At 54.1% G+C, this 115,343-nt stretch carries 106 protein-coding genes (1 of these 106 running past the window's edge); 48 read left to right on the top strand and 58 right to left on the bottom strand.

Annotation, left to right across the window (positions count from 1 at the left end; genetic code table 11):
• Nucleotides 1–85: 85 nt before the first annotated feature.
• Both JUJ53_RS11015 and JUJ53_RS11020 read right to left on the bottom strand, forming a co-directional pair.
• Complete coding sequence (locus JUJ53_RS11015; protein WP_204152064.1) at nt 86–982, bottom strand: hypothetical protein; 897 nt, start codon at nt 980–982, stop codon at nt 86–88.
• Nucleotides 983–1,347: 365 nt separating this feature from the next.
• Nucleotides 1,348–2,457, bottom strand: a complete 1,110-nt coding sequence (locus JUJ53_RS11020; RefSeq protein WP_204152065.1) for an S-(hydroxymethyl)glutathione dehydrogenase/class III alcohol dehydrogenase — start codon at nt 2,455–2,457, stop codon at nt 1,348–1,350.
• A 254-nt stretch (nt 2,458–2,711) separates the two neighbouring features.
• On the opposite strand from JUJ53_RS11020, the gene JUJ53_RS11025 reads away from it, so the two are divergent.
• Together JUJ53_RS11025 and arfB are read left to right on the top strand one after the other, a co-directional pair.
• The gene (locus JUJ53_RS11025) at nt 2,712–3,197 is read left to right on the top strand and encodes a sterol desaturase family protein (protein WP_204152066.1); all 486 of its coding nucleotides are present in this window, start codon (nt 2,712–2,714) and stop codon (nt 3,195–3,197) included.
• 116 nt (nt 3,198–3,313) lie between these two features.
• On the top strand, nt 3,314–3,727 hold the full coding sequence (gene arfB / locus JUJ53_RS11030) for an alternative ribosome rescue aminoacyl-tRNA hydrolase ArfB (RefSeq protein WP_204152067.1): 414 nt from the start codon (nt 3,314–3,316) through the stop codon (nt 3,725–3,727).
• 10 nt (nt 3,728–3,737) lie between these two features.
• Here arfB and JUJ53_RS11035 read toward each other — a convergent pair whose 3' ends face one another.
• From JUJ53_RS11035 to JUJ53_RS11060, 6 genes are all read right to left on the bottom strand, one after another.
• Nucleotides 3,738–4,610 (bottom strand): DUF72 domain-containing protein, encoded by an 873-nt coding sequence (locus JUJ53_RS11035; RefSeq protein ID WP_204152068.1) that lies wholly within the window; start codon nt 4,608–4,610, stop codon nt 3,738–3,740.
• A 9-nt stretch (nt 4,611–4,619) separates the two neighbouring features.
• Nucleotides 4,620–5,882 carry a SufS family cysteine desulfurase gene (locus JUJ53_RS11040; protein WP_204152069.1) on the bottom strand — a complete coding sequence of 421 codons (1,263 nt, stop codon included), beginning with the start codon at nt 5,880–5,882 and terminating at the stop codon, nt 4,620–4,622.
• Nucleotides 5,883–5,903: 21 nt separating this feature from the next.
• Nucleotides 5,904–7,241, bottom strand: coding sequence for a Fe-S cluster assembly protein SufD (sufD, locus tag JUJ53_RS11045; RefSeq protein ID WP_204152070.1), 1,338 nt, complete (start codon nt 7,239–7,241; stop codon nt 5,904–5,906).
• Nucleotides 7,241–8,026, bottom strand: coding sequence for a Fe-S cluster assembly ATPase SufC (sufC, locus tag JUJ53_RS11050; RefSeq protein ID WP_204152071.1), 786 nt, complete (start codon nt 8,024–8,026; stop codon nt 7,241–7,243). The genes sufD and sufC overlap by 1 nt, the downstream gene beginning before the upstream one ends.
• Before the next feature lie 80 nt (nt 8,027–8,106).
• Entirely contained in the window at nt 8,107–9,543 is a 1,437-nt protein-coding gene (sufB, locus tag JUJ53_RS11055; RefSeq protein ID WP_204152072.1) for a Fe-S cluster assembly protein SufB, read from the bottom strand.
• Between the two features lie 91 nt (nt 9,544–9,634).
• Nucleotides 9,635–9,994, bottom strand: a complete 360-nt coding sequence (locus tag JUJ53_RS11060) for a ferredoxin-thioredoxin reductase catalytic domain-containing protein (RefSeq protein WP_204152073.1) — start codon at nt 9,992–9,994, stop codon at nt 9,635–9,637.
• A gap of 209 nt (nt 9,995–10,203) precedes the next feature.
• On the opposite strand from JUJ53_RS11060, the gene sufR reads away from it, so the two are divergent.
• The 3 genes from sufR to JUJ53_RS11075 all read left to right on the top strand — a co-directional run bounded on the left by sufR (nt 10,204) and on the right by JUJ53_RS11075 (nt 11,771).
• On the top strand, nt 10,204–10,917 hold the full coding sequence (sufR, locus tag JUJ53_RS11065; protein WP_343327934.1) for an iron-sulfur cluster biosynthesis transcriptional regulator SufR: 714 nt from the start codon (nt 10,204–10,206) through the stop codon (nt 10,915–10,917).
• Nucleotides 10,918–11,107: 190 nt separating this feature from the next.
• Nucleotides 11,108–11,503, top strand: coding sequence for a hypothetical protein (locus tag JUJ53_RS11070; RefSeq protein ID WP_204152075.1), 396 nt, complete (start codon nt 11,108–11,110; stop codon nt 11,501–11,503).
• A gap of 1 nt (nt 11,504) precedes the next feature.
• Nucleotides 11,505–11,771 carry a DUF6737 family protein gene (locus JUJ53_RS11075; protein ID WP_204152076.1) on the top strand — a complete coding sequence of 89 codons (267 nt, stop codon included), beginning with the start codon at nt 11,505–11,507 and terminating at the stop codon, nt 11,769–11,771.
• On the opposite strand, the gene JUJ53_RS11080 is transcribed toward JUJ53_RS11075, so the two are convergent.
• The 3 genes from JUJ53_RS11080 to rimO form a co-directional block, all read right to left on the bottom strand.
• Complete coding sequence (locus tag JUJ53_RS11080; protein ID WP_343327935.1) at nt 11,768–12,544, bottom strand: 3'-5' exonuclease; 777 nt, start codon at nt 12,542–12,544, stop codon at nt 11,768–11,770. The two genes, JUJ53_RS11075 and JUJ53_RS11080, sit on opposite strands and share 4 nt — an antisense overlap.
• Nucleotides 12,545–12,647: 103 nt before the next feature.
• Nucleotides 12,648–14,084, bottom strand: coding sequence for a DEAD/DEAH box helicase (locus JUJ53_RS11085; RefSeq protein WP_204152077.1), 1,437 nt, complete (start codon nt 14,082–14,084; stop codon nt 12,648–12,650).
• A 21-nt stretch (nt 14,085–14,105) separates the two neighbouring features.
• Nucleotides 14,106–15,464: a 30S ribosomal protein S12 methylthiotransferase RimO gene (gene rimO / locus JUJ53_RS11090; RefSeq protein WP_204152078.1), complete on the bottom strand. Its 1,359-nt coding sequence runs from the start codon at nt 15,462–15,464 to the stop codon at nt 14,106–14,108.
• 782 nt (nt 15,465–16,246) lie between these two features.
• On the opposite strand from rimO, the gene JUJ53_RS11095 reads away from it, so the two are divergent.
• Complete coding sequence (locus JUJ53_RS11095) at nt 16,247–17,110, top strand: photosystem I biogenesis protein BtpA (RefSeq protein WP_204152079.1); 864 nt, start codon at nt 16,247–16,249, stop codon at nt 17,108–17,110.
• 221 nt (nt 17,111–17,331) lie between these two features.
• A complete protein-coding gene (locus JUJ53_RS11100; RefSeq protein WP_204152080.1) occupies nt 17,332–18,255 on the top strand; it encodes a vitamin K epoxide reductase family protein in 924 nt (307 codons plus the stop codon).
• A 206-nt stretch (nt 18,256–18,461) separates the two neighbouring features.
• Here JUJ53_RS11100 and JUJ53_RS11105 read toward each other — a convergent pair whose 3' ends face one another.
• Nucleotides 18,462–19,127 (bottom strand): hypothetical protein, encoded by a 666-nt coding sequence (locus JUJ53_RS11105; RefSeq protein ID WP_204152081.1) that lies wholly within the window; start codon nt 19,125–19,127, stop codon nt 18,462–18,464.
• Nucleotides 19,128–19,251: 124 nt separating this feature from the next.
• Here JUJ53_RS11105 and JUJ53_RS11110 point away from each other — a divergent pair, with 124 nt between their 5' ends.
• Entirely contained in the window at nt 19,252–20,433 is a 1,182-nt protein-coding gene (locus tag JUJ53_RS11110) for a site-specific integrase (RefSeq protein WP_204152082.1), read from the top strand.
• Nucleotides 20,434–20,628: 195 nt separating this feature from the next.
• Here the strand turns inward: JUJ53_RS11110 and ald are convergent, their stop codons facing one another.
• Nucleotides 20,629–21,708, bottom strand: coding sequence for an alanine dehydrogenase (ald, locus tag JUJ53_RS11115; RefSeq protein WP_204152083.1), 1,080 nt, complete (start codon nt 21,706–21,708; stop codon nt 20,629–20,631).
• A 92-nt stretch (nt 21,709–21,800) separates the two neighbouring features.
• Nucleotides 21,801–22,490 carry a diacylglycerol/polyprenol kinase family protein gene (locus tag JUJ53_RS11120; protein ID WP_204152084.1) on the bottom strand — a complete coding sequence of 230 codons (690 nt, stop codon included), beginning with the start codon at nt 22,488–22,490 and terminating at the stop codon, nt 21,801–21,803.
• 250 nt (nt 22,491–22,740) lie between these two features.
• Here JUJ53_RS11120 and psb28 point away from each other — a divergent pair, with 250 nt between their 5' ends.
• Nucleotides 22,741–23,115 carry a photosystem II reaction center protein Psb28 gene (gene psb28, locus JUJ53_RS11125; RefSeq protein ID WP_204152172.1) on the top strand — a complete coding sequence of 125 codons (375 nt, stop codon included), beginning with the start codon at nt 22,741–22,743 and terminating at the stop codon, nt 23,113–23,115.
• Between the two features lie 283 nt (nt 23,116–23,398).
• Complete coding sequence (locus JUJ53_RS11130; protein WP_204152085.1) at nt 23,399–24,322, top strand: TIGR01777 family oxidoreductase; 924 nt, start codon at nt 23,399–23,401, stop codon at nt 24,320–24,322.
• Between the two features lie 248 nt (nt 24,323–24,570).
• On the opposite strand, the gene JUJ53_RS25085 is transcribed toward JUJ53_RS11130, so the two are convergent.
• On the bottom strand, nt 24,571–24,693 hold the full coding sequence (locus JUJ53_RS25085; protein WP_275415757.1) for a hypothetical protein: 123 nt from the start codon (nt 24,691–24,693) through the stop codon (nt 24,571–24,573).
• 77 nt (nt 24,694–24,770) lie between these two features.
• Here JUJ53_RS25085 and JUJ53_RS11135 point away from each other — a divergent pair, with 77 nt between their 5' ends.
• Complete coding sequence (locus JUJ53_RS11135; protein WP_204152086.1) at nt 24,771–25,610, top strand: pentapeptide repeat-containing protein; 840 nt, start codon at nt 24,771–24,773, stop codon at nt 25,608–25,610.
• A gap of 56 nt (nt 25,611–25,666) precedes the next feature.
• Here the strand turns inward: JUJ53_RS11135 and JUJ53_RS11140 are convergent, their stop codons facing one another.
• Nucleotides 25,667–26,611, bottom strand: coding sequence for a DNA methyltransferase (locus tag JUJ53_RS11140; protein WP_343327936.1), 945 nt, complete (start codon nt 26,609–26,611; stop codon nt 25,667–25,669).
• A 129-nt stretch (nt 26,612–26,740) separates the two neighbouring features.
• Between JUJ53_RS11140 and JUJ53_RS11145 the strand changes: the two genes are divergently transcribed.
• Entirely contained in the window at nt 26,741–27,034 is a 294-nt protein-coding gene (locus tag JUJ53_RS11145; RefSeq protein WP_204152088.1) for a DUF4090 family protein, read from the top strand.
• 142 nt (nt 27,035–27,176) lie between these two features.
• Here the strand turns inward: JUJ53_RS11145 and lpxD are convergent, their stop codons facing one another.
• Together lpxD and rlmD are read right to left on the bottom strand one after the other, a co-directional pair.
• On the bottom strand, nt 27,177–28,205 hold the full coding sequence (lpxD, locus tag JUJ53_RS11150; RefSeq protein WP_204152089.1) for a UDP-3-O-(3-hydroxymyristoyl)glucosamine N-acyltransferase: 1,029 nt from the start codon (nt 28,203–28,205) through the stop codon (nt 27,177–27,179).
• 125 nt (nt 28,206–28,330) lie between these two features.
• The gene (rlmD, locus tag JUJ53_RS11155; protein ID WP_204152090.1) at nt 28,331–29,731 is read right to left on the bottom strand and encodes a 23S rRNA (uracil(1939)-C(5))-methyltransferase RlmD; all 1,401 of its coding nucleotides are present in this window, start codon (nt 29,729–29,731) and stop codon (nt 28,331–28,333) included.
• A 119-nt stretch (nt 29,732–29,850) separates the two neighbouring features.
• On the opposite strand from rlmD, the gene JUJ53_RS11160 reads away from it, so the two are divergent.
• Nucleotides 29,851–30,780 (top strand): FTR1 family protein, encoded by a 930-nt coding sequence (locus tag JUJ53_RS11160; protein ID WP_204152091.1) that lies wholly within the window; start codon nt 29,851–29,853, stop codon nt 30,778–30,780.
• Between the two features lie 88 nt (nt 30,781–30,868).
• Here JUJ53_RS11160 and JUJ53_RS11165 read toward each other — a convergent pair whose 3' ends face one another.
• From JUJ53_RS11165 to prfB, 4 genes are all read right to left on the bottom strand, one after another.
• A complete protein-coding gene (locus tag JUJ53_RS11165; protein ID WP_204152092.1) occupies nt 30,869–31,288 on the bottom strand; it encodes a DUF2267 domain-containing protein in 420 nt (139 codons plus the stop codon).
• 272 nt (nt 31,289–31,560) lie between these two features.
• Nucleotides 31,561–32,679: a PD-(D/E)XK nuclease family protein gene (locus JUJ53_RS11170; protein WP_204152093.1), complete on the bottom strand. Its 1,119-nt coding sequence runs from the start codon at nt 32,677–32,679 to the stop codon at nt 31,561–31,563.
• A 215-nt stretch (nt 32,680–32,894) separates the two neighbouring features.
• Nucleotides 32,895–33,371, bottom strand: coding sequence for a DUF3592 domain-containing protein (locus JUJ53_RS11175; protein WP_204152094.1), 477 nt, complete (start codon nt 33,369–33,371; stop codon nt 32,895–32,897).
• Nucleotides 33,372–33,835: 464 nt separating this feature from the next.
• A protein-coding gene (gene prfB / locus JUJ53_RS11180) for a peptide chain release factor 2 (RefSeq protein ID WP_343327937.1) occupies nt 33,836–34,973 on the bottom strand; the annotation gives its coding sequence in 2 pieces (ribosomal slippage) (nt 33,836–34,888 and nt 34,890–34,973; 1,137 coding nt in all).
• 191 nt (nt 34,974–35,164) lie between these two features.
• Here prfB and JUJ53_RS11185 point away from each other — a divergent pair.
• Nucleotides 35,165–35,845 (top strand): ABC transporter ATP-binding protein, encoded by a 681-nt coding sequence (locus JUJ53_RS11185; RefSeq protein ID WP_343327938.1) that lies wholly within the window; start codon nt 35,165–35,167, stop codon nt 35,843–35,845.
• Nucleotides 35,836–36,477 carry an energy-coupling factor transporter transmembrane protein EcfT gene (locus JUJ53_RS11190; protein WP_204152096.1) on the top strand — a complete coding sequence of 214 codons (642 nt, stop codon included), beginning with the start codon at nt 35,836–35,838 and terminating at the stop codon, nt 36,475–36,477. The genes JUJ53_RS11185 and JUJ53_RS11190 overlap by 10 nt, the downstream gene beginning before the upstream one ends.
• A 193-nt stretch (nt 36,478–36,670) precedes the next feature.
• Here JUJ53_RS11190 and JUJ53_RS11195 read toward each other — a convergent pair whose 3' ends face one another.
• From JUJ53_RS11195 to JUJ53_RS11205, 3 genes are all read right to left on the bottom strand, one after another.
• Nucleotides 36,671–36,985, bottom strand: coding sequence for a DUF2499 domain-containing protein (locus tag JUJ53_RS11195; protein WP_204152097.1), 315 nt, complete (start codon nt 36,983–36,985; stop codon nt 36,671–36,673).
• Nucleotides 36,986–37,067: 82 nt separating this feature from the next.
• Complete coding sequence (locus JUJ53_RS11200) at nt 37,068–38,357, bottom strand: LCP family protein (protein ID WP_204152174.1); 1,290 nt, start codon at nt 38,355–38,357, stop codon at nt 37,068–37,070.
• Nucleotides 38,358–38,636: 279 nt separating this feature from the next.
• Complete coding sequence (locus tag JUJ53_RS11205) at nt 38,637–39,011, bottom strand: hypothetical protein (RefSeq protein ID WP_239124981.1); 375 nt, start codon at nt 39,009–39,011, stop codon at nt 38,637–38,639.
• A gap of 185 nt (nt 39,012–39,196) precedes the next feature.
• Between JUJ53_RS11205 and dxr the strand changes: the two genes are divergently transcribed.
• From dxr to JUJ53_RS11220, 3 genes are all read left to right on the top strand, one after another.
• Nucleotides 39,197–40,387: a 1-deoxy-D-xylulose-5-phosphate reductoisomerase gene (dxr, locus tag JUJ53_RS11210; protein WP_204152098.1), complete on the top strand. Its 1,191-nt coding sequence runs from the start codon at nt 39,197–39,199 to the stop codon at nt 40,385–40,387.
• Between the two features lie 167 nt (nt 40,388–40,554).
• A complete protein-coding gene (locus JUJ53_RS11215; RefSeq protein WP_204152099.1) occupies nt 40,555–41,079 on the top strand; it encodes a hypothetical protein in 525 nt (174 codons plus the stop codon).
• Nucleotides 41,076–41,606 (top strand): NUDIX hydrolase, encoded by a 531-nt coding sequence (locus JUJ53_RS11220; protein WP_204152100.1) that lies wholly within the window; start codon nt 41,076–41,078, stop codon nt 41,604–41,606. Before JUJ53_RS11215 ends, JUJ53_RS11220 begins: the two co-directional genes overlap by 4 nt.
• A gap of 52 nt (nt 41,607–41,658) precedes the next feature.
• Here JUJ53_RS11220 and JUJ53_RS11225 read toward each other — a convergent pair whose 3' ends face one another.
• The 4 genes from JUJ53_RS11225 to JUJ53_RS11240 form a co-directional block, all read right to left on the bottom strand.
• A complete protein-coding gene (locus JUJ53_RS11225; RefSeq protein ID WP_204152101.1) occupies nt 41,659–42,027 on the bottom strand; it encodes a cupin domain-containing protein in 369 nt (122 codons plus the stop codon).
• Nucleotides 42,028–42,221: 194 nt separating this feature from the next.
• Nucleotides 42,222–43,037, bottom strand: a complete 816-nt coding sequence (locus tag JUJ53_RS11230) for a WecB/TagA/CpsF family glycosyltransferase (RefSeq protein ID WP_239124982.1) — start codon at nt 43,035–43,037, stop codon at nt 42,222–42,224.
• A 324-nt stretch (nt 43,038–43,361) separates the two neighbouring features.
• Nucleotides 43,362–44,951 carry a sensor domain-containing diguanylate cyclase gene (locus JUJ53_RS11235; RefSeq protein WP_204152102.1) on the bottom strand — a complete coding sequence of 530 codons (1,590 nt, stop codon included), beginning with the start codon at nt 44,949–44,951 and terminating at the stop codon, nt 43,362–43,364.
• 260 nt (nt 44,952–45,211) lie between these two features.
• Nucleotides 45,212–46,495: an MFS transporter gene (locus JUJ53_RS11240; RefSeq protein WP_204152103.1), complete on the bottom strand. Its 1,284-nt coding sequence runs from the start codon at nt 46,493–46,495 to the stop codon at nt 45,212–45,214.
• 155 nt (nt 46,496–46,650) lie between these two features.
• On the opposite strand from JUJ53_RS11240, the gene JUJ53_RS11245 reads away from it, so the two are divergent.
• The 3 genes from JUJ53_RS11245 (at nt 46,651) to JUJ53_RS11255 (ending at nt 50,161) form a co-directional block, all read left to right on the top strand.
• Nucleotides 46,651–47,094 carry a DUF2996 domain-containing protein gene (locus JUJ53_RS11245; protein ID WP_204152104.1) on the top strand — a complete coding sequence of 148 codons (444 nt, stop codon included), beginning with the start codon at nt 46,651–46,653 and terminating at the stop codon, nt 47,092–47,094.
• Between the two features lie 1,198 nt (nt 47,095–48,292).
• Nucleotides 48,293–49,684 (top strand): chromosomal replication initiator protein DnaA, encoded by a 1,392-nt coding sequence (gene dnaA, locus JUJ53_RS11250; RefSeq protein WP_204152105.1) that lies wholly within the window; start codon nt 48,293–48,295, stop codon nt 49,682–49,684.
• A gap of 39 nt (nt 49,685–49,723) precedes the next feature.
• Nucleotides 49,724–50,161 carry a DUF4079 domain-containing protein gene (locus tag JUJ53_RS11255; RefSeq protein WP_204152106.1) on the top strand — a complete coding sequence of 146 codons (438 nt, stop codon included), beginning with the start codon at nt 49,724–49,726 and terminating at the stop codon, nt 50,159–50,161.
• On the opposite strand, the gene JUJ53_RS11260 is transcribed toward JUJ53_RS11255, so the two are convergent.
• Nucleotides 50,158–52,038 (bottom strand): ATP-binding protein, encoded by a 1,881-nt coding sequence (locus JUJ53_RS11260; RefSeq protein WP_204152107.1) that lies wholly within the window; start codon nt 52,036–52,038, stop codon nt 50,158–50,160. The genes JUJ53_RS11255 and JUJ53_RS11260 overlap by 4 nt on opposite strands.
• A 748-nt stretch (nt 52,039–52,786) precedes the next feature.
• Here JUJ53_RS11260 and gmk point away from each other — a divergent pair.
• Nucleotides 52,787–53,362 (top strand): guanylate kinase, encoded by a 576-nt coding sequence (gene gmk, locus JUJ53_RS11265; RefSeq protein WP_204152108.1) that lies wholly within the window; start codon nt 52,787–52,789, stop codon nt 53,360–53,362.
• Nucleotides 53,363–53,460: 98 nt separating this feature from the next.
• Nucleotides 53,461–54,105: a hypothetical protein gene (locus tag JUJ53_RS11270; RefSeq protein WP_204152109.1), complete on the top strand. Its 645-nt coding sequence runs from the start codon at nt 53,461–53,463 to the stop codon at nt 54,103–54,105.
• A gap of 11 nt (nt 54,106–54,116) precedes the next feature.
• Here the strand turns inward: JUJ53_RS11270 and wecB are convergent, their stop codons facing one another.
• From wecB to JUJ53_RS11290, 4 genes are all read right to left on the bottom strand, one after another.
• Nucleotides 54,117–55,241: a UDP-N-acetylglucosamine 2-epimerase (non-hydrolyzing) gene (gene wecB, locus JUJ53_RS11275; RefSeq protein ID WP_204152110.1), complete on the bottom strand. Its 1,125-nt coding sequence runs from the start codon at nt 55,239–55,241 to the stop codon at nt 54,117–54,119.
• A 67-nt stretch (nt 55,242–55,308) separates the two neighbouring features.
• Nucleotides 55,309–55,716, bottom strand: a complete 408-nt coding sequence (locus JUJ53_RS11280; RefSeq protein ID WP_204152111.1) for a hypothetical protein — start codon at nt 55,714–55,716, stop codon at nt 55,309–55,311.
• Nucleotides 55,717–55,816: 100 nt separating this feature from the next.
• Entirely contained in the window at nt 55,817–56,245 is a 429-nt protein-coding gene (locus JUJ53_RS11285) for a tetratricopeptide repeat protein (protein ID WP_204152112.1), read from the bottom strand.
• On the bottom strand, nt 56,232–57,551 hold the full coding sequence (locus JUJ53_RS11290; RefSeq protein ID WP_343327939.1) for an ATP-binding protein: 1,320 nt from the start codon (nt 57,549–57,551) through the stop codon (nt 56,232–56,234). Before JUJ53_RS11290 ends, JUJ53_RS11285 begins: the two co-directional genes overlap by 14 nt.
• Nucleotides 57,552–57,909: 358 nt before the next feature.
• Between JUJ53_RS11290 and JUJ53_RS11295 the strand changes: the two genes are divergently transcribed.
• Nucleotides 57,910–62,088, top strand: coding sequence for a CHAT domain-containing protein (locus tag JUJ53_RS11295; protein WP_204152113.1), 4,179 nt, complete (start codon nt 57,910–57,912; stop codon nt 62,086–62,088).
• Between the two features lie 456 nt (nt 62,089–62,544).
• Nucleotides 62,545–66,234: a CHAT domain-containing protein gene (locus JUJ53_RS11300; protein ID WP_204152114.1), complete on the top strand. Its 3,690-nt coding sequence runs from the start codon at nt 62,545–62,547 to the stop codon at nt 66,232–66,234.
• A 30-nt stretch (nt 66,235–66,264) separates the two neighbouring features.
• Here JUJ53_RS11300 and JUJ53_RS11305 read toward each other — a convergent pair whose 3' ends face one another.
• The 6 genes from JUJ53_RS11305 to JUJ53_RS11330 form a co-directional block, all read right to left on the bottom strand.
• The gene (locus tag JUJ53_RS11305; RefSeq protein ID WP_204152115.1) at nt 66,265–67,656 is read right to left on the bottom strand and encodes a DUF3084 domain-containing protein; all 1,392 of its coding nucleotides are present in this window, start codon (nt 67,654–67,656) and stop codon (nt 66,265–66,267) included.
• A gap of 374 nt (nt 67,657–68,030) precedes the next feature.
• Nucleotides 68,031–69,668 carry a chaperonin GroEL gene (gene groL / locus JUJ53_RS11310; protein WP_204152116.1) on the bottom strand — a complete coding sequence of 546 codons (1,638 nt, stop codon included), beginning with the start codon at nt 69,666–69,668 and terminating at the stop codon, nt 68,031–68,033.
• 138 nt (nt 69,669–69,806) lie between these two features.
• On the bottom strand, nt 69,807–70,118 hold the full coding sequence (gene groES, locus JUJ53_RS11315; protein WP_204152117.1) for a co-chaperone GroES: 312 nt from the start codon (nt 70,116–70,118) through the stop codon (nt 69,807–69,809).
• A gap of 289 nt (nt 70,119–70,407) precedes the next feature.
• A complete protein-coding gene (locus tag JUJ53_RS11320; protein WP_204152118.1) occupies nt 70,408–71,244 on the bottom strand; it encodes a Tab2/Atab2 family RNA-binding protein in 837 nt (278 codons plus the stop codon).
• A gap of 47 nt (nt 71,245–71,291) precedes the next feature.
• Nucleotides 71,292–72,887, bottom strand: coding sequence for an ATP-binding protein (locus JUJ53_RS11325; protein WP_204152119.1), 1,596 nt, complete (start codon nt 72,885–72,887; stop codon nt 71,292–71,294).
• 599 nt (nt 72,888–73,486) lie between these two features.
• The gene (locus tag JUJ53_RS11330; RefSeq protein ID WP_204152120.1) at nt 73,487–74,422 is read right to left on the bottom strand and encodes an NAD-dependent epimerase/dehydratase family protein; all 936 of its coding nucleotides are present in this window, start codon (nt 74,420–74,422) and stop codon (nt 73,487–73,489) included.
• 170 nt (nt 74,423–74,592) lie between these two features.
• Between JUJ53_RS11330 and JUJ53_RS11335 the strand changes: the two genes are divergently transcribed.
• Nucleotides 74,593–75,651, top strand: coding sequence for a class I SAM-dependent methyltransferase (locus tag JUJ53_RS11335; protein WP_204152121.1), 1,059 nt, complete (start codon nt 74,593–74,595; stop codon nt 75,649–75,651).
• A 155-nt stretch (nt 75,652–75,806) separates the two neighbouring features.
• On the opposite strand, the gene JUJ53_RS11340 is transcribed toward JUJ53_RS11335, so the two are convergent.
• Both JUJ53_RS11340 and JUJ53_RS24655 read right to left on the bottom strand, forming a co-directional pair.
• Nucleotides 75,807–77,000 carry a septal ring lytic transglycosylase RlpA family protein gene (locus JUJ53_RS11340; RefSeq protein WP_239124983.1) on the bottom strand — a complete coding sequence of 398 codons (1,194 nt, stop codon included), beginning with the start codon at nt 76,998–77,000 and terminating at the stop codon, nt 75,807–75,809.
• A 153-nt stretch (nt 77,001–77,153) separates the two neighbouring features.
• Nucleotides 77,154–77,507 (bottom strand): hypothetical protein, encoded by a 354-nt coding sequence (locus JUJ53_RS24655; RefSeq protein ID WP_239124997.1) that lies wholly within the window; start codon nt 77,505–77,507, stop codon nt 77,154–77,156.
• Here JUJ53_RS24655 and JUJ53_RS11345 point away from each other — a divergent pair.
• The 10 genes from JUJ53_RS11345 to JUJ53_RS11390 all read left to right on the top strand — a co-directional run bounded on the left by JUJ53_RS11345 (nt 77,407) and on the right by JUJ53_RS11390 (nt 88,614).
• A complete protein-coding gene (locus JUJ53_RS11345) occupies nt 77,407–78,186 on the top strand; it encodes a DUF3598 family protein (RefSeq protein WP_239124993.1) in 780 nt (259 codons plus the stop codon). The genes JUJ53_RS24655 and JUJ53_RS11345 overlap by 101 nt on opposite strands.
• Before the next feature lie 240 nt (nt 78,187–78,426).
• Nucleotides 78,427–78,846 carry a hypothetical protein gene (locus JUJ53_RS11350; RefSeq protein WP_204152123.1) on the top strand — a complete coding sequence of 140 codons (420 nt, stop codon included), beginning with the start codon at nt 78,427–78,429 and terminating at the stop codon, nt 78,844–78,846.
• Nucleotides 78,847–78,981: 135 nt separating this feature from the next.
• Nucleotides 78,982–79,398: an alr0857 family protein gene (locus JUJ53_RS11355; RefSeq protein ID WP_204152124.1), complete on the top strand. Its 417-nt coding sequence runs from the start codon at nt 78,982–78,984 to the stop codon at nt 79,396–79,398.
• A gap of 711 nt (nt 79,399–80,109) precedes the next feature.
• Nucleotides 80,110–80,595: a GNAT family N-acetyltransferase gene (locus JUJ53_RS11360; RefSeq protein WP_204152125.1), complete on the top strand. Its 486-nt coding sequence runs from the start codon at nt 80,110–80,112 to the stop codon at nt 80,593–80,595.
• A 94-nt stretch (nt 80,596–80,689) separates the two neighbouring features.
• Entirely contained in the window at nt 80,690–81,007 is a 318-nt protein-coding gene (locus JUJ53_RS11365; protein ID WP_239124984.1) for a hypothetical protein, read from the top strand.
• Between the two features lie 394 nt (nt 81,008–81,401).
• Nucleotides 81,402–81,815 carry an Npun_F0494 family protein gene (locus tag JUJ53_RS11370; RefSeq protein ID WP_204152127.1) on the top strand — a complete coding sequence of 138 codons (414 nt, stop codon included), beginning with the start codon at nt 81,402–81,404 and terminating at the stop codon, nt 81,813–81,815.
• 22 nt (nt 81,816–81,837) lie between these two features.
• The gene (gene cobQ / locus JUJ53_RS11375; RefSeq protein ID WP_204152128.1) at nt 81,838–83,352 is read left to right on the top strand and encodes a cobyric acid synthase CobQ; all 1,515 of its coding nucleotides are present in this window, start codon (nt 81,838–81,840) and stop codon (nt 83,350–83,352) included.
• Nucleotides 83,353–83,465: 113 nt separating this feature from the next.
• Nucleotides 83,466–84,194 (top strand): aspartate/glutamate racemase family protein, encoded by a 729-nt coding sequence (locus JUJ53_RS11380; RefSeq protein WP_204152129.1) that lies wholly within the window; start codon nt 83,466–83,468, stop codon nt 84,192–84,194.
• 360 nt (nt 84,195–84,554) lie between these two features.
• Nucleotides 84,555–87,224 (top strand): PAS domain-containing hybrid sensor histidine kinase/response regulator, encoded by a 2,670-nt coding sequence (locus JUJ53_RS11385; protein WP_204152130.1) that lies wholly within the window; start codon nt 84,555–84,557, stop codon nt 87,222–87,224.
• On the top strand, nt 87,217–88,614 hold the full coding sequence (locus JUJ53_RS11390) for a diguanylate cyclase (protein ID WP_204152131.1): 1,398 nt from the start codon (nt 87,217–87,219) through the stop codon (nt 88,612–88,614). Before JUJ53_RS11385 ends, JUJ53_RS11390 begins: the two co-directional genes overlap by 8 nt.
• A 50-nt stretch (nt 88,615–88,664) precedes the next feature.
• On the opposite strand, the gene JUJ53_RS11395 is transcribed toward JUJ53_RS11390, so the two are convergent.
• From JUJ53_RS11395 to JUJ53_RS11410, 4 genes are all read right to left on the bottom strand, one after another.
• On the bottom strand, nt 88,665–89,063 hold the full coding sequence (locus tag JUJ53_RS11395) for a RidA family protein (RefSeq protein WP_204152132.1): 399 nt from the start codon (nt 89,061–89,063) through the stop codon (nt 88,665–88,667).
• Nucleotides 89,064–89,442: 379 nt separating this feature from the next.
• Complete coding sequence (locus tag JUJ53_RS11400) at nt 89,443–90,036, bottom strand: cold shock domain-containing protein (protein ID WP_204152133.1); 594 nt, start codon at nt 90,034–90,036, stop codon at nt 89,443–89,445.
• 482 nt (nt 90,037–90,518) lie between these two features.
• Entirely contained in the window at nt 90,519–91,637 is a 1,119-nt protein-coding gene (locus JUJ53_RS11405) for a sensor histidine kinase (protein WP_204152134.1), read from the bottom strand.
• A gap of 753 nt (nt 91,638–92,390) precedes the next feature.
• Nucleotides 92,391–92,984 (bottom strand): ACP phosphodiesterase, encoded by a 594-nt coding sequence (locus tag JUJ53_RS11410; protein WP_204152135.1) that lies wholly within the window; start codon nt 92,982–92,984, stop codon nt 92,391–92,393.
• Nucleotides 92,985–93,452: 468 nt separating this feature from the next.
• On the opposite strand from JUJ53_RS11410, the gene JUJ53_RS11415 reads away from it, so the two are divergent.
• Nucleotides 93,453–94,736, top strand: coding sequence for a hypothetical protein (locus JUJ53_RS11415; protein ID WP_204152136.1), 1,284 nt, complete (start codon nt 93,453–93,455; stop codon nt 94,734–94,736).
• A gap of 201 nt (nt 94,737–94,937) precedes the next feature.
• Nucleotides 94,938–95,297, top strand: a complete 360-nt coding sequence (locus JUJ53_RS11420) for a hypothetical protein (protein ID WP_204152137.1) — start codon at nt 94,938–94,940, stop codon at nt 95,295–95,297.
• Between the two features lie 286 nt (nt 95,298–95,583).
• Here the strand turns inward: JUJ53_RS11420 and JUJ53_RS11425 are convergent, their stop codons facing one another.
• Nucleotides 95,584–96,246, bottom strand: a complete 663-nt coding sequence (locus JUJ53_RS11425) for a cofactor assembly of complex C subunit B (RefSeq protein WP_204152138.1) — start codon at nt 96,244–96,246, stop codon at nt 95,584–95,586.
• Between the two features lie 118 nt (nt 96,247–96,364).
• Between JUJ53_RS11425 and JUJ53_RS11430 the strand changes: the two genes are divergently transcribed.
• Entirely contained in the window at nt 96,365–97,747 is a 1,383-nt protein-coding gene (locus JUJ53_RS11430) for a D-alanyl-D-alanine carboxypeptidase (RefSeq protein WP_204152139.1), read from the top strand.
• Between the two features lie 48 nt (nt 97,748–97,795).
• Here JUJ53_RS11430 and JUJ53_RS11435 read toward each other — a convergent pair whose 3' ends face one another.
• The 8 genes from JUJ53_RS11435 to JUJ53_RS11470 all read right to left on the bottom strand — a co-directional run bounded on the left by JUJ53_RS11435 (nt 97,796) and on the right by JUJ53_RS11470 (nt 104,693).
• On the bottom strand, nt 97,796–98,938 hold the full coding sequence (locus JUJ53_RS11435; RefSeq protein ID WP_204152140.1) for an ABC transporter permease: 1,143 nt from the start codon (nt 98,936–98,938) through the stop codon (nt 97,796–97,798).
• Nucleotides 98,939–99,066: 128 nt separating this feature from the next.
• Nucleotides 99,067–99,432 carry a DUF1823 family protein gene (locus JUJ53_RS11440; RefSeq protein ID WP_204152141.1) on the bottom strand — a complete coding sequence of 122 codons (366 nt, stop codon included), beginning with the start codon at nt 99,430–99,432 and terminating at the stop codon, nt 99,067–99,069.
• Nucleotides 99,433–99,449: 17 nt separating this feature from the next.
• Nucleotides 99,450–99,704, bottom strand: coding sequence for a hypothetical protein (locus tag JUJ53_RS11445; RefSeq protein WP_204152142.1), 255 nt, complete (start codon nt 99,702–99,704; stop codon nt 99,450–99,452).
• Nucleotides 99,705–99,716: 12 nt separating this feature from the next.
• On the bottom strand, nt 99,717–100,028 hold the full coding sequence (locus JUJ53_RS11450; RefSeq protein WP_239124994.1) for a hypothetical protein: 312 nt from the start codon (nt 100,026–100,028) through the stop codon (nt 99,717–99,719).
• 70 nt (nt 100,029–100,098) lie between these two features.
• Complete coding sequence (locus JUJ53_RS11455) at nt 100,099–100,761, bottom strand: glutathione S-transferase family protein (protein ID WP_204152143.1); 663 nt, start codon at nt 100,759–100,761, stop codon at nt 100,099–100,101.
• Nucleotides 100,762–101,071: 310 nt separating this feature from the next.
• Nucleotides 101,072–102,397, bottom strand: a complete 1,326-nt coding sequence (locus tag JUJ53_RS11460; protein ID WP_204152144.1) for a PhoH family protein — start codon at nt 102,395–102,397, stop codon at nt 101,072–101,074.
• A 280-nt stretch (nt 102,398–102,677) separates the two neighbouring features.
• A complete protein-coding gene (locus tag JUJ53_RS11465; RefSeq protein ID WP_343327940.1) occupies nt 102,678–103,373 on the bottom strand; it encodes an LOG family protein in 696 nt (231 codons plus the stop codon).
• A 348-nt stretch (nt 103,374–103,721) separates the two neighbouring features.
• On the bottom strand, nt 103,722–104,693 hold the full coding sequence (locus tag JUJ53_RS11470; protein ID WP_239124985.1) for a zinc ABC transporter substrate-binding protein: 972 nt from the start codon (nt 104,691–104,693) through the stop codon (nt 103,722–103,724).
• Nucleotides 104,694–104,772: 79 nt separating this feature from the next.
• Between JUJ53_RS11470 and JUJ53_RS11475 the strand changes: the two genes are divergently transcribed.
• From JUJ53_RS11475 to JUJ53_RS11500, 6 genes are all read left to right on the top strand, one after another.
• On the top strand, nt 104,773–105,552 hold the full coding sequence (locus JUJ53_RS11475; RefSeq protein ID WP_204152145.1) for a metal ABC transporter ATP-binding protein: 780 nt from the start codon (nt 104,773–104,775) through the stop codon (nt 105,550–105,552).
• A 2-nt stretch (nt 105,553–105,554) separates the two neighbouring features.
• Nucleotides 105,555–106,439 (top strand): metal ABC transporter permease, encoded by an 885-nt coding sequence (locus JUJ53_RS11480; RefSeq protein WP_204152146.1) that lies wholly within the window; start codon nt 105,555–105,557, stop codon nt 106,437–106,439.
• Nucleotides 106,440–106,542: 103 nt separating this feature from the next.
• Nucleotides 106,543–107,040, top strand: a complete 498-nt coding sequence (locus tag JUJ53_RS11485; protein WP_204152147.1) for a hypothetical protein — start codon at nt 106,543–106,545, stop codon at nt 107,038–107,040.
• Nucleotides 107,037–107,291, top strand: coding sequence for a hypothetical protein (locus JUJ53_RS11490; RefSeq protein WP_204152148.1), 255 nt, complete (start codon nt 107,037–107,039; stop codon nt 107,289–107,291). The genes JUJ53_RS11485 and JUJ53_RS11490 overlap by 4 nt, the downstream gene beginning before the upstream one ends.
• Nucleotides 107,288–107,503, top strand: coding sequence for a DUF2283 domain-containing protein (locus tag JUJ53_RS11495; RefSeq protein WP_204152149.1), 216 nt, complete (start codon nt 107,288–107,290; stop codon nt 107,501–107,503). The genes JUJ53_RS11490 and JUJ53_RS11495 overlap by 4 nt, the downstream gene beginning before the upstream one ends.
• A 63-nt stretch (nt 107,504–107,566) precedes the next feature.
• Nucleotides 107,567–109,024, top strand: a complete 1,458-nt coding sequence (locus JUJ53_RS11500; RefSeq protein ID WP_204152150.1) for a GUN4 domain-containing protein — start codon at nt 107,567–107,569, stop codon at nt 109,022–109,024.
• A gap of 123 nt (nt 109,025–109,147) precedes the next feature.
• On the opposite strand, the gene JUJ53_RS11505 is transcribed toward JUJ53_RS11500, so the two are convergent.
• The 3 genes from JUJ53_RS11505 to JUJ53_RS11515 all read right to left on the bottom strand — a co-directional run bounded on the left by JUJ53_RS11505 (nt 109,148) and on the right by JUJ53_RS11515 (nt 112,328).
• Nucleotides 109,148–110,212: an anthranilate phosphoribosyltransferase family protein gene (locus tag JUJ53_RS11505; RefSeq protein WP_204152151.1), complete on the bottom strand. Its 1,065-nt coding sequence runs from the start codon at nt 110,210–110,212 to the stop codon at nt 109,148–109,150.
• A gap of 55 nt (nt 110,213–110,267) precedes the next feature.
• Nucleotides 110,268–111,194: a LysR family transcriptional regulator gene (locus JUJ53_RS11510; protein ID WP_204152152.1), complete on the bottom strand. Its 927-nt coding sequence runs from the start codon at nt 111,192–111,194 to the stop codon at nt 110,268–110,270.
• Nucleotides 111,195–111,542: 348 nt separating this feature from the next.
• Nucleotides 111,543–112,328, bottom strand: coding sequence for a pentapeptide repeat-containing protein (locus JUJ53_RS11515; protein WP_204152153.1), 786 nt, complete (start codon nt 112,326–112,328; stop codon nt 111,543–111,545).
• A 334-nt stretch (nt 112,329–112,662) separates the two neighbouring features.
• Here JUJ53_RS11515 and JUJ53_RS11520 point away from each other — a divergent pair, with 334 nt between their 5' ends.
• From JUJ53_RS11520 to JUJ53_RS11530, 3 genes are all read left to right on the top strand, one after another.
• Nucleotides 112,663–113,121 (top strand): cupin domain-containing protein, encoded by a 459-nt coding sequence (locus JUJ53_RS11520; RefSeq protein WP_204152154.1) that lies wholly within the window; start codon nt 112,663–112,665, stop codon nt 113,119–113,121.
• A gap of 15 nt (nt 113,122–113,136) precedes the next feature.
• On the top strand, nt 113,137–114,801 hold the full coding sequence (locus JUJ53_RS11525) for a CocE/NonD family hydrolase (protein WP_204152155.1): 1,665 nt from the start codon (nt 113,137–113,139) through the stop codon (nt 114,799–114,801).
• Nucleotides 114,802–114,964: 163 nt separating this feature from the next.
• Nucleotides 114,965–115,343: the 5' portion of a rhomboid family intramembrane serine protease gene (locus JUJ53_RS11530; protein WP_204152156.1), read on the top strand. Its footprint extends 332 nt past the window's final position; only the first 379 of its 711 coding nucleotides appear in the window; the start codon lies at nt 114,965–114,967; its stop codon lies off the right edge, out of view.

Raw genomic sequence — 115,343 nt, forward strand, 5'->3', positions numbered from 1 at the left:
TCGCTCTCAGTGATCTCAAGCTTGAATGGACGACTCATTTCTATCCTCCAGGATTGACCCTCCCTCTATTCTATGTCCCTTTAAATTAAATTGGTATGACAACATCACTTACAATTTCATCCCCTAGAGATTGTCCCCACTTCACCAATTTATCTTTCATGATTGGACTTTTTCGTGCTTGGGTCGCTATATCCTCAGCCACTTTTTTTTGAGCAACCTCAATGGCTAACCCCTGCTTTTGTATCTGATCAAGCAAGTCTTGGATTGAAACTGCTGCAAGACTTAGATCCTGGCTTAAATTAATATAGGTGTCTTGACTTTCAGTAAAATCTGGTGCACATTCATTCAGACATTCTCGTCCCCATAGGTCGTCCATGTCAGGAAGGGTCAATGCAACAGGATGGCTTAATATTAGCTTAAGCAACTTAGCCAATTTTGTTGTCACATAAGATGGGACTAATTTATGATCTTTTGTTCCCGAGTAAATAACAAAGCGAATTAAACCATGATAAAACTCAATTGCTGCTTGTTGCGTAGGGTTTATAAATTTGTGATGCTCAAGAATGTCTTCCAGCGCATAGCAGATTGCATGAGATACTAGAAAAGCGTGCTCCTTCTTAGGTTCGTAGAAGCTATAGTTTTCAATCTTAGTCTTAAGAGAGTAGCCAATTTCTCTGGTGATTCCTTCAATTTCTCTTGCAGCCACATATACTTTCTCTTTCCCGTAATCTGTGCTAATTATCGAGCGAATAGAACCATCAAATTCCGGTTTTCTGTAAGAATCTAATTGCCCTAAAATTCTACAATAGAAGCCAATTGCAGAGATGCAGCTAAAAATATTTATATCCCTCAGGAAATCGTTAGGCTTGTAAACCTCAAACATCTCTTGAAGATGATTGAAAAACTTACCTGACTTATTAGCAGGAATTGACTCATAGAAAACAGATGAAAGTGCCCACACCCTGCTATGCCAATCTGCCATTCGTTGTAGAGGCATAACAGAATAAATCTTGGATTCTTCAGAAGACGACATATGTTTGAAAAGGAAACATCTCAAGACAAAACCTGGCGCAGTTCATATTTCACACTCAGCTATACGGTGGAACGGGTAGCTTAAACCGCTTAACCACTACTGAGCCTGATCAGTGACTTAATTTTGCCAATACTTCCAGTCAGGGTGGTTGACCAGATTTTAAGTTGAATATCATGGACTTGGAGGACAGTTATACCCAACATTATATGCATAACTGCCCAAATGGGAGTGCTATGCCGAATGGGATGATGATAACTGCCCTCTAAGGAGTGGTTCGTCAGATTTTGGTCTGTATCAGCAGAAACAGCAGAATGTTAAAACGTCACAACACTACGAATCGACTCCCCGCGATGCATGAGGTCGAAGGCTTCGTTAATCTGTTCCACCGGCAACACATGGGTAATTAGGTCATCAATATTGATCTTGCCATCCATGTACCAGTCCACAATTTTCGGTACATCCGTACGCCCCCTCGCGCCACCAAACGCTGTGCCTTTCCAGACCCGACCGGTCACGAGCTGAAAGGGTCGAGTGCTAATTTCTTCCCCAGCACCCGCCACGCCGATAATCACACTGACGCCCCAACCCTTATGGCAACATTCCAAGGCTTGCCGCATGACCTTGACATTGCCAATGCACTCAAAACTATAGTCTGCGCCACCGTTGGTTAACTCCACCAGATAGGATACTAGGTCGCCCTCGACTTCCTTCGGATTGACAAAGTGAGTCATGCCAAATTTTTCAGCTAGTTCCTTCTTGGATGAATTTAGATCCACGCCGATGATCATATTTGCGCCCACCATGCGGCAGCCTTGAATCACATTTAGGCCAATGCCGCCCAAGCCAAAGATCACCACATTCGCCCCCGGTTCCACCTTGGCCGTGTTGATCACCGCTCCGACCCCCGTTGTCACACCACAGCCGATGTAGCAGACTTTTTCAAACGGAGCATCTTCGCGAATTTTGGCCAGGGAAATTTCAGGCACCACCGTGTAGTTGGCAAAGGTGGAGGTGCCCATGTAGTGATACAACGGCTTGCCTTGGAACGAAAAGCGACTGCTGCCATCGGGCATGACGCCGCGCCCTTGGGTGAGGCGAATCGCTTGGCAAAGGTTGGTCTTGTCGCTCAGGCAGTAGGAACAATTGCGGCATTCTGGCACATAGAGCGGGATCACATGGTCGCCTGGCTTGAGGCTTTTCACCTCTGGCCCCACCTCAACCACCACCCCTGCCCCTTCGTGCCCCAAGATGGACGGGAAAAGTCCCTCGGGGTCTTTGCCGGAGAGGGTATAGGCATCGGTATGGCAAATGCCGGTGGCTTTGATTTCCACCAGCACTTCTCCCGCTTTGGGGCCCTCAAGCTGTACTGTTTCGATGCTGAGGGGTTGACCTGCTTCTAGGGCGATCGCTGCTTTAACGTCCATGTACCAGCTCTCCTGTGAAACTCTCGACTATGGAATCAACCCTACCACGGGCGATCGCGTCCCATGGCTATCTGCTTATGGGATCTTCAGCTTTTTGGCCGATGGGAGACCACGAACAAAATTTGATAAAAGTGTCAGAATAGATAGGCCGATCGACTCAAGCGCTCTTCCTGATCATCTGATGGGCATGGAACGCTTGAGGTGTGAAAGGCGTCTGTAAACCAGCGTTTTGAATCTGTGGGTGAGAAGATAGTATGGTGGCTGGAATTATTTGTTTTTGTGGAGCCTTTGTCCTGGCCAGCTTGATTGAATATTGGATGCATCGCCTAATGCACGTCTCTCAACGGATTGGCGGACGTCACCGCGATCACCATCGCCGCAATGAAGGGCAGGGCGTTGTTTGGGAATTTCGTGACTATCTCTTGGGCAGTGCGATCGCTATTCTGCCGATGTTTTTGGTATCGCGGTCAGCAGGTCTTGGTTGGGCTCTAGGGGCGATCGCCTTTGCGGCCTTTTCGGCCTATGCCCATCAACTTCAGCACGAAAACCCGACCAAGTGTTTTTGGATGACCATGCCGGTTCACTATGTCCACCACAAGTACGGCATGTGGCATCACAATTTTGGCTTAGCCGTAGACTGGTGGGATCGGGTGTTTGGCACCTACAAGCCCATGGAATGGCTCACGGAAGAAGAACTCAGTCGTCCCCAGCGCGGGCTTCTAGAGCTACGCTGGTGGTAGGCTAGTCCTACGTTCCGACCAACATCCTCTGAGATATCACCATTCCTCTCACGCAGGGGAATGGTGATGAGTCGGAACACCCGTGCAGTTCAGCCGAAATCGGTTCATCCTTAACCATGTTGCAGATTACTAACCGCACCGCCATTCCCCTCAGCGAAATTGACCTCAGTGCGGTGCGGTCGCAGGGAGCAGGCGGGCAAAATGTCAACAAGGTTGCCACCGCTATCCATCTACGGTTTGATATCCAGGCATCGTCTCTATCGCCTCTGTATAAAGAACGATTGCTCAATCTAAACGACAAACGAATTACCAAAGATGGCCTGATCATCATCAAAGCTCAGCAGCACCGTACTCAAGAGCAAAATAAGGATGATGCCCTACAGCGGCTCCAAGCGTTGATTAAAAGCGTGACGGTTACACCCAAGAAGCGCAAACCGACCAAACCGTCTCGCAATGCTAAGAAAAAGCGACTAGACAGCAAGACGAAACGCGGTCAGATCAAGGCGCTGCGCAAGAAGGTTGACGAGTAAGATATTCTGATCAAAATAAGCTAAGCTGCTGAGTTTGCTGGACGTGATCCCAGGGTAGGGGCGGCACGGCTACGCCAGACCGTTCCAGGCCATGCTGAATGAGTTTGGCAATCCGGGGCGATCGCGCCTCCAATGGGCAGTGGGCAAAGAAATAGACCTGCTGACCCGCCTGCAGCCAATGGCCGATGTGCTGTACCCATTCTGCTAGGTAGTCCTGATTGCGATCAAGGTCGGGATGGCTAATATAGCGGATGATGACGCGATCGCTGGTGACCACTGGCTGCAGCGGCACCGGCGGTTTTTTCCGTTCGGAATGAACCTGGGGATCATCGTCACCATCATAAATAGCGCGGGTATCCAGCAGCACGCGTCCCACGTGATGCGATCGCAGCAGATCATTGAGCTGCTGGGCATGGGGGTCGCGAAACCAGCCCATGTGCCGCACTTCCAGGCAAAGGGGAACGCGATCGCGGGGCCAACCCTGGAGAAAGTTGGCTAGATCACTGAGGTACTGGGAACCGTAGCTGGGCGGCAGTTGGGCAAAGCAAGGGCCCAGGCGATCGCCGAGGAGCTGCATCCGGTCTAGGAAGGCGATCGCATCTGGTAGTTGAGGTGTGAGCAATCCCCCATGGGTGATGGTGCGCGGCAGTTTCAGGCAAAACTGAAAGCCCGGCGGCGTTTCGTCATGCCAGCGCTGTACCGTGGCAGCGTCGGGGGTGGAATAGAAGGTGGTGTTGCCTTCCACGGCCGTGAGGCGACGACTGTAGAGCGCCAGAAAATCCTGGGTACGGCTACCCAGGGGAAACAGGTCGCCCACCCAGTCACGATAGGCCCACACGGCACAGCCAATGTGGAAGGATGAGGAACTTGCCTGCTTGGTCACAGTACACTCCTAGGCAAAGATCTCGCCGAAGAAGGCGATCGCTTCCTTGAGTGCCGCGACGAAGGCATCAATTTCATCGCGGGTGTTGTAGAAGTACAGGCTAGCCCGTGCCGTAGACTGAGCGCCTACCAGACGATGCAGCGGCTGGGTGCAGTGATGTCCGGCGCGGATGGCAATACCGGCCTGATCCAAAATAGTAGATAGATCGTGGGGATGGACGGCCCCGGTGGTGAAGGCAGCTAGGGCGGCCCGTCCTGCTCCATCGGCCTGGGGTTGAGGGCCATAGATGCGCACGTCGGGCAGGATTGCTAACTGTTGAAACAGGTAAGCTGTCAGCTCTTGCTCGTAGGCATGAATGGCGTCCATGCCGATATTGGTCAGGTAGTCTACCGCGGCTCCCAGGGCGATCGCTTCAGCAATCGCAGGCGTCCCGGCTTCAAACTTATGGGGCACATCAGCATAGGTGGCATGGTCGAGGAAGACATCGGCGATCATTTCCCCACCACCGAGGAATGGCGGCATTTGGCGCAAGAGGTCACGCTTACCGTAGAGGAAGCCAATGCCCGTAGGCGCACACATTTTATGTCCTGACGCCACCAGCCAGTCACAGTCCATGGCCTGCACGTCAATGGCCATGTGGGGCACGCTCTGACAAGCATCGATCAACACCCGCGCACCGTGCTGGTGGGCTATTTGCACAATTTCGTTGACCGGATTGATGCAGCCCAGGGTATTAGACACATGCACCACCGACACCAGCTTGGTCTTATCGGAGATCAGGCTGCGATAGTGGTCAAGGTCAAATTCTTCGGTCTCCGTCAGTTCCACAAACTTCAGCACAGCCCCCGTGCGCTGGGCTACCAGTTGCCAGGGAATTAAATTACTGTGGTGTTCCATCACCGACAGAATAATTTCGTCCCCTGCCGTTAGGGTTGTCATACCCCAGGCATAGGCTACGAGGTTGATCGCTTCCGATGCATTGCGAGTATAGATAATTTCCTCGCGATGAGCAGCATTCACAAACGCTGCCACCTTATCTCGGGCTCCTTCATAGGCATCCGTCGCCCGCGCACTCAGGGTATGCACGCCCCGATGCACATTGGAGTTATCGAACTGGTAGTAGTGCTGCAGGGCCTCCAGTACGGCGATCGGCTTCTGGGAAGTTGCGGCATTATCAAGATACACCAACGGATGACCATGCACCTGCTGGTGCAGAATCGGGAAGTCGGGGCGGAGCTTGGCAGCGAGGGTGCGTTCCTGGGTAAGAGTCATAGGGACATGCGGTGGAAGGACTTAACGAGCGTGGGCGGAAACGAACTGCGATAGACGCTTCTGAACCGATTCAACAGGAATTTTACCGAGAATCTCAAAGGCAAAAGCATAGATCAACAACGATTGGGCACTTTCAGCATCAATGCCTCGACTTTGCAGATAAAATACTTCATCGGCTTCAAGCTGGCTAACCGTGGCTCCGTGGGTGCATTTGACGTTGTCAGCCACGATCTCAAGCTGGGGTTTGGTGTCTACCCGAGCCTTGGGCGATAGCAGCAAACATCGGTTTAGCTGAGCAGCATCGGTTAACTGGGCTGCCTGGGGTACATTCACCCTACCGTTGAAGATGGTGTGGGCTTTGTCGTCCACAATGCATTTATGCAGTTGACGACTGCTGCCGTAGGGCTTGGCATAGTTGATCAAACTATGGGTGTCGGCTACCTGCTTACCTTGGATCATGGTCAGCCCGTTCATGAGGGTTTCCACCTGCTCGCCGCTGTGGAATACATCTAAATTCCGGCGCGACAGGGCGGCTCCGAGGCTGATGTCATGAACTCGATAACGAGCGCTCCGAGCTTGGTTCACCACTGTACGGCTCAGATGAAACGCTGTCTCGCTGTCTTGCTGCAGGCGCACATGGTTGACCCCGGCATTCTCCTCCACCCAGATTTCCGTGACGGAATTGCTGAGGTAGGTTCCTGCATCCAGGCAGGCAAAGGTTTCCACCAGGGTGAGCGCGCTGTTGGGCTCTGCTACTACTAGGCAGCGCGGTTGAGAAAAGCTGGGGCGATCGCCCCTTGAGAGATAGAGAACATGAATCGGTTGAGCGATCGCTTGATTCTTACCTGCCCAAATAATCGCCGCATCCTGCAATCCAGCCGTATTCAAGGTCGCGAAGACATCTTGACCCACCGTTTGCTGGGCTAGATAGGTCGGCAAGCGATCGCCTAAGCGAGGAGCCACCTCTAGCAGCGACCCCACGGTCACAGCCGCAGGTAGTTCGCCCAGGGTGGATAAGGTAGGTGCATAGATACCATCAACAAACACCAGTTGAGCGATCGCTTCCGGTACGTCATACTGCGTGAGCGCTTCAGGGGCGATCGCCTCTAGATTGGGCTGAGCCGCTTCAAAATCTACTGCCAACAGCGAGGATAGATCGGTAAAGCGCCAATCTTCATCCCGCTGAGTGGGTAAGGTTGCCGTTTGCAGTTGGGCAACAGCCTGGTGGCGCAGTTCCTTCAGCCAAGCCAGGGTTGCTCCATCCAGCCGCGTTTCATCCACATCCAGCCGCTGACTCAGCAACTGCACGAGATAGGCATGGCGATCAACACGAGGCGGCGTTAAGGTAGACGTCTGCATTATTGAACCCCCGCTGCTTCTTGTTCCACAACCCAATCATAGCCGCGCTCTTCGAGCTGAAATGCCAGAGACTTATCGCCGGTGGTGATAATGCGGCCGCCTTCCATCACGTGGACATAGTCGGGCACGATGTAGTCTAGCAGGCGCTGATAGTGGGTAATCAACACCGTGGCATTATCTGGACTGGCAAGTTGATTGACGCCACCCGAGACAATTCTCAAGGCGTCGATGTCTAGACCGGAGTCTGTTTCGTCCAGAATGGCTAAGCGAGGTTCCAGAAGCGCCATCTGTAGGATTTCATTGCGCTTCTTTTCACCGCCGGAAAAGCCTTCGTTGACGCTGCGATTGAGAAATTCTGGCTTCATCTTAACGACGTCCAGCTTATCTTGCACCAGTTCGTCAAAGTCAAAGGCATCCAGTTCTTCTAGCCCCTGATGCTTACGGCGAGAGTTGCAGGCTACCCGTAGGAAGTCGATGTTGCTCACACCGGGAATTTCTAGGGGATATTGGAATGCCAGGAAAATTCCGGAGCGCGATCGCTCCTCAGCGGGCAGGTCTAACAAGTTCTGACCCTGGTAGATTACTTCACCGCCAGTCACCGTATAGTCGGGATGACCTGCAATCACCTTGGAGAAAGTGCTTTTCCCCGAACCGTTGGGCCCCATAATGGCGTGGATTTCTCCCGCCCGCACCTCTAGGTTCAGTCCTTTGAGAATTTGGATTCCGTCTACTTCAGCCGTGAGATTACGAACCGACAGAATCACCTCAGCGTTGTCATTGATCATCGATTACTTACCTAACTTCGTCATGCTCATATGTATGGGGAGAAGGCGATCGCGTCTTCGAGGGGCGATCGCCTGCGAACTTAACCTACACTGCCTTCCAGTTTCAGACTCAAGAGGCGATCGGCCTCCACCGCAAATTCCATGGGCAGTTGGTTAAACACATCCTTACAGAAGCCGCTGATCATCATCGAAATGGCGTCTTCCATGGAAATGCCCCGCTGCAGGAAGTAGAACAGTTGGTCTTCGCCAATCTTCGAGGTCGAGGCCTCGTGCTCCACCTTGCTGGTGTTGTTTTGAACCTGAATGTAGGGGAAGGTGTTAGCCTGGGCGCGATCGCCAATCAGCATCGAATCACACTGGGAATAGTTGCGGGCTCCTTCAGCCTTGGGGCCCACTTTCACCAAGCCACGATAGCTATTTTGCGATCGCCCGGCGGAAATTCCCTTGGAGATAATCGTGCTGCGGGTGTTTTTGCCCACATGCACCATCTTGGTGCCGGTATCGGCCTGCTGGCAGTTGTTGGTTAGCGCTACGGAGTAAAACTCACCCACGGAGTTGTCACCCACCAGCACACAACTCGGATATTTCCAGGTGATCGCCGATCCAGTCTCAACTTGAGTCCAAGAGATCTTAGAATTCTTGCCCTGGCAGAGACCGCGCTTGGTGACGAAGTTGTAGATGCCGCCCTTGCCGTTTTCGTCGCCCGCAAACCAGTTTTGCACCGTGGAGTATTTGATGTCGGCGTTGTCGAGCGCCACCAGTTCAACCACTGCCGCGTGGAGCTGGTTGGTGTCAAACATGGGAGCAGTGCAGCCTTCTAGGTAGCTGACCGAGCTGCCCTCTTCCGCCACAATCAAGGTGCGCTCAAACTGTCCCGAATCGCCGTTGTTAATCCGGAAGTAGGTGGATAGCTCCATGGGACAACGGGTGTTTTTGGGAATGTAGACAAACGACCCATCGGAAAAGACCGCTGCGTTGAGCGCGGCAAAGTAGTTGTCCCCAGCCGGCACCACCGTACCCAGATACTTTTGGATCAAATCAGGATGGTGCTGCAGGGCTTCGGAGATGGAGCAGAAAATCACGCCTTCTTCCGCAAGCTTTTCCTTAAACGTAGTGGCCACCGACACGCTGTCGAAAATGGCGTCTACTGCCACATTGGAGAGGCGCTTTTGCTCCGAAAGGGGAATTCCCAGCTTTTCGAAGGTTTCCAGCAGGGTGGGATCGACGTCGTCTAAACTCTGAAGCTTGTCTTTTTTCTTCGGGGCAGAATAGTAGACAATTTTTTGATAGTCAATGGGGGGATAGCTGACGTGGGGCCAGGTGGGTTCCGTCATCTTCAGCCAGTGGCGATAGGCTTTGAGACGAAACTCTAGCATGAACTCCGGCTCATTCTTTTTGGCAGAGATCAGCCGCACAACATCTTCGCTGAGACCCGCAGGAATCGAGTCTGCTTCGATGTCGGTGATGAAGCCATACTTGTAGGGCTGATTAACAAGGGTCTTAACGGATGCAGACATGGGCGGTGTTCTCCGGTGGTCTCCAAAACATGGGTAGAGCAGTGGGGGAGCGGGATACCACAATGGCACCCGACCCCTGCTGAGGTGTCAATTAGTATTGACTGGTGGTTGTGCGAATTTCTTCGAAGGAAATATCTTGGCGATCGCCTGCGAAGTCGTTTTCAGGGGTTAGAAACAACATGCAGTGGCACTCTTTGCGCTCTCGCATGGGCACACAGGGGCAGTTCCAGTAAGCAGCGGCAGCCTCGGCCTCCTTGTCTTCGTAGTGGCGGCAGGGACAAAGGGGCGCACCAAGCTCATCTTTGTGCTTAGCCAACCCTTCAATCACCACGGCAGTCACGCCCGGATCGACACAAAAATAGGTTCCGGTACGCTGGGCATAGGTCTCGGAAAAGTGCCGCATGGCTTCGAGACTTTTATCAGTGGCTTGAGATTGAGTGGATGTAGTCATGGAATCAGCTTCTGTATCGTGATCAAAATTCAAACCGACACGACGGTCGATCGCCCCTATAATTAAAACAACGTACTTGTTGCTTAACATAATTGTAGGCTACTTTAACAACAGTAAGGTTGTCAAAGTCTAATATTGAGATTTTGTGATGATTCTTGATTGGCTCAGCAACCTAATTTGCGTCAGTGAACGACTAGCACTCCCCGACGATGATGGCCACTAAGCAGCACCCCTCCACCAAACAAGACATCCTCTACTACCTCCTGAAGCAAGGGCAAGCCAAGGCTCAGGATCTAGCAGATGCTCTCAATATCAGCCCTCAGGCGATTCGCCGACACCTCAAAGATCTAGAAGATGAAGGTTTGATCCAACATCATCCAGAGCAGACAGGTATGGGGCGTCCGCAACATATTTATGGGCTCAGCCAGGAGGGGCGCGATCGCCTGCCAGCTAAATATGATGACTTTGCCCTATCGTTGCTCGACACCCTCACCGAGACCGTCGGTCGGGAACAAGTGGGAACAATTTTGCGCAAACAATGGGAGCGCAAAGCTCAAGAATACCGCGATCGCGTGGGCAACGGATCGGTGGAGGAGCGGGTAGCCAACTTGGTGAAGCTGCGGCAGGCAGAAGGCTACATGGCGGAGTGGTATTCGGTGGAGCCGGAGGATGAATCGGTGCCAGACGCTGCCCATCAAGATCAGGACGATGCCCCAGCGGAGCAGTATGTGATTACGGAATACAACTGCGCCATTTCCCACATTGCGGAGTCGTTTCCCAGCGTCTGTGGCCATGAACTAGAGATGTTTGAAATTGCCCTAGAGGGCTGCGCCGTGAAGCGCACGCACTGGTTGGTGAATGGTGAGCATCGCTGTGGATACTTGATTCGCTCCACCAGCGATCGCCCCTCCCAACACCATTAAGCGACGTCAACGTCTTCCTAACCGGCTGCTAGACCAAGGATCCCGTAGCCTGACCTCAGGAGCACTCCCAGTTCCTGGCAGCCAGGCGAGAATGGATGTGGGGTGATATCCTGTGTGGTGATAGTCGTAGAGAGGGATCGGGCCCTAGACCCTGAGCATAGACGCAACGATGATCCCCAATGAGGATGCTATGACCGAGTTTCAAACCCCCGAATTTTTGACGCCGGAGGAATGCGCGGCGGTAGACCAGGCGCTGCTGTCATCCCGCGATAAGTTTTCCACCCGAGTGGCCATCTACTCCCTGCGATCGCTGAAGCAGATTGCCCAGGATACCGGCCAGCCCATCGAACAGATTGCCACGGCTGAGGTGGCGGAATGGGTGCGGCAAGATCGTACCAATCAGGCAGACCTGGAGATCGATGCTGGCTTTATTCGGTTTTTCACCCAGCTTGTGCTGTCGTCGCTAAAACCCCTACGGCAGCTCGCAGAACAGGAGCAGGTGGCGATCGCTGAGCTGCAGCCAGAGCAAATCATAGCTTGGTTTGAGCAGGTGGCTAAGCAACGGATTGAGCAGGAGTCTCGGTAGTATGGCGCTTGATCCTACGTCGGATTCCTTCAATCCCTGGCATCTCAAACCTTGGTGGTGTCAGCCTTGGTCAATTGTGCTCACCGGCACGGGGCTGATTGGCGGCAGTTGGCTGCTGTTCCATCGCGTTTGGCTGACGGGCTTGGTCGCCATTCCCCTCGGGGTCTGGATGGGCTTTTTTGTGCTGGTTTGGCCAAGATTGATGCGTCAATACGTAGCAGAATCTGCTGTTCAAGCCGATCTTGGCACGACCCAATCTCCAGATTAGGCTAAACCTGCCACCTGCTCCACATCCCCCCGGCGATACATGCGGGTCTGCGATCGCCCTCGTTGCACTAGACGATGGCTGACCCCAGCCTGGTCGAGACGGCGCTGACCGACTCGGGTAGAACAATTCAGCACGTCGGCCGCTGCCTTGAGGGGAATCCACTGCTGCTGCAATCGCTGGAGAATGGCATCATCGTCGCCCTCTAGGAGGTCGGATAATAACCGCTGGGTCAGCATCCAGCAGGCGAGGGTATCGGCTGCGGCCCGGTGCGATCGCCCTACGTTAAACCCAAAATGGGCTACCAGGTTCGGCAAACTGCGAGAGGGTAGATCGGACAGCAGCAGGCGAGATAGGGCTACGGTGCAAAGTTGTTCTGAAACGGGGCGATCGAAGCTGTAATCCAGTCGCGCATATTCCGCCTGCAGGAAGGCGTAGTCGAAGTTTAAATTATGGGCGGTGAGTACGCCTTGGTTGAGGGCCGGCCAGTAGTGGGGCAAGACGTCTGCCGTAGTTGGGGCAACGTCTACCATGGCTTGGGAAATTCCGGTGAAGGCGACAATATTGGCAGGAATAGGAACGCCAGGGTTCAGCAGGCTGGTGCGTTGATCCACCACGCCATCAGCGAGGGTGGCCTGCAAAACTGACAGTTCGGTGATGCGATCGCGCCAGCCCGCCATCCCGGTTGTTTCTACATCCACCACGGTGAACACTTGGCTACCCAACTGCCGATAAAATTGCAAAAGATCCAGCGATCGCATCATGGTTCTGACCACCACCCACCATAAAAAACACTGGCTGCCATCAACGGACAACCAGTGTCAAAACTATATCAACTTGTGAGTCGAAGGTTTAGCCCCTTCATCCAGGTCTAGACCTCTAGGAACGAGATGGGCTAGAGGGCTCTGAAACTCGGTTGATCTTGGGACGACGAGACTTGGTTTGGGGTGTCCGAGAACCACCGCCCGATGGACGAGACGGCCGCCGATCGTCGTCTGTAGCTTCCGGCTCCACCCGCATCCAAGATGGACGGGTTTGGTCGTAGGCCATTTGCAAGGCTGCCGCTGCAATCATGCGAGGTTCAAACTCTTCACTGAGTTGAGACACAATCGGCAAGAAAGACGCCATGCGTTCGCCTGTTAGGGCTTCTTGCACCCGAGATTTCAGCTTATCAATGTAGCGCGCTTCGATTTCGGCGCGGGTGGGGATCGTTCCCCACTCTAGCTTCTGGCGAATGTGGCGCTCAATGTCTCGCAGCTTGCGCTTGTCGAGGGGATGAACCAGGGAAATGGCGATCCCTTCTTTTCCGGCCCGCCCTGTCCGACCAATCCGGTGAACGTAGCTTTCTAGGCTATCGGGCAAGTCGTAGTTGATCACGTGGGTTAGATCTTCCACGTGCAAACCACGGGCAGCAATATCGGTTGCCACCACCCAGCGCACCTGCCGTTGACGGAAGCGCAGCAATAGCCGTTCCCGTTGAGACTGGCTGAGGTCGCCGTGGTATTCATCAACGCTGTGACCAGCGGCTTGAAGCTGACGGGTTAGTTCTGCGGCAGCCCGACGGGTGCGCACAAAGATCAGCGCTGATTCTGGATCTTCTAGTTCTAAAATCGGCTGTAGAGCCCGGGCCTTCGTCCAGCCTTTAGGGATCAAGTAGGCAACCTGGTTAATCCGGTTGGGAGCAGCCTTGGGTTGATCAATGGTCACGGTCACGGGCGATCGCAGGAATTTTGCTGATAGCTCGCGGATCACCGGATCCATGGTGGCGGAGAAGAAAGCGGTTTGGCGCTCAGCCGGAGCCTGGTTCAAGATGGTTTCTACATCTTTGATGAAGCCCATGTTGAGCATTTCATCGGCTTCATCCAACACTAGCCAGTTGAGCTTGTCCAGCTTGAGGTCGCCCCGACCCAGCAGGTCGAGCACCCGACCTGGCGTACCCACCACCATCTGCACACCCTTGCGCAGACGGCTGACTTGGCGTTCGACCGATTGCCCGCCATACACGGTCAAGATTTGCAGACGGCGATCGGTATTGAAAAGCTGAATCGCTTGGTAGACCTGCAAAGCCAGCTCACGGGTGGGGGTCAACACCAGCGCTTGCAGGGAGCGATCGCCCACGTCGATTTGTTCTAGCATGGGCAGGGCAAAGGCTGCGGTCTTCCCGGTACCGGTTTGCGCCCGTCCTACCACATCTCGTCCAGAGAGGAGGTGGGGAATGGCCTGGGCCTGAATTGGCGTCGGCGTTTTGAAATCAAGATGGTCGAGGTGCGCTACACAGGCTTCAGATAGGCCTAAGCTTTTGAAAGAAAGAGTCATCGAGTCTCCTTATTAATCTGTTTAAACAGAGACACGACTGAGCGCGCCTCTTAACTGCGTCTTGGAATCCGCAATCTGACCATAGAGGTCATAGACATCGGCTGATGTGATTTCAACCGGAACCATTGTCCCTAGGCGAGCCGTGCCCTGAACGTAGACCAGCCCGTCCACATCTGCAGAAAAGCGGGGCGATCGCCCAATTAACTCACCGGTCTCAGGATGTTCTTGCTCAATCAAGACATCCACAACGCGTCCAACTTCAGCCTGGTTGCGCCGGAGCGAAATCGGCTGCTGAAGCTGCATTAAGCGATCGCGCCGAGCATCCATCACCGCTTGGGGCAATGGATTGGGCAGATCGTAGGCTGGAGTTCCTTCTTCGGGGGAAAAGGTAAACACACCCACGTGATCAAACTCATGGCGCTGAACAAATTGGCAGAGGTGCTCAAAATGTTCATCCGTCTCGCCCGGAAAACCCACAATAAAGGTGGTTCTCAGAACGGCCTCGGGGAGAGCGGCTTTAATCCGCTCAATGATGCGATCGTTCACCTGCCCCTGCCATGGACGGTTCATGGCGCGCAGCACCTCGGGGTGGGAGTGCTGCAAGGGCAAATCTAGGTAGGGCAATACATTGGGGGTATTGCGAATGGCTTCGATTACCTTGGGCGTTAAGCCCGTGGGGTAAGCGTAGTGCATGCGAATCCAAGGTACCTCAACCTCTCCCAAGGCCTGCAGCAACTCAGCCAGCTTGGGCTCTCCATAGAGATCCATGCCGTAGTTGGTGGTGATTTGGGAGATGAGAATAATCTCCTGCACCCCTTCCGAGGCAAGCTGGTTGGCTTCTGCCACGATCGACTCAATGGAGCGCGATCGCTGATTGCCCCGTAGATGGGGAATAATACAGAAGGCGCAGCGGTAGTCACACCCTTCGGCCACCCGCAGGTAGGCCATGCTTTCAGTGGTGGTGCGATAGCGAGGAACCGTTTCATCGGCAATGTAGGTCGGCTCTGACGAGACTTCCTGCACGCGCTCCCCGGCTTCTGCCCGGCGCACCACGTCTACAATTTTGTTGTAATCACCGGTTCCCACCACCGCAACGGCCTCGGGAATTTCATCCAGCAACTCTTGCTGAAAATGTTGGGCCATGCAGCCCGTAATCACAATTTTTTTGTTGGCTTCCGCTAGCTCAACGAGGGTGCGCACCGATTCTTCTCGGGCAGCCTGAATGAAACTACATGTGTTGACAATGACGTAATCTGCGAGGCGCTCATCACTATCAACATGGTATCCGGCTTGAACGAGGAGACCCAGCATATGCTCGGTATCAACCCGATTCTTTTCACAGCCTAGATGTGATACAGCGATGGTTGGCGAATTGCCCATAGGGTTCTTCTAAAGTCTGGCTCAAGGAAAATAACACTGATCAGAGACGGGATGATGCGACTCTTGAAAACCACGGCAACCTTGTTGATGAGGACGCATGGCTTTCGATCAGTAGGGTTATCAGGACGACTAGCTTACAGTACATGCCTCGATCGCAAGCTGCTCGTCGTTCCTGCCTAAAGCCTGAACCTCATCGCACGGGTGGATTGTAGGCATTTTATCCTAAAATCTGAAGCCCTTCAGCCGCAATCGATTGTGCTGCACTGGGCAGCGATCGCTATAGTAACGCAAAACAGCACAACATAACTACACAATTTAGCCCAAAGTCCCATAGAAAGGTGAAGAAAGGTTGACCATTTGGATCTAGGAAGCCCACGATAGGTCGGCGCGGGGAAGACCCATTGCTGCTAAAGTTATTTCTAGGAGCGATCGCCTCCTCTACACCCAATCAAGGCTGGTTGTTAGGGCATGATACGGGCTGATAATGCCGTTCCATAAGCTTCTTGGCGGCATGGCGGTTTTGTATCGGTTGACCTTTTATTCAGCCCTAGGGATAGAGCATCGGGGCATTTTCCCGAGGTTACTGTCCTCCTGACCTACCCTAGACAGTCCTATAATTTGTTGGCTATGGGCCTCTGGTTTGGTAGGGTTACTGTCTAGCCCCTCGCCTAGTTCTGACTCAATGCGATCGCACTGAGGTTGGAGACTAGGTGATTCACCGTTCGGCGACCCCATCCCATGCTCATCCCTAGTTTGTTATCGAGTCCGAGTAGTTCAGACCCGTGGACTTAAAAAAAATCTTCAAAACTGCTAACCCGATTATTGGGGTCATTCACCTCTTGCCCTTGCCGACGTCTCCCCGTTGGGGGGGCAACCTCCAGACCGTGATTGACCGAGCCGAACAGGAAGCCGCCGCCCTCTCCTCTGGAGGCGTAGACGGTATCATTGTCGAAAACTTTTTTGACGCGCCGTTTACCAAGGAAGCTGTGGATCCAGCGGTGGTCAGCGCCATGAGTTTGGTGGTGCAACGCCTCAAGCATTTGGTGACCCTACCCATCGGGGTCAATGTGCTGCGCAACGATGCCCAAAGTGCCATGGCGATCGCCACCTGTGTGCGGGCCCAGTTCATCCGGGTGAACGTGCTCACGGGGGTTATGGCCACCGATCAAGGGCTGATTGAAGGACAGGCCCATCAGCTTTTGCGCTACCGCCGAGAGTTGGGCAGTGACGTCAGCATCTTTGCCGATGTGTTGGTGAAACATGCTCGCCCCCTAGGTTCACCGAATTTGACTACCGCCGTGCAGGAAACCATCGAGCGGGGCCTAGCCGATGGTGTTATCCTTTCAGGCTGGGCCACCGGCAGCCCGCCGACCTTAGAAGATCTGGAGCTAGCCAGCGCTGCCGCTGGGGGTACACCCGTGTTTATTGGCAGCGGTGCGACTTGGGACAATATCCCTAAACTCATCCAAGCCGCGGATGGGGTGATTGTCTCCAGCTCTTTGAAACGGCGGGGACGCATCGAGCAACCCATCGATCCAATTCGGGTGAGCCAGTTTGCGGAAGCCATGCATCGTGGCTTGGCAGACAAGTCTAAGTCTGCGAATGCTCCCCTCTCCATGAACTCGTCCGTAGCCGTATCTTCCTAGGGAACTCGTTCTCGTGGCTATGGTTTCGTTACCATCATGGCTGCCTAGCCAAGGTCTGTCACGAAGCTAGTCACTTAAGTTTGGGCTGTCCAAGATTCTGGGCGTGAAGGGTACACTACGAATGGTTGGTCTTGCAGCAGCGATCGCCCTCGCTGACTGCCCAGATCCTGATCTGCGCTCGCAGACTAGTATTGTACAAGTGTTTGTCAAAGGGAGGGTTTATGAGCCGTCGATCTCGAAGAACACCCTGGCTCCATCGTTGGTCGCGGTATATTATCACAGCGATCGCCTGCGTGGGCGCGATCGTGACCGGGTGGTTGACCTATGAAAAATTAACTGGCGGGACAGCGGCCTGTCCTACGGAGGGCTGTACCCAAGTCTTATCCAGCCCCTATGCCGAGGTGTTTGGCATTCCGCTAACGATCTTTGGGCTCTTGGCCTATCTCAGTATGGGAGCTATGGCGATCGCCCCCACCTTGGTGAATCCAGAGACCAATAAAGACCTGCGCATGAAGCTAGAAGGCTGGACATGGCCACTCCTGTTCATGGGAGCGACCGCCATGACCATCTTCAGCGGTTATTTGATGTATGTCTTGGCGTTTGAGCTGCAAACGGTTTGTGTCTACTGCATCAGCTCTGCGACCTTCAGCCTCAGTTTCCTGGTCTTGACCCTCTTGGGACGGGCTTGGGATGACGCGGGCAAGCTGATTTTTATTGGCATTATCGTGGCCATGGTGACCTTGATTGGCACCTTGGGCGTCTATGCCGGTGTGAATGCGCCGGCTGCCGAGAACGACGTTCCGGGAGAAGCCGGCCCACGGGTGACGACCACCTCGGGGGATGCGGAGCTTGCCCTAGCCGCGCACCTCAGCAGCATTGGAGCCAAGATGTATGGGGCCTATTGGTGTCCCCACTGCCATGACCAAAAACAACTGTTTGGTCTGCCAGCCGCCAAGGAATTTCCCTATGTGGAATGTGCGCCGGATGGACAAAATCCGCAGACGGATCTCTGTCAGTCACTATCCGACCAAGTCACAGGGTTCCCCACCTGGGAGATCAATGGACAGTATTATCCAGGGACGCGATCGCTTCAGGAGCTGGCTCAGCTTTCTGGTTACAGCGGCCCTACGGACTTCGCCAATTGATGCCCATGTCCTGATTCAGGTGCTAGACCTGTTTTGATCGCTAGGCTTCGACAGGCTCAGCCCGAACCTATGGGGCATTGCCCACAGCCCAGAGGCGGCTGGAGGTATACGATCCTTGAAACCCCGCTGCCAAGAACGGCGGACTAGCGTTAAACCCAGACTCCCTTGCTGATGCGAGGGAGTTTTTTGTTGGGGTTGCACACCGGCTAGGAGAACTGTGGAGCAGCGATCGCTTCGGGTTGGGCGAAGGAGTCCACGGCTATGTGGGGGGGATCGGTCGCTTGGGGATCTTGGGCGATCGCGCCGCTGCAGCCGGGGGTGGTGGCTAGGCGAGTTTGGGCAGCCCGCCAGTCTTGAAGCTGTTGCCGTAGGGATACCAAATATTCCCGATAGCTGGGAGAAACCCCGGAGGCCATGAGTGGGCCAACGTAGGCTAGGGCCAGATCCCAGTCATTTTGACAAACGGCACCGCGCAGGCTGGCGTAAAGCTGCTGGGTGCGAACATTTTCTGTCGGACGCTCAAAGGTCTGCGCTGATGATGAGGCGCTAAAGGAGGTGGACACGCTGGAGCCACCACAGTTGGGTGTATTCACAAATTGGGCTTGGGTGGCCCGCCAGTTTTCCACCTGATGGCGAAAATAAACCAGTTGCTCTTGATATTGGGTGGGAATGCCCGGCGTAACCATCAGCGGACTGATGGCGGCGAGGGCGCTATCCCAGTCATTGCGGCAGACAGAGGCTTGTAGGTTGCTATGGAGCTGCCGCAATTGCAAATCCTGGGACAGATCCACGGCCTCGGCCTTTTGGGTCAAACCGCCTGCCAAGACGAGCATCGGGGTGAGCGCAGCGACTGAATGACAAGGTTTCAGCATGGCCAGTTCCGAAAAAGGTGCGTTGTATTCTTCTACGACTTGAACCTAAAATCCGGTTGGTCTCGTGAAACCAGCACCGGTCGGAGTCTTGTATCATGGCGGAGTACACCCGATCGCCTGTCCTATGGCTGACCCGGCTTCTATCGACGAACGGTTAGTTATCCTCAATCAACGCCTCAAAGCAGCGCAGCTTGGGGTAAGCATCGAACAACGGGGCCATAAGCTGAGCCTCCGGGGCACCCTGCCGCCCCGCCCCGGCAGCGATCGCCTCCGACCCTATCAACAGCGCCTCAGTCTGAACCTGCCGGCCACGCCTGGCGGACTGAAGCAAGCCGAGCAACAGGCCAAAATTATTGCCGGGCAGTTGCTGCAGCAAACCTTTAGCTGGCAAGCCTACTTACCCATGGGTGGCGGTAAGCGCCTCAGCCAAATGGACTTAGCTGAGAAGATAGACGCCTTTCAACAGGCCTTTTTTGACCAGCAGCGATCGCGCCCCGCCTCAGCCCGCACCACCTGGCAGACCGCCTATGCACCCTACCTGCGTAAGCTGGAAGCGATCGCCCGCACCACGCCATCCCTCAACCTTGCCGAAGCCATCCAAGCCACGATCAAGGCTATTCCCGAGGATAGCCGCGGACGGCAGGTGTGCTGCACTGCCCTGCAAAGCTTTGTGACCTTTCTAGATCTCGATCTACCCTTCGACCTCAAGCAATGGTGGGGCACCTACAACGCCGCCACCCTGCAGCCCCGCCGTCTACCTAGCGATACGGACATCCTCAACGCCTATGCCATGATTCCCAACCCGGCCTGGCGGTTTGTCTTCGGTGTCATGGCCACCTACGGATTGCGCAATCATGAGGTGTTTTACTGCGACTACAGCGCTTTGCAGCAGACCCATGGGGACGCGATCGTCGAAGTGCTAGAGCCGACCAAAACTGGGCACCATGAAGTCTGGCCCTTTTATCCTGAGTGGGTTGATCACTTCTCCCTGCGCCATATTCAGCTTCCCAAGCTGCAAACAGATTTAGACAAAACCACCCTGCAGCGGGTGGGGCAGCGGGTCAGTGCTCAGTTTCGTCGCTATGGCCTACCCTTTTCGCCCTACGACCTGCGCCATGCCTGGGCCGTGCGCACCATTCACTTCGGCTTACCCGATACGGTAGCAGCGCGGATGATGGGGCATTCCGTCGCCATCCACACCCGCACCTACCACCGCTGGATTTCCCGTCGTGACCAACAGCAGGCCGTCGATGCAGCTCGGCAACGGCAGCGATCGCCTGTACTCCAGCCTCTCAACGACGGATAGTGGCCCGTGGGTTGAAGGGAGATGGGCGCAACCAGCCGCAACCAGCTCGAACAGTCCCACTCGCGTATCGCGGTGCTGGCGCAGCCGTAACGCACGGTCTTGTAAGGCATAGATGCGTTACGCTAAGCGCATCCTAGCCATCGCTGGGGTTTTTTATCCATAACGTCATCAACTGCGGTCAAATCCTACAGGCGGCTACAAATCAGGAAACACCTGCTTCACCGCCGGATGGATCAACGCACCTTCTGTGACATTCAGCCCCTTACCCAAATTCCCATCCCGCTCCAGCGCCGCCGTACCATGGTCTGCCAACTGCATCACATAGGGAAAGGTGCTGTTATTCAGCGCTTGGGTCGCCGTCCAGGGCACTGCGCCAGGCATATTGGGCACCCCATAATGCACCACCCCTGCATCTACATAGATGGGGCTGGAATGGGACGTGGGATGCAGGGTCTCAATGCAGCCGCCCTGATCCACCGCTACATCGACAATGACGGAACCGGGTCGCATCTTTTCTACATAGGCGCGGGGTACAAGGGTAGGAGCCTTGCGCCCTGGCACCAGCACCGCCCCAATCAGCAGATCGGCCTCAGGTACGATCGCTTCGATCTGGGCCGCGCTGCTAAACACAAGCTCCACCCGTGACCCGAACAGCTCCTCCAGTTCATTCAACCGCGCTAGGTTAATGTCCACGATCTGCACCTGCGCTCCCAAGCCAATGGCCATCTTGGCGGCTTCGGTGCCCACCACGCCACCTCCGAGGATAACCACCCGTCCTGGCCGCACCCCCGGCACGCCCCCCAGCAAGACGCCGCGGCCGCCCTGCTGCTTTTCCAAGAACCTGGCCCCAAACTGCACCGATAGCCGTCCGGCAATGATGCTCATGGGCGTCAGCAGCGGCAGGGTGTGATTCACTTCCACCGTTTCGTAGGCGATCGCTGTTACCTTGGCGGCCATGAGCTGTTCTGTCAAACCGCGATCGGCAGCTAGGTGTAGGTAGGTGAACAGGAGCTGACCGGCCTGCATCAGGTCATATTCTGCTGGGCGAGGTTCTTTCACCTTCACAACTAGCTGCCGAGACCAGGCCTCTTGCGCCGTAGACACCAGTTTGGCACCGGCTTGTTGGTAATCATCATCCGTGAAGCCCGCCCCATCTCCAGCCTGGGTTTCGACAAAGACCGTATGACCGCGATCGCTCAACCCTCTGACGCTGCTGGGACTGAGCCCCACGCGAAATTCCTGATCTTTAATTTCCTTAGGTACCCCGATCTCCATGCAAATCCTCATGCTAGATGACTATAGATTCCAGATTGCCCGAGACTGGCGCAAGACTGCTGTTGTACGGAACACGGTTCCCTCGGCCGTTCCTAGATTGGCCCCAACTGGTTCAGCCAGAAGGCGATCGCTGCACTGCCCACCGGCACCGTGAGATTGTCAATGCCCAGCTTTGAAAAAGCTTCTAAGGTCGTTGCGCCGAGGGCGATGCCCACCGGCACCAGCCAAGTTTGCCAGACATTACCCTGCACCGCCCACAAAATACCGCTACTCACACCATAGCTAACCATGGCCATGGCGCAGGAGCCTTCCCAGGTTTTTTGCATGCCCCAGAGCTTATACAAATTCCGTCCAAAGCGTTGACCGACCAAGGCTGCCATGCCATCGCCCCAGGTCATAATCAAAATCCCCACAGCAGCATACTGGGGCATCTGCAGGGCCCAAAACCAGGCAATCAGGATGGCAAAACTAATGGCATAGAAGAAGGTGCCTAGGCTTTTGCGCCCCACGGTGTTGATCACCGGCAGAATGGGCAATCGGTAGGACAGGAGAGCGATCGCACTGAACAAGATAGATGCACTCACCCCCAGCCAAGCGGGAATCTCCAACCACCAGGCTAGGAGAATCACGTTGCCGACACCCATGTGAACAACCTTGCGGATAATTTCTGGCCCCGCTGGCGTGCGGCGATGGAGGGTATCGGCGGTCATGCCCACCACTCCCAGCCAGAGGAGAACGATGGTGATTTGAAGCCAGAGAGATGACTGAACCAGTTGCAGCATGAAGCCAGAGAGATGGGGTGAACCAAGGCTAGCTTGTTCTAGCTAGCGCGGAGCAGCACATGTATGGCAAGACCAGTCGAGCTTCGGGCGATCGCTGGCTTGGCAGACATGAACTCTTTTACTGTAGAAGATTTTGGATCAGAGAGCGATCGCCTCTGAATGAATCGGCAATCCTGTCGATAGTCCCGTCGATGGTTCCCATGTGATCCCCAACACTTTTGTATACTGAGACATGAGTTTGGTATTGACGGTGACATCTTCTACACCTTCCATCGAATTTTTTGAGGGGATCTCGGAAGAGCTGAGTGGCGTCAGTCTCCGCCGCGATCGCCAATCGGGGCTGCGCATCGTGGTGCTGCAGTTCACCCGCCTGAAGTCCATTGAGCAATTCAACAGCTACCGCAAGCGTTTTGCTAAGGCGCTGCGGCTAACGGATGGGGAAGGTACTATCCTCATAGAGCCGTCCTCGGTTCAATTTGTATTTGGTGGCCCGGAAGGTGACGATCTTCAGCGGGTGGAATGCAAAATTGAGCTAGATCAAGAGGAACACTGGGAGCGGTTTCAGCGATTTATGGATGCCTACGCGGCAGCCAATGGCATGGAGTATGGTGAACCGCCTACCTAAAGCAGCATCAAGATGTTCCTTCAACCGGCTACACACCCATTCAACATCTGTGCCCACAAGGTTTAAAACCCTTGCCTGGTAGGGTGCCGTTAGGCGAAGCCGTAACGCACCTCTCATGAGGCTTGGATGCGTTACGCTGTCTTCGGAGGCAAGGGGAATGGGTGAGGTGTTGGGCTACGTCACCCGGCTGGTGTCGCCATATTGTGTTGATCCCCCGAATTTTCCCTGAATAGGGGAGACTGAAAGATAGATTTTCCAGTCCATATTGATAAGGAGTAGGTGCATGAAGGTTGCCATCACGGGTGCAACAGGATTTGTGGGAAGTCGTTTGGTGGAACGACTGAGCCAAGCGGGCCATTCTGTCGTGGTATTCACCCGCAACCTAGGTCATGCTAATCGGGTGTTTCCCTCGTCATCCTTTCCCACAGTTACCAACATTGCCTACACACCAACCCAGGCCGGCGAGTGGCAGCAGGCGATCGCTGGTTGTGATGGCGTGGTGAATTTGGCCGGTGAGCCCATTGCAGAAAGCCGCTGGACGCCGGATCGCAAGCGGATGATTGTGGAAAGCCGCCAACTGACAACCCGTTTGCTGGTGGATGCGATCGCCCAGGCGGATCCGAAACCGTCTGTGTTGGTCAGCGGTTCTGCCATCGGCTACTACGGCACCAGTGAAACCGCGAGCTTTGATGAAACCAGCGGCGCGGGGGATGATTTTCTGGCGCAGGTCTGTCAAGCCTGGGAAGCGGAAGCTATGCGCGTCAAAGCAAGCGGCACGCGGTTGGTGATTCTGCGCACGGGTATTGTGCTTGGGCTAGAGGGAGGAGCGATCGCCAAGATGATTACCCCCTTTCGCCTCTTTGCGGGTGGTCCCTTGGGGACTGGTAAGCAGTGGGTGTCTTGGATCCATCGCGATGACCTTGTGGAGCTGATCATCCAATCGCTCAGCCAGCCAGGCTACGAGGGCGTGCTCAATGCCACTGCTCCCAACCCGGTGCGGATGGCGGAATTTTGTCACGTAATGGGCGAGGCGCTCAACCGTCCATCCTGGCTGCCGGTGCCAGAGATTGCCCTAGAAGCTCTTTTGGGCGATGCTGCCAAGATGGTTTTAGAGGGACAGCAGGTGCTCCCTCAACGAACTCAAGCGGCTGGGTTTCACTATCAGTTTGCAGATATCCAATCGGCACTGCGCGACGTTCTCAGCTAGATCGAGGTTGGGGCTGGGAAGCGATCGCCTTGATCCCCCCAGAGCAGTGATATAGGTCACCAGACATCTCCATCGCTGATACAGTCCCTAGACAAGATAGGTGGAACAATAGAATCGATGGTTTGACCATCTAGTTCATATATGAACCATCTGCCTTGCTCATGCCTCAAATCCTCCGGATTCTCAGCCTTAAGGCTGGAAGCGTGAGTAAATCATCTCATCATCTCCACCTATGCCCGATCCCGTCCTTAGGCTTGGGCGATCGCCCTCGATATCATCCATGACACGGATTCCTGAAGGTGCTTGATCGCACGCATGAGGGTCTGGATGGAAGGAGCGATCGTGGGCCGAGCTTGCGCCGTAGCCACCATGGCAGTTAGCGTCAGAAAACGGGCACCCTAAGGATAGTTAAGGCAATAGATATATTCTTTATGAGAGACAGCGGATCATGCAAGTTGATGAACTGCTGAGCCAGTATGCAGCAGGGGAACGAGATTTTCGCGAAATTAGCTTAGTGGGTCAAAACCTGAAGGGGCATGATCTCAGCGGCATTAATCTTCGTCGAGCCAATCTCAGCGGAGCAGACCTGAGTGGTGCTAATCTCAGCATGGCGAACCTCCGGGAAGTGAATCTTTTTGGGGCAAATCTCAATCAAGCCAATTTGATTGAAACGAACCTGATTGGTGCAGACCTCACCCAAGCCAAACTGGTTGAAGCTAATCTCACGGGTGCTGGACTGCGAGGCACACGCCTGATTCAGGTGAATATGAGCCGCAGTATTTTACAAGATGCCAATTTAGGGGAAGCTAGCTTGAACAAGGCGACGTTGCTAGCCGCTAATCTGCGTGATGCTTGCCTCAATCGCACCAAGTTGATTGACACAAACCTCACGGATGCCATTCTGGAATCTGCTAATTTGAGCAACGCTATTTTGACCGGCGCTATTCTCCGAGGTGCCAAGCTGATTGATGCCATCCTGCAAGGAGCCAATCTTGATGAGGCCAATTTAGAAGATTCTGACCTGCGTCGGGCGCGCTTTACGGGCGCGAGCTTGCTGAATACCGTCCTGCGATCGGCTAATATGCGCGGTGTTAACCTCAACTGGACGTCCATGCGCGGGGTAGATTTAACCGGGGCGAATTTGCATCGTGCTTCCCTAAGCTGGGCCAACTTGAGTGAAGCGAACCTCACCGATGCGATTTTGATTAGCGCTAATCTCAACCAGGTGAATCTTCACAATGCGATTCTCACGGGCACGATGATGCCCAATGCGATCGCCCATGAGTAGGCTAACGCTTGCTAACTCCTAGAGGGAAGCTAGGGGGGCGATCGCTCCCGGTTAGCTCAATCCGGTGGCGGTGAGGAATTGCGTTCCCAGAAGACTTGGTGGGTAAAACCTTGAATGGCGGGGTGGTGGTCGGCTAGTTCCAGCCGTCGTTCGGTTAACAGGCAGTAGTCTAGATTGCGATCGATGCCCAGATACTGCCGTCCCAATTTTTTGGCGACCACCGAGGTGGTGCCACTGCCCACAAATGGATCCAAGATGACTTGACCGGGTTGGCTACTCGCTAACACCAGTTTGGCGATCAGCTTTTCGCTTTTTTGGGTGGGATGGTCGGTATTTTCGGGCATCGACCAAAAGGGAATGGTGATATCGCTCCAAAAATTAGAGGGATGGGTATCGCGAAAATTGCCATCGTCGGTTGCCTGCCAGTCTTTGGGTTGGCCATCCGCATGGCGGTAGGGCGCTAGGACTCGCCGCCGGAGCTTGACGGCATCGACGCAGAAGGTGTAGCGATCGCTGACGGTGCAAAACCAAATATCTTCGCTCGCATTTTTCCAATTTTTCTTGGCACCTCGCCCCTTTTCCCGCTCCCAGGTGATGCGATTGCGGACGACAAAATAGTCGGCGGCGACAGCAAAAATTGAGGTTGAGGAACGCCAATCGCCGCAGATATACAGGCTAGCAGTTGGCTTCAGCAGGGGTATGAAGGCCAAAACCACCTGTCGTAGCCAGGCGGTATAGTCTTCAACGCGTTGCTGGGTGAACTGGTAGCCGTGGAAATTTTTGGTGAGGTTATAGGGCGGGTCGAGAATGAGTAGATCGACTGACTGGTGCGGCATCTGGGAGGCGAGCTGGAGGCAATCGCCCCAGAGGGTACCCATGGGCAAGGGGGCTTGAGGCGATAGGGCAGCAGCATCCAGCAGGCGGGGCTGGAGGCGATCGCGATCGCTCTCGGTGAGAACCAGGGTTCGATTCATGGGCCCCCGAGGTTGAGGTTCAGCCATAGGCATATCTCCGCTGCACACCGTGGATCTGAGGGCGATCGCTGGGTTGATCTGTCCCCAATTTCGACTACGCTAAACACTAACGGGCGTCCGACCCATTGTTTATAGACCCTTAACCAGAATTGAACCATGTCTTCCGATCTTCAACAAACGACCGGTGCCGATGCTGTGGATACAGCGATCGCTGCAGGCATTGATTTTGATGGCAGTCCAATCCCCACGGCGAAGCTAGATCTTTACACCACCGTCATGGGCTATGAGTCTAACCGGCAGCGCAGTGGTGTGAGCAATACGATGCGATCGCGGATTGTGCGGATTGGTGCGAAACATCTGCCCCAGGCGGAGTTGAACCAAAAGTTAATCGATGCAGATTTTGCGCCGCTCAAGGATAAGGAAATCGCGTTTTACTACGGCGGTAAATAGAGGGGCAGAGGCCGTTCGAGGCTTTCGCAGGGGAAGTCGGATCGGTACGGCATGGTTGAGATATGCCAGACTGCGCCCGGCTCTCTCCTCATATCCTGATTGGAATTCCTGACCTGATTGGAATTCCTAATTGAGAGCCTGCCTACTTGAGTTGACGGCGAATTTCCCGTAGGGATTGGTACATGTCCGGTAGACGATTGTATACGGCGGAAATTTTGAGCCAGAGACGGTTGGGAATGGCTGGATAGCCGGAGACGATCGCTCCTGGTTCCACATCGCGGTGGACGCCGGTCTGGGCCGTGGCGATCGCGCCATCACCGATGGTCACCTGGTTGGCAATGCCCACCTGTCCTGCCAAAATCACCCGATTGCCCACCTTGACGCCGCCCGCTAGACCCACTTGGGCCGCCATGGCACAAGCTTCGCCAATCTGACAGCCGTGGGCCACATGCACCAAATTATCGAGTTTGGTATGGCGGCGGATGCGGGTTTCGCCAACAGCGGGACGATCGACCGCCGAGTTGCAGCCAATTTCTACCCCATCTTCCAAGACCACCTGCCCCGACTGCTCCATCTTGAACCAGCCCTCGGCCGTGGGGACAAAGCCAAAGCCTTCTGCCCCAATGCAGGCACCGCTATGGATGACGCAGTCGGTTCCTAGGATGGTGCGTTCATGGATGACGCAGTTGGCATGGAGGAGGGAGCGATCGCCAATCTGCACCCCCGGATAGACGACGACGTTGGGATGGATGCACACGCCGTCTCCCAAACGCACGCCAGCCTGAATCACCACATGGGCTCCGATGGACACCCCCTCTCCGAGCTGTACCGATGGATCAATGACGGCGCTGGGATGAATGCCAGGGGCGGGCTTGAAGGGTTGGTAAAAAAGAGCGATCGCCTGGGCAAAGGCAAGACGGGGTTGGGGAACGCTCACCCAAGCCAATTGGCGGGCATCGGCAGCCGCCTGCAAGGCCTCATTCATGGGCAAAATCAAGGCGCTGGCCTGGGTGGTGGCAATCTGAGCGGCGAAGGTTTCGCCTTCGATGTAGCTCAGTTGTCCGGGTTGGGCTTCGTCAATGGCCGCCACACCGCTGATCTCCGGATCCTGGGCAGTAGTGTGCTGGGACTGGAGATGCTGGGCAATTTGGCTCAGGTTGATCGTGGGCATGGCAAAACATCACACTGGTCAACGACATTACTCATCTTCCCCTGATCCAGGGACATTCAGGGGAATTAGCGGGAGAGTGCGCCACAGGTCAGATCGATAGCGTGGCGCGACCTCTCTCCCTGGTTTCAACGCCGTACCAGAAAGGCCGCGCATTCAATATGAGCGGTTTGGGGGAAGAAATCCACGGGCTGCACGCGGGCCAGGCGATAGCCGCTTTCACAAAGCCGCATTAGGTCGCGGGCGAGGGTGGCGGGGTTGCAGCTCACGTAGACAATCCGCTCGGGCATCACCTCCAGTAAGGTTTCGAGCACGAACGGGTCACAGCCGCGTCGGGGCGGATCAAGCAGGATCACGTCTGGGGCCGCGGAGAGCGATCGCACCGTTTCTGCGAGTAACCGCTCTGCCGAGCCAGCGAGGAAAACGGTGTTGGCAATACCGTTGAGGATGGCATTATCCTGGCCCTGCTCTGCGGCCTCCGGCTGTAGCTCAATGCCAATCACGGATTCGGCCTGTTGGGCGATCGACAGGGTTAGGGTACCAATCCCGCAGTAGACATCCACAATGCGCTCTGTGCCAGTTAGGGCCAGTTCCTCCAGGATGACATTCAGCAGCGCCTCGGCTTGCTCGGTATTAACTTGGAAAAAGGTGGTGGACTGGATATGGAAGGTCAGATTGGCAAACTGTTCCGTTAGATAATGCTGCCCGGCTACACAGCGGGTCTCGGGGCCAAAAATGGCATTGGTGCGATCGCCATTCAGGTTCACACAGACGCCCACTAGGTCTGGGTAGCGGTTGAGCCATTGGTGGGCCTGTTCCTCAATGCCAGGAATATCCCAATCGGTGGACACCAGGGTCAGCAACAGTTCCCCCGTGCGTCGCCCAATGCGGAAGCTGACGTGACGCAGAAGGCCACGATGGGGCTTTTCGCGATAGATGGGCCAGCCGCGCCGCTGAATATCTTGCTTGATCTCGGCCAGGAGGGGATTTAAGCGCTCGTCCTGGACGGGACATTGGTTGAGGTTGACCAAGCGATGGCTACCCTTTTGGTAGTAGCCCGCCTGCACCTTCTCGCCAGACATGGCTAGGGGATAGGTGACTTTATTGCGATAGGCCAGGGGGGCAGAGGGTAGGGGTTGATCCACCGGCGGATGTTCTAAGCCGCCAATGCGTTCTAGGGCCTGCACCACCTGTTGATACTTCGACTGAAGCTGCTGTTCATAGCTGACTACCTGCCACTGACAGCCGCCGCATTTATCCGCCACAATGCAGGCTGGCCGCACTCGATGGGGCGATGGGGTGATCACCTTGCGCAGCTTGCCATGGGCATATTGGCGCTTGACCCGCACCAGCCGCACCTCCGCCTGGTCTCCGGGAACGCTGTCGGGCACAAAGACGACCCGACCCTGCCAGCGTCCGACCCCGTCGCCTCCGGAACTGAGGTCGTCAATGTCTAGGGAAATGAGGTCGCCCTGCTGCCAATCGGGCGCGGGGGTTGGGTCTAATTCGGACGGCTGTAGGTCTACCAAAATGCGATCGCTCCTGTGGGACTTGAGCGGTGGACCAATAGACCACCCTCAAACTCGTTACAATATCTTACGGGACTGGGGCCATGCCCCCATGCCATAAAATCTCAGAATTTACTAGTATGACCGATCTGACAGCGGCCTTGCCGACTTTTGTGATTACATTGCGTGAAGGTGTGGAAGCAGCGCTGGTGGTGGGCATTGTCATGGCCTACTTACAAAAGGCCAATCAGTCGCGCCTCCATGGCTGGGTCTATGGCGGCATTGGGGCAGGGGTGGCAGGCAGCCTTGTAATCGGTGCGCTGCTGCTCTCGTTGCTGACCAAGCTATCTCAGGCGGAGCAGGGCTATGGAGCGATCGCTAAACCGGCGTTAGAAGGTGGATTTGAGCTGGCGGCGATCGCCCTTCTGAGCTGGATGTTAATTTGGATGACCCAGCAGGCCAAGTCGATGAAGGCGGATGTGGAAGGAGCCATTTCCAGCGCCGTCGATCGTACAGGGCTAGCCGCTGGATGGAGCGTATTTTCGCTAATTGCCATCGCGGTTCTGCGGGAAGGCTTTGAGACGGTGCTGTTCATTGCGGCCAAGTTTCAGCAGGGCTGGGTGCCGGTGGCGGGAGCGATCGCTGGCCTAGCCGGTGCGGTGGTGATCGGTACCCTGTTGTTTCAACTGGGCATCAAGATTAACCTGCGGCGCTTTTTCCAGGTGATGGGGGTCTTGCTGTTGCTGATTGTGGCCGGTCTCGTCGTTTCGGCTTTACGACATCTAGATGCGGCGCTACAGCTTTTATCTCTCTACGATCCCGCCTGGTCAAATCTCTGTGCCCCCGGTGGTGCCTGTCTTCTAGGGCCACAAGTCTGGGATCTGAGCCAGATTCTTCCCGATCGCCAATTTCCCGGTATCTTACTCAAAGCATTTTTTGGCTATACCCAAACGCTGTATCTGGCCCAAGCGATCGCCTATGTTGGATTTTTATCTACAGTAGGGTTAACCTATCTTCAGGGCGCTATGGGCTGGGGGCGATCGCCTAAGTCAAAACAAGCATCACCATGACCGGACAGCGATCGCTCCCAATCCAGGCATTGTTTCCTCAACGTTAAGCAATGACACAGGGTGAAGCAGCCGTCAGGTAGAGCATATTTTATACTTGCCAGAAATCTATTGCCCCTTCTGGTAATTGAGCAAGTACGTGATCAAAGGCTTTTTCATCCACATGTCGTCTCAGAGCAGCGGCTACATCTTTAATGGCGGTTTCAGTCGAAAAATTATGGTCCTCCCGCAATGATCTGACGTCTCTCATCATCTCTTCACGATCTGCAAAGGACTTTTGCGGTTCTTTCGTATCCCAATCGGTCACAAAAAGTGCCCTCAAGCAAATTGGCAGTACGTTCGCAAATAATATGGCATCTTCAATGGAAAGCCTGCAGCGAAACGTCTGAAAGACGCCTTGTGTCATGGTGTAGGTTACATGGGTACTCCAGAGGCTGGCTGTGTCACGTGCATCTACCAGATAATGATAAAAGTCATCTGAAGCACGCTGGTATTCTGCAGGTACTGGCATACTATCCTCCTTTATATTTGAGAGGCCCTAGGCTAGGTTTTATTCATATGAGTAGCTATATTTTCATGGACTTCCAGATCTTCTGTTAAGTTCCAAGGGTAAATTTTTAGTTTGTTCATCATGCTCTCCTATGCTTCTTGAGCCAAAACCAGGGCTGTTTTGGCGTTGCTGGAGGCGATAGAATTTTCGCTAAGAAACCGTGGGCAAGACGCTCACACTCGCAGTTCATTCACAATCTAAGGTTATGTTCACCTTACTCCCATAACGATTTGTTAGGTATCTGGTAACCCATCATCAGAGTTTTCTCCATTGTCTTGAATTGCTACCCAAGGAAGGCTTGAATACTGATCTTTGATATTTTCTAACTCATCGAGTGCCTGCAGGAAAAATCTTTTGATCGCTACCACATGGTCTTCTTCAGAAAGAAAATCCTGCAAACTTTTTTCTCGAACTATTCCTGCCCAGTCTTTTGAGCTATCTAAGCTATAACCTTTCCAGCCATATTGTTCGCAAATATCTTTCATTGCTTCAATAATTTCTGCTCGACGATGGGAATTAGGATCTACTTCAAGTACGAGACGTACTGTTGGGTAATCAGTTAAATGTGATGTCTTGAGAATAAAACCTAGTCCGCACCACCATCTTCCACTTGGCATCGAGGCAGTCATTAAATACCGCCCATGCCATTGAATCTGGGTAAGTGCGGTAGACTTTTGCTTAATGGCTCCTAAAACTTTCTTAAAGCGTTGACTCACTTCCCCCCACATTGTCTCATCCATCAGTTCTAGTGATTTCGTGAAATTTGCTAGCGTAATCACGTCAATAGAGGAGAACTGGTTGTTATGTGCCATGCGATACTCACTCATAAATATCATAATTTCTTGAACAAGCATTGTATCTGCTTGAGTTTTCAAAAACCGATAGAACTGATGCCATCTCAGTTGCCTGAACTGAACGGTAGGTTGAGCAATAGTCTTGAACACATCTGCTTGAGCTTTCGGATCGAAATCACGAGTGATGTACAAAAGAAATTTGTGCTGGAACCCTGGAATTCCATGCAAAATCTCTGCATACCTTGAAAGCTGCTTGTCGCCTTCCTGAGAGCCAATTTTACTCTCAATAAAGATGATGCTACGACGTTGAGTATCAGCTAGCTCAATTACGATATCAGGGCGGCTACCCAAACGATGGCTATCAAGAGGCTCAAACTTTCTTTGTGTTGAAACATAGGCATCCAAATCAATGCTTGTATCCAATATGTTTAAATGGTTGAGCCAAGCATAGAGAATTTCCTTGTCTGTGCTGAAGAGGTAAGCGACTAACTCAGTGAAGAAATCTTCTAGCGGGATATTACCGGTATTGAGATTCAGGAGCCGACTGAAAAGCGCCACGAGTATTCACCTATGTTTTACTCTCAAAGAGTAAGTTTACTGTACTACTTTGACTAGCACCTCAAACTACCTAATTGTGACGACTTGCCTTAAGGAGGTTGAGTTATGAGCATGGTGCGTTCCCAAAAAACTACCAGTGGTGTGCTAGGAATTACAGTAGGGAACACACCCTACAAGATCAGCGATCGCACTTGTTAGCCTGTGCGGAACGACCATTAACTGTAGAGTGACGCAATGAATGCCCGCGACGGATTCTTAGGATCAACGATCAGAGTGATTTCATCTCCATTTTGAAGCCGAGTTGTTTTGCGATTTTTCCAGATCGCGTTGCCTGATTGATATGTTTGCCCTTTGTGCTGGTACTCGTACTCCACGCGGCCACGATCTTTGAAAAAGGTAATGCTTTGAATATGACCTTTGACCTCCGGGCCGACTCGGATAACTCGCTTAATGTCATCGATACGCTTCGCAGCGAGCCAGCCAAGCAGCAGAGTGACGATAACTGCAACGACGATCAGAATCATCATCATTGTGGAATCAACTTCGACCGTGCCTCCGCCCCGGCGTTTTGGAAGAAAGCCGAAAATGCCTCCGCCGATGGCAGCGACCCATATAACGCCGATGCATATCAGCATCAGTAGCGATGGATAGTCGTTTTTGAGAATGCGACCGGTAGACACTTTACGGAGCATATGACGAATTAACCTTGAAAGGCTAACTATTGTTTATACTGAACACCTTCTCTTTTATCGTTATCAACCCTCACGATTGAGGCAACTAGCTAGATCATCGTTGAATATCGCCTTCACCAAGATGGACTAGGCTGAATATTGTCTGGATAGCTACTCTTTCTGGGGTGTTATGTAGATTTTGATCAGCCTATTATGCCGCTTTTAGGGTTTTCTAACGAGCAGGCTCTTAATAAAAGCCTAATTCATATAGTTATACATAACATGCTCGCAATATTACAGCTGTTGAAGGGTGTTATGCAGATCGTTCAACAAAGCTTTACAGTCAGTGTAAACCTGAGGAGTACAGTAATGTCTGACCCAGAAAACTCCTTAAACAAGTTCACGATGTGATCCGCCTAAATATGATGCCAGCCAAACCAAGTAAACTCAGGTCGGCTGGCATAGAGATTGTACCGATAGATTGACTAGACAGAGCTAGATGCTTCCACCATCTGATTTTCTTGGCGCAGATAGGCTTCGATAAACGGATCTAAGTCACCGTTCATCACATCATCAATGGCAGTCGTTTCCACATTGGTGCGCACATCTTTCACCATTTGGTAGGGATGGAACACATAGTTGCGAATTTGGTTGCCCCAGGCTGCTTCCACCATGTCGCCACGAATATCAGAGATTTCCTTAGCTCGCTGTTCTTGGGCAATTACCAAGAGTCTGGCCGTCAGTAATGCCAGGGCTTTTTCCTTATTCTGGAGCTGCGATCGCTCTTGGGTGCAGCGAACGGCTAAACCACTGGGAATATGGACAATCCGCACTGCCGTTTCTACTTTGTTGACGTTTTGACCGCCCTTACCGCCAGAACGAGTGGTGGTAATTTCTAAATCCTTCTCAGGAATATCGAGGGTCACCGATTCATCCAACATCGGCATCACTTCCACACCCGCAAAGCTGGTTTGGCGTTTATCGTTGGCATTGAACGGCGAAATCCGTACCAGGCGATGGGTGCCTTTCTCCGCCTTCAAGTATCCGTAGGCGTAGCGTCCTTCAACTTCTAGAGTGACCGACTTAATGCCCGCCTCATCCCCTTCAGATAATTCTGCTAACTGCACCTTATAGCCATGCTGCTCTGCCCAGCGGGTGTACATACGCAGCAGCATTTCTGCCCAGTCCTGAGCATCGGTGCCGCCAGCCCCGGCGTTGATACTCAAGACCGCGCCGTTTTGGTCGTATTCTCCAGACAAGAGTTGCTGCAGTTCCCACTGATCGAGCGCTTTTTGCAAGGTCTGGGCGGTGGCGCAGGCTTCTTCTAGCAGGGCATCGTCGGGCTCCACGCTCAACAACTCTAGGACGGCTTGGGCATCCTCTAGCTGCGATCGCCATTGGTCGAGCTGATCGAGATGGGATTTACAGTCGTTTAATTCTTGCAGCGTGCGCTGGGCACGGGTTTGATCATCCCAGAAGTCTGGCTGGGAGGCAATCTGCTCTAGATCGTGGATTTTGGCCGTCAGAGCAGGGACGTCAAAGATAGTCCTGGGTTTTACCCAGGCGTAGCGACAAGGTGTCAAGATCTCGCTTGAGGTCTTGGGTATTGAGCAGAGAAATCATAGCGGCGTTTTGTCGAAGTCGAATGTCATCAAGTATTTTATTGTAAAGCATGGATGCGATCGCCGTCTGCTGGAAACCATCTCAGGCGACCTCCATCGATCACCTTAAGCTAGGAGCGATCGCTCTGGGCCCATTGCCCGATAGCATAGAGTAGTTGAGGCATGGGTTAGGGTCTGGGATGGGAGGGTTGGGTGATTGAGCTATGCGGGGTGAGCCATGCATTTGGCGATCGCCGAGTGTTGCACGACATTACCGTCACGCTGACGGAACCGCGCATTGGGGTGATTGGCAGCAATGGTTCTGGCAAGAGCACCTTTGCCCGCTTGCTGAATGGGTTGATTGTGCCAGATGCGGGCTGGGTGCGGGTGGATGGTCTGGATACGCGCCACCAGGCTAAGGCGGTGCGGCGGCAGGTGGGGTTTGTATTCCAAAATCCCGATCATCAAATTATTTTACCGACCGTGGCGGAAGACCTAGCCTTTGGGTTGACGAATCTGAAAATGAAGCGCGCCGAGATTCAGCAGCGAGTGGATGCCATGCTGATTCAGTATGGATTGAAGGACTGGCGCGACCATCCGGCCCATTTGCTGAGCGGCGGACAAAAGCAACTGTTGGCGATCGCTGCTGTTTTAATTATGCAGCCTAGGTATTTGATTTTCGATGAACCCACGACCCTACTCGATCTACGCAACCGCAATCATATCCGTCGTATTTTATGGAATCTATCCCAACCGATCGTCGTGGTTTCCCATGACCTCGATCTACTCCAGGATTTCGATCGCATCCTGCTGTTTGATAACGGGCAAATTGTGATGGACGCACCGCCGGCGATCGCCCTCCCGGCCTACGTGGAGCAGATGACATGGCTCTAGGTCTCTACGTGCCCAGGCGATCGCCCATCCATGCCTTACCCGCAGGAGTGAAGGTTTTGGGTCTAGCGATTGCTGGTATGGGCCTGTTTTTTGTGCAGGATTGGCTTATCTTACTCGGAGTTGTGGGGCTGGTGATCACCCTGATGGCGATCGCTCACCTGCCAGGACGAAGCATCTGGCAACAACTGCGGCCGCTGGTTGTCATTGTCTTAGCGATTGTGGTGCTGCATGGAGTGCTGACGAGCTGGCAGATAGGACTGGCGATCGCTCTCCGGCTTTTGGCGTTGGTGGGTTTGGCGATTGTGGTGAGCAGCACAACTAAGGTTTCAGATATGCTAGCGCTGCTAGAACGCTGGCTGTCACCGTTGCGCCATATCGGCATCAATCCAGCCCAAGTCAGCTTAGTGATCGCCATCGCGATTCGGTTTATCCCTGTTCTACTGGAACAACTCCAGGCTATCCAAGAAGCCCAGCAAGCCCGAGGATGCGATCGCCACCCCGTTCGTCTCCTCGTGCCTTTGCTTATCCGAATGCTGTATCTAGCTCGCGATCTGACGGATGCCTTGGAGGCTAGGGGCTATGATCCTCAGGATTCCGCAGAATCATCCTCGATTGAGAAAGGCGATCGCTAAACACTTGTCCAACATGTAAACAAATATCCCTATTAAAAGGTAAGATGAGTTAATATCAGTAGAATGCGTTAGGCGAAGCCGTAACGCATGAAAAGCTCACAAGACAGTAGTTGCAGCCATATCTAACAACACCCTGCAACAAGATTGAGTCCACCTGCTGGGAGATGTCTCAAGCAGACTGGCCACAGCGATCTTACGAACTAGGCGGCGTGGTCAACTTTGCCGATCGCCAGATCCACCAAGCCGCAGCGCAGACCGTTGAATTACCCACCACCGTCATGGCCGCCTGTAGCGTCACCAGCCATTCGAGATTCAGCGGGTTATCAAAAAAGTGCCAGGTACAGGCACACATCGCGCTCACTAACAGAGGCAACATGGCGATCGCCAGATAGCGCCATGCTGGATTTTGGCTAACGCCGCTGTAGACCCAAATGAGCCAAATGGCGACGATCCACTCAATCACACTAGAAACATGAATAATCCAGGTGGGAATTGAAAGCGCGTGCATGGCAGACCAACGTAATACATCTGTCGTCTATTGTGCCAGGTTTTGCAGCAGGCTGGCTTTCGATCCCCCTGGGGTCGTCTAACTAGGGGCGATCGCTTTCCAACCAATCCTCGCCCACCCGAATCGTAATGTCCGAATCCAGCACGCCGGTGCTTTCCACTCGCACATCGCCAAAGCCCAGCACCCGCTGCAGCTCTTCAGCACTTTGGGTATCGCCCTGCTGAACGATAATCCGGGTGGTTGCAAGGGGTTCTGTAGAATTGGCTTCCAGATAAGCATTGTCATAGCCAGCATCGTAGAGCTTATCAAGCAGGCGGCTGACGCTGCGCGGTCGCCCCATTGTGTCTTGGATGGCAATGCGTAGACGACGTGGTTCTACCAGATCCTGTGATTGCCCTCGCACAAAATATTGATCCACCATGGCATCAATGGCGTTGTAGTTGGGCAGCCAATAGCTCAGCTCATACTCACCGGATAGACTAAAATCACCGGGCAGCATCAGCATTTGCACATCCGATCGCTGGGTTGTGCTTGCAAAACCCACCAGCGCCACTGTCTCTTCCACCGTGAGATTGGTATCAATATTGTCTTGAATGACCGACAAAATTCTCGGCATCCGCGCTAGGGTCACCGGACTGAGGGTTTGCTCGATCAAGGCACCCATAAAGGCTTGCTGCCGCTGCACGCGACCAATATCGCCATACTGGTCATAGCGGAATCTAAGGAACTGCATGGCCTGCTCACCATCTAAATGCTGCTCCCCTTCTTCTAGGTTGATATAAAGGTGCTGGCTATCGTCTTGATAGCGCATATCTTGCGGCACATAGACCGTCACACCGCCGAGGGCATCAATCAGCTTTTCCACACCCTGAACGTTGATGCGCACGTAGCGATCGATGCTGATATCGCCCAGCAGGTAGCTGACGGAGCGAGCCGCTAGGGCTGGGCCACCATAGGCGTTGGCGTCGTTGAGCTTGGTCACTCCCACACCGTCCACAAAGGTGCGGGTATCGCGGGGTAGGGAAAGTACCGTGACGGTGTTATCTCTAGGGTCAAATCGCACCAGCATCATGGTGTCTGAGAGACCATCAAAGGAGTTGACCAAGGCGTGATAGCCCAAGTCGCGCACTTCCGGCGGTGGATTCTCGACGTCGGAACTCAGAACTTTTACACCTAGGACAAGAATGTTGACCGGGCGGGTGAGCTTGGGCAATTGAAAGGTTTCGCCGCTGGAAATACCGTCTTGGTCAAAGGCATCAGCATCTTCCGGGCTGAGTTGGCTTTGTAGCAAAGGTGTACTGGCTAGGGTTGCCGCCAAGAAGGCTCCGGCTGTCGCTGAAACGATCGCGACACCGACGAGACCCGACGCCATCCATAGCCATCGCCACCGACGAGACTTGGGCGATCGCGTTGAAAATCGTTTAGACCCCTGAGATGAATGAGAGTGTTTCTGTGGAGACACGATGTCCTCGATCGAGAATCTAATGCTACAGCTTACGTAAGTTTATTGAAAATATCCATAAGTTGGATCCAGGACATCGAATGCATTCAGAACCTACCATCTTTCAGCAACCCATTCCGCTCAACTTGCCGGGCGGGGGCTAACTGCGGTGGATGAGACTGCCATCGCTATTGAATCCTGTTCAGCCCATTAAGGCAAGCGATCGCCAATATCACTGACGCCGGGCAACCATAATGGTTTACGTTGCCACACCCGCAGCATCAGCCAAAAACTGGTGAGAAAGTAGCCGGAGGTGACCACGCTATTGGCTAGCAGCAGCGAGAAGGAGAGGTTGGCAGAACTCTGGGCCCCAGCTCCCAGCAAGGCGTAACTGAGCACCCAGCCTAGGGCTAGCACCACGGAAAGGCGACTGGCAATCTGCTGGCGGCGATCGCCCTGTTGTCGGTAGAGCGCCCAGAGGGCTGGAAAGAAGCCCATGACGGGAATGAAGTAGATGAAAAGCTGTAGTCGTTGCAGGTCGCGCTCGTTAAACGGGTCAGCATTGCGGGTCATACCAGGAGTCATCCGTGAGAAACGCCTATATCTCTATGGTAGAAGCGACGGGCGGATCTTTGGGAGATTGGATCGAACTGGGGATCAAGCTAGGGGATCGAGGTCGATCGTTGCCAATCCTTAAAAAATTCCTTGCACTCAAGGTATCCGCGACATTTTATAGTGGAGAGGCCGCTCACCCATAAGATTAAGATATTGTGAAAGCTATTACCCTGCTTGGATCCACCGGGTCAATTGGGACGCAAACCCTGGATATTGTGCATCAGTATCCAGAGCAATTTCGGATTGTGGGGCTTGCTGCCCGGCGCAATGTGGAGATGCTGGCCGCCCAAGTGCGCCAATTTAAGCCCGAAATTGTGGCCATCTGTGCCGCTGACAAATTGCCCGAACTCCAAGCAGCGATCGCTGACCTCGATCCCCAGCCGATTATTTTGGCGGGCGAGGAAGGCGTGGTGGAAGTAGCTCGCTACGGCGATGCGGAGGCGGTGGTCACGGGTATCGTCGGCTGTGCTGGCCTGCTGCCCACCTTAGCGGCCATTGAAGCGGGCAAAGACATTGCCTTGGCTAATAAGGAAACCTTGATTGCGGGTGGCCCTGTGGTGTTGCCCTTGGTGAAGAAGCATGGCGTCAAGCTGCTGCCTGCGGATTCGGAGCATTCTGCCATCTTCCAATGTTTGCAGGGCGTTCCTGTCGGTGGACTACGGCGCATTGTTTTAACGGCATCCGGCGGTGCTTTCCGCGATTGGCCCGTAGATCGACTGCCCACGGTGAAGGTTGCCGATGCGCTTAAGCACCCCAACTGGTCTATGGGGCCCAAAATCACCATCGACTCCGCTACCTTGATGAACAAGGGGTTAGAGGTGATTGAAGCCCACTACCTATTCGGGCTCGACTATGATCATATCGATATCGTCATTCATCCCCAAAGCATTATTCACTCCCTGATTGAAGTGCAGGATACCTCCATGCTGGCCCAGCTCGGTTGGCCCGACATGCGTCTGCCCTTGCTCTATGCCCTCTCCTGGCCCGAGCGCCTGTATACCGATTGGAAACCGCTGGATTTGGTGAAAGCTGGCGACCTGACGTTCCGAGAGCCGGATCATCAGAAATATCCCTGTATGCAGCTAGCCTACGCCGCTGGTCGCGCCGGTGGTTCCATGCCCGCCGTACTCAATGCTGCCAATGAGCAGGCCGTGGCGCTGTTTATCGATGAGCAGATCCAGTTCCTCGACATTCCCAGGGTGATTGAGGCGGTGTGCGATCGCCACCAAGCCCACAACTTGGCCACGCCCACGTTGGATGACATTCTGGAAGCCGACCGATGGGCCCGCCAAGAAGCGATCGCCGTCTGTGGAGCGATCGCCTCCCAATCCGTCGTCCTCACCTAGCGATCGCCGTCTGTGGGTGGGGATCGCTAGCCATCCCTCCCCACAACTTCTAGCGGAAATCTTAAAAATCTAGCACCTTGCCTCCAGACCAGCCTATTCTGAATCCAGAGACATTATGGATGTCTCGTGTTCACCGTAGGTTGAGAGTTCATCATAGGTTCAGAGCGATGCAGGCAAAAACTATTTGGCAACTGGGCAGCAGCAATCCCGACAATGCCAACCATTTTGCAGAAATTAGCGATTGGTGGGCCGATTTGCACGATCAAGATATTTCTTGGAAACAACGGCTGATCCAGCCCACCCACGACCTTCATAACCTCAACTGGGAGCCCCAGCGGTTTGATGAAACCTTTCGGGTGACGCATCCCCAGGTACGAGGTATTACGCTGTATTGGCAAAAATCCAAGGTGGAAGGGGAGCGCAACATCACGCCCCAGCGCTTGGAGTTAGATAATTTACGGCAAGAACTCTATATCTATCCCAAAACCCAAAATGAAGTGGTGATCCAGGTGGCGCTTCCTGAGGTTGTTTACCAGGTGATTGAGCTTAAGTTTCCCCAAACCGGTGTCACCCACGATTTAGATAAGACTGTCCTAACCCTCAAGGATGAGTCCCAGCGGGTGGTGGTGAAGGCCATTCTTAGTCCCAATACCATCAGCCAACTGAAACAACACCTGAATGAGCCGAAATGACCGATCCCGAGTGGCAGGTGGGCGATCGCTTTGTCGATCTATCAACGTCTTGGTTTCACTTAATTGGCGAACATATCCAGGCGGGCGATCGCCTCCTCGACTACTGGCGTATCGAAAAAGCCGACTCGCTGATTGTGTTACCTATCCAGGGCGATCGTATCTTACTGCCGCCGCCGATGTATCGTCCTGGTCTGGGCGCTGAAACCTGGGACTTTCCCGGTGGCCGCTGTCCTCAGGGTAGCGATCGCCCAACCGTAGCGGCTGAGGTTCTGAGGCGAGAATTAGGGATAGCTCCAGAAGCGATCGCCCGGCTTCAGTCTCTGAATTCTAAGGGCTGGGCCGTGAATAGCTCCTTTTCCAATCAAGTTCTCTACAGTTTTGTCGCTCACCTCCAAGAAGGAACAGCCCCTCAAATCGGTAAAAGCTACGAGATAAGTCGCGCTGGGATTTCTGTTTTGCTGGCTGATCTGACCTGCCTACAGTGCCGTGCCGTGTTATTGGATTGGTGGTGCAGCCAAGCTGTTTGAGTCTAGAGCGATGCCTGCTCAAGGCCGATATCCTGTGATATCTGCACTTATCTTATTTTTGGGCTTGATGAGGAAAGGACATTTCAAGAACGACACATCCAATATCGGTTTTGAAGGGCCCATGCACTTCTCCAGGCGGTCTGCTGGCATAATGACCACGTTCCAACCACATATCAAAGGCTTGGTCATAGAGACGACCGCTGACGATAAAGATCTCTTCAGGATAGTTATGGGATTTGCTGCCAGCCTTCGCTGTATCAGCGCCAGGATGAAACCTCGTTAACCGGGTATAGTTACCGGTTTCTTGATCAATGCTGAGGGTGAGTTCTTCAACGAGGTTGTCTAATCCTTGGATCGGCTGCCATTGCCCTTGGTTTTCTAGAAGGAGTGGATTCCAGTAGGTGCTCGTAGATTTCGGCATAGTTCTTGATGAACAGCGACACCACTATCATCCAACGTTTATCGTCTCATTTAGCAACGCCGCGCATGTTTGATTGGAGCGATCGCCTCCTATCTCCTATCCTTCGAACCGATCAGGGCTCAGTGGGATAGTTTAGGACTCCTCTGCAACGATCCAATCATCATCGATGGAGAAGAGTCCTTTGCTTAGAAGTCCTACAGTTTGATGGTGTGTGGCGCTTTATAGAGATGGAGTTTTTGCTGGAGAATCAGCCAGCCAAACGGCACCAAGTCATCCACAAGATAGCGTTTCCAGAGACGCTGGGGCTCAGAAAGCAGGCGATAGATCCACTCAATCCCCAAGTTGCTAATCCAAGCTGGGGCGCGGGAGGTTTTGCCAGCTTCAAAATCAATCGTGGCCCCGATCGCCAAAAATAGCTTGACGTTGGGCATTTGGTCTTTGTATTTGTGGATCCACTTTTCCTGCTTGGGTGCGCCCACGCCCACGGCTAGAACCGTTGCGCCAGACTCATTCACGAGTTGAATAATCTGCTGGCACTCATCTTCTCGTTTCTCAAACCCAAAGCTGGGCGAATGGGCAGCCACCACGAGTTCACGTCCGGCTTTGGCGTTGATGTTTTTCTGCGCCGTAGCCGCAACGCCCTCGGCAGCTCCTAGGAGAAAGATGGTCACCTCGTCGTCGTCTTTGTAATGGTTATAAAAGGCTGGGAAAAGGTCGGAGCCAGAAATACGTTCTTTGATGGGCGTACCTAGGAAACGAGACACGTAGAACAAGGTCTGGCTATCGCAAGTGCGGTAGTTAGCTGCGCTATAGACGTCGCAAAAATCTTGATCGCGCTGCAGCTTGACGACGTGGTCTACATTGGGGGTTACCACGACTCCCCCCTGCTTTAGCTTCGGCAGCAGTTCCTCCATCGAGAGGTTGTCGATGGGGACATTGAGGAGCATGACCCGCTCCATCACGTTAGAGGGGGAGTAGTCGGCGGAGCGATCGTCCTTGCTGATAACCATAGGGATGTGATTAGAAACGTCTATATGCGAAAGATGGAGCTATTGCTATGGGGAGATCTGATGTAAGGTCTCCACTACAATGATTGATAGAGCAAGGTTTGAGATGGAATGGCAGTCTTGTAGGGGATACCCAATCCTTGACTGGGTGTGACAGATTATTGATCTAGATTGAGCACGCTGAGATGCTTTGGGGACAAGCCTTGGGGCCATCCTACAGACCGCCCACACCCTAGTATTAGGGACTCGGTATCTATCCAAAGACTGTTTCGCATAGGGTACCCACCTAGGCTAATAAAATGCACAGCTTGCTGCCTCAAATCATGATCATCGGTCGGGTGTTGGTGGATGATTGGCGGGATGGAGTTGATGGCCAATGACACAGTTGCGTCCTTGATATTTAGCTTCGGCGATCGCTCGGGTGGCTCGCTCTAAAACGTCCATGGCATGGCGATCGCGGGCAGGCTGCTGCTGGGCAACCCCAAAACTGGCTGTAACTGTCAAGGCACCCACGGAGGTTTTAATCGGCGTGGCGCTAATGGCCCAGCGCAGGCGTTCGGCAACGCCAATGGCCGCAGAAAGCGGGGCTTCGGGCAACAAAACAGCAAACTCTTCACCGCCGTAGCGATAGGCTGGGGTGCCTTGGCGAAGCTGTCTGCGCAGGCGTTCTGCCACTTGGCATAGTACCTCATCACCAATGGCGTAGCCGTGGACATCGTTGACGAGCTTGAAATAGTCTAGGTCACACAGAATCAGGCTAAAGGGGGGGCGCACAAACCACATGGCGCGGTTGCTGAAATGGGTCAACTCTTGCTCTAGGCAGGGGCGGGTCATCAAATGGGTGAGGGAATCTTGACGATCGCTGAGGGGTTGCACCTCGATGGGCATGGGTGGGCTAGGGGGTTCGTGGCAGAGTCCTAGGTAGTTTTGGGTATGCACGAGGGCGATCGCTACCTGGTTTGCCACTTGGCGCAGGGCCTGCAGTTGGTCTACGGAGTAGGTTTGATGGGGAGAATCGGCCAGGAGGGCGATCGCCCCAAAGAGGTCTTCTTGTACGGAGACAGGAATGATCAGCAGGGAACCGGCACCGGCTTTACTCATCCAGTCAGACAGGTCTTCTAGGTCTAGGCTCGGCTCCGTGAAGTGTAGGTAGGATGCACCGCCTTGCTCTAGGGCATCCAGGGCCAAGTCCCAGTCTTCTCGGCACAGGGACGGTAGGTCGCAGGATTGGTGGGGTGCCGTCCATACCGATAGCAGATCGGCGGAAGCCTGGCGGAAATCAATCAGCAGGGCGCGATTGCTGCCCATGACTACCCCCAATTCTGCCATTACTCGATCCACCACCTGGTCGGGATCAAGACTAGAGTTGAGCAGTTGATTAATGCCGCTGACGAGGGCAATGTAGCGATGGGCCTGATCGGCTTGATGGCGATGGAGCAGGGCCAGGTAGGCTAGATAGGTTTGTCGTGCCAAACAGGTGAAGGCGGCCAGGGTCTGCGGTGACTCATCAGCCCAGGCAGTTGGCGGATCGGAGTCTGGCGCTGGGCGATGGAGCCGGAGGATGAACTGGGGTAGGGTCGCTGCCCCAGCAGGGGCAGCTGGAATTGCGATAGGAATCATGCCATCTCCTGTGATCGGATCCAGGGAAGGATTTACCTGGGGTGACAACCACTGGGGCCAGTCGGCATGGCGGCCTTGATAAAGCGCAGGTTGGTGAGGTTCTGAAGATGTATCTGTCGTTTGCTGGTGAGCCCAAACATGGACACCTGTCGATCCATCAGCGGCGGCGATTCCAATGGATGCATGAAGGCCGTAGTCCTCTGCCAGGGTCTGGATGAGGGTGGAAATTAATGCTGTCGGCGCGATCGCTTCATGAACGGCCTGCACAAGCCAGGCCTCAAGGGGAGTCGTGTTCATAGCCTTCTCTCTCAGACAACAGAGCTTAGGGGTAGCCCATCTGCATAGGTTTAGGATGCCCTGCAAGTCCTATGACGATGGCATGTCGGAATGGTTGATGATGGAGATGGGACATACACGCGCGGCGGACATCTCCTGATGTCTTGTTTGTGGCAATCCAGAGGCTTGCGCGCCGTACTAGCCAAGGGGCAGCGATCGCCGATAATCCTAGCCTAGATCAGAATCGCTAGACTGGGCAGACTAGATCCACTCTAGGCAAGCTAGGTTTTCTGAGCTTGAGACAGCAGGCGATCCAGCCAGAGCAGAATGGCGATCGCTCCCAAAACGCTCAAGGCGGAGCCCAGCCAAAATCCATCAATCACCCAGCGGTCTTGGTCGAGCACCCATCCTCCTAGGGTTGGGCCAATGAAATAGCCCACCGCCCAGCAGAGGGAGTTGATCGATAGGTAGACCCCCCGCAAGGCTTCAGGGGCGATCGCGACGACGAGGGCAGAGGCGGCTGGGGTGTAAGCATCGGTGGCGATCGCCATCACGGCCAATCCAGCCAGAGCCCATCCCAGCGCCAAGGTTGTGGTGACGCCGGTGAACCAAATCAACAGAAATCCTAGTCCCCAAAATAGAGCCGATCCAATCAACGCCCAGACGAGACCAAATCGCTTTAGACCACGGGCTATAGGCAGTTGGCAGAGGGCAGCGAGGACAATGTGCCAGGTGAACAGCAGGCTGATCATGGCTTCGGATAATCCCAGCACGCCATCAAAGGACACAAAGCGGCTGAAGTAGACCGGCAGCGTGCTCTGGACTTGCGCGAGATAGGTGGTAAACAGGATGTTGACGCCGGCATAGACTAACAGGGGGCGATCGCGCAGGGCAATGGCCCAGCCAGCAAAGAAGGAACGGCCCCGATCGGTATTACTTAACGTTTCAGCGATCGCCACATAGATCAAGACAAAAAAGATGGCATAGGACAGACCATCGATGACAAAGAGCAAGCGGTAGAGACCCGTTAGGGCAATCAATGCGCCGCCAAAAACCACGCCCAAGCTCAGACCCAAACTATCGGCCAGGCGCACAATGGCAAAGGCTTCATTGCGCTGCTCTGGGGTGACAATATCCGCCACCACGGCCTCTGTCGCTGGCCAATAGAGACCAATGCCGACTCCCATGAGTAAATTGCCGACGAGGAAGACCGGAAAATCATCGGCGATCGCCAAGGCCACATCAGCTAAGGCCGACACCGCCGCCGACCACAGCAGAGTAGAGCGCCGCCCCCAGCGGGGAGAGTCGGCCATCGATCCACCGACAATTCGCCCAACGATGCCCGCAATGGAGCCGCTGCCAATGCCGATCCCCACCATGGTGGCGGAGAGACCCACTTGGTTGACGAAGAAAATGGGGGCGTAGAACAGGGTGAAACCATTGCCCACTTGGGAGAGCAGGCGTCCTGCCGACAAGAGCCAAATCCGACGATCCAGCAGCGGTAAGCGAATGAGATGGGTCAAGGCATGAATCCATGCTTTTAAGATGGAAAAGAGACGTGGCATACGACGTAGTGCTGAACGGATTTGAAGTTGTTGACAGGGGCGATCGCCCTTAGGCAAGCATCGAGTCTTGAGGATACCCTGTAATGGTGAGGCACAATCTTGAATCAAACAGGATTAAGCCGTAAGCTAATGTTGAACTGCATGGGACCGACGCTATGTCAGACGATACTAAAACCACCCCAGCCAAGTCAGACGGTGCTAAGGCCAAGAAGGAGAAGCCACCTAAGCTAGAAGACAAACCCTTCGAGGAATTTATCACGCAACACTTCATGCCTAACCTCAAGGAAACGCTAGGTAATCAAGGCATTCAAGACATCGAACTATCGTTCGTTCAGGCACAGCTGCCGGTGAACGGGCTCAGCGATAGTCCAGACTGTTGGCAAGTGCTGGGCAACTGGGACAAGGGTCAGCGGCAATTTTCCATTGGCTTTTCCAAGCCTGATATTACCGCAGCCAAGTTTTTCTGCGCCGCCGATTCCAAGTCTCAGCCCAGCACCCTAGAGTCGTTCATGATTGATGAACGGCGGGTGACGCTTGATCTCATGGTGTTCTATACGGTGCAGCGCCTGAATGGACAAAAATGGCTAGCGCGTAATTAGACCAAGCTAGCCGGATCAGCCAGCCAAGAAAACCCCGTTACGACCGGGGTTTTCTTGACGTGGAAAGGTCGTAACGAGGCGGGCCGCAGTGGAGTGTAATCATGCTGCAACCTTCAGCGTGATCGTGCTGATCTCAGGGCAGGGCATTACAGCACGTCGGCAAGCGTGGCGCGCTCCTACGGGGCATACTCGATGTAGGGGCAAGTCAGCGATCGCCGATTTAGATCCGCAAGAGTGATCCGGACGGCTGTGTAGAGGACATGCAAAGGGCACTAGGTCATCAATACAGGGGTAGTGTCATGCCAGGCATCCGGGCAGCGGGAGAGACCTAGGGGTAGATTCCGCCGCCGTGATGAGGGATCGGTGCCGGGAAGGCAGGGGTAGGAATGACGGCAAGAATCCGCCAAGTGATCATTCCAAATTAGGGGTGCGGCTTGTTAAACTACTCATAACAGAACCGAGGATCATGCTCGGTTGATGCCTTGGCGGAGCATCTTTGAACTACTTAAACCTCCCAGCTTGTCAAGCGTTTAGGCGTATCGATTCATGAATGCGATCGCTTAAGAATTGATAAGAAAACGTTAACCCTTAATTTTCAATAAACCGATATTGCATCGTGCCTCAAGGCTTGTTTTGAGCCATTTCGCCCCTGTCAAGACCCGCTAAAATCACGACATATATATTTCGTATAACACTGGTATCCCATATCTAGTAGTCTAGTTAAGCCGCAGAGAGAGGGAATCCGGGTCTGGGCCACGATTGTGAGCCTGTTTTCGTCGTCCCACTCTTTGCTCCATGCGTATCATGATCGTCTCAGGCATGATCTTGATCGCCTCCAATACCTTGATGTGACGGGGAATGGGAGAGCGATCGCGTCAGTGCAACCTCAAGGGATCATCGTCTCACTCCCTCACCTCCCGACGGATGATCACGCGTCCTCAGTCCTTTAGCGTTTAGCAACCCCCATGAGTACGGCATCCACGCAAGTTAGAGACGTCTTAACCTCTCCTCACCCCGAACCATCCCCTAGGGGGTGGCGTGGCGATCGCCGAGTCAATCGCTTGGATCGGTTCTTTTTACGCCTTTAGACGCAACGGCGTCTCCCCTCATCGCCCCATCGTCTAGAGTCACCATCATCAAAAATGACAACCTCTTGGGTGCGGTTGCTCGTTTATCAGTCAACAGTAGAGGTTACACAGTGGAAATTGTGCTGGAACAATTCTGGAATCAGGTCTTAGAGCGGCTGCAGTTGCAGCTCAGTCGCCCTACCTTTGAGACCTGGATTAAAACGGCTACTGTTGAGACGCTGAGCGATGATTGCTTGGTGATCTGCACCCCGAATCCATTTGCGCGTAATTGGATTCAAAAGTACTACATCAAAACCATTGCTGATGTGGTTCACGATATTCTTGGGCACAGCATTGAGATCCATGTCACGGTGCAGCAGACGGGCGAGGTCATGAACAGCGAATCCCAGGGGGCTGCCATGTGGCCCAGCGCCACCGATACATCACCGCCCACGGAAGAACTGACCCTGAGCAGCCATCGGCTCAAGCAAACGGATCTGAATCCTAAGTACATCTTTTCGCGCTTCGTGGTCGGCTCCACGAACCGGATGGCCCATGCGGCATCCTTAGCGGTCGCCGAGTCTCCAGGGCGCGAATTTAACCCGCTGTTCCTCTGTGGCGGTGTTGGGCTGGGCAAGACGCACCTGATGCAGGCGATCGGGCATTACCGGCTTGAGAACCATCCCGATTCCAAGGTGTTCTATGTCTCCACTGAGCAGTTCACCAATGATCTCATTGCCGCGATTCGTAAGGACAGTATGCAAACCTTCCGGGAGCATTACCGGGCGGTAGATGTGCTATTGGTAGACGATATTCAGTTCATCGAGGGCAAGGAATATACTCAAGAGGAGTTTTTCCATACCTTCAATACCCTCCATGAAGCTGGCAAGCAGGTGGTGCTAGCCTCCGATCGCCCCCCTAATCACATTCCTCGCCTGCAGGAGCGGCTTTGTTCTCGCTTTTCCATGGGGCTGATTGCTGATATTCAACCGCCGGATCTAGAAACGCGGATGGCGATTCTGCAAAAGAAGGCAGAGTATGAAAATATGCGCCTGCCCCGAGAAGTGATTGAATATATTGCGTCTAACTACAAGTCCAACATTCGAGAACTGGAGGGGGCGCTGATTCGGGCGGTGGCCTATATTTCCATCTCGGGGCTGCCAATGACGGTGGAAAATATTGCGCCGGTACTCAGTCCACCTACGGAGAAGGTGGAAGCGACACCCGAATCGGTGATTGCAGCAGTGGCGGAAGCGTTTAATGTGTCCATTGATGACTTGAAGGGCAGCTCTCGCCGCCGAGAAATTAGCGTGGCGCGGCAGATCGCCATGTATTTGATGCGCCATCATACGGATCTAAGCCTGCCTAAGATTGGGGACGTGTTTGGCGGCAAAGACCATACAACGGTGATGTATAGCTGTGATAAAATCACCCAACTGCGACAAACGGATCCTGATATGGCGCGGAACCTGAGGGAATTGGGCGATCGCATTAATCTCAACAGTAATCGGTCACGGCTGTAGGCGATCGCTGCTGGGGCATAAGGAGGTACGACGACGACGATGGATCTACCTTCGTTTTTGTGGCTGTGGCGGATTGCGGCCTGGTCGATGGGGCTATCGGTGACGGCCTATGGAATCTTGGCACTCTCCGGGGGCTGGCTGCTGCTGGCGCGGCGGCAAAAGCGATCGCGTCCGGCTTGGCTGCGCCCCCTGCACTACACCATCGGCGGCATCTTGGTGACCCTAGTGCTGCTGCTGCTTTCGGTGGGCTTGCTGGGCACCGTGGGCTATTACGGTAATCTAGGTCATTCGGTGCATTTACCCGCCGGATTGACCGTAGTGGGGATCACCCTGCTGTCGGCTTGGAGCGCGACTCGCATCAGCCCTAAACGACCCTGGGCGCGATCGCTGCATGTGGGTTCGAATATTGCTTTACTAATCGGATTTTTGGCCGTTTCCTTAACAGGCTGGGACGTAGTGCAGAAATATTTACCCTAGTTCTCTCCGCTGCACGACGAGGCCGAATGACCGTGATCGGGTAACTCTAGGGGTAAGCTGACAATAAAGCGCACCCATGGTTCTCGACATTCTAGACAAACCTTACCGCCCAGATAGGCCGTTAACCGTTGGACGAGGGATAGCCCTAGCCCGGTACCCCCGTGGTTCCAGTGATCAGCATTAGGGATGCGATAGAACTTTTCAAAGACGCGATCGCGCTCATGGGGCAGAATCATCGATCCTGAGTTGCTGACGATAATGCAGACGCCGGTGCCTTGGCGCTGGGCGCTTAGCCGAATTTGCTCATGGGCACGGGTGTATTTGCAAGCATTGCGCAAGAGTTCCATGATGATGCGCTCTAGACCAGAAAGATCGGTGATCAAACTCGGCAAGTTAGCATCGACGTCTAGGGAAAAACGAATCTGTTGTCGTTGAATTTGTGGCTGGAGGGGTTCGATCAAGTGCGGCAACCAATGCTGGAGATGGACGACGGTTTTGATGATCATCATGGATTCTGCCTCCAATCGGGAGAGATCCAGCAGATCGTTAATCAGCCCAATTTCGCGATCAGATTCTGACTGAAGAATGGAAATATAGCGATGGATGCGAGGGCTGTGATGGCCTAAATCCATCGGTGATAGACTCAGCTCTAGCATTTCTGAGGCCATCTTGATGCTGGCGATGGGTGTGCGCAGTTCGTGGGAAACGGTGTTGAGAAAATCATCTTTGAGAGAACTCAATCGCTCCAGTTCCTTCACCTGCTGCTGGGCAGCTTGGTACAGTCGAGCCTGGCGGATGGCGATCGCACATTGATTGGTTACCTGCTGCACTAGGCGAATCTCGGAGGGGCTGAAGGGTAGACCAGGCTCCCGAATCAGCCAGATGTCGCCAATAGTGCCTTGGTCATCATAAATGGGCGCGACTAAAATGGTGGCCCAGCCGAGTAGGGTATGGCAGTCACAAAACTGAACGTATTGATGGGCCAGCAGTTGATGGTAGATGTGGGGAAACTCATCCATCTTCCAAATGGTGCCCAGTACGGAGTGGGAGCGATCGTGGGTGCAGTCATGCACCACGGTGGAAATCTGCTGTTCAGAATCGTAGCGACCGGTATTGCAACTGATCAAACCCAGACCTGCTGTCATGGATTCCACCACCACCTGGAGGATGTGCTGTTCATCCAAGCTGTCCCGCACGCGATCGGTAATCCGCTTCAGGAGGGCTTCAAACGCTAAGGCTTCCGTCAGTTCGCGGGTGCGCTGGTTCACCTGTTGTTCGAGAGAACTAATGAGCTGGCGATAGCGTTCTTCCGACGCCTGCAACTGCTGCTCCATGTGCTTGCGGGTGGTGATGTCTCGCTGGATGAGCACACAGCCTGTGAAGTGATCATCGGTGTTATACAGTCCCGTGCAGTTCACTTCAAAGAAGATGGGAGCACCGGTATCGAAGCGACGTTCTTCGGTTTCTTGGCACAACTGTCGCTGATTTAAAGAATGCCGCAGTAGAGTCTTGCCTTGCTCTGGATCATGGGCAAAGAAGTCACTCTGAGCCATACCCAGCATTTGACTTGTCGTCGCGCCATACTGCCGGAGTACGGCATCGTTGACCTCCACAACCTTGAGGTGGTGGTAAATTTCATCCAAGGTGCGATCGCAGGTTTGTTCTACATCCCAGGCCATGGGGCGATCGAGCTGCATCACCAAAATGCCATCGAGAGACTGGGCAAAAATTTGCCGGTAGTGGCATTGCTGACAGGTCGAGAGAGAGGACGCACAAGAGGAACAACCACCCTGGAGGAGTGCTGGCTGCTGCCCCTCAATCCTTGTGCTGGAAGGCTGGGAACAGGAATGGGGCAAGTTTGAGGGCGGGATGGACATAAACTCAGGGCTGAACAGCCGGCCAACTCATGGGGTTTAAGAAGATGATGTTGAAAGGCAACGCTTATGTCCTGGGTTAGGCAAACGAGGGGCTAGGGACATAGCATCAGGCTGGGATGATGATCAAATCGTGGTGGTAGATGTTGGCTGCTTGATTGATGACAACGGGCGATTGTTGACTCTATCTGGATCCTAGAAATCCTAGAGATATCGTCCTACAGTGGACGTCCGGGATCGTCCATCCTTATGGGTTGATTGATAAAGACTCGACAACAGATTAAGGGACTATGCTACGAGTCTATCTAGTATTGTGCAAAATTTCAGGACACATCTTAATCCCTAGGACTACGGAGGTTTTTCGACATTTTCTGTCATAATCTGTTACAGTTTGTGATTTTCTCGATTTTTTTCCGCGATCGCACAGAGATGGAGCGCAATAGGTAAGAATAGTAAAACTTTAGGCAACCAAGGACGGGGTAGTCTCCCGGTGGAAAACCCTGGTTCATCATCGTCTTGCAGGAAACCATCTTGCAGGAGTGGTTTGACGCTACCCGTTTGTCTTCCATTCTCCTCTGTTTAGGGGCTGTGGTTACTGCTGCCCGAGACTGCTGTCCGAGCCTGCGGCGAGCGTCAAAGATGACTAGGATGGTTTGCTTGCATTCGACCCATGCTGGGAGGATGGACGTGATGCCTAATGGTTAAGTATTGTGTTATGCACTGTTAAGTTGTGGATTGAGTAATGAAACCCATGGGTATTGGTAGATTGGTGGTGTTGACAGGGCCCAGTGGTGTGGGCAAGGGGACGTTGCTGCAATTATTGCTGAAACGCCACCCAGAACTGCGTCTTTCGATTTCCATGACGACGCGATCGCCCCGTCCGGGAGAGGTCAATGGTCAACACTACCTGTTCACCCAGCGGGACAACTTTCAAACCCTGATCGATCAAGGTCAGTTTTTAGAATGGGCAGAATTTGCCGGCAACTGGTATGGGACACCGCGTCAGCCAGTGGATGAGTGGATTCAGCAGGGGGAGTGGGTGATTTTGGAAATCGAGCTGCATGGGGCGCGGCAAATTCGAGAATCTTACGCGGATGCTTTTCACATCTTCTTGCTGCCGCCGTCGTTGGCCGAACTGGAGCGGCGGGTGCGCAGTCGAGGCCATGATTCCGAGGAAGCGATCGCTCGTCGTCTGAAGCGGGCAGAGGCAGAAATTGCGGCGGCGGATGAGTTTGATATGCAGGTGGTGAATGACGATTTAGATCAGGCCCTAGCCGCCATTGAAGCGAGTTTGTTTGCCCGATCGCCGGCCCATGCTCACGACTAACGCTACAGCTCACACCACAAGCATCGCAGTACAGAGAGCGATCGGGTCGCCTGTGGGCATCTCCTATCGACGTGTGAACCTATGCCAGAGGGGGCTCCTTGGCCAGTGACATCATTATCGTAGCGGTGTATCTTCTGATCATTGCCTACGTTATATATCAGGCAATTAACTCCTTGGAAGATCGCACGACGGTGCTATTAGATCAAGCGGGGTTGACGGCGGAATTGGAGCGCACGGGCTTATCCGATGTGCTCAAAATTGACTTTGGCTTTAAAAGCAGCGATCGCTTCACCTACGATAAGCAAATCAACAGCCTGACGATCACCGTGACCAATGGGGCCGATACCTCCATGCAAGTTGACTGGGAGGAAAGCACCCTGATCGATGTTGGGGGGCAGTCTCATCGGGTGGTGCGGGTGACGCCCGATCGCCGCATGTCGCTCTGGGTCTACCAAGCCCCCAGCACCATTGGCCCGGGGGCAGCGATGAAAACCCAGGTTACCAGTGAAGATAGCGTGACCTTAAGTGGCGATGGAGCCATTGCGGACATCAAGCCCTTGATAGACGCTAAAACCCTATCAAAAAGCAAAACGGACATTCTCACCATGGCACTTTGGCTGCGGGTGCGGGTGCTCAGCAGTAGTGAAATTGCTGGCAGCGATCGCCCCTATTTGCTGTGCTGCAAAATTCAGGTGATTAAGCTGCCTTGGACGGACTATCTGCCGATTAGTTTGGGTAGTTGATTGGGGTTGATTTAAGGCGCAGGCGATCGCTCTTGGCAGTAGGCTTCAACGATAGACAGGATGCGCTCTGAGGCATGGCCGTCTCCAAAGGGATTCACGGCGGTGGCCATGGCTTGGTAGGCATTGTCATCGGTGAGCAGATGGGTGGCGGCGGCCACGATCGCCTGGGTATCTGTGCCGATCAGCTTGGCCGTCCCGGCCGCGATCGCCTCCGGCCGTTCCGTCGTATCCCGCAGCACCAACACCGGCTTGCCTAGGCTAGGCGCTTCTTCCTGGAGTCCGCCCGAGTCGGTGAGCAGCAGGTGACAGCGCTGGATGGCTCCCACCAGTTGGGCATAGTCTAACGGCTCTGTCAAAAAGGCTCGGGGATGATCGCCTAGGGCGGACGTCAAAGGCTCTCGCACGGTGGGATTTCGGTGCAGCGGCAGGAGCAGAGCCGTATCGGGAAATTTTTCTAGCAGGGTCAAAAAGCCTTGGGCGATCGCCGCTAAGGGTTCGCCCCAGTTTTCCCGGCGATGGACGGTGGCCAGCAGGGTGCGATACTTGCCCCACTCTAGCCCCGGAATTGGACAGGCGGGCTGCCGCTCTGCCACTGAAAGTAGGGCATCAATCACCGTGTTGCCGGTGTGGTGGATGGTGCCCACCACGCTGGATTGCTTCAGATGCTCCACTGCCGTGGTGGTCGGTGCAAAGTGCAGTTGGGCGATTTGGGAAATCAGCCGCCGGTTGGCCTCCTCCGGAAAGGGATTGAACAAATCATCGGTGCGCAGACCCGCTTCCACATGCCCCACCGGAATTTGATGATAGAAGGCCGCCAGACCAGCGGCAAAGGCGGTGGTAGTGTCGCCTTGCACCAGCACAATCTCAGGCTTTAGGTCTTTGAACAGCGATTCCAGTCCCTGCAAGGTGCGGCAGGTGATATCAGTGAGAGTTTGCCCATGCTGCATGATGGCCAGATCGCGATCGGCGGTCAGGTCAAACAAGTCCATCACCTGGGCAACCATTTCCCGGTGCTGGCCCGTGAGGATCACCTGGGTATCCATAGCATCGCTGCGACGGAACTGTTGGATCACCGGGGCAAGTTTAATGGCTTCGGGGCGGGTGCCCAGAATGATACAGGCGCGGATGGGAGGCATGGGCAACTTAACGTAGGTCGGCTTGGGTAAACTGTAGTCCTAGGTAGATCCTAGATGGGAGATTCCCCTAGGCATCTGGCTTCGAGGGTAGGGGGCGATCGCTGTAGTCGATGTCAATGGCAGCGGAGCCACCGATGGCCATCAGCCGCAGCATCGAGCCCATTTGCAACCATAGCAACCCACAGGTGGGAATCACCACGATCGCGCCCAGGGCAAAGCCAAACCACAGGGGCAGGCCAAACACACAGAGGCTGGATCCCATAAAAATGGTGGTGAACAGGGTCAGCCCTAGGTAGGTGATGATAATCTTGGGCGTTTTGTACTGAACATCAAACTCAACGCTGCGATCGGCGTCCCAAATGGCTACCTGATACTCCAGCATATCTTTGAAGATGATGCCAAAAATGATCGCCAAAAAGTTGGATATCATGATCAGCGTGAACAGGGGTGGATTTACAAATGGCTCTGGGTTCATAGAAAATTACGTGATGTTAACATTTGTAACAATAGTATAGTCAACAATCGTCCCTCCCAACGGCCTTTGCTACCGGTCTTATGGCATGGGTGCTGGCGGACTAGGCATCGGAACCCTTGAGGCGTCCTAAGTCCTGCTTAACCTGAGCAAGTCCATCGGGATTGTCGTTCAGGGCATAGGCATCACAGGCCTGGAGGAGCGATCGCACCGCCTGGGGCTGCTGGTTGAGATTAGCCAAGGCCCGGCCTCGATTGTGAAACGCTTCAGCAAAATCGGGACTGTGCTGCAGGGCTTGGGTGAATGCATCCACGGCTTGGCTGTAGCGCTGGGCTTGGAATGCCGCGTAGCCTTTTTGGAAGCAAGCGATCGCTTCCGGTGGTTCGGTTCGCTCAGGTTCCACCAGAGCGATCGCTGCGGCAAAGGGCGGCGCTTGGCGGCCGGGCCCGTAGGCGCGCACCATCACGATTCCAGCAAAGAGGGCGATACCGCCGATGGTAATCAGCCAGGCGAGAAAATTAATGCGTTCCATCAAGATGCACTCCGGGATTGAGGGTTTCGGCGCGTAGGGCATCCACACATTGGCGGGCAGTGCGCCCCGATCGCCCATTGTGACGAGTGGCCCATTGTAGGGCCCGCTGCTGGAGCATGTCATCAGGCAGATTCAACCCCGCCTGCTCTGCCAAATGTCGGACGATCGCGAGGTAGGTGGTTTGATCCGCTGGCTCAAAGGTGAGGGTGAGGCCAAAGCGATCGCTAAAGGAAAGTTTTTCCTGCACCGTATCCCAGGCATGGATTTCATCGGCATCGCTAGGACGGGGGCGATCGCCAAAAAATTCGCGGATTAAATGGCGGCGATTCGACGTAGCATAGACCACTACATTTTGGGGACGGGCGGTGAGGTTGCCTTCCAGAACAACTTTCAGGGCTTTGTAGGCATCTTCCTCTTCTTCGAAGGACAGATCATCTACAAAAATGATGAACGATTGGGGCAGATCCCGCAGGTGATCCACAATGGTGACTAGGTTGGCCAAATCGGACTTGGTGACCTCAATCAGCCGTAGCCCTTGGTCAGCGTAGCGATGCAGCAACGCCTTCACCAAGGATGATTTACCAGAACCCCGACTGCCGTAGAGCAACACAGGCAGGGCCGGTAGTCCGGCCAACAGGGCTTCGGTATTGCGCAACAGAATTTGTTTTTGGTCGTCATAGCCCACGAGGGAGTCTAGATGCACCGGATCGGGGTAGGCAATGCCGAGGAACTGGCCGCTCTGCCAGCGCAGGGCGTGATAGTCGGCAAACAGGCCTACGCCGTGGTGGCGATAGTAGGCGGCGAGATCCGGCAGGGCGTCACCCCAGTCCTCCAATGTTGTCAGCGTTGTCCAGATGGCGGGCGGACTATCAGCATCGGTGGCGCAGATTGTCCAGGCGGGCGGGGTGAGGGGGGCGATCGCTCCCACCCAGGCGGCCACCTGCTCTCCAGTGCAGCGGTAGAGGTGCTGCAGTTGCCGTAGGTCGTGGCGGGCTGCGTCGAGGATGGCGGGGGGAAGGGTGTCCCAGGTCTGGCGCTGGGCCAGCAGACTGAAGGGATTGGGCGATCGCACTATCTGAGTGAGGATGTAATCGGGCCAACTCTGGCCGCGTTGGGCAAGGGTTGAGAACCATTGGCCGTAGGCTTGGAGCACGGGAATGGGGTTGGGTGGCTCTTGGCTCAGGGTCTGCAGCAGGTGGAGAAATGCTTGGCCAGCCTCGTCTTGCAAGACGGATTGGTAGAGCAATAGCGCTGCAGCCTGGTGCTGAAGAGTGGGGATAGTCGGGTAGGACAACGAATCAGTCACAACTAGGGCAGAAAAAACGGCAGTAGATGGCTCAAGGTGCCTCAAAAGCTTAGCCCATTTGCTTCGCTTCAGTTCAACAGGTCTGCCGATAGAAGGCTGTTGCAGATGATGACGATGACCGGAGGACTTGCTCGCCCAGGCTAAAGATTTACATGGATGCCGCTGACGTTCAGGCTTGTGGCTGTAAAGATAGAAAAAGATCAGTATCCTTACGATTCTCTAGCGGGATATCACGAGCGGTGGGATAACTCTTGAGATCTCCCATGCTAGGGTTACCCCCAGACAGGGTTCACAGGATTGGGGTGCATGACCTTCGCTAAGATTACTCATCCGTTCCAACGTCACAAGGTGGTTTATCATGGCTCAAAAGCTGGGACAGGAGCGATCGCTCTCCCAAGTAGGTGTGATCACGGTTATGGGATTGCTGTGGGTGTCGCTGCCCGTGCAGGCCCAAGTTACACCGGGGCAGGATGAACTGGGAACGGAGGTGCAACAACGGGGCGATCGCTTCCTCATCCAAGGCGGCACCTTGTCTGGAAATGGTGAAAACCTGTTCCATAGCTTTGAAGACTTTGGGCTATCGCCAGGGCAGTTAGCCAACTTTCGCACCGATGCTGAGGTACAGACCATCCTGGGTCGGGTCGTAGGCGGTAATCCTTCGCTGATCGACGGTTTGATTCGGGTGACGGGCAGTAATGCTGACCTAGTGTTGATGAACCCGGCGGGCATCTTGTTTGGCCCCAATGCTCGGCTAGACGTTCCAGCATCCTTCACCGCCACCAGTGCCGATCGCATTACCTTCGGCGATCGCTTCTTCAGCAGCACCGAGAGCAGTGACTATCGCGCTTTGCTAGGACAACCCGATGGCTTCACCTTCCGATTGAGTGAACCGGGAGCGATCGTTAATGCGGGACGGCTGCAGGTGGATCCAGGTGCATCGATTACCCTCCTGGGCGGCACCGTAGTGAATACCGGCACGCTGATCGCCCCTGGCGGCACCATCACCCTAGCGGCGGTGGAGGGGGAGCAGTACGTACGTCTTCAATCCGAGGGCATGCTCCTCAGCCTTGACTTGGAAGCAGCTCCGACGACAGGTACACTACCGCTGAGCGCCCCCTCTCTGCCGGAACTGCTGACCCTCCCCGGTTTGCGCCATGCCACCGGCGTGCAGGTGAATCCAGACGGTACGGTGGTGCTCACCGGCTCTCAGATCGCCATTCCTACCGAGGCAGGGACAGCGATCGCTTCGGGACGCTTAACAACCGCGAGTGCTGAGTCTCAGGGATCTCAGATTAATATCCTGGGCGATCGCATTGGCGTTCTGGACGCTACCCTCAATGCTTCAGGGCCCACGGCGGGGCAGGTGCGTATCGGCGGTGGTTACCAGGGCAATGATCCGATTCCCAATGCCCAAACGACGGTGGTCAATGACGGTACCAGTATTCGTGCGAATGCCCTAACGCCCCAAGCCGAAGGAGGCGAGGTGGTGATCTGGTCAGACGGTACCACCAGCTTTGCCGGACAAGTTCTCTCGCGAGGAGGAAACGGTGGGCAAGGTGGCTCGGTGGAAATCTCCGGACGGGAGAATCTGCAGTTTCGTGGACAGGTGGATACCCGCACTCCCAACGGCACACCTGGCACCCTGCTGCTGGATCCAGAAAACATCCTGATCGTAGCCGGAGATGGCCCAGCTCCTGATGACAATCAACTGGCTGATCAACAAATCCTGGCGGGCGATGCGCCCGGCAGCACGTTTACCATTTCCCAAGCGGCGCTAGAAAATGCGCTGCAAAATGCCGATACGATTCTGGAAGCGACGAATGATATTCGCATCGAGCCCCTCAACGGCGGTGAGTTGTTCGGTACGTCCCTGGGTTACTCCCTCACCTTCATCGCTGATTCAGACAACAGCGGCGCGGGCACCTTTCGCATGAGCCGTAGCGATACTATTTCCACCATCGGCGGCGATATCAATATTTCTGCAGCACGCATTATTGCAGGAAATCTCAACACCAACAATGACTTTGGGGTGGGTGGAACGGTTAATTTAATGGCCGGAGACTCCATTCTGGCTGGCAACATCTCAACCTCAGGCGAGTTTGCCGATTCTGGGGATGTGCGCATGATGGCTGGCGGCGATATCCAGGCTGGTGGAATCGACACCTTCCCCATCAGTGAGGGCGGCAATGTTGCTGGTGATGTCACCATCCTCAGCGTCAATGACCCTGACAATCCCACTGTGGATATTCGCGCCCTGCCCAATCTAAACAGGGCGACCAATCCCGCTGGGGATGTCACGGTTGAATACATCGATGCATCGAGCTTTTTTGGACAAGGGGGCGATGTCACCCTCACAGGCGATCGCGTTTTGATTACAGGACGGACGTTTAATGAAGGGGGTGCGCCTAGTATTGATACCAGGGGCGATACTATTTTTGCCCCGACTGAACCCACTGAACCTGGCCCCATTGAACCTGGCCCCATTGGCCCCGTCCTTCCCATGCCCATTGGCGATAGTAGTGGTCAGGTACGCATTACCCATGCGGGTGGCCCCGACAATGTGCCCTTTACCGTGGGGGATGTGTCTAACCTCAACGGTACGGCGTTTGATATTGTGACCGGCATGGTGACACTCACGGAGGGGACGGCCAATAGCGTATTTCCTGTGCCTGAGACCGGGGAGAATGTACGTACGTTTAATAACATCAGTGGTGATGAACGCATCCGTATTACTGGGGTGAATGCAGCGCCTACGCTAACGGCGATCGCCACTCCGATTGAGACCGATATCGACCAGCCCATTCGCCTAACCTATGAGGATTTGCAATTGCTGGTGGGCGATCGCAACAATGACAATACGGTGGTGCGGTTGGTGGCAGTGATTGGGGAACTACGGCGCAATGGCGTCCTTCTCGTCCCCGGTGATATTATTTCTCCCGGTGATGAACTGGACTACCGTCCACCAGCAGGTGAAACGGGTCTGATTGCCGATGCTATTACCTTGAGTGCTGGAGATTTCAATCAGGGCGTTCCCATTTTGGCGGAATCTGACCCCGTGGCGATCGCGGTTAATATCCAGGTCGAGGAACCGCCTGAACCACCGGAGCCACCGGAGCCACCTGAACCACCCGAACCGCCGGAGCCACCGGAACCGCCGGAGCCGCCTGAACCACCCGAGCCGCCGGAGATCACGCTGCCACCAGGGGCCATTTGTCCACCGTTCTGTGGGGCCGAACCACCCGAACAGGCCCAGCCGCCCTTACCCAGCGAAAGTCCGATTCCCATCGCCACTATTGATGAAGGGCAAATTGTCCTGCAAACCATTGAGGAAGAAACCGGGGTCAAGCCTGCCATTCTCTATGTAGACTTTGTGCCCCAAACGCTAACGCTGCCCCATGACTTTAATGCGCTCGAAACAAGTACCACTGGCGATATTGCCGATCATTTAGATCGCTTTATTGACCCAACGTTGCGAGTGATTCCAGAACCCAGTCCTGACGATATCTTAGAACTGCTGCTGGTGACCTCGTCTGGCAGTCCTATCCGAGTGACGGTGCCTGGCGTGACCCGCCAACAGGTGCAAGATATGGCCGACTCAATGCGCCAGCAGATTACTAATCGTCTGAGTCGTCCTGAGCAATATCTGCCGCCCTCTCAACAGCTTTACACCTGGCTGATTACGCCCATCTTGGCGGATCTGCAGGAGCAGGAGGTGGAAAATCTTGTCTTTATTATGACCGCGGGATTGCGATCGCTCCCCGTGGCGGCGCTCCATGATGGCAATCAGTTTCTGGTGGAGCAGTACAGCCTGGGTCTAATGCCCAGTCTCAGCCTCACGGATACCCGCTATGTGGACATTCGCGACACGTCGGTGTTGGCCATGGGAGCCTCGGAGTTTACCGATCAACTGCCTCTTCCAGGGGTGCCCTTAGAAGTGCAGGGGATCACCGAGGATCTGTGGCGAGGACAAACCTTCTTGAATGAGGCGTTCACGTCAGATAATCTACGCTTCCAGCGATCGCAAACCCCCTATGGCATCGTCCATCTGGCCACCCACGGTGAGTTTAAGCCGGGCAATCTCGCTAATTCCTACATTCAACTGTGGGATCAGCAGCTTAGCCTAAGCGATATTCGTCAACTGGGGCTCGACAGTCCGGCCGCGGAACTTTTGGTGCTCAGCGCTTGCCGCACGGCCTTGGGAGATGAAACGGCGGAACTGGGCTTTGCGGGCTCGGCGGTGCAGGCTGGGGTGAAGTCGGTGTTGGCTAGCCTTTGGTATGTGAGCGATCGCGCCACTCTGGTCTTTATGCGAGAGTTCTATACCCAACTGCGCACGGCTCCGGTTAAAACCCATGCCCTGCAGGCTGCCCAACAGGCCATGCTCCAGGGTGATTGGCAGGTGGAACGAGGGCAGTTGGTCGACCGAGAGGGCGATCGCCTGATTTTGCCACCTTCCCTAGTTTTCGATGGTAGTGGCGATGATCTGTCCCATCCTTTCTACTGGGCAGCCTTCACCATGGTGGGAAATCCTTGGTAGGGACGAGAGCATAGTCCTGGCTGCACGAGTGCGACCCAGTCTCCGATATCGGGCTATGGAATCGGGCTATGGAATCATGTGCAAACCCCTTGTCGTCTGGGCAAGGGGTTTTGCATAGGACAAGGCTCTCTGACTAGGTAATTTCCCACAGCAAACAACCGTACAATGTAGTCATCCATTTAGTCATCTCTATCTTGAGTTGCTTGCTGAAGGTGAGGTGAGGGCGATCGCTCAGATGATGGGATGCAAGAATCAGGATCACAGCCGATGGGAGCAGGAAGCTTTCAGCTTATGTCCTAGTCAGAGTCCTGGGTTTGTTCAACCTGCGCCACCGTCCTTGAACTCACCTGCCAATTTGCTTTAAGACCATCAGGCAACAGGGCCCGGTTCGTAGCCTAGTTCGCATCATGTCGCTCATCGTCACATATCCGGTCTACTATCACAAGGTGGTTCATCATGGCTCAAAAGCTGGGACAGGGGCGATCGCTCTCCCACGTCGGTGTCATCACGGTTATGGGGTTACTCGGGGTCGTTTTGCCGGTGCAGGCTCAAGTGACACCGGGGCAGGATGAACTGGGGACGGAGGTGCGCCGCCAGGGCGATCGCTTCCTGATCCAGGGCGGTACGTTGTCTGAGAATGGTGCAAACCTATTTCATAGCTTTGAAGACTTTGGGCTCTTGCCAGGGCAACTGGCCAACTTTCGCACCGATGCCGAGGTACAGACCATTCTGGGTCGGGTCGTAGGCGGTAATCCTTCGCTGATCGACGGTTTGATTCGGGTAACGGGCAGTAATGCCGACCTACTGTTGATGAATCCAGCGGGCATCGTGTTGGGGGCCAATGCTCGGCTAGATGTCCCAGCATCCTTCACTGCTACCAGTGCCGATCGCATCACCTTCGGCGATCGCTTCTTCAGCAGCACTGAGAGCAGTGAGTATCAAACCTTGCTAGGACAACCCGATGGCTTTACCTTCCGATTGAGTGAACCGGGAGCGATCGTCAATGCGGGACGGCTACGGGTGGATCCAGGCGCATCAATCACCCTCCTGGGCGGCACCGTGGTGAATACGGGCACGCTGATCGCCCCTGGCGGCACCATCACCCTGGCGGCGGTGGAGGGTGAACAGTATGTACGCCTTCAATCCGAGGACAGGCTCCTTAGCTTTGAGCTGGCTGCCATACCCTCCGCCGGTGGCATTCTGCCGTTGACCGCCCCCTCCCTGCCAGAACTGTTGACTCGCCCCGGTTTGCGCCATGCCACCGGCGTCCAGGTGAACCCAGACGGCACCGTGGTGCTCACCGGCTCCCAGATCTCCATTCCTACAGATCCAGGAACAGCGATCGCCTCGGGACGGTTGGCAACGGCAAGCGTCGAGTCTCAAAGGTCTCAGATTAATATCCTAGGCGATCGCATTGGTGTCCTAGACGCTACCCTCAACGTTTCAGGGGCCACGGCGGGCCAGGTGCGCATCGGCGGCGGCAACCAGGGGGAGGATCCCATACCCAATTCCCAAACGACGGTGGTCAATGACGGGACGCTGATTCATGCCAATGCTCTCACGCCCCAAGCTGAGGGGGGCGAGGTGGTGATCTGGTCTGATGGTGCGACCAGTGTTTCTGGGCAGATTGGAGCCCGAGGGGGCGAGGGGGGCCGGGGTGGCTCAGTGGAAATCTCAGGAGGGGAGTCTCTGCGATTCCATGGCCGGGTGACGACCCGCACCCTCAACGGCACCCCCGGCACCCTGCTGCTGGATCCAGAAAATATCGTGATTGTGGCCGGAGCAGACTCGGCTCCTGATGACGATCAACTAGCCGATCAACAAATCCTGGCGGGTGATGCGCCGGGCAGCACCTTTACCATTTCCCAAGCGGCCCTAGAAAATGCTCTGCAGAGTACCAATACAATTTTGGAAGCGACGAACAATATTCGTATCGAGCCCTTAAGTGGTGGTAGACTCAGCGGCAGTTCTCTAGGCACCTCCCTGACGTTCATTGCTGATTCTGACAACAGCGGCGGGGGCACCTTCCGCATGAACCGCAATGACGCGATCGCTACCTTGGGCGGTGATATCACGATTTCTGCAGCGAGCATCATCGCAGGCAATTTTGATACCACCAGTGACTTCGGGGGCAGCGGAACGGTCGAATTAAGGGCCGAGAACTCCATTCAAACCAGCGACATTGAGACAGGCAGTATCTTCAGCAACGCTGGGGATGTGCGCATCATTGCTGGGGGAGACATTCGAACTGGCGGCATCGATACGTCGTTCAGATCTAGCGGGAGTGGTGATGCGGCTGGGTCGGTGACGATTCTCAGCATCAATGATCCCAGCGTCGATACTCGCACGTTATCTAGCTCCGATAGTGCGACTCCCGCTGGCAATGTCACGGTTGAATATATTGATGCATCCAGCTTTTTTGGCCGAGGGGGGGATGTGATCCTCACGGGCGATCGCGTCTTGATTACGGGGACGGTGAGTGAAGAGGGTGCGCCTAGTATCGATACAAGCGGTGCCATCTCTGAGACCAGCCGCACCAGGCGGGTTGTGGACGAAAGTGGTCAGATCCAAATTACCCATTCGGGCGGCCCTAACAATGTGCCCTTTACGGTGGGAAATGTGTCTGCCTTCAACGGCACGGCGTCTGATATTGTGGCCGGCCCGGTGACCCTCACCGGGGGGAGGGTCAATAGCGTATTTCCTGTGCCTGTGATTGGGGAAACGATCCGCACGTTTGATAACGCCAATGGCGATGAACGCATTCGCATTACTGGAGTGAACGAAGCGCCGATCCTGAGAAGGGATGCTAGATCGTTTGAGCGCGATCAGCCGGCCCGACGTATCCCTGGTGAAGTGGGGGATGTGCGGGTGCTGCCCGATAACAGTAACGTGGTCGCTACGTTGAATGAGGGGCAGATTGCCTTGCAGAGCATTGAGGAAGAGGCTGGTGTCAAGCCTGCTGTTCTTTATGTAGACTTCGTGCCCCAAACGTCAACGCTCCCCCATGACTTTAACTCGTTGGAAACAGCCGTGAGTGGGGATGTTGCCGATCATCTGGATCGCTTCATCGATGCGCCGCTACGGGTGACCTCGGAATCTAGTCCTGACGATATCTTAGAACTGCTGCTGGTGACCTCATCCGGGAATCCCATCCGGGTAGCGGTGCCTGGCGTCACGCGTAAACAGGTGCAAGATGCGGCCGACTCGATGCGCTTGGAGATCACCAATCCCCGCAGTCGTCCTCAGGACTACCTGCCGCCCTCTCAACAGCTTTACACCTGGTTGATTACGCCCATCTTGGCGGATCTGCAGGAGCAGGAGGTGGAAAATCTTGTCTTTGTCATGACCGCGGGATTGCGATCGCTCCCGGTGGCGGCGCTCCATGATGGCAATCAGTTTCTAGTGGAGACCTATAGTCTTGGCCTCATGCCCAGTCTCAGCCTCACGGATACCCGCTATGTGGATATTCGCAACATGTCGGTGCTGGCTATGGGAGCCTCGGAGTTCACCAATCAAGTGCCTTTGCCGGCCGTTCCGTTTGAAGTGCAGGGGATCACCGCAGAACTGTGGCGAGGACAGACCTTTTTGAATGAGGCGTTTACGTTAGACAACCTGCGCTTTCAGCGATCGCAAACCCCCTACGGCATCGTCCACCTAGCGACCCACGGCGAGTTTAAGCCGGGCAATCTCGCTAATTCCTATATTCAACTGTGGGATCGGCAGCTTAGCCTGAGCGATATTCGTCAACTGGGTCTCGACAGTCCGGCTACAGAACTCTTGGTGCTCAGCGCTTGCCGTACTGCCTTGGGAGATGAAACGGCGGAACTGGGCTTTGCTGGTTCGGCGGTGCAGGCTGGGGTGAAGTCGGTGTTGGCTAGCCTTTGGTATGTGAGCGATCGCGCCACCCTGGCCTTTATGCGGGAGTTTTACACCCAGCTACGCACGGCTCCGGTTAAATCCCATGCCTTGCAGGCTGCCCAACAGGCCATGCTCCGAGGCGATTGGCAGGTGGAACAAGGGCAGTTGGTTGATCGGAATGGCGATCGCCTGATCCTACCGCCTTCCTTGGTGTTTGACGGCAGTGGCAATGATCTGTCCCATCCTTTCTACTGGGCAGCCTTCACCATGGTGGGGAATCCTTGGTAGCCCCAGCGCTGAGGGATGATCGCCCCACCGCTATGGCGTGTTCTCAATAGTAGCGGTGCTAAACAGCACTTGACCATTGCGGACAGCAACCAGGTCAATTTCTAGGGGCCCAGGGGTGGAGATGGTGCTGGCAGCCACGGCGCGAATTTCAATGGGAACGCTGTATTGCCGGAGCTGCTGGAAGAAAGCGATCGCTGCCTCCGATCGCCCTCCGGCAATCGTGATCGTTTCAGCCAAAATCCCAGCCTGGCGGCCTTGAAAGCGGCTGGCGGAAATGAGCAATTCGTACTGTTCAACCAACTCGACGTTGCTTAGCTCCGATGGATTCACGGAAACCGTTGCGATCACGTCTCCTTGCTGAAAAATAACCCGGTTAAAGGCTGCAACCGCATAGACCTGAACACAGGCTTCTCCAGCCAAGACGCAGGGTTCACCCACCACATAGTTGCCAGCCGAAAAGATTCGGACAATATATTCGCGGCCGTCCTGAATTTGCTCCTTGATTTGCTCAACCTGCGCTACCGTGATCTGAATCACCTGCTCTTGCTCAGCGGCAAGAATATCTGGCAGAATGGCGCGGGTTGCCACGCGATTGGCTTCATTCAGCAAACGGTTGACCGCTTCACTGGCTAGGTCAGGGTTTTGCAAACGCACCCCGCTAGAAGCCAGGGGCTCGTTGCGCAAAAGAGCCACATTACCTTGGCGCAACCCCAGAAATTCTCGTTCTAGAGCGGCAATGTCGAGCTGAAGCTCGGCCTGTTCTTCTTCTAGGGCCGACAGACGGGTTTCTCGTTCGGCGATCGCTGCATCTCGCTGAGCGATCGCCGCATCCCGTTCTGCCAGCTCTAGCTCTCGATTGGCCAAAAGCTGGGCCCGTTCTTGCTGAATAATCTGAATTTCTGACTGCAGTTGCTCCGCCTGCTGGGAGGCCGTTGCCAACTGATCTTGGGCTTGGCGGAAATTAGTTTCTAGCTGATCTAGATTATTGCGAGTGCGCTCTAACTGCTGTTGGGTAAGCCGTTGGCGGGCGATCGCATCCCCCAGGGATTGGTTGATGTCTTGCAGCCGGGTTTCTGCCTGCCGCTGCTCATTCACCGATCGCTCTAACTCATCTTGAATCCGAGATTTTTCTGCCTGGGTTTCGTCTAATTCCTCTCCCGCCATGGCTAGATCGTCTTGAATTTTCTGGAGTTCAAACACCCCAGTCCGCAGCTGATCGCTGATTAAAAATAAGATGGCTAGGGTCGAGGCCGAGATTACACCACCGGTCAAAATAGTAATGACAGTGGCTGTCTGGCGGGGACGAAGGTTGAATAAACTCAGACGCGCTTTGCCCACGCGCATTCCAATGCGATCGCCCAATGTAGCAATGACACCGCCGAGTATCAAGATAGCCGTGATTAGAATCAGCCCGGTTGTCATTCCTGGTTCTAGCGCTCCTCATTCCGATGACCTGGGAACCCTAGAGAATCTGGTAGATGAGATGCGATCGCACTCCTCATGGGTTAACTGTGCTTATTGTAGTAACTTGTGCTGGTGAATCCAACGCTTGAGTTTAGCAAACTCCCCTCTCTTTACACAAACAAATGCGCTACCCGTTGTCGAGTAGCGCATTGGATCAACCTAGGTTGAAGGGGCGATCGCTGGTTGTGATCGCTGGTTGTGATCAGTGATGGTGATCCGCGATGGTGATCGCTGATAGTGATCAGTGACTGTGGCCAGCGATGGTGATCTGCGATCGCCCCATGGGTCGTCCCCTAGGAACCAGCCTAGGGGAAAGACCTGAGACCGTAGTCTTAGTAGTCGAAGTCGCCGCCCATGCCAGCGCCAGCGCCAGCGCCAGCCGCTTCTTTCGATTCGGGCTTGTCAACCACGATGCATTCGGTGGTCAGCACCATGCCAGCGATCGACGCGGCGTTTTGCAGAGCGGAACGGGTCACCTTGGCAGGATCCACGATTCCAGCTTCAAACATGTCAACGAATTCGTTGGATGCGGCGTTGTAGCCGATGTTGAAGTCTTTTTCCTTGACGCGCTCGGCAATCACAGCACCGTTTTGACCGGCGTTTTCAGCAATGCGCTTCAGGGGAGCGGTGAGCGCCCGAGCCACAATGCCTGCGCCGATTAGTTCTTCACCGCTGAGGGTGGTGCTAGCCCAGCTTTCTAGGTCAGGAACCAAGTGGGCCAGGGTGGTGCCGCCGCCGGGGACGATACCTTCTTCAACGGCTGCTTTGGTCGCGTTGATGGCATCTTCTAGACGCAGCTTCCGATCCTTCATTTCGGTTTCGGTGGCAGCACCGACCTTGATCACGGCCACACCGCCGGAGAGCTTAGCCAAGCGCTCTTGCAGTTTTTCGCGATCGTAGGAGGAATCGGTTTCGTCGATTTGACGACGGATTTGTTCACAGCGACCCTTCACAGCCACTTCGTTGCCTTCTGCAACAATGGTGGTGGTGTCTTTGGTGATGGTGATGCGGCGAGCTTTGCCGAGCATTTCCAGCTTGGCGTTGTCGAGCTTCAGACCAGCATCTTCGGTGATCAGTTGACCGCCGGTGAGCACGGCGATGTCTTCCAGCATGGCCTTACGGCGATCGCCGAAGCCAGGAGCCTTGACAGCAGCCACGTTCAGCACACCGCGTAGACGGTTGACCACCAGGGTTGCTAGGGCTTCTTTCTCGATGTCTTCTGCAATGATCAGCAGGGGACGACCGGAGCGAGCCACTTGCTCTAGCACGGGCACAAGGTCTTGCACCAAGGCAATTTTCTTGTCGGTGATCAAGATCATGGGCTCGTCCAGCACCGCTTCCATGCGCTCGGTGTCGGTGGCGAAGTAGGGAGAGATGTAGCCTTTTTCAAAGCGCATCCCTTCGGTGACTTCTAGCTCGGTGGTCATGGATTTCCCTTCTTCCAAGGAAATCACGCCTTCCTTACCAACGGTGTCCATGGCGCTGGCAATCATGCGACCCACTTCTTCATCGTTACCAGCAGAGATGGTACCGACTTGAGCGATCGCGTTGGAGTCTTCCACGGGGCGGGCTTGGTCAGCAATTTTTTCAACCAAGAATGCCGTAGCCCGATCGATACCGCGCTTCAGGGAAATAGCGTTGGTGCCGGCGGCTACGTTACGCAGACCTTCCTTAACCATGGCGTGGGCCAAGACGGTGGCGGTGGTGGTGCCGTCGCCAGCCGCATCATTGGTTTTGGACGCCGCTTGACGAATCAAGGACACACCGGTGTTTTCGATGTGGTCTTCTAGTTCGATTTCCTTGGCAATGGTGACACCATCGTTCACGATTTGAGGTGCGCCAAACTTCTTCTCTAGCACCACGTTGCGGCCCTTGGGCCCTAGGGTGACTGCCACTGCTTCGGCTAGAATGTCAATTCCGCGTTCGAGAGCACGACGAGCATTTTCGTTGTAAATGATGCGCTTAGCCATAGTGTTCGATGTCCTAGAAAGTTCTCAGTTTCAAGTGTTGAGTGATGTGTTGAAATGCAGGGATTGAGTGAGGTGCTAATTTGACCATGCGATCGCTTCGGAACCCAGGGATCGTCTAGCCCTCAAATCTCATGGCGTCTATACAACGACGGCCAAAATATCTTTTTCGGACAGGAGAACATACTCTTCGCCGCTGAGCTTGATGTCAGTGCCTGCGTACTTGGAGTAGAGGACTTTATCGCCGACTTTCACTTCGACTTCTTGGCGGGAGCCGTCATCATTGCGCCGACCGGGGCCAACGGCGGCAATTTCGCCCACCTGAGGCTTTTCTTTAGCGGTGTCTGGTAGCAAAATGCCACCAGCGGTCTTTTCTTCAGATGCGTTCACTTTTACAAAAACGCGATCGCCTAGGGGCTTAACGGTTGAAACGCTAAGGGATACTGCTGCCATAGGAATACTCTCCAACTTCGTCGGTGTAATAGAAAAAACTTAGAATTGCACGGTGTGCAAGGCATATAAGTTTTAACGGATGCTACGGCTCTCTCAGATCAACCTGGTTGATTGAGCAGTCGTAGCCACTGCGATCGCAACTCGTAGTGAAGCGAGGGCAGTGAGGAATGAGGGATTAGCACTCTCACCTCCTGAGTGCTAATTTAACGGACTGAGGTAGGCCTCCGCAACTTACTGATCAGTACGGTTTCCCGAACTGAAGCGGTCTTGAAGTTACCCATGGCTACGGTTAGGTTGCCGTTTGCAGCAGCCATAGGCCGGTGTAGGTGACCCCAGAGTCATCGGGCTGTACTAGGAGGAAATGTAGACCCTGGCTGGTTTGTAGGCGTTGTTGATAGGTCTGTCCGGCGGCGATCGCTTCGGGATCATCAAAGGTGGTGAGAATCCAGCGATCCACCAAACCAGCTTCGAGAATCAGTCCATCGGGAGCACCGGGTATGTAGTGGAGCGATACTGGATCGGCCTGCTCCAGCCAGCGGGCCAGGGCCATAGACTGCCGCCCCCCGTAAATCACGACACCGGGCACCATGGTGGTGGAGGCAAGTTTTAGGCTTTGGGGGGTTAAGGCTTCGGGCCAAACGCGAATGGGAATGGGGCGATCGCCAAACACTAGGTCGAGGTCACTGGCAGCGATCGCCGCAAAGCGCCAGCTTTCTCCCCAGAGGTTATCGGCCAGGGGCAGCGGCGGCGGGCGGTCGAGGGCGACGGGGTCGTAGGCTTCCCCGGTGTAGTTGGGCAGGTGGGGATAGTCTAGGGCCCGCTGTTCCAAAAGGGCGTGGAGCTGGGGGGTATGGCGGGTGGCTTCCACCGATAGGCCCAGACTCTGGCAAGCGGTTTCCAGCAGGCTAAGGGATTGGGGACGAAACACCTGGAGGCGATCGGGCTGGCCATGGAGATTGATGGCGGTGGTGATCTGCGCCGTCAGCCATGCGCTGCTGAGGGAAGGTTGGGGGCAAGCGGCGATCAGTAGAGCGCGATCGCCCTCACAGACCACAACTTCCCATAAAGGATTGCCCGCCTCATCCCGTAGGGGGCGACGATAAATGTCCGCTTGCCAAATTCTCACCGTCCTATGCCTCGCTATGCTGATTGCTGGGTTGACGGCCTCAGCCCTCAGGTATTGTAAATCGGTAGGAGGACATGGAAGATCGATCCTTCCCCGGGTCGGCTACGCACGGATACCGAACCGCCACAGTTGAGGGCCAGTTGCTGCACCATGGACAATCCTAGGCCGGGCCCAGACGACTGATCTTCTTGATGGCCCCGTAGGCGATAGAACGGCCGGAAAACTCGCGATAGCTCTGCCGGTGCAATTCCCACGCCGGTATCTTTAAATTCAAGCTGGATGTAGTCACCCTGCTGCTTGGCAGACACCCAGACCTCGCCGCCGGGGGGGGTAAATTTAATCGCATTATCCAGCAGGTTGATGACAATCTGGCTGAGCCATTTGTGCAAACAAGACACGGCGGGTAGATCGCTGGAAATGGTGTAGGCCAGCATCATGCCGCGTTCGCGGGCGAGGGGCTGATAGGTGCTGACGACGCCGGGCACCACGTCCGATAGACGAATCGGCTGCATCAGGGCATGGTCGGCATGGTCTTCTAGCTGCATCAGGTCTAAAACGCTGGTGATCAACGCACTCTGGCGATCGCATTCCTTGGTGAGCAGCTCCATGTAGCGCTGGCGCTGGGGCGGCCGTAGGTTGGGCGATTCCAGCAGGGTCAGGGCTGTCTTCATGGTGGTGAGGGGGGTGCGCATCTCCTGCCCCACGTTTTTGAGGAATTCATCTTTGATCCGCAGACGATTGGTTAAGCCTTCGCATTCGAGCTGGAGGGTGGCGACTTGCTCCGATAGTTTGCGATCGGCGGCGCTACGATGCCACAGCTCTTCCTGGTAAAACATCTGTCGACTGTAGAATTGTCCGAGCAGGGCTGGGCTGGGGGCGATCGCCTCCCCTTGGGTGAGGTTATCCCACTGCTCCAACAGCGCCTGACCCTCGGGGCTGGGTTCGCTGAGCTGTCCTGCCTGAATCGCCTGATGCACGCCGGAGAAGACCTGCTGAATCGTTTGGGGAATAAAGGAGCAAATGCAGAGGAGGGGGTGTTTCCGCCGACTGGGGTTACCCTCATCACTCAAAATTGCCGTGGTTTGGGGACGAATACTGGGAGGTGCCGGGTCAGGACTGGTGCTGGGACGGACGCTGCGCGGACGATGGGCCAGCAGCAGGACGGAAAATCGAGGCGATCGCACCATCAAAAAATATTCCCGTCGCAGTTGGCTATGGGCCGCTAGGGGGAGGGAGGTCGCCGAACAGATTGTAAACGGCGAGGGCAGGGGCTCGATAAAATGAATGTCTGAATCCGCGTCGGAGTCCCAGTCGAAGATGTTGGAGTCGCCGCTTACGGGGCGAGAGGGGGGGCGATCGCTCTCCTCAGGGGTATGGTAGGCAGATTGGGGATTTTTAAGAATATAGATAGCGCTGTCGGGATGGGCCGACCGTTGGTAGCGCTCGACTTCACTCGACCATGCATAGCCCCGAGGCAGCTTCATCCACAGCGTTGCGGGTTCTTGCGCCTCACTGAGCACATCCATGATCGCCGACAGCATCGACTTGAACGTGGTGGGACTGACCTGCAGGGGTTGGGAAACCTGCTCGATGCTGGCTGCTAGCTCATACAGAGACGAGTCTTGAAAACTGGATGCGTTCATAGATTCCAGTGAATGAATCAATTGGGCATGGCTACTCGGACGGATGCATGAACAAGGTCACAGTTCCTGGGGCCGCAAGGCAGAAGAACGAGGACAGAAAAACGAAAAGGAAGTCTAGGACACACCAGGTTTCCCGCCTCAGCACATAGGCGGGTTACTGATGCCTCAGAGTACTAGCCATCCGCCCTGTCAGTGATGTCACCAGTTCTGCCATGGAGTTACCTGTCGGCACGTTGATGAACTTTGTGGGCCATACACGCTCTGATCCAGTGCGATCGCTGACTTGTATACGTGACCTGAATCTGTGACCTGAATCTGTGAACCGTATGCGTAACCTATATGCGTGACCTATATCCGCATCGCCACGGTAACATTCCCATGGCTAAACGAACTCCGTAGGCTAGCTGTTGCATCTAGCGAGAGGATCACAACCATGATCCGTCCCGCCCGTGGGCCAAACTGACGATGCAGCGCCAAGCTACTTGAGGGCGATCGCTATCCTAGCGTTAGGATAGCGCTATCCTACTGAGTTACAAAGGACACATTCAGGGTATCCGATCCAGTGCTGGTGGTAAAGGTAGCCTGCCCCCCTGGAAATACTATGCGCTTTTTAGAATTTCATCATCTAGGCTGAAATCGACGGGGCTGCGATCGCCCCCATTCGCCAGGTAGTCGGTTTGGAAGGAATCTTTCAAGCCAGCGATTAGGTCATACTTCGGATGCCAGCCTAGGTCAGCTTGGGCGTGATGAATATCCGTAAAGAAATGCTGCACGCGCATGGGAAAGGCTTTCTTTTTGCCAAAGTCAAAGTCTTTGGGATTGTAATGGACGATCTGGAGCTGTTCGGGATCTTTGCCCGCCGCGATCGCACAGGCGCGGGCTAAGCCATCAAAGGTGACGTAGCGATCGCCGGAGATGTTGTAAATTTTACCAACGGCCTGCTGATTGCCCAAAACCTGGGTCATGGCCATAGCTAGATCGTACACGTGACCCAACTGGGTGAGATGCTGCCCATTGCCGGGGATAGGAACGGGGCGATCTCGCACAATGCGATCAAAAAACCAGGCTTCAAGGGGATTGTAGTTTTGGGGGCCGTAGATATAAACCGGACGCACTGAAGTAAACGGTACGGCTTGGGCAAATAAGGAGGCCTCGGTTTCAAACTTACCCTTGTGGCGACTGTTGGGATCAACCGTATCTCCCTCCAGATGGGGCATTTGATCGGATTTTTGGTAGACCCCTGCGGAACTCACGTAGACGAAATGCTGCACCTTGCCATTGAAAAGGTCAATCAACGGCTGGGTGTCGCGCTGCTCGCGGCCATTGTTGTCAAAAATGGCATCAAAGCGTTCATCACCAAGCTTTTGCTTTAGGTCATCCGCATCTTGGCGATCGCCATGGATCTGGGCTACGCCCTCAACCGGAGCGGGCCGATTGCCTCGGTTAAACAGCACCACCTCATGCCCCTGCTCAACCAAAAGCTGTGTGAGGTACACACCAATGAAGCGGGTGCCACCCATGACTAAAATTCGCATATACCTATCCCTTGGATCTCTCAACTGATTGATCTATCGCCCTAATTGTACCGAAAAGGGGATCTGCCATTTCTGAGGAGTTTTCCATCCTCGGCTGAACTGACCCTCATTTCTTCGTTACACTTATTTACAGTAAACCGTGAATCGATGAATTTCTGCTAAGCAATCCCATGACAGATACCCTGACTAAGCTGGCTTATCAAACGTTTCAGCAAGGCAAGAGCGCATTTGGTTTAGCCCATAAGACCCTGAGCAGTCAAATGCTCAGCTTTTTTTCTCCTCTCGAAGACCGCCAAACCGATTCCTTGCCCGCAGATATTCTGGCTCTGCTTCATCAGCGACTCAACGTTTTACTGGAGACGGATTGGCATGATGCAGAGCAGGGTGTGTATCCGGTCGAGCTGCTGTTTGATAATCCCTGGGATGATTTTTTCCGGTTCTATCCCCTGTTAGTGATGGATATGCCCATCATCTGGGAGCGGGCTAAGCAAAAACGTCATCAAGACTTTGACACGACGATCAATACCGAGGCCTATCCCAGCTACTATTTGCAGAATTTTCACCATCAAACCAATGGCTATCTCAGCGATCTTTCTGCTAACCTCTATGACCTGCAGGTAGAAATTCTCTTCAATGGCTCCGCCGATGCCATGCGGCGGCGAGTCCTGGCACCGTTGAAACAGGGGCTGGCGGCGTTTAGCACCGTGCTGCCCAGCCAACTGCGAGTTCTGGATGTGGCTTGCGGAACCGGGAGAACGCTGCGGTTTGTGCGCGGCACTTTCCCCCAAGCTTCACTCTATGGAACAGATTTGTCGCCTGCCTATCTCCGCAAGGCTAATCAACATCTATCTCAACTGCCGGGCGAGCTGCCCCAATTGGCCCAGGCAAATGCAGAAGCACTGCCCTACCAAGATGGCTATTTTCATGGAATAACCTGTGTCTTTTTGTTTCATGAACTGCCGCCGGCAGCCCGCCAAGCTGTGATCGATCAATGTTTTCGGGTGCTGAAGCCGGGGGGAACGCTGGTCATTTGTGACTCGATTCAGGAAAGTGATTCTCCTGAATTTGCGGTGAACATGCGCAACTTCCCGAAAATGTTCCATGAACCTTACTACCGCCACTATGTGACCGATGACTTGGTGAAACGTTTAGAAACGTCCGGATTCACGGTGGAACCGACCGTAACCCATTTCATGAGCAAGTATTGGGTGGCTCACAAACCTGTCTAGAACTGTAAGGGATGAAGGGCGATCGCTCCTGAATGCCTCCTCTAGCTAGGTTTAGACCAAGCTGTTCTTGCGATCGCACCTACCGATCTCAACCAGATCTCAACCAGGGGGTGTTTCTCCCGTAGCTCTAAGGTCAAACCATGGCACCAGCACCCCTAAGACGGATTATCCTGCCGTCGCTCTTGAGCCTGGGCAATCAGGTGATCATTCACGAGGGCGGCAGACGACGTGGGAGGGGTTTGGGGAAGGGCTGCCAGCACATGGGCTTCGTAGTTAACCACTCCGCTTCCCTCGCTGTTGATGCACTGGGCTGCTTGGTGAGACAGATCGAGCGATCGCTCTCCTACGTAGGGGCCGCGATCGTTAATGCGCACGATCACAGATTGGTCGTTGTCTAGGTTGATCACCTCCAAGTACGTGCCAAAGGGCAGAGAGGGATGGGCTGCGGTCAGCTCGGTTTGGTCAAAGGTTTCCCCTGTCGCCGTGATGCGACCGTGGAAATAGGGGCCATACCAAGATGCCAGACCATCCATGACTTCCCCGGTGTAGGCAAGACCATAAAGCTGGGTTTGGGCTTCGACGAGGGACATGGGGGATTGCCCTAGGGCAATCAGTAAATTGTTGGCCCAAGCGATCGCCAGAAGATCGGCGCTGCGATCATAGGCTGTCGCTAGGTCATCATGCACCATTACCAGCAATTGATCGTTGAGATACAGCGTCGGGACGCCATCGCGCTGCACGAGCCGCACATTCATGGGCTCCAAGGAAAATTCTTCCAACTGGTAGCGTAGTCGCTGCGCCACCCAATCGGCTCGAATTTCCGTGGGCAGTTCGAACACTGGATATTTACCCACCCAAACCTGATAGCTGGCTTGGTGCTTGTCGTTGGCTAATACCGGTCTGGTGAGCAGGCCCACCTCCTCGCCTGGGAAGGGCATGCATTGATGATCGGAGGCTATGGGCTGAAAGGCCGATGGCATCTCTACTCCCTCAGGCAGGGGCAGGTGGAAGCGCGGGACGTAGGTGACGTCTACCGACAAAGGCGTAGACAACTCGGGCATGACGGCCATGGAGTTGAACGCATCTCCTAGCCACAAGGGTGCCTCAGATGGCGGGCGATCGCCTTGGGGATCATCGGAATTGAAAGCCATTTGCCACGTTGGCTTTTTAAAATCTGGGTTGAGGTCACTGATGAGCTGCTCGCCTAGCTGGGGCGATACCTGGGAAACTCCAGCTTCCGCCATGAGCAGTGCATCCGATAAACCCATCTCTAAGCTAGATGCAGCCTGCCCTGTCAGTGTCGCCGCTACGGTATACGACGCAACCCAGATTGATTGAGAAATGACCATATTAATCACTCTCTAATACTTTACATTTTGTTAAAAGACTGAGCCTGTCATTATACAAGCTTGTGTGAATTTTGATAATTTCGGCACAGATTTTTCAGTAATTCTCATGATGAGATTTTCTGTTCTCGCAGATTGGGGTAAGGGGCATGAACCTTAAGCCCCATTGGAGGGGCGCGGAGTCTCATCGTTGGTAGAGCCATGATAGACAACTATTGGCCAGGCGATGTCCTTTAAAAAGGCTACAAAAAGGCTGCAAACGAATCGAAAATCCTGCATCTTATAGATGTGGTCACCGATAGAGCGATCGCTTATCGCCGTGACATCGCTATCATCAACATTTATGCGCAGGTCGATGACGGAATTACCTTCCCTCTCCCAATGGGAACGCCTTTTGAAAAATTCAGGTATGTGGGCCGGCTCGTTCACGCGTCTTGGAACCAGTGGACAGGTCGAATCAGACACGCCGACGCTGGTTTCCTTGGTGCCCACGACGGATCGATCAACCATGCAGCAAACGGTGCAGCGTTTTCCCAGCAATGGCGCTGCTGAATCTGCTCAAACCTTTGAGTACAGCTCCTTAAGTCGGAGTGTCCTGTTTTTTGAAAACGGAGCCTTTTCCCAAGGATCGATGCAGTACGGCCCCTTCTCGCAGTTTGGGGCTGAATTTGGGTTTATTGAGGGCGATCGCCGCCTACGTTTGGTGCCGCTTTTTAACACCGAGAGCCATCTGGACAGCATCACTCTGATTCGCGAACAGCGGCAGGGCAGCCAAGCGGCAGAGCGCCCACCCCTGACGGTGGATCAACTCGTCGGTCTATGGCGCGGGGAAGCGATTACCCTCTATGCCGATCTGCGATCGCCCACCACCTGTCGCACGACGCTCACGATTCAACGCGAGGGCGATCGCCTCGTCCAATCTTTACTATGGAGCGATCGCTACATTACCTCTGAAGCCAGCATTGATGGCGCGACGCTCACCTTCAAGCAAGGAGCCTATGCAATCCAACTGCTGATGCTGCCTGATGGAGCGTCTTGCAACACACCTTTGACGATTCCCAACCGGCGCTCTTTCTTCTTGGAAGCAGGTTGGCTGGTGCGCCCTGATCTCCGCCAGCGGCTGATTCGCAGCTATGACGATCGGGGCACCTGGTTAAGCCTCACCCTGGTGACAGAATGGAAAACCTAAGGACATCCTCAAGATCGTGAAAAAAGCTGGACATTCTAGATGCTACAAGTGTAGTATTTGGATACTTGAGTTGTATTGGGATTAATGGCATCTGCTTTCCAGTTTCCAGGTCAGGTCTGGCTGTGATTCCCGACTGGTTTCACCGTTGCCCCTCCTGGGCGTCAAGCCATTGATCTATCTTGCTTAGACCTGTATTGTTCAAAATTTTTCTATCTTCACCGTTCAACCCTGGCTAGTTCCATGTTTAGACCCCTTGCCCTACAGCCACTTCTACAGCACCTCAACGGCGTATCCGTTGAGCGATCGCTGGCTGCAAGCAGCACCGACCATCGGTGCCGGGCTACCCATGGGCATGGCACGCATTCCAGCCTTGGGGTATGTCATCTCCTGGGGCATGGGCTGATCGCATGGGCTCTAGGGCTTGGCATCCAGGCGACAGGTGAACCTGTAGGGGCTGCGTTGACCGCTGGGCTGCGATCGCTCGTATCCAGCCTGTTGGATGATACCGGCCGATTGGTATCCCTGCTCCATCGTGAAACCAACAACCTAGATGTAAGTGCCGATGTCCTAGGGATTGATCACCCTATTTTCGTCTATCCAATCCAAGTCATCCATCAGAGCGGTAGGTATCGACCTCAGGTCATACCCAGTGTCACCTAAACCTAGCCTTGGGCTAGATCTTGACCCCGCTTCTGAGTTACCAGGAGCGGGGTTTTTGTTGGTCTCTAGGCTCCGCGATCGCATCGTTATATTCATCATTTTTCTCATCCAGATGGTTTAACCCAGAGGTGATCCATGCTCAAACTCACCTACTCCGATATGGGGTTGTATCTCGAACGGGTCGCCGAGCCCCTAGAGGTGCTGCTCGCTCGTCGAGCTTTGCTAGCGCTACGTACGGGGCACAGCATGCACATTCACAGCAGTCGCGCCTCCCTGTTGTTTTCCACTCAAGCGATTCAACGAACCGATCTAGAACAGGCCATTCAAGCTGAATGGACGAATCCATGCCGCCATTTTTCGCAGGATTCAGTCATTACCCTAGAGGCTGTTGACGAACACTGGATTGAAGTCAGCCTCCCTGGGGTATGGATTGCCAGCGATCGCCATACCCACGACGGCATTGTCATGACCTGTCTGGGCGATCGCTTAGAGGCACTGTTCATGCAGCTTTGGCGGATGCAAAATTCTGTGTCCTTCTGCTCGGAATCGTGAGGTGATGCCATGATCGTCTACCGCTGCCCTGGCTTTGATAACGGTTGCCGCTCTCCTTAAAGACAAGCGATCGGCAACGTTGCCATCCCGTCGTCTTGGCAGACAACCCAGCTCCCGATTCACTCCAAAACCTGGCACAACCTAACCGTAATTTACAGATCTAGGTGTGTATGTCCGTGGTAAGGGGTGCCAACATTATCAGCGTTACGTGATTGCTATCCAACCATTCTTCATCTAACCTTTACGCCACTCATCATTCGACTCACTCCATCCACTTACCCCTAGCGGAACGGGAGGCTACCATGAGACCGAATTATCCCCCTAATTGGTTATTTAGCGCTGCTATCCAGGTTGGCAAGTATACGCTCTTGTTTGTCTTTGGTGGCACTCTCTTCTCATTGGTTTCTATCACCCTGGGCGTTCTGCCTGTGGCAGAGATCTTTATATTTCTGATTGCTCTATTCCTATGGCGGATCGTCTTGATTGTCCTATGTTTGTTAGCTGCGGGCGTTCTTGTTGAATCGTTTAGATAGGACAACTCCTAGAGCCAGGGGCGATCGCTTTGACTAACATGGGGCGATCGCTCGGGGCAGTCTGGGACTAGACGCATCCCCGCCCACTTGCACGATTTCTAGAATTCACTGGTCAAGGTTGCCCTTTTTGGGGCAATATGGCCAGAATATGCACAATTACTGTACGAGCTAATCTGCAATGAGCAAAACGGCGATTGATGTGACCTATCGCTTGGCAACACTGGCAGACCTTGAACTTGCCCTGAACCTGATGCAGGAGTTCTATGCAATCGAGCGAATTCAGTTTCAAGAATCATGGACTCGTCCTGTCTTGACGGAATTTTTGCAAAACGAGACCTATGGCCAGTTTTGGCTAGTGGAAGCCCATCAAGCGATCGCTGGTTATGGAATCATTACCTTTGGCTATAGCCTGGAGCTGGGCGGGCGAGATGCCTTGCTCGATGAGCTCTACCTAAGACCAGCGTTTCAAGGGCAGGGGCTTGGGTCGCAGATGCTGGACTTGATGGAGACCACCTGCCGCCGTCAGGGCATCAAAGTTCTTAGTCTTGTGGTCGATCACCATAATCCCAAGGCGCGATCGCTCTATGAACGGTCTGGCTTCCGTCAACCCACCCGCGACATTTTACACAAGTGGCTCGAACCCCAGCCATCCATGCCGAGTTGAGCACCCGATGTTAGAATCATGTGCCCAACCCTCTGCGATCGCCGCCCATAGATGAGCGATCGCCCCCATGTATGAACTAAGCAGTAGAGATATGATGCTAGACATTAACCCCAGACAAAATCGGCTCTACATTCGACTTCAAGAGGCATTTCGCCAAGGCCATGAAGTTCGAGTGCGGCTGCCCCATGGCGACTTTATGGGGGTGCCCATTTATCTCGATGCAGACTTTGTGGAGCTGCTCGATCTGTATATTCCTACACCGGATGAGGGAGACGATTGCTGTGAGCGAACCGTTTGGTTGATTAAGCTGTCGGAAATTATCACCATTTCCCTTTCCACGGAATATTGGTCGAAGGATCGGCTAGAACAATTGCTCAGTCAAGAAAATGAACCGTCGGAATCTCGGGAGTGATGTCTGGGGCTATGCCAAGGTACTCACGGCATTCTTCTAGTCTTCTTCTAGTCATTGAGTAGTGGGGCACTAGGGTTTCCTGGGCTCATTGTTTCCCTGTGCGAACGAGTTCTCAGAGCCGACGAGTTCCCTGAGCGAACGATTTCCCTGTGCGAAGTCGTTGGCGTAGCTGCCCCAGAGGGGCTAGGGAACGATGGTTTTTTGGCTTTCTTCCTTCGGGAGACGTTCCCAGGGGCTACGCTGGCTGAGCGAAGCCTCTGGGAGCGAGGGGGCTGCGACGTCCAGCGTCCATGTCAGCTAAGTTGGGCATTTGTCGGGGGCCGGCATAGAATGTAGAAGATTCAGGCAAGGCTGCCTCTTTCGGTGATTATCCCCTAGGGCCTTTAGCAGATCTATGACCTCGGTAAAGTCAAACCCGATTTTCGCTCGCTATCCACGCCGCACGATCCTTCGAGCTGAGCGAGCAGTGCGCTGTTCGCCCTTTTCCCCGGCTTTATTTGTCATTATGAGTCGGGAGGGGGTTGCCCTAGGGGCGATCGCTGGAGAATCGGGCCGCAAGCTGGGCTATACTCGTCGTCCTGTGGCGGAATTGGTCGCAGAGTCAGAACTTCTGTGGCTGATCCAGGTGGGGATGCTGCGTCGGGAAGTGGATGGACAAGGCTTAACCGATAGTTTTCGGTTGACCCCCCTAGGTCGGTTGCTGCTGGATCAGTGGCATTCAGCCAAAACGATGCCACCGCCATCTTGGCTGGATCGCATCCTCAATACCCTAAGTCGATGGATACGCTGGTCAGAATGGCTACAGTAATGCACCAGTGGGAGGCACTGACATGAAGGCAATTATGCTGTTGGGAACGCTTTCCCGATCGGGAAAATCGCTGCTGGTGACGGCCTTGTCCCGAATTTTGGTTCGCCAAGGCTGGCGAGTTGGCCCCTTTAAGGCCCAAACCTGTGGGGTGAGCACGTACTTTACATCGAGCGGTGGCGAAATTGGCTATGCGCAGGCGGTGCAGGCCTGGGCAGCCCAAACCCTGCCACGGGTGGATATGAATCCCATCGTCCTCAAGCTTCAAGATGCAGCGATCGCCCGCGTGGTGTTTGCTGGCAAAACGGCAATTGGTGAAATTAATCTATCGGACTATTATCCGCAGCACCATGAAGCAGCATGGCGGGTAATTCAAGACGCCTTGCATCGACTCAAAGATGAGTTTGATGTGCTGGTCTGCGAAGGAGAGGGGACACCGTCAGAGCTGCCGATTAAACCCTACGATGTTTCTAATTTTCGGGTAGCTCAGTCCCTTGATGCAGCAGTTTTTTTGGTGGTTGACCTAGAGCGAGATGGAGCGTTTGCGCAAGTTTTAGGAACCCTGGAAACTCTGGAACCTGACGAGCGATCGCGGGTAGCGGGACTCATCCTCAACAAGGTTCACGGATCGCGATCGCTGCTGCAATCCACCATTCAAACCCTGGTAGAGCGCACAGGCATTCCGGTGGTGGGTACGATTCCCTACCTCGACCAAAACTTTCCTGCCATTGAATCTCTTTCCTTAATTGATCATCGTACCCACGATAGCGGTCGCGAAGTCAATATCTCGATTATCAAGCTACCGCGAATTTCTAACCTGACGGACTTTGATCCCCTGCGATCGGAGTCCAGCGTTTCTCTGCGCTACGTAGGTTTGAAGGAAACCCTGGGCTATCCTGATGCGGTGATTATCCCCGGCTCCAAATCTACCATCGCTGATTTGCTAACCCTGCAGCGCACTGGCATGGCTGAACAATTGCAAAACTATGCAGCGGCGGGTGGCACTGTCTTGGGGATTTGTGGTGGCTTTCAAATGATGGGTAAGCTATTGGCAGATCCGGAGGGCATTGAAGGTCAGGAAGGACGCTTTAAGGGACTAGAACTTATTCCCTTGAAAACAGTGATTACTTCCCAAAAAACAGCGAGGCAGCGATCGGTGACCTCTAACTATCCCCAGGCAGGATTGCCGGTGGTGGGCTATGAGTTCTGCCAAGGACGTAGTCACACTTTGGATAAAGATGTTAATGAAACCGGTGAGTCACCTTTTACCGCCTTATTTGACGATCGCAATCTAGGCGTCGTAGACAACGCTCAGCTTCTCTGGGGCACGCATCTCCATGGCTTATTCGATAATGGCCCATGGCGACGCACCTGGCTGAACCGTCTGCGCCAACAGCGCGGGCTGTCCTCCTTACCTACAGGCATCTCCAACTACCGCGAACAGCGGGAAATGTTGCTGGATGCGATCGCTGATGTGGGAGAAGCCTATCTAGACCTAGGAGCTATTCTCGCTTCCTTGGGTGATGCCAGTCCAGTTTGATCTGCCCCCGTTATCCTGAAAACAGGCTGGATAAAATGTCTAGAGTTGATCTGGATCGCTCTAGTTATTTTAACGCCAGCAACTTACTTCAATTTTTACACTAAGGGCTGTCTATGCGGATTAAGGTCATTAATGGCAATACGTTTGAGTTGATGACGCAGGAGATTGATCGCATTGCTCAACAGGTGCGATCGCCCCATGTTGAAATCGTCACCACCCAGCCGCGATCGGGGCCTCAGTCTGTTGAAAGCTACTATGATGAATATTTAGCTATTCCTGGCATTCTAGAAGAAATTATCTTATCAGGTGATGATTTCGATGCTTTTATTCTGGCCTGCTGGGGTGATCCGGGCATAGAAGCAGCGCGGGAACTCACCCGTTGTCCGGTGATTGGCGTGGCGGAAGCCAGTATGTATGTGGCCAATATGCTGGCGGCCCGTTGGGGCGTGGTCACCACCCAGCATCGCACTCTGGATATGATTGAAAAAACGATTCACAAAGCTGGCTTTAGCCATCGCTGCGTCTCTATTCGCACCACGGGCATTCCGGTAACCCAAACGGAGACCGATCGCCCCGCCACGGTGGATGCCCTGGAGCGAGAGATCCGGGATGCCATGGCCAGCGATCGCCTCGAAGCTGTCTGTCTCGGCTGTGCTGGCATGGCGGGGCTAGATCATGAACTGGAAGCCCGGCTGGGCATTCCGGTGATTGATGCTGTCGCAGCGGCGGTGAAACTAGCGGAGGCGGTGGTGGGGCTGAAGAAATATACCAGTAAAGCCCTCACCTACCAGCCGCCCGACCCCAAGCCCATCCTGGGTTATCCCGATCATATGCAGCCCTAGGCAGCCCGTCTTGACCATATGCTGATCCCGAATCTGGGCTAAGATTCTGTCATCGTCCCCGTGCTAACCCCTAGGCGATCGGGTATAGCCCACTTTTGTAGCCCTCACCCTAAATCCCTCTCCCAGAGCGGGAGAGGGACTTTGAATCCAGTCCCCCTTCGCCCTTTTTGGGGAGAAGGGGTTAGGGGATGAGGTCATCGTCCCTGTGCTAACCCCTCAGCGATCGCTGTCTTCTCTACCGTGACGCTTTCTACGACCTATCCCCGTACGAGCATGGCCCATCTCACCGTTTTATGCATTAGTTCCCAGAGTAGTCTTGCTGTCCTACTTGAGCAGGAACTATCAAGCATCTGTAAGATCTTGGATGCTGAACTTCTGAACCATGCCAGCCTGGACGTGCGCACGTTTGACCATTGGCAGGCAGCCCTGGATGTTGTACAAACTTGCCAAGCGGCGGAGCAGGCTATCCCGATCGCCCTCATGGACTGCGTTGAGCCAGACTGGGGCGATCGCTTCTGGGAGGTGCTGCAGAGCCAGTCTCCGCAAACCGTGGGCATTAGCCTGGTGGAACCCTGCGATTCAGCAGATGCTCTTTTTCAGCGATCGCCCAGCCATCGTCTGCTGCTGAAACCCTTACACCGTCCTAGCCTGCGCCTTGTCCTACACCAAGCCCTGCGGCAGTATGTGCTGGAAATCCAGCAACAGCAGCACCATGCGCAGCTAGCCCAGATCAACCAACAGATTGTTCAGCAAATTGAACAGCGCACCCAGGCTCTGGCCGAGCAAACCCACAACCATGCCCAAATTTTGCATGAGCAGGCCCAGCTTGAAGAAACCCTGCGGCAGTCGGAGGCTAAGTTCTCCATTGCTTTTCGCGCCAGTCCCGTCATTTTGTCGATTACTGACCTCAGCGATCGCCGCTACATTGAAGTCAACAATCGTTTCTTGGAAACCTTTGGCTATGAGCGGGATGAAGTTGTCGGACGCACTACGCTGGAGTTTAATAACTGGAATAACCTAGACTCCCGCGAGCAATTTCGCCAACTGCTGCAAGAACAGGGGGTGGTGCGGGGGCAGGAGCATGAGTTTGTCACCAAGTCGGGGCAAATTATTACCGGCATCGTCTCCGCCGATATTATTCCAGTCAACGGTAATCCCTGCATTTTGTCGGTGATTGAAGATATTACGCAGCGCAAGAAAATTGAGCAGGCGCTGAAGCAGGCGGAGCTGAACTATCGCAGCATTTTTGAAAACGCCGTTGACGGTATTTTCCAAACGACGACCGATGGGCGATATTTAGCAGCCAATTTAGCCTTGGTGCAGCTCTACGGCTATGCCACCACGGAGGAATTTCTAGAGTCGCAGTTCAATGCTTCGGATTTGTATAGTCATCCCAATCGACGGGCGGAGTTTCTGGCCATTCTCCACCAAGAGGATCTGATCGCCAATTTTGAGTCTGAAATCCGTCGCCGCGATGGTAGCCATGTGTGGATTTCGGAAACGGCAAGAGTGGTGCGGGATGCCAACGGAGACATTCTCTATTACGAAGGGCTGGTGCGGGATATCAGCGATCGCAAGCGGGCTGAACTAGCGCTGCAGGCCGCGAAGGAGTCGGCAGATGCGGCCAACAAGGCCAAGAGTGAGTTTTTGGCCAATATGAGCCATGAGCTACGGACGCCTCTCAATGCCGTGATTGGCTTCACTCAAATTATGCTGCGGGACAGCAGTATTTCTAATGAGCATCGAGAAAATCTGGAAATCATTCATCGGGCCGGTGAACATCTCCTAGATTTGATCAATGATGTGTTGGAAATGTCCAAAATTGAGGCAGGCAAGACGGTGCTGTCCTCCGATAATGTTGACCTCTACGGGTTATTAGAAGCGCTGCACACCATGATGCAACTGCGGGCAGAGGGGAAAGGGTTGGATCTCAACGTGGCGATCGCCCCGGATGTGCCACGCTATGTCAACACCGACCAGCGCAAGCTCCGCCAAGTGTTGCTCAACCTGCTGAGTAATGCCATTAAATTTACCGAAGCAGGCTGTGTGACCCTGCGCGCCTGGGTGCCATCGAAGCCCAAGCTCACCTCACCGCCAACCCCTTGGATGATTCAGTTTGAGGTGATCGATACGGGGGTAGGCATTGCCGACCATGAACTCGATTTCTTGTTTGAAGCCTTTGCCCAAACCGAAAGTGGGAGGCTGTCTAACCAGGGGACAGGTTTAGGTTTGCCCATTAGCCGAAAATTTATTCAGCTCATGGGCGGGGAAATCACGGTTCGCAGCATCCCCCAACAAGGATCCCAGTTTCAGTTTTATATTCAAGCTATGCCCGTGAGCGCAACCGATGTGCAGCCCCAGATCTCCGATCGCCGGGTCATTGGCCTCGTACCGGGTTTGCCCCAATACCGCATTTTGGTGGTGGATGATAAGTGGGAAAATCGTCAACTGCTGATGAAGCTACTCACCCCCATTGGCCTGCTGGTGCGGGAGGCAGAGCATGGCCAGACAGCGATCGCCATCTGGGAAGAATGGGATCCCCATCTCATTTGGATGGATATGCGGATGCCGGTGATGGATGGCTATGAGGCCACCAAGCAAATTCGCGCATCCCTTAAAGGACAGGCGACGGTGATTCTGGCCTTGACGGCCAGCGCCCTAGAAGAGGAAAAACTTGTGGTACTATCCGCAGGTTGCAACGACTTTGTCCGTAAGCCGTTTCGAGAAGCTGATTTATTTAGCAAAATGGCAGACTACCTGGGTCTGCGCTACGTTTACGAAGAGCAGGCGATCGCCCCCCCAGCAACCCTGGATCCCCTCGATCTCACCCCTGAAGACCTATCGGTGATGCCCCCCACCTGGGTTCAGGAGCTATACACCGCCGCCCGCAGCGGTGATGATGAATACCTGCATGGTCTCATTCAGGACATTCCATCCTGCCATGCCTCCCTGATTAACGGACTGACTGATCTGACCAACAATTTCCACTTCGATCACATTACTCAATTGGCCAGCTTGCAGCATGACTAGCGCTCCTCACTCCTCCGCCAAGGCTGACATCCTTGTGGTAGACGACCAACCGGATAACATTCGTCTCCTGTCAACCTTGCTCATTGAACAGGGTTACAAAGTTCGCAAGGCAACCAACGGCGAGATGGCTCTCAATGCCATTGATATTCGCCTGCCAGACTTGATCTTGCTCGACATTAACATGCCCAGCCTAAATGGGTATGAGGTTTGCAGGTCGCTCAAAGCCAATCCTAAAACCAGTCACATTCCCGTGATTTTCCTTAGCGCCCTCGATGACAGCCTCGATAAGGTGCGTGCGTTCCAGGTGGGGGGATCGGACTATGTCAGCAAGCCATTCCAGGTGGAAGAGGTGCTGGCCCGGTTGGAAAACCATCTCACCATTCAGCGGCAGCGGCAGCAGCTCTGTGAACAGAATACTCGCCTGCAGCAGGAAATTGAAACGCGGCAGCAGACGGAGGAAATTCTTTATCAATCTCGGGCGCTGCTGGCGAGTGTGTTAAACAGTTCCCTAGACGGGGTTGGCGCGGCCCAGTCGGTGCGCGATCGCTTGGGAGAAATTGCCGATTTTCGTTGCTTGGTGGTCAACCCCGTTGCGGCACGGCTGGTGGGACAACGGCGCGAAGATCTCACCGGCAAATTACTGCTGCGATCGCTGTTGGATAAGGTCGATAGTGCATTATTCCCGTCCTTGGCCAACGTGGTCGAAACCGGACAGGTGCTAGAGCGCGAACTCTACCATGTCTACGAAGGCATTGAAACCTGGTTCCAACTGGTGTCTGTCAAACTAGGGGATGGCTTTGCGGTTACCTTTCGAGACATCACCCGCCAAAAGCAATCGGAAATGGAATTGCAGATGGCGAATCTAGAGCTACAGCGCTTAGCGAATCTGGATGGTCTCACCCAGTTGGCCAACCGCCGTCGATTTGATGCTTACCTCGATCAAGAATGGCGACGGCTGCGACGGGAACAACTGCCGCTGTCGTTGATTGTCTGCGATGTGGACTACTTCAAATCCTACAACGATCGCTATGGACACCAAGCAGGCGATGATTGCCTGAAGCGGATCGCCCAAGCCTTAACCGCGACGATTCGCCGACCGGCAGATCTAGTCGCCCGCTACGGAGGTGAAGAGTTGGCGATTATTCTTCCCAATACCAGTGAAGTGGGTGCCATCCATGTGGCCCAGCAAGTGTCAGCAGCGATCGCCCAGTTGCAAATTCCCCATGCCGATTCCAGCGTCAGTGCCCACGTAACTGCCAGTATGGGCATTGCTAGCTTCATTCCCTCCGAGGAGCGATCGCCCCATAGTCTTTTTGCGGCGGCGGATCAGGCCCTCTATGCAGCGAAACAACAGGGACGCGATCGCTACTGTCTAGCGTCTCAAACCTAGGGCGATCGCCCATCCCAAGGCCCATTCCAGAGCGATCGCTTACCTGTCTATCATGAGTCAAGCGATCGCTCTTTGATAGCGACTCCCATGACCTTCACTCGACCACCAAAAGGAAGCGCTGCTGCCTGATAGATTGTCCTAGCGGGTCGTCGATCTTCTGGAAATAGATCAGCGTATAGCTTATTGACTTCCGCTACGTCATTGAGGTCAATAAAGGCAATATCAATAAAGGTGAGATCGTCTACGGAGAAGTCTGCAGCTCGAAGGGCGGCGAAAAGGTTACTAAAAGCCCGCTCGGCTTCATCGCGGACGGTACCTGGAATATAGTCACCAGACTCGTTAATGGAAAGTTGACCACTGAGATAACAGATATTATCTACAACGACGGCATGGCTAATAGGCGAAGACCATTGGGGTAAACCGTCACCATGCATCACAAATTTGCGCATTGCTCTTTTGCTAAAAAAAGTGCTGTGTAGAGACCTATCATACAGCATCAACTCTCTTTCTTTGATTGCATTGGTTTGATACGCCGTTGCTGTCTAACGGTTGAAATGATGTGAGGCGAACCCCTACCGAGCGCGCCAGAATTTAATGGGTAAGCTAACAAACAACGTCGCTATTTAATTATTGTGCCTATGGAGTAACCTAGGAATTACATCTGTTGCGATCATTGCAACCATTAAGTAGCCGAGTAGCCAACGCATCTTGCAGATAAGCGATCGCCCTGGGTAGTACAGCAACTCAGTGGAGTGAAGGTAAGTTAAAGGTCACTTCACCATGGGTGGCTTTTAATTATCTTTTGAACCGAATGATTGGGTTGCAACGCTATCTTGGTGCTCTCTGCCAACCTGCTGCAACCGCTTCTGATTCTGAGCAGAACCACCTTTCTCCCTTGCTAGGATCAATGATTGTTCCGCTGTAATCTCTCATGCCTGGAACATGATAAAGCCTAGCCCCCGTGGAAATTGAAATATTACCTTTGACAACACAGTCTGGTTTTACAATTGATGCAATTGGTGTGGGTGAGCGGCTAGGACTGCTCTGTATCTGAAGCAGAACAATGCCGGCCATAATGACAAGGACAAAGAGACCAAGGATAGTTTCGATCAATCCACCTTTCCTTCTTCTCCGCTTGCTTGGCGCACTTCTCTGCTTGTTTGGCGCAGGTTTTACGTTTTGTAATGTTGAAGATTGGGAAACAACGCCTTGAATTGCAGCACCAGAAGCACGAGTTTTTCCATCCGATTGAGTGACTAACTCATAGAAAATGGTGTCTCCAACTTTTGGGCGACGACCCGTTGTTCTTATGGCACTGATATGGAGAAAAACCTCTTCTCCGCTTTCGCTGGGCTTGATAAATCCAAACCCTCTATCATCGTTCCACTTTACTAATTGCCCCTTATTCAAACCAGGCTTCATGAAAAACTTTACCCTCAAATCGCCTGAGCATCTCAGCCAGAAAAACTTGCTCCATGTATGCCTGGAAATCTAATGGACAGTTGTCATGCACCGTCCCAACCAAAAGCTAAGCAGCTCAACTGTTGTTTATGCTGAATGTATCCTCTCAGGTCATCATAACATCCCTCATCAGGTCAAATAGCTAGACCATAGTTGAATGCTCTTCAACTGATGCGGGCTAGGCTGAAAATTATCCGTATAGCAGTATTCTTTAGGCTGTTATGCAGATGCTGTTCTGTCCTATGGATGATGTCATAGCTACACCCCTCCCAGGAAAATTGGTTGCTCCTTTATCCATGGAATCATATTGCTGGAGTTGGTTAATACGCATTGGTTTCTTAGGAGGATGCGTGATGCTGCGCTAGAGCATTCTACGAGATGGGCGATCGCCCTTGAAATACCGACTATTATGCTGAAGTTCTTTGCCTAACCGGGCGTTGCCGCTACCTTTGTCGTCCGGGGAGCGTAAACCGGAATATTGAGCCGACACCGAGTTCGCTCTCTAAGGTCACGACCCCGTCGTGCGCTTCGACAAACGTTTTAACGATGGCGAGACCCAGCCCAAAACCTCCTTTCTTATCGGGATCTGTTTCGTGTTTCTCGAACACGGTCTGGCAGCGCTCCGGCGAGATCCCGCCCCCATTGTCTTGAACGAAACACTCAACATCACCTGCCACACCTATCTCACGCGCACCGATGATGACTTCCCCGTGCGGCGTATAGGCGATCGCGTTGGAGATCAGGTTTTGGAAAATCCGTCTCACCAGGCTGGCATCAGCGTAGGCGACAAAATCCTCGGGTACGGTATTGGTCAGGCGAGTGGTGCTTGTCCCGTCAACGGGGTAGAGGTCATGGATGAGGACTTCGACCAAGGGCCACAGATCAAAGTTCCGGCGCGCCAACTTAACGCCGACCTCGGGTACCAAATTGGTGTTCTCCTTGATGACCTTACTGATTAACTCTTCTAGGTGGTGAACATTCCGGTTGAGAATCTTGATCATCTGTGTAGCTTGTGGCGCTTCGGTACAATCCCGAGCAAGGAGCTTTTCGAGAACCCGCGCGGAAAGCGCAATGGCATTCAGGGGCGTGCGCAGGTCATGGGCTACGAACGATAAATACTGCTCTCGCTGCCGTTGCACCTCGACTGCCTTATGGGTAGCAAATGACTGCACAGCCGACCCGATCGCTCCATCGAGGACGCGGTTGAGAACATGGAACGGCCTTCCCTGTATGCTCAAACCATTCCGATCGGCTAGGTCGTGGATACAGCCGCGCAGGATGTTGTATTCGGCAACCACCTCCTCAATATCGAAGGCGTCTTTGGCCCGCTGCAAGCCGTGGGTGGATGGACTGTCGCCGACAAGGGCTTGGGCGATCGTCTCGCTTGACCCGACTCGGAGGGCGGTTGCAAGTTCTGTCAGCAGATGGGGCATGTGATCGTTGAGGTTCGGCACGTCGAGATCCCGCGCTGCTGGGAGTGTCCGGACTTGGGCCCGCCACTCAGCAAGCAAGGCGTCGCGCTTGTGATCGATAAGCTGTGCAAGTTCGCCGATGATGTTCATAGCCATGAACCCTCCGCTGACGCGATTAGTTGAGACTGCCTCTTCCGCTTAACTGCTCGTTGTACTGAATATATAGCGGTCATCCATTCAGTTGAGACGGCAAATCCCCGCGCTCTGGCAGCTATACAGACCAAACCCGCCTACACGGGGGCGTTGCTGAATCGACCATTTGCTGATTTGCGCTAAGAAACCGTGAGCGAAACGCTCACACTACCTTGATGGTGAATGAGTGGGAGCATCTTGCTACCATGCCAATTTCATCGCCTCATTCAGCAACGCCTACATGGGTTCAAAACACCCTAATCTTTGGATGCCCTAGCCCATCTGACTCCTGCTAAATCTTTCCTAAGCATCATAACACCCCTTATAAGAGCAAATAACTAGACTTTAGTTGAAGATGCTGCTGCTGAGGCGGGCTAGGCTGAAAATCGTCTGTATAGCCACTCTGATTGGGATGGTACGCAGATTTGGATCAGCCTAGTACCGAAAAATAGAAGAACGAAGACAGAAGAACGAAGACAGAAGAACGAAAAGGAAGTTCAGGACACATAAGGGTTTCTGCTTTAGCAACTAGGTGGATCACGTCCGTCTCAGCGTATTAGCCATCTATGCAGGGTGGTATGACAACTAGACTCTTGATAAAACCTCACCTAGGGCAATGATAGATATCAACGTCACCAGATTGCATATCTTCTAGGGTGTCCTGCAGATAAGTTTAGACAATCATTATGATAAGGAGCGATCGCTCTCTGGTCACAAATCCCTTTGTAGCTCTTTTGCGTAGTGCATCAACCTTGGGAAAAAGTCTAGGAAATCCTGTTCTAAATCATCATAATGCTGCATCACCTCTTGCCCTGCGGTTGCCAAGCAGGTTGGACGCTTAAACCGGCGGGCTACTCGTGCAAAGGTACGATCGACCCCAGCCATGGTACGGCAGTCGCCCAGCCAGTTTTGCTGAATCATGGTCGGCAATGCCCGCTGCAACGATTCTGGGAGGCGATCGCGATCGCGCCACAGGAGCTGATAGATGTCGTCAATAAATTGATCAAGGCTGTTGGCATAGAAGTGATGCCAGTTGCGCGTTAAAAAATGGTCGTAACTGATATCAATAATGATGCCGGCTAGCCGACGGTAGGGTGGCTGAAGGCGCTGACGGCTGCGACAGTGGACGGGATGGCGATCGGTGAATTGGTCGATATCGCGATGGGTTTGAATGCCTTGGAGGATGACAGGGCTGTAGCGATCGCTATGGTTCGCAAGGCAGCCTTTAACAAAATCACCGAGGAGGTTGCCCAGGCGTGCCTCATCGGAAGGGTTGGCCAGTCGCAGGTGGGCTAGGTGGTTCATGGTTCTAGGGTAGCCTGTGCAGCAAATCATAGCCTCAAGGTGAGCTAGGCCACACTATTTCTTGGCCAGCTCTTCTAAAATCCAGGGATGGGTTTTGAGGTTTTGCATAAGAGCACATGCGGTTCTGCTGAACACCTAACCCATGGCCAGGCTCTAAGCAAGCTGTTTCGCTAAAATCGAAGATAGGACGTCTTAACCTAGAAACGTCTAGGACTGGTTGACTGAGAAAATTTGTGAGCCAGATTTCCGAAAGCCCGCACCTCAGCTCTTGAGACAGGACACCGGAAGGGTAGATCGGCTCCCCTCGCCCTTGGGGCAAGGACTTGGAGGTGAGGGTTACCAGCTTTTGTCAGTCCACCAGCTTCCAGGATGGCGATCGCTTCACTATCCCGTGATCTCCTCTCCACGCAGGCTCATGCTGGCTCTGGGCATGAGGAGAACGATTTGTTCGCCGCGCAGGATCAGCGTATGCAATATATTGACATCAACATGACCCCGTTAGCTCGGTTGGAACGTCATTCCTTGAGGAGTAGAGCGTTGCTCCCGGCCAATGGCGTTGTCCTTCCCCCAGGTTTTGAGCGATCGCCGACGGTGGCAGCCCTAGGGAGCGATCGCCCTTCGCGGGTGGGTCTATTGCGGCGAGGTCGAGCCTTGGCGCTACCGATGCCCCATAACTGGTTAGCATCCCAGCCCCTGAGTTCTAGGTCTCGGCGGAGACAAGCTTCTCCCCAAGCGATCGCCACAGAGCTCAAGCCCCAGGGAACGATGCCCCAATATGCCCATTCCTCCGTGGTCACCCATCCGGTGCAAATTTATCCGGTGCAGTCGCACCATGCCCAGATAGCGGCTTGCTTGGTCGAGCACCATTGGCCGTTAGAAGCTGGGCCCGTGTTAGGTCTGGCCTTTGATGAACCGGCCTATGGAGAAGATGGCATGGTGTGGGGCGGCGAATTTTTCCGAGCAGACTACCATCAGGTGCAGCGGTTGGCTACGCTGAAGCCGGTTCCCCTGCTGGGTAATGAGCGGGCGATCGCCGAACCTTGGCGGAATACCTACGCCCACCTCATTTCTGCGTTTGACTGGGATGATGTCAATGCTGTCTATGGTCAGCTTGAGCTGATTCAGTTTCTCCATGCACAGCCACGGATCTTGCTGAACCAATTGATGATTACTGGAGCCCAAGCGCCGAAAACCTCCTCCGTGAGTCGCTGGTTTGATGCCGTGGCGGCGGCTATCGGCCTGCATCGTGAGGCAGCAGACTATGGTGGTCAGGGGGGGGACGCTCTAGAGCAATGTATTCAACCTACGGACTGGATCCGTGCGGAGCGATCGCCCTATCCCTTCTCGGTGGATAAGATGCGTTTACGCACAGGACAGCGGCTTCCCTATTTAGATCCCCGTTCTATGTGGCATGCTTTGCTGGAAGATCTGAGCCAAGGAGAATCCATGGGGTTGATGGCAGCCCGCTTTCAGGTGGGTCTAGGACATGCGATCGCGGACTTAGCGATGGAGTTAGCCCAAGCACAAGGGCTGACCCATGTTGCCCTCGTGGGGTCGATGGTGCATTATCCACGCCTCACCCAGTTGATCACCCAGCGTTTGATCGATAGCGGCTATCCCGTCTTGGCGGCTCCACGCCGATCTCCGGAAGCCCAAGTGCTGCTAGGACAGCTTGCCGTTGGTGCAGCCCGCACCCTGAATGTTGCATCAGCAGAGACCTTGATCGCCCAAGAATCGGTGATTTGTTCCTGATGTGGCGGATTCGGATGGAAAAGACCGCTATCGTTTTGTTGCAGGTTACGTCTGAATCATGGATCCCTTGTCAGGATGTTAAAGGGGTATTGATCGGCCCTTGCCCTAGGGCAGACCCATACGATATCTCTTTGAGCTAGACCGTCCCTTAGCTTTTCTGACGCGATCGCGCTCAATGCAAACGTTACGGAGTTTTTTGCTATGAATCCCCCCCTACTGCATCCCGATGACTCCTCGCCTCAGGATCCTTCATCTCTAGACCAACTCCTGCATCGGCAACTGCGTCAGTCTGTGTCTCGCTATTTCTATGAATCCTGTGATGGAGTGATGCAGGCGCTCTTGCTAAGCTGCCAGTGGCAAATTACCACCACCGTCGATGCGCTGACTCTTGTCATCCACTGTCCTAACCCTGCTACCCATCACCGGGTATTGAACTACTTGCCGTCCCTGGCCCGCTATCTAGCCCGCTTTGGCAACACAGCCCGCATCCACATCGGCTCAGCAGATAGCGATGCTCCTGCTTTAGATATTCAAGTCGATGATTACTCGTTGACGGAGTGAGCTGGTTGACATGATCTGGTGCTGGTGAGGTCTAGATGGGTGAACTCAACTCCATGAACCTGAGTTTGATGATGTTATGAAAGAACTCTATGGATGGATAGGATGGCGTATGGCCTGCGGTATGGCTCCGCTCAACGCATCCAAGCCTCATGAAACGGTGCGCTACAGCAACGAATTCACGTTCGATGAAGCTAAGGTGCCGGGTTTCAACGTTGCTCAGCCCTCGTCTCATCAGGATTTGAGCAGTTCGGCGTCGCTCCATTCGCCCATCGTTAAGTCGTCCCACTTATCCCTGTTGACCACAACTAACCCTGTCTTGCAGCGTTAGGGCAAGTTTGTCGGACAAACCCGAGACCCAGGCTTCATCCTGAGCGGTGTAGCTACGGGGAACATTGGCTCCGAGGATGATCACACCGCGATCGCCTAGGGGTTGGCAGATCACCCCTTGGGTATTGTCAGGCAAGTAGTTGAATTCAACCCGTCCAGGATAAAGATCCAGCTTCACCAAATACACTGGCTTCTGAGTGGTCATCACTCGTTGCACAATGGTTCCCGGCGTTACCTGGGGAACCGTTCCCAAAATACCCCGTCGCAGGATCGTGTGGCCGTCGTAGTAAACTACCAGCGATCGCGTCACGGTGTTGGTGAGCAGCAGATGGGATGCCCAGGCCAGCTCGGTTTTGATGTCGTCTGGCAAGGTGGGATCCAGCTCAAATCCTTCCTCTCCCACCAGCTCGACCGCATCGGGCGATCGCGGCTGCACGCGTTGCCACAAGAGGCCTGTTAAGATCAACACCGCACAGGCAATCACGCCCAGCACATCTGCCCTGGCCTGAGATTCTGTTAACACCGGAGTGACTAAGCGATTCACCATCAGCAGCGTGCCAGCCAAGCCACCCACCCAAATGGGTAGACGACGCAATACTAAGGTTTGATCCGGCTTCGTCATAATAATTGAAGAATGAGGTGGAAACTTTTTGGGGTAGGGTCACGGTTTCACCGCCCATTCCCATGACAAGTCCCCTACCATCATAATCGAAGTGGCAGGCTGACCAGCTTTCCCACTCTTGCTCTATCGCATTGATGACACGCGGATTATGCACCACGCCCAATTGGCTTTAGTCGGTTTTTTGTTTGCTTGGATGGGAGGGGGAGAGGTGCAAGTCCTGCGCCCCTCAAACCTATCCAGTTGGATTGAGGAGATGACCTGGATTCAGCCGTTTAAGCCTATTGTCCTCAGCCCGACGCCCGAAACCGATGCGATCGCTCAACGCTATCTGGCAGCCCTTGATGATTTAGGCTTTGCCAGCGAAGAGCAAGGCATCTGGCTGCAGGTGGGGGATGATGTGGTGCTGGATCATGAAGGGACAACTCCCCTGTCGGCTGCGTCTCTGACCAAAATTGCCACGACCCTTGTGGCCCTGGACGAATGGGGCCCAGATCATCGGTTTGCCACGGTTCTGGCTACCACGGGGCCAGTTGAAAATGGTGTCCTCCAAGGCAATTTGATCATCCAGGGGGACGGCGATCCCTTTTTCGTGTGGGAGGAGGCGATCGTTTTGGGTAATGCCCTGAATCAAGCAGGCATCACCCAGGTGGCCGGGGATGTGGTGGTGGTGGGCAATTTTGTCATGAACTACGAAACGGATCCTTTGGTGGCGGGGGAGCTGTTTGTGCAGGCCTTGAACTCTCAGGACTGGGATGGTGAGGTGGCGGATCAATATGCGCGGTTACCTGAAAATACGCCCAAACCCACGGTGGCGATCGCTGGCTCGGTGACGGCAGCCTGGCAGATGCCCACGCGGGCCGTACCGATTTTGCAGCGCGACTCCCTGCCCCTGTCGCAAATCCTTAAGGCCATGAACATCTACAGCAACAACACCATGTCGGAGGTGATGGCGGAGGCGCTGGGCGGTGCAGATGTGGTGGCGGAACGGGCGGCGGCGATCGCTGGCGTGCCGGGGGAAGAAATTCAGCTGATCAATGGATCGGGTCTAGGGGAAGAAAACCGGGTCTCGCCAAGGGCGTCGGTGGCGATGCTGATCGCCATTCAGCGGGATATGCAGGAGACTCAACTGACGGTCTCTGATCTCTTTCCCGTGGCGGGGCGTGATGAAGGCACCCTGCTCTCCCGCGATCTTCCCACCCTGGCCGCTGTGAAAACCGGTACCCTCAACCAAGTGAGCGCCCTAGCTGGAGCCTTTCCCACCCAGCGCGGCGTGGTGTGGTTTGCCTTGATTAATCGCGGCTGGGATCTCGATAGCTTTCGCCAGCAGCAGGATGTGTTGCTACAGCAGGTGTTGGCAGAGTGGGATCCAGTGGCGATCGCTCCCCGTGAGCTACGCCCCGACAATACGGAAAACCCTGAGGATTTACTGGGAGCCCCAGAACGGACAAGGCAACTGACGGAAACGGCTCAGACGGCTGATAGCAATACTCTAGATTTCTGACCAAAACACGTTGAAAATTCCCGCGCCTTTGGGCTACGGAGCGTTACATTAGCGGCGCTGGAGGCTGCGAGGATCGAGGGCATCCCGCAGCCCATCGCCCAGCAGGTTGAACGACAGCACCGTCAGCACAATCAGCACCGCAGGCGACCAAACCAGCCAAGGCTGCAGCACCAGCACCGATGCATTGGTGGCTAGGGAGAGCATATTGCCCCAGGAAGGATCGGGCTGTTGAATACCCAGGCCAATGAGGCTGAGCACCGCCTCGGCAATGATGAAGCTGGGAATGGACAGCGTGGCGGCAATGATCACGTAGGTTGCGGTCTGGGGCAAGACGTGGCGGACGATGATGTATAGCGGTTTGGCTCCCATGGCCTGGGCCGCCTGCACAAATTCTCGTTCCTTAATGGACAAGACCTGTCCACGAATCACCCGCGCCAGACCTGACCAACTGACGAAGGAGGTAATCAAAATAATCAGCATGAAACGCTGGGAACTGCTGAGCCCCACCGGCAGCACCGCCGCCAGGGCCACCAAGAGGTAAATGGTGGGAATGGTCATCAACACCTCCACTAGACGCATGAGGGTCGCATCGACCATGCCGCCAAAATAGCCGGAAATGCCGCCGACCAGCATCCCCAGCGGGAAGGAAATGGCAATCCCAATTAGGCCAATACTGAGGCTAATACGGCCGCCGTGGATGAGCCGACTTAACTGATCCCGAGCTTGTTCATCGGTGCCTAGGAGGTTCAGCCGTCCTTCGCCCACGGTGCCAAAGAGATGGCGATCGCCCGGAATGCCTGGAAACAGGGTCACTTCTTCAAAGATGCGATCGCCCCCAGAACCTAGATTGACCGGCAGGGGCAAGGTGACTCTTAGAAATTGATAGGCATCACCGCGTACAAACAAACGGATCGGCGACGGTTGGCTATCGTCGGCAATTAGTTCCCGTTTGCCAGTTTCTAGGCTTACGGGCCCTTGGGTGGTGGGATAAACATGGGGGCCAATAAACTGCCCGGATGCATTCCGCCAGTAGATTTGGGTGGGCGGCAGCAGCGATCCATCCAGCTGAGACTCGTAGGGATCGTAGGGCGCTACAAATTCTGCCAATCCTACGGTTAGGTAGAACAGGATCAAGACCGTTGCACCGAAGCGAGCCAGGTTATTCTTCGAGAGTTTTTGCCACCAGTTCATACGTCAGCCCGAATCATCGTTGCCTATGATTTTAGTGCGTTTTTGAGATGGTGGTGGATCGCAGGCGTGAATGTTGGGGATAGTGCCAGGGTATTGCTCACCCTACAACTCCAGCTACTGATCACGTCTCACGTCAGTCCATGGTCAGCGGCATAGCTCAGCAGCCAGTTCACCATGGTAGCTCGACGGGTTTTGCGGGGGATGAGTTCATTGATGGAATAGCCCTGGAAGCCGAGGTGCTCTTTCAACAGTTGCTTATGTGGCTTGGGAATGGAGCGGGTGAGCTGCACGGTGGCAGGACGGCTTTCGATGAAGGCGGGGGGGGTGGGGTAGCGTTCTTGCCAGTCGGGCGACACTTGGCTGAGATCCCAGCCATCCTCGGTCTGCCGATAGCCGAGGTAGTGCCAGACTAAGCGATGGACGGTGTCGTCATCGAGGTCGTCGTTGAGAATGGCCCAGAAGGTCTCGGTGGTTAAGGGAGGCAGGTTATCCATGGGCGATCGCGTTCTAGCTACAGATATTGAGTGTAGACCGTGATCACGATGATTTCGGCCGATCGCTCCACAAAAATGGGCTTGATTTGCTTGGTGCTATAGAGTTTGCCGTTCCATTCTTGCTGAAAGGGCACGCTGTATTGGCACTGAAATTGATTGACGCCAAGGGATTTCCAAGCACTGTTGCGGATTGCTTCCTGCACTTCATCAATCGAAAATCCACGCCTGAGCGTGTAACCATGGGCGTGCTTAGAAAGGCGAATGGGCTTCATTCGGTACCGGCACTATTGGAGTAAAAAGGGAAACACACTGCGGATGGCGCGCCGCAGATGGAGGAGATAGATGGTGTATTCTACTTCGGGGGATAGGCGCGGGCGAATGTCTGGCCCCTCTTGCAGTTCGGCAATTAGTTCTTCATACTCTGCCACGGTCAACGGTTCGCCATCTAAGGGCGATCGCGCGTCGGTAATAATTTCCGTTTGCAGAATTTCCTCAGGCATGTCCTCCGGGGGCGGCAAGGCTACTCCTGGCAGCCATCCACCTCCGATCAAAACCGTTGTTAGCAATCCAATCCCAAGCGATCGCCCAGCGTTCATGGTCAATTTTCTCTCTCATGCCACGATCATTCCCTACCTTAACCCGTTTGTCGCCAACTCGTACTAAGCGTCACGTTAATCCTGGCGGCAGGGGTTCTTGGCATTGGTGATGGATCTCGGTGATCCGGTCAAATAGCCAGCCGTGGGCTTGGCGATAGGTGGGAATCAAGGCTAGGGGGCTGAGGAGGGCGGCGGCGGCAATATCGGCAGCAGTGAGGCGATCGCCCACGAGGAAAGGAGTCTGCCAGCGGTGGTGCAGGATCTCCAGCCCTGTATCTAACCGCAGGCGGGCCTGGGCTACTTTGGCGGGAGTCATGCCATATTGCGATCGCACGATGCGGATCACGGCTTGGCTCATCCAGGAGGGATCGATGGCCTTGCCTTCTCCGGCGCGATAGTCGTAGTACACAAAGCGGGTGGCGGTGCCGATGCTTTCGTCGAGCCAGTCTTCCAGGAGCCAAATGTCGGCGGCTTGGGTGGGATCTTCTAGGGATAGGCTAGGGGCGGGCTGATGCTGGTCTAGAAAGTGCAGGATTTGGGTGGAATCACCAAGGGCGATCGCTCCCTCGGAGGGAATTAGGGTAGGTACGGTAGTCAGCCCCGTGAGCGGTTTCAGCCGCAGGGCGTGAATGCCGGGGGTGAGATTTTCTACGCGGTAGTCGATCTGTTTATAACCTAGGGCCAGCCGGGCTTTGCGGCAATAGTGGGAGGTGCTAAACTGAAGCAGCAGCATGGGGGGCTCGGTGAAGGGGCAGTAACGAGGACACGACGACGTGATGGGGAGGAACCTCTGTGGATGGGTAGGATGAGCGGCACCATAACGCATCAATGTTCTGCAAGTATCAGTAGGATGCGTAAGCGATCGCGTCATGCATCCAAGCTTCATGAAACGGTGCGTTACGGCTGCGCCTAACAGCACACTACCATGGGGGCACTAGCTCGGATCTCCCCACACCAATGCTTTACGAGACGGTGCGTTACGGCTGCGCCTAACAGCACACTACCGTAGATGGATGTTTGCTGAGCGATCGCAGGGCTTTATCCTAAAGCAAAATCGAGGCTTCTTCGGCTAGCTTCGATCGCTCGCCTTTATACAGGGTAATGTGGCCGGCTAGGGGATTATTTTTGAACCGTTCTACCACATAGGTTAGACCGTTACTCGCCGCGTCTACGTAGGGATTGTCGATCTGGTCAATGTCGCCGGTGAGCACAATTTTGGTGCCCTCACCTGCCCGCGTCAGGATGGTTTTCACTTCGTGGGGCGTGAGGTTCTGGGCTTCGTCGATGATGAAGTATTGCTGGGGGATGCTGCGTCCGCGAATGTAGGCTAGGGCTTCAATTTGCAAGAGGCCGCGATCGCTGAGTTCTTCATAGCCATGCCGCCAATGGCCGGGTTTATCCACGGAGCTGGGGTTGCCAAAAATCAGGTCAAAATTATCGTAGAGGGGACGCATCCAAGGGGTGAGTTTTTCGTTGACATCGCCCGGTAGATAGCCCAAGTCTTTACCCATGGGGACGATGGGGCGGGAAATCAAGAGGCGGCTGTAGAGGCGTTCATCGGCCACTTTATGTAGACCGGCAGCGATCGCCAAGAGGGTTTTGCCGGTGCCAGCTTTGCCCACTAGGGTCACCAAGGGAACCGAATCTCGCAGCAGTAGCTCGAAGGCAAACTTTTGTTCGCGGTTGCGGGCCTGGATGCGCGAAATGCCCGTGTAGGGAAATTTGGGCAGGGGAGTAATCTGACCGGTCAACCCATCGACGAGACCCAGGGCCGTGTGGGAGGGATTGGTTTCATCGACTAAGGTAATGGCTTGGTTGGGCAATAGCTTGGCATCAAGGGCGATCGCTCCTTCGCGATAGAGTTGGTCGATCACCTCAGCAGACACCATCACATCCACCATGCCGGTGTAGAGATCGTCAACGTCTACCTTATCGGTTTCGTAGTCTTCCGATCGCAGATCTAGGGCATCGGCCTTAATGCGTAGATTGGTATCTTTACTCACCAGAATGACGGGGCAATCACATTGGCGCTTAAGTTCTAGGGCCACGGCTAAGATGGCATTATCCGCCTGATCGCCTTCCAACTCGGGCGGTAGGGCCTCCAAGGTTTCTCGATGGCATAGGGCCACACGCAAATGGCCGCCATTCTCTAGGGGAATGCCGTCCGTTAAATGGCCTTGCTGGCGCAGGGCGTCGAGGTTACGAGACACTTGGCGGGCATTGCGCCCGGTCATTTCTGGCTGTTTCTTGAAGCGATCCAGCTCTTCAATGATGGTGATCGGTAAGACCACGTCATTATCCTCAAACCTCAGCATCGCACTTGGATCATGGAGCAATACATTGGTGTCGAGAACAAAGACTTTTTTCATTGAGGACATTCCATAAAGATGCAGTGGGCGATCGCACAGAGACAGAAAACCGGGATGTCTAGAGATCTCTCTTAGACGGCTGCCATAGCAAAAATCCAGAGCCAGAGCAGCACCGCGATGACTAGACTAACCAACAATCCCATGAAATGGGGACGATTCGGGAGTGAACTAGGACGCATCGTGCTTCCTCCCTTAGTGCTATACCTTAATTATTGAATAAAGCTTAGAGCCACGGGGGATTCGGCAACGAACTGTCACATCTTGGCTACCTGAGCGTTAGCTAGTCACAGCGTTGCTGGGCCTGCTCTTGCCATTGCTGGTGGGACTGTTTTAAAAGAGCGATCGCTTCATCGAAACTATCGACACAGTGGGGGATTTGCAGATCGGTGGGGGCAATAAACGGCGTGGTGCCCTGCACCATATGCTTGTCCACCCAGCGGATTAAATCTGTCCACATCTCGCCGATAAAGATCAGCGGCGTACCGTCTAGCTTGTCCACCTGCAGCAGTTGCCAAATCATCAGAGCTTCCAGGGTGGTGCCAATGCCGCCGGGTACCACCACAAAGGCATCGGAAATCAGCGCAAAATGATGCAGGCGCGAGAAAAAGGTTTGATGGTTATACACATGTTCGACAAAGGGATTGGTGGATTGTTCAAAGGACAGATCAACCCGAATCCCGATCGATTGGGTGAGGTTATCGGGATCTGCCAACACACTGCCCTCATTGGCTGCCTGCATCAACCCTGGCCCGCCGCCGGTGACAATATCACAGCCCCAGCGGGTGAGCTCCCCTGCCAAATATTGAACGCCTTGATAGATCGGATCGTGGGACGCCATGCGGGCTGAACCAAAGATGGCCACCCGGTAGCGATCGCGCTTGTGTGGACGGATGCGCGTTAGGTTGTTCACTACCTGCCACAGACTCATGACCGCCTCGTCTACGATTTCGAGAGCTGCATCATCGGCACACTTCACCCCATCTACGGAGGGAGAGATGAGGTGAGGACGACAGCTAGGATCAGAGTTGGGAGGATAGTTCACGCCAAATTGTGTCAAACACTACGTTTCTATCCTACGTTCTGGGCGCTGGCTTCGGGAGAATTGCCCCCAGATCAGGATCTGTGGGAGTCAGTTGGTGAAAATCGTGGGTTGTGCGGCCGCATGGACAAACGATAAAAACCGTTTGATAGATACCGTTCCGGTGATAGATACCGTTCAGGCTGAGCTTGTCGAAGCCCATAGGCTCCAGCAGCCATAGATACTTGATCACCGATTTAATTAACCAGCTTCAAACGGCTTCAAACAAGCAGGGGCGATCGCTCCCTAGGGTGAAAAGGGCGTGAACTGTCCCCCTAGATTCACCACGATCGCTTCGGTATTGGCCTCGATCATGGTGATATAGGTGTCGCCACGGCTGCCCTGTGCGCCGAGGGAGTCGGAATAGAGTTCTTGGTCGGCTAAGGGCACGCCGGCCTCTTGGGCAACGGTGGTAATCAGTTGGGGATTGAGGGTGGTTTCGGCAAAGATAGCCGGGACATTGAGGGTACGAATGGTGTCTACGAGGCGCTGCACGGTTTGGGCGCTGGGCTGTTCTTCGGTGCTAATGCCGATCAGGGTGCCGGGTACCTCCAGCCCATAGGCGCGGGCGTAGTACTGAAAGGCATCATGGGTGGTGACCAGTTGCCGTTGATGGGCGGGAATGGTGGCCACCTGCTCGGTCACCCAGGCATCCAGCGATCGTAGTTGGGTGATGTAATCCGTGGCATTTTGCTGAATGCGATCGCGTTCTTCGGGCAGCAGGGCGATCAGCTGATCGCGCATTGTTTCCACCATGGTCACCGCATGGCTGACATCGCCCCACACATGGGGATCGGGTACACGTTGACCCTCCTGCTCCATATCCAAGGGCGACACCGATTCCGCTACCGGCACCACGGTGGCATCAATCCCCGTCGCTTCGATGATGCGAATCAGCCCTGGCTCCAGGTCATAGCCGTTGTAGAAAATCAGATCCGCCGACTCGATGGCCACCGTATCTGCCGGTACCGGTTCATAAATATGAGGATCGACTCCCGGATCCATCAACGGCACCAGCTCAATGGCGTCACCGCCCAGCTCCTGCGTCCAGTGAGCAATCACGGTGGTGGTAGTGACGACCCTAGGGCGATCGCTCTCTCCTTCTCCCACCGGCGCTGAGCCACAGCCCGCAAGTAACGAGCCAATCAGGGCGATCGCTCCCCATGTCGCCCTGGCTCCCTGAGTTGTTACTCTCCCCATGTCGTTATGTTTTTTCATATTGCTTTCATTTTTTCACGATACAATGTTTTCATAATCGTTTCATATTTGATTTGTCAAGCTTAGATGGAGTTCGTCCATGGTTCAGCCCAACTCATCCCCATCCGTTGCCCTAAGGGCCCATGCTCAGAGTATTGAGGTGCAGCATCTGAGCGTGATGTATCAAGATGTGCAGGCCTTGCGCAACCTAACGGTGACGATTGCGGCGGGGCAACTGGTGGGCATTTTTGGCCCCAATGGTGCGGGCAAAAGTACGCTGGTGAAGGCCATGCTAGGGCTGATTCCCGCAGCCACCGGCACTGTTACCTATGGCGATCGCCCCCTAACTGAGCAACGGCAGCGCGTCGCCTATGTGCCCCAGCGATCGCAGATTGACTGGACATTCCCCGCCACGGTGTGGGATGTGGTGATGATGGGACGGGTACGCAAAACCGGATTTCTGCGGCCTTTTTCTGGAGTGAGCCGTCGCCTGGCGGCCAATGCACTGGAACGGGTTGGCATGGCAGAGTATGGCGATCGCCGCATTGGTGATTTGTCTGGCGGGCAGCAGCAGCGGGTGTTCTTAGCTCGTTCCTTAGCTCAGGATGCAGATATTTTTTGCTTTGATGAACCGTTTGTAGGTGTGGATCAAACCACGGAGCAGATCTTATTCAGCATTTTCCGAGAACTCGCCAGCCAAGGTAAGACCGTGATGGTTGTCAACCACGATCTCGGGGAATCGATTACCCACTTCGATCATCTGATTTTACTGAATCGGGAACTGATTGCGGCGGGCGATCGCCGCTCGGTCTTGCAGCCTCAGCATATGACCCGTGCCTACGGCGGCCACGTGCGCTTTTTTGAATCCCAGGCTGCCTAGTGATGCTGGAGTTGCTTTGGGAACCGTTGCAGTATGGCTTCATGCAGCGATCGCTAGTTGTGGCGGTGTTGGTCGGCATTATCTGTGCAGTGGTGGGTAGTTATCTCATGGTGCGGCGGCTGGCCATGCTGGGTGATGCCATTAGCCATTCTTTGCTGCCAGGGTTGGCGATCGCCTTCGCCCTAGGTATGAATCTGTATATTGGTGCATTCATCGCCGGTGTCCTGAGCACCGTGATCATTGCCTGGATTCAGACGCGATCGCCCATCAAGGAAGATGCGGCTATGGGGATTGTCCTCTCGTCCTTTTTTGCCCTGGGTATCACCCTGATTACCGTCATCCAGCGAGATAACAAAATTGATCTAAATCATTTCCTGTTTGGCAATATTCTCGGCGTTAGTTCTGGAGAAGTGCGGGACACGGCTATTATTGCTGTTGTGGTTCTCGTGACGGTTGTTTTACTTTACAAAGAATTATTATTTTACAGCTTCGATCCTCTAGGGGCCCAAGCCGCTGGCTTACCTGTCAATCTCCTCAACTTCGGGCAGATGATCCTGATTGCCCTAACCGTAGTTGCCAGTATGAAATCTGTAGGGGTGGTGCTGGTATTGGCGATGCTAATTACACCGGGGGCGATCGCTTATCTCTTAGTCCCGCGCTTGCATCAAGTCATGCTGCTCGGTGCTTTGTTGGGGATGGTGGCGAGTGTGGCAGGCCTATATCTTAGCTATTACTACAATATTCCCTCTGGGCCAGCGATCGTGCTGGTGATTTCTGGGTTATTTTTCCTGACGCTGCTGTTCAGCCCTCGCTATGGCGTCCTGAAGCGATCGCTCTCGATGCCGTTACCCCTATGGCGGGATCTGCAAGCATGGCTACGGCGTTAGGGATATGATCTGAAACCTATACCTGTAGCGGCAATGGGGACAACCGAAGTTGCCCCGTTCGATCGCTTTATAATTGAGTGATGTCCTGCCTTGGTTCACTCATATGCCTAAAATCGATCCTGCTGTCCTCAAACAGGTGACCGTTAGCCTGCCCTTTGGCATTGGTTCTGCCTCCTGGGAAGCTGATCCTACGGAGCGCCATGCCGCATGGGAACTTTACATTGAGCTAGTAACGCGGGTTGCTGTTCAGTCTATGGATTCAGATCTTGGCACGCTCCGGGAGGCGATGAACTCGCTCTATAGCTTGTTTGGTTCTACCCGCGACATTTTGCGCAAGGCAGGGCCTAAGGTGGGGGCTTCTCGCGATTCGGTGGGCGGAATCGCGATCGCTGTCCTCAATAATGGTCTGCGGCCCTTTTTGTCCAAGTGGCATCCGCTATTGCAAGACTGGGAAGTGAAGCGAGCGGAGGGTATCAGTGTACAGGTGCATGAGAAAGCGTGGGACATGGAGTCAACGCTACGGGGTGACCTAGAAAAGCTTCGGGGTAATTTGGAGCAGTATGCCCATGCATTAGCCAATATTGCTGGGGTGCAGGATTGAAGACAACGGCTTATTTTGAACAAAAGCTCCTCGACCGGCCAGAAATCCGGCGAGAATGGTGTCAACAAGTCTTGGAAAACACGCTCAAGACCCAGGTTCAAAGCAATGGTCGCATTAGTCATTGGGCTGTGATTCCAGACTATGGCGATCGCGTCCTGAGAGTGATTACCCTAGAGGATGGAGAAACCATTCATAATGCCTACTTTGACCGAAATTTTCGCTCTCGACTTCAACAAGGCTTAGAACCATGAAAATTCAGTATTTTCCCGATACAGATACGCTTTCCATTCGCTTGAATAACAATCCCAGCACAGAATCCACTGAAATTGCGCCAGATGTGGTCGTTGACTTTGATGCTGAAGGAGCAGTTGTAGGTCTAGATATCGATCTGGCTTCTTCAAAAGTAGATCTCAAACACCTAGATTTACAAGGATTACTGAGGCCAGAGTTGTTATCACGTTAGAGCCATAAGACCAATGACCACCCTGAGCACTAGACCTAAAGACAAGATTAAGGTGATATGGGGATGAGCTTTATTTTTATTAGCTATAGTCGTGAAGATGTCGCCTACATTAAAAGGCTAGTACAGGCTCTTCAACAATATGAACTGCCCGTATGGCTCGATGAGCATACTGATGATGGCACAATATGGACGCATGTACTTCAGGAAAAAGTTGAAGCCTGTCAGGCATTTCTGGTGGTAATGACACCTCGCTCTTATGCGTCTAGCTGGGTGCAGTCCGAGGTAACTTATGCTTTAGAGTTGAAAAAGCGAATCTTCCCGTTGTTGCTAGAAGGTAACCGCTGGCTAAGTGTTTCGGCTTTACAGACCGTGGATGTGACTAATGGAGAACTGCCGCCAGATAAGTTTTTTGATGGGCTATGCAAGCTTGTGCCACCCATGTCCTCAGGTTCTCTAACTCTGTCTAACGATGATGACCTTAGCAGTGAAAGAGGTATTGACTATACCCGTCTACGCGATTTGCTTAAATCAGGTAACTGGAAAACCGCTGACATGGAAACGTATAAATTGATGATTCAGGCAGTTGGCAAAGGGACAAACGAGTGGTTTTCCGAAAAGGATTGTGATAGCTTTCCCTGTACTGACCTACTAACTATAGATAAATTATGGACAAAATATAGCAAAGGGCGATTTGGCCTTAGTGTGCAGCAGCAAATCTATGCTAGCTGTCGTGCGAAGCTTGATGAAAAATGTACAGATAATGAAGTTTGGAGTGAGTTTTGTAAGCAAGTTGGCTGGAGAGTAGATGGGCATTGGATCACATCAAGTGATGTTGTATATGATATGTCTGCTCTTCCAGGCCACCTTCCTGGAGGAAATCCAGGAAGCAGAGTATGGGTTGATGGTTTTGCTCTAGGAATTTGGTGTCATCCAAGACTCCTACATCGCATTGAGGCTTGTAATTTACCCTCAGAGAAAGGACTAGACTATTCTCGCCTGCGCAGTTTTCTCCAAGCATGTAATTGGCAAGCTGCAAACCAGGAAACCTCTGAATTAATGCTTCTGGCTGTTGGTAAGAAGCTAGGTGACGTTTTCACGCCAGAAGAACTATTGAGTTTTCCGTTTACTGATCTACAGACTATTGATAGTTTATGGGAACAGTATAGTCAAGGAAAATTCGGCTTTAGTGTCCAAAAACAGCTTTATGTTAGTTGTGGAGCAAAGCTCAGCGCGGAGTATCCAGGTGGTCAAGTTTTCTCTAATTTTGGAAAAATAGTAGGTTGGAGGGTGGATAACACATGGATAGACTATGATCAAGTAGATTTTACAGGCACCGCTCCTCGCGGACATTTGCCAATGCCTCCTAGCACACTTATGAGTAAAATTGATAATGTTGTAGAAGTTGGTGACTGGTTTGGTTTCCCTTACCTTGCTTATAGGTTAGAATTTGGACGTAGCCCTGTTCACCGCGAAATTAAGTTTTTCTCGATTGATGATGGATCTTATAAGAGACACAAGTAAATCTGGGATATGAATCATTAAGCCTATGACTGATTTACCATACGTTAATATAACGAATTCCAACCAAAGTCGAAACTCCGACTGATTTGATACTCATCATGCAGACATATTCAAAATGAATATTTAAATTGGTGCTTGGGTCATATCTTGAACGTGAGTTGTCAATCGCGTCAGGGTATCCGCCACAGTTCCTTCGCTCAACAATGTTGTTGCCAGATCCAGACCTGCGCTCAAATCGCTACAGGCTCCCGCCTGCCATAGATAAAATCCGCCATTCCACACCACCGATCGCATCATCTCACTGGGTTCTCCTGCCAAAACACGTTGGTAGCTGGCGATCAGGTCGCTGAAGGGCGGAAGGGGAACGTCGGTGCCGTCTAGGCCATAGTCGCGGGGGTGGAGCAGCAGGCGTTCGATGGGTTCTTCTGCACTGTGATGGACGCCAACAATGCCCGTGCGATCGCGGGGGAGATCGCAGCTTCCTTCCAGCCCCTTGACGGTCAAAAATCGTGGGGTGCCTCGCAGGGCAAAGGTCTGTTGGGCCATGCCTTCGGTGGGGGGATGAACATAGCCGACGGCAATCTGGGCGGAGCCGGCGTAGGGTGCCCAGAACAGTTCGGCGGTGGCGAAGGGGGGGCGTTTACCAATTTGGTCGCGGTAGGGGACGATCTGCTGGGCCAGGGGGAAATGGTTGGGTAGATAGACGAAGCCGATGCCGATGGTTTCTAGGCTTTGCTGGCTTTGCTCTAGACTCAGGCGTTGCCAATCGACGCCTAGCCCTTGCCATAGTTCGACCAGGGGAACGCCGTACTTGGTGGGCATGCGATCGCCCCCATGCATGACCACAGGACAATCGGCTGCGGCCAAAATCAATGCCGTTAGGGGACTGATGGGAGCGGTGCGCGATCGCCCGTCGTAGGGATTGCTGAGAATCGTCACGGGGCGATCGCTGTTGATCGGCTGCAGTTTTGGGCCAAGGTCATCATAGGCATCCAGGATGCCGGCTAGCTCGTCCCCGTTGGGGCGCTTGATGCGATGGGCGATCATGAATGCGCCGATTTGGGCAGGGGTGGCCTCCTGCTGCAAGATCATCCGTGTAGCAGCGGCCGACTCTGCCCGAGTCAGGTCTTTGTGGGTATGGGTTCCACTTCCCACCTTTTGCAATAGTTCCCGAAAGACATGGCTCATAGTAGGGGCCTCGGTAGCATAGACAGCAGGTGGCTGAGGGCCAAGATTTAGCAGTTTAGCGGATTTTGAGGAGCGATTGTATGCCAAGTTGGCTGCCTAGGAGTTGATGGGCTAGGTCGCGGAAGTGGGCGATCGGGGGAATCTGGAGGCGATCGCTGGTGGTCACGAGCACCACCTCTCGATGCAAGGTGGGTGTATCGGTGTCGCGAATAGCAAGGGTTTCATCCTGATGAACATCAGCTAAAGCGGAGGCGGGCAGCAGCGCCACCAGTTCGCCCTGACGGACGATGCCACGAAAAGCATCGAGGGTATTCAGCTCCATGGCGACTTTGAGGGTCATATCCTGGCGCTGAAACTGTTCTTGCACCAAGCGCTGCATCCCATAGCCATCTTTAAAGACCACATGGGGAAACTGGGCGAGGTCGGCCCAGGGTACCTGTTGGTAGCGGGTGAGGGGATGCTGGGCCGACATCAGAACGCATACGGGTTCGGTGTAGAGCAAATCCACGACCAGCTCGGCGCTGCTGGTGAGGAAGCGGTTATTCATCACGATCGCTAGATCTACTAAGCCGTCTTTAAGAACCTTCAGGGCGCGATCGCTGCCCAGGGAGGTGACCCGCAACTGCACGCCAGGATAGTCGCGGCAAAAGGTTTGCAGCACCGGCGGTAGGTAGCGGGCGCAGACGGAATGGATGGCGGCAATGCATAGCTCTGGCTGTTTGCCCTGCAAAAGTTCGCCAATATCCTCGACTGCTGTTTGCCATTCTCGGCAAATGCGCTGGGCCCGGGGTAAGAAGCGTTCGCCAATGGTGGTCAAGGTGGCGGTGTTGCCGCGATGGAAGAGGGGTGCGCCCAGTTCAGCTTCTAAGCTCTGAATCTGGCGGCTGACCGTAGACTGAGTGATATTGCAGCGCCGTGCCGCTTGTTGAAAGCTAGCCGTATCTGCGACCGCCAAAAACGCCTGCAATTGCTCCAACCGCATACTAGTCCGTGAGATCTGCTCTTAGAGGCTGACCATACCCAATTTTGACGGTTCAATTCGGTACCGTTTGATACCGCTGGCGATCGCAATCATGGGGTTTGCCCATCTTGGATCAAATGTTGGATCGCGTCCCTAGCGTTGGCGGTGAATGGGGAACCTGTGGATCGGCCCATGGATGGGCAAGCAGGCTGGTATGACTCGTTGGGTTCGAACGATCGCCCAGAACTTGCCGTCTTGTTGCCGTGACTCACAGTCAAGAATGCACCATCAAGGAAGCGATCGCTGACCGGTCACACCTTAGCCCACCCTTGGCCTAGATGATCTGTAGACAAGGTGAGTTATCTTGTTCTAGCGAAGTAAGAATCTTAGAACCATAGTGGACAACGAGCTAACGAAGTTCAGGAAGTTTGGCTGTCCTGCATCATATTCTCGCTCGGATGCTTGCTCATACAGTGCCACCATCGTACTCAGTTGGAGGGCTGATTCTTGCCCCGCTACGTTATTCTCCGCCACATACATCTGTTCAGCCGTGGCTGCATCTGTCAGGGCTCCTTCCATATCTGCAAGACGATAGCGGGAGATGCCCCGTGCCAAGATGGCATTGGTATAGTCCGGATCCATGGCTAAGACGCGGTTATAGTAGTCAATGGATCCGCTATAGTTACCTCGCTGAGTTTCAGTGAGTCCCCAACTGTAGAGCATGTCGGCGGTGATGACACTTTCAGGTAAGTTAACTGCGCCGACCAAGAAGGCGTTGGTGAGAATAGCGCCGGTCATGTTGGAGTTAGTAAAATAGGCTTCTCGCAGATCGGCTCCCGTAAGATCTGCACCGCGTAGATCGGTATCCGTGAGATCCGCATAGCTCAACACCGCGCCCCGGAGATTTGCCCCTTGTAAATTTGCTCCCCGCAAATTGGCTCGGTTGAGGTTAGCGTCTCGCAGATCGGCTCCAGATAGGTCAACCCCGCTCAGATTGCTATTCACAAGTCCAGCATTGAAGAGGTCACATCCCGAACATTCGCGGGTGTTCATCAACTGCTGTAGATGTACAAGATCCTCGGCACGGGCTGGCGTACTCAGACCAACGACCGTGGCCGCAACAGTGAGGGGAATCAGCAAAGAGTGACGGTTCATGGGTGCGATCGCTCCTGGGTAACGCGGTGTGTGAGACTGTGCCCCTTGAGTGTACTCAAAGAAGCTGGTATTGGGCCAAGACGCTAGAACTCCTGCCTAGGTGCCATAACATGTTGTAACAACCTCAGAAAGCATCGTCAATGCGAGCTGGATTGGGTGGGGGCAGCGGTTGTGACGCTAGCTACAGACAGTGCGCTGATCTTCAGCCCAGGATGACAAACGGAAACATTTCAGTGGAAATGAGTCAAGACCGGTTTGAGCCGTGCAAACTGGAAGTACCTCGGCTGATTGATCCCCGTTTGTTCCGCCTAAGCTATAGGAGACCGCATTGGCTATGGATGACACTACACGCTGCATGATTCCTGTTGTAAAGTCCCCCCGTGACTTACAGGTCTTTCAAATTAGTCCTGAAGACCGCAACCGCTTGGCCATTGTCTTCGATCCTGAAACAGCTAACACCTCGCTCACCTACTGTGTAGAAATTTTTGAAGAGGGTGGCCGCACGCCGGCCCATCGCCACTGCATGGCCATTGAGATGTTTTTTATTCTCAAAGGGACTGGTCGAGCGGTTTGTGACGGCAAGACCATGATCCTCAAGCCTGGCGATAGCATTCTGGTACCCGCTGACGGCATCCATGCTCTGGAAAATGCTGGGCCAGGTCGCCTTTATGCCCTATGCATCATGGTTCCCAATGAGGATTTTGTGGAGCTGATTCGCAATGGCATTCCTGCAGAGTTGGATGAAGAGGATTTACGAGTCTTGAACCGTACCGATATGCTAGTAGCCTGTTAAGGAATCAACAAGCACATGTGGCCGGTTCAACCGAAACAAACCCTGTCGATGCACACCCGCGACGGGGTGCGTCTGGATGCGGATGTCTACTATCCTGCTCTGGAGGGTGACTATCCCGTTTTACTAATGCGGCAGCCCTATGGACGGGCGATCGCTTCCACGGTGGTCTACGCTCATCCAGCTTGGTACGCCGCCCATGGCTACATTGTGGTCATCCAAGATGTGCGGGGGCGAGGCAGTTCGGAGGGAGAGTTTCGTCTCTTTGCCCAGGAAATCGACGATGGGTTCGATACGGTTGCCTGGGCTGCGAGCTTACCCGGCAGTACAGGACAGGTGGGCATGTATGGCTTTTCCTATCAAGGCATGACCCAGCTCTATGCGGCCATGGCTCAACCGCCAGCCTTGGTTACCCTCTGCCCCAGTATGATTGGCTATGATCTTTACGCCGACTGGGCCTATGAGGGCGGTGCTTTTTGCCTTCAGGGTAATCTGGGTTGGGCGATCCAACTGGCGGCAGAAACAGCGCGGCGAACTGGACAGGCAGAGGCCTATCGATCGCTCTATCAAGCTGGCCACGCGCTGCCCTTGACCGATCCGGTGAACGGGCAGTCGGATCTCTTGCGCCAATGGGGCCCCGACTCCCACTACCACGATTGGCTGCACCATGGGACGCCGGATGACTATTGGCGATCGCTGTCTCCCCAGGGCTTTCCCAGCGTGATGGACTTGCCCATGCTGCATATTGGCGGCTGGCATGATAGCTATTTGCGGGGCAGCCTGCGGTTCTACCATCTGATGGCGGCGGGTAGTATTCACACTCAGCATCTCTGGGTGGGCCCCTGGGGTCATTTGCCCTGGGGACAGCAGGTTGGATCGGTGAACTACGGCCCTGAGGCTGCTAGCCCTATTGACCGGGTGCAGCTTCGCTGGTTTGACCAATTTCTCAAGGGAGAATCTACTGGTTTACTAGATGAGCCACCGGTGCAGTGGTTTGAAATGGGCAGCAATCAATGGCGATCGCTTTCCCAGGTTCCTAGCACGGCCGTTCCCTATACCTTAGTCAGCCATGGTCTAGCCACGATTGATCCTCAGGATGGGCAGCTTGTGCAGGGTATGGTGGTTCAGGATGCCGTGGGTGAAACTGCGACCCCAGACCAGCTCGTTCATGATCCATGGCGGCCAGTGCCGACGGTGGGCGGCCACGCGGCGTTTCCGGCTGGGTCGGGCGATCGCACGGCCGTGGACTGCCGCACGGATGTGGCCACCTACACCACTGCGCCGCTCTCCCATGACCTCCATCTGGCTGGAGCCCTGCGGGCTGTGATCTATTGCACCGCCGATGCTCCCAGCTTTGACCTCTGCGCCGTGGTGTCCCAGGTTGATGCCGCTGGACGGGTGATGTCTATGAGCCAAGGCTATCAGCGCACGGACGATATCCCGCCGGGGCAGCGCCATGCTGTTGAGGTGACGCTCCAGCCCACCTGCATCTGCATCCCCGCTGGTCATGCCCTACGGCTCAGCCTCAGTGCGGCCTGCTTTCCAGCCTATGCGGTTAACCCTGGCACGGGCGATCGCCCCCACGATGCCCAACTCATGCAGGCTCAGATCATCACCCTAGCCATCCACAGCGCCGCCACCCACGTCTCCCAACTGTGGCTGCCTGTGGTCGCATCGCCCTAGGAAACTCCCTAGGTCAGCGATCGTCAATGCCCAAGGTTCAGCCCAAAGAGTTATGGATAGGCGCTCCAAGATTTGGGAGAATCCAAGAAGCGATCGCCCCCATGAACCATTCAATGACAGGCTGGGGGTAGTCCCATTTTTGTTCCCTACCTAAGGCAACCCCGTGGTACCCCTAAAAGACGACAACCCCGTTCGCATTACTCCCTATCTTACCTATGCAATTGTTGCTATCAATATCCTCGTATTTTTGTACGAGATTACTCTCTCCCCCCAAGCCCTCGACACCTTCTTTAGAACCTGGGCCGTTGTGCCTGCTGAGTTAACCCGCAGCTTTCACTATCCCAGCGGTTTTGCTGGAGCAAAAGCTGCTGAATGGTTTACGTTAATTACATCCCAATTTATGCACGCCGGCCTGGCCCACGTAGGCGGCAACATGCTGTATCTGTGGATTTTTGGCAACAATTTAGAAGAACAGCTTGGACGCGTGCGGTTCTTGGTCTTTTACCTAGCCTGTGGCGTCTTGGCCTCGCTAGCCCAGTGGT

Source organism: Leptolyngbya sp. CCY15150, from assembly GCF_016888135.1.
In the GTDB taxonomy this organism is placed as follows: domain Bacteria; phylum Cyanobacteriota; class Cyanobacteriia; order RECH01; family RECH01; genus RECH01.

What these genes read in the sequence shown, in the direction of transcription:
- JUJ53_RS11395 (WP_204152132.1), bottom strand. Translation starts at nt 89,063, where the DNA reads ATGCGCAAATTTGTGATGCATGGTGACGGTTTACCCCAATGGTCTTCG.
- JUJ53_RS11410 (WP_204152135.1), bottom strand. Translation starts at nt 92,984, where the DNA reads ATGAACCACCTAGCCCACCTGCGACTGGCCAACCCTTCCGATGAGGCA.
- JUJ53_RS11015 (WP_204152064.1), bottom strand. Translation starts at nt 982, where the DNA reads ATGGCAGATTGGCATAGCAGGGTGTGGGCACTTTCATCTGTTTTCTAT.
- JUJ53_RS11505 (WP_204152151.1), bottom strand. Translation starts at nt 110,212, where the DNA reads ATGAGCCATGTCTTTCGGGAACTATTGCAAAAGGTGGGAAGTGGAACC.
- JUJ53_RS11330 (WP_204152120.1), bottom strand. Translation starts at nt 74,422, where the DNA reads ATGCGAATTTTAGTCATGGGTGGCACCCGCTTCATTGGTGTGTACCTC.
- JUJ53_RS11240 (WP_204152103.1), bottom strand. Translation starts at nt 46,495, where the DNA reads ATGCCACGTCTCTTTTCCATCTTAAAAGCATGGATTCATGCCTTGACC.
- JUJ53_RS11340 (WP_239124983.1), bottom strand. Translation starts at nt 77,000, where the DNA reads ATGGTCATTTCTCAATCAATCTGGGTTGCGTCGTATACCGTAGCGGCG.
- JUJ53_RS11455 (WP_204152143.1), bottom strand. Translation starts at nt 100,761, where the DNA reads ATGCTGCTGCTTCAGTTTAGCACCTCCCACTATTGCCGCAAAGCCCGG.
- JUJ53_RS11040 (WP_204152069.1), bottom strand. Translation starts at nt 5,882, where the DNA reads ATGACTCTTACCCAGGAACGCACCCTCGCTGCCAAGCTCCGCCCCGAC.
- JUJ53_RS11460 (WP_204152144.1), bottom strand. Translation starts at nt 102,397, where the DNA reads ATGAAAAAAGTCTTTGTTCTCGACACCAATGTATTGCTCCATGATCCA.
- JUJ53_RS11390 (WP_204152131.1), top strand. Translation starts at nt 87,217, where the DNA reads ATGACTAGCGCTCCTCACTCCTCCGCCAAGGCTGACATCCTTGTGGTA.
- JUJ53_RS11145 (WP_204152088.1), top strand. Translation starts at nt 26,741, where the DNA reads ATGTCTTCCGATCTTCAACAAACGACCGGTGCCGATGCTGTGGATACA.
- lpxD (WP_204152089.1), bottom strand. Translation starts at nt 28,205, where the DNA reads ATGCCCACGATCAACCTGAGCCAAATTGCCCAGCATCTCCAGTCCCAG.
- JUJ53_RS11480 (WP_204152146.1), top strand. Translation starts at nt 105,555, where the DNA reads ATGCTGGAGTTGCTTTGGGAACCGTTGCAGTATGGCTTCATGCAGCGA.
- JUJ53_RS11325 (WP_204152119.1), bottom strand. Translation starts at nt 72,887, where the DNA reads ATGAACGCATCCAGTTTTCAAGACTCGTCTCTGTATGAGCTAGCAGCC.
- JUJ53_RS11025 (WP_204152066.1), top strand. Translation starts at nt 2,712, where the DNA reads ATGGTGGCTGGAATTATTTGTTTTTGTGGAGCCTTTGTCCTGGCCAGC.
- JUJ53_RS24655 (WP_239124997.1), bottom strand. Translation starts at nt 77,507, where the DNA reads ATGGTTGATCGATCCGTCGTGGGCACCAAGGAAACCAGCGTCGGCGTG.
- JUJ53_RS11435 (WP_204152140.1), bottom strand. Translation starts at nt 98,938, where the DNA reads ATGAACTGGTGGCAAAAACTCTCGAAGAATAACCTGGCTCGCTTCGGT.
- JUJ53_RS11215 (WP_204152099.1), top strand. Translation starts at nt 40,555, where the DNA reads ATGCAGGCAAAAACTATTTGGCAACTGGGCAGCAGCAATCCCGACAAT.
- JUJ53_RS11280 (WP_204152111.1), bottom strand. Translation starts at nt 55,716, where the DNA reads ATGAACCCAGAGCCATTTGTAAATCCACCCCTGTTCACGCTGATCATG.
- JUJ53_RS11285 (WP_204152112.1), bottom strand. Translation starts at nt 56,245, where the DNA reads ATGGAACGCATTAATTTTCTCGCCTGGCTGATTACCATCGGCGGTATC.
- JUJ53_RS11380 (WP_204152129.1), top strand. Translation starts at nt 83,466, where the DNA reads ATGCGGATTAAGGTCATTAATGGCAATACGTTTGAGTTGATGACGCAG.
- rimO (WP_204152078.1), bottom strand. Translation starts at nt 15,464, where the DNA reads ATGGGCAATTCGCCAACCATCGCTGTATCACATCTAGGCTGTGAAAAG.
- JUJ53_RS11350 (WP_204152123.1), top strand. Translation starts at nt 78,427, where the DNA reads ATGTTTAGACCCCTTGCCCTACAGCCACTTCTACAGCACCTCAACGGC.
- JUJ53_RS11195 (WP_204152097.1), bottom strand. Translation starts at nt 36,985, where the DNA reads ATGCACGCGCTTTCAATTCCCACCTGGATTATTCATGTTTCTAGTGTG.
- JUJ53_RS11075 (WP_204152076.1), top strand. Translation starts at nt 11,505, where the DNA reads ATGGCGCTTGATCCTACGTCGGATTCCTTCAATCCCTGGCATCTCAAA.
- JUJ53_RS11450 (WP_239124994.1), bottom strand. Translation starts at nt 100,028, where the DNA reads ATGAACGCTGGGCGATCGCTTGGGATTGGATTGCTAACAACGGTTTTG.
- JUJ53_RS11445 (WP_204152142.1), bottom strand. Translation starts at nt 99,704, where the DNA reads ATGAAGCCCATTCGCCTTTCTAAGCACGCCCATGGTTACACGCTCAGG.
- JUJ53_RS11135 (WP_204152086.1), top strand. Translation starts at nt 24,771, where the DNA reads ATGCAAGTTGATGAACTGCTGAGCCAGTATGCAGCAGGGGAACGAGAT.
- JUJ53_RS11415 (WP_204152136.1), top strand. Translation starts at nt 93,453, where the DNA reads ATGCAATATATTGACATCAACATGACCCCGTTAGCTCGGTTGGAACGT.
- JUJ53_RS11085 (WP_204152077.1), bottom strand. Translation starts at nt 14,084, where the DNA reads ATGACTCTTTCTTTCAAAAGCTTAGGCCTATCTGAAGCCTGTGTAGCG.
- JUJ53_RS11200 (WP_204152174.1), bottom strand. Translation starts at nt 38,357, where the DNA reads ATGGCGTCGGGTCTCGTCGGTGTCGCGATCGTTTCAGCGACAGCCGGA.
- JUJ53_RS11520 (WP_204152154.1), top strand. Translation starts at nt 112,663, where the DNA reads ATGGATGACACTACACGCTGCATGATTCCTGTTGTAAAGTCCCCCCGT.
- JUJ53_RS25085 (WP_275415757.1), bottom strand. Translation starts at nt 24,693, where the DNA reads ATGGTGGCTACGGCGCAAGCTCGGCCCACGATCGCTCCTTCCATCCAG.
- JUJ53_RS11230 (WP_239124982.1), bottom strand. Translation starts at nt 43,037, where the DNA reads ATGGTTATCAGCAAGGACGATCGCTCCGCCGACTACTCCCCCTCTAAC.
- JUJ53_RS11190 (WP_204152096.1), top strand. Translation starts at nt 35,836, where the DNA reads ATGGCTCTAGGTCTCTACGTGCCCAGGCGATCGCCCATCCATGCCTTA.
- JUJ53_RS11260 (WP_204152107.1), bottom strand. Translation starts at nt 52,038, where the DNA reads ATGTCCATCCCGCCCTCAAACTTGCCCCATTCCTGTTCCCAGCCTTCC.
- cobQ (WP_204152128.1), top strand. Translation starts at nt 81,838, where the DNA reads ATGAAGGCAATTATGCTGTTGGGAACGCTTTCCCGATCGGGAAAATCG.
- JUJ53_RS11235 (WP_204152102.1), bottom strand. Translation starts at nt 44,951, where the DNA reads ATGAACACGACTCCCCTTGAGGCCTGGCTTGTGCAGGCCGTTCATGAA.
- wecB (WP_204152110.1), bottom strand. Translation starts at nt 55,241, where the DNA reads ATGCCTCCCATCCGCGCCTGTATCATTCTGGGCACCCGCCCCGAAGCC.
- JUJ53_RS11140 (WP_343327936.1), bottom strand. Translation starts at nt 26,611, where the DNA reads ATGGCTGAACCTCAACCTCGGGGGCCCATGAATCGAACCCTGGTTCTC.
- JUJ53_RS11165 (WP_204152092.1), bottom strand. Translation starts at nt 31,288, where the DNA reads ATGCCAGTACCTGCAGAATACCAGCGTGCTTCAGATGACTTTTATCAT.
- groES (WP_204152117.1), bottom strand. Translation starts at nt 70,118, where the DNA reads ATGGCAGCAGTATCCCTTAGCGTTTCAACCGTTAAGCCCCTAGGCGAT.
- groL (WP_204152116.1), bottom strand. Translation starts at nt 69,668, where the DNA reads ATGGCTAAGCGCATCATTTACAACGAAAATGCTCGTCGTGCTCTCGAA.
- sufD (WP_204152070.1), bottom strand. Translation starts at nt 7,241, where the DNA reads ATGCAGACGTCTACCTTAACGCCGCCTCGTGTTGATCGCCATGCCTAT.
- JUJ53_RS11405 (WP_204152134.1), bottom strand. Translation starts at nt 91,637, where the DNA reads ATGAACATCATCGGCGAACTTGCACAGCTTATCGATCACAAGCGCGAC.
- JUJ53_RS11130 (WP_204152085.1), top strand. Translation starts at nt 23,399, where the DNA reads ATGAAGGTTGCCATCACGGGTGCAACAGGATTTGTGGGAAGTCGTTTG.
- JUJ53_RS11255 (WP_204152106.1), top strand. Translation starts at nt 49,724, where the DNA reads ATGGATCTACCTTCGTTTTTGTGGCTGTGGCGGATTGCGGCCTGGTCG.
- JUJ53_RS11475 (WP_204152145.1), top strand. Translation starts at nt 104,773, where the DNA reads ATGGTTCAGCCCAACTCATCCCCATCCGTTGCCCTAAGGGCCCATGCT.
- JUJ53_RS11070 (WP_204152075.1), top strand. Translation starts at nt 11,108, where the DNA reads ATGACCGAGTTTCAAACCCCCGAATTTTTGACGCCGGAGGAATGCGCG.
- JUJ53_RS11120 (WP_204152084.1), bottom strand. Translation starts at nt 22,490, where the DNA reads ATGCTGCAACTGGTTCAGTCATCTCTCTGGCTTCAAATCACCATCGTT.
- ald (WP_204152083.1), bottom strand. Translation starts at nt 21,708, where the DNA reads ATGGAGATCGGGGTACCTAAGGAAATTAAAGATCAGGAATTTCGCGTG.
- arfB (WP_204152067.1), top strand. Translation starts at nt 3,314, where the DNA reads ATGTTGCAGATTACTAACCGCACCGCCATTCCCCTCAGCGAAATTGAC.
- JUJ53_RS11470 (WP_239124985.1), bottom strand. Translation starts at nt 104,693, where the DNA reads ATGAAAAAACATAACGACATGGGGAGAGTAACAACTCAGGGAGCCAGG.
- JUJ53_RS11225 (WP_204152101.1), bottom strand. Translation starts at nt 42,027, where the DNA reads ATGCCGAAATCTACGAGCACCTACTGGAATCCACTCCTTCTAGAAAAC.
- JUJ53_RS11360 (WP_204152125.1), top strand. Translation starts at nt 80,110, where the DNA reads ATGAGCAAAACGGCGATTGATGTGACCTATCGCTTGGCAACACTGGCA.
- JUJ53_RS11060 (WP_204152073.1), bottom strand. Translation starts at nt 9,994, where the DNA reads ATGACTACATCCACTCAATCTCAAGCCACTGATAAAAGTCTCGAAGCC.
- sufR (WP_343327934.1), top strand. Translation starts at nt 10,204, where the DNA reads ATGATGGCCACTAAGCAGCACCCCTCCACCAAACAAGACATCCTCTAC.
- gmk (WP_204152108.1), top strand. Translation starts at nt 52,787, where the DNA reads ATGGGTATTGGTAGATTGGTGGTGTTGACAGGGCCCAGTGGTGTGGGC.
- JUJ53_RS11100 (WP_204152080.1), top strand. Translation starts at nt 17,332, where the DNA reads ATGAGCCGTCGATCTCGAAGAACACCCTGGCTCCATCGTTGGTCGCGG.
- sufC (WP_204152071.1), bottom strand. Translation starts at nt 8,026, where the DNA reads ATGATCAATGACAACGCTGAGGTGATTCTGTCGGTTCGTAATCTCACG.
- JUJ53_RS11495 (WP_204152149.1), top strand. Translation starts at nt 107,288, where the DNA reads ATGAAAATTCAGTATTTTCCCGATACAGATACGCTTTCCATTCGCTTG.
- JUJ53_RS11300 (WP_204152114.1), top strand. Translation starts at nt 62,545, where the DNA reads ATGGCTCAAAAGCTGGGACAGGGGCGATCGCTCTCCCACGTCGGTGTC.
- JUJ53_RS11355 (WP_204152124.1), top strand. Translation starts at nt 78,982, where the DNA reads ATGCTCAAACTCACCTACTCCGATATGGGGTTGTATCTCGAACGGGTC.
- JUJ53_RS11515 (WP_204152153.1), bottom strand. Translation starts at nt 112,328, where the DNA reads ATGAACCGTCACTCTTTGCTGATTCCCCTCACTGTTGCGGCCACGGTC.
- JUJ53_RS11160 (WP_204152091.1), top strand. Translation starts at nt 29,851, where the DNA reads ATGACCGATCTGACAGCGGCCTTGCCGACTTTTGTGATTACATTGCGT.
- JUJ53_RS11220 (WP_204152100.1), top strand. Translation starts at nt 41,076, where the DNA reads ATGACCGATCCCGAGTGGCAGGTGGGCGATCGCTTTGTCGATCTATCA.
- JUJ53_RS11305 (WP_204152115.1), bottom strand. Translation starts at nt 67,656, where the DNA reads ATGACAACCGGGCTGATTCTAATCACGGCTATCTTGATACTCGGCGGT.
- JUJ53_RS11335 (WP_204152121.1), top strand. Translation starts at nt 74,593, where the DNA reads ATGACAGATACCCTGACTAAGCTGGCTTATCAAACGTTTCAGCAAGGC.
- JUJ53_RS11110 (WP_204152082.1), top strand. Translation starts at nt 19,252, where the DNA reads ATGGCTGACCCGGCTTCTATCGACGAACGGTTAGTTATCCTCAATCAA.
- JUJ53_RS11105 (WP_204152081.1), bottom strand. Translation starts at nt 19,127, where the DNA reads ATGCTGAAACCTTGTCATTCAGTCGCTGCGCTCACCCCGATGCTCGTC.
- JUJ53_RS11365 (WP_239124984.1), top strand. Translation starts at nt 80,690, where the DNA reads ATGCTAGACATTAACCCCAGACAAAATCGGCTCTACATTCGACTTCAA.
- JUJ53_RS11440 (WP_204152141.1), bottom strand. Translation starts at nt 99,432, where the DNA reads ATGGATAACCTGCCTCCCTTAACCACCGAGACCTTCTGGGCCATTCTC.
- JUJ53_RS11500 (WP_204152150.1), top strand. Translation starts at nt 107,567, where the DNA reads ATGAGCTTTATTTTTATTAGCTATAGTCGTGAAGATGTCGCCTACATT.
- JUJ53_RS11525 (WP_204152155.1), top strand. Translation starts at nt 113,137, where the DNA reads ATGTGGCCGGTTCAACCGAAACAAACCCTGTCGATGCACACCCGCGAC.
- JUJ53_RS11510 (WP_204152152.1), bottom strand. Translation starts at nt 111,194, where the DNA reads ATGCGGTTGGAGCAATTGCAGGCGTTTTTGGCGGTCGCAGATACGGCT.
- JUJ53_RS11345 (WP_239124993.1), top strand. Translation starts at nt 77,407, where the DNA reads ATGTGGGCCGGCTCGTTCACGCGTCTTGGAACCAGTGGACAGGTCGAA.
- JUJ53_RS11245 (WP_204152104.1), top strand. Translation starts at nt 46,651, where the DNA reads ATGTCAGACGATACTAAAACCACCCCAGCCAAGTCAGACGGTGCTAAG.
- JUJ53_RS11205 (WP_239124981.1), bottom strand. Translation starts at nt 39,011, where the DNA reads ATGACTCCTGGTATGACCCGCAATGCTGACCCGTTTAACGAGCGCGAC.
- JUJ53_RS11370 (WP_204152127.1), top strand. Translation starts at nt 81,402, where the DNA reads ATGACCTCGGTAAAGTCAAACCCGATTTTCGCTCGCTATCCACGCCGC.
- JUJ53_RS11175 (WP_204152094.1), bottom strand. Translation starts at nt 33,371, where the DNA reads ATGCTCCGTAAAGTGTCTACCGGTCGCATTCTCAAAAACGACTATCCA.
- JUJ53_RS11425 (WP_204152138.1), bottom strand. Translation starts at nt 96,246, where the DNA reads ATGACGAAGCCGGATCAAACCTTAGTATTGCGTCGTCTACCCATTTGG.
- JUJ53_RS11020 (WP_204152065.1), bottom strand. Translation starts at nt 2,457, where the DNA reads ATGGACGTTAAAGCAGCGATCGCCCTAGAAGCAGGTCAACCCCTCAGC.
- sufB (WP_204152072.1), bottom strand. Translation starts at nt 9,543, where the DNA reads ATGTCTGCATCCGTTAAGACCCTTGTTAATCAGCCCTACAAGTATGGC.
- JUJ53_RS11420 (WP_204152137.1), top strand. Translation starts at nt 94,938, where the DNA reads ATGAATCCCCCCCTACTGCATCCCGATGACTCCTCGCCTCAGGATCCT.
- JUJ53_RS11295 (WP_204152113.1), top strand. Translation starts at nt 57,910, where the DNA reads ATGGCTCAAAAGCTGGGACAGGAGCGATCGCTCTCCCAAGTAGGTGTG.
- JUJ53_RS11485 (WP_204152147.1), top strand. Translation starts at nt 106,543, where the DNA reads ATGCCTAAAATCGATCCTGCTGTCCTCAAACAGGTGACCGTTAGCCTG.
- JUJ53_RS11400 (WP_204152133.1), bottom strand. Translation starts at nt 90,036, where the DNA reads ATGAAGCCTGGTTTGAATAAGGGGCAATTAGTAAAGTGGAACGATGAT.